We start from the raw sequence: 113,557 nt of genomic DNA, 5'->3' as shown, positions 1-113,557 counted from the left end.
GGTAAATGTCCAGAGGAACCCGGCCGCTGCCGTCGGGTTTGAAGGCCAGGTGATAAGGCGGGACCGTCAGCTCCGTCACCTTTTGCCCCGAGTACTCCAGCTCCTCGATGATTTCTGCATAAATGGCAGGGCTCACGGCACATGCCGATAACGCCAGTCGCTCGCCGTTTTGAATGGCTTTGAGCAGAGCGGCCGTGAGTCGATAGGTTGCATCGTGATCAAATGATTGCATCGTTCATTTCTCTGGCCAGCCTGCGAAACGCGGCGGGTTGTTGGCCATTTCTGGCGTCGTCCGACATCAACTGCAGGCTGTGCTGCTTGAAGGTGTTTTTTACCGAGTCGGTTGCGACTCTCCCCAGCGGGGTGGCTGGGTTGAAGTCGCTCTCCAGGGTGGAAACCATGTAGGCGCCTTTTCTGCTCCATTGGTTGAAGCGCATGACGCATCGGTCGTTGAGGATCACCGCGCCTTCTTGCTTATCGTCCGAAAAATAGAAGGCCAGGTTCGAAGAGAGACTGTCGTCTTGCTTGGCAAGGCGCTTTTGGTATTTGAGCAAGGAGGTGAGGCGCGCGCCGGGGGCCAGGGCAAAGCCACTGCCCATCGTCTGCTGGTTGAAGCGGTAACACTTGAACATCACCTCCAGCGTTCGCCGCTGGTAGCCCGTCGAGTAGCTTTTTTCATAAAAGTGCAAGTCGCAGGGGTCGCCAATCAGTTCATACCCCGCTGCCGCGAGCGCCACTGGCGAGAACCTCTGCAGCCCAAACAGGTGCGGGTTCATGAGCGTCGAGTTTTTCAGGTACAGGTGAAAGAGCTCGAAAAAGGTGACTGGCAACATGTCTATCACGACCGATCCTTGGATTGTTGGCGACGCAGACGCCGCGGCGGCTCAGCCCAGTGGCTGCCCGGGACCGATTTCCTGCAGTTGCCCGAGGCGGCTGCGAGTGCGGGCCAGGTCGATGGCGTGGCCGCCGAGGCACTCGTGCAGCGGGCGCTGGCCGATCAGCAGCAGGCGCTTGTCCTGGTCGTAGAGCACGTCAATCAGGTTGATGAAGCGCTGCTGGGCGGCAATCGAACACTCTCCCAACTCCGGCAGTTCGTCGATGATCCAGGTGTCGAAGCGGCGGCTCAGTTCCAGGTAGTCCATGACGGCCGTGGGCTGTTCGCACAAATCGTTGAATTCGAAGCGAATGCTGCGCTGCTGGACCTGCCGCACGGTCAACAGCCGGGCACCCACTGTCAATTGCTCCGCCGCGGCATGGCGCTCGGGCAACTCCAGGGCCTGGCGCTGGGCCGGGGTGCCGGGCCACACATACTGCCCCAGGGTGAAGACCTGCTGATCGTGGGTGCGGGCCTGGGTCCGGTAGTCGTGGGGGCCTCCCACCTCCATCACCTGCATGCGCCCGTTGATCAGCTCGATCACCGGCTTGAAGCGGGCATGGTACAGCGGGTTGGGCAGCAGGCCCTCGGGAGCGTAGTTGGAGGTCACCAGCAAGGTGACGCCGCGCTTGAACAGGGCCTTGAACAACCGGGTGATCAGCATGGCGTCGCCGATGTCATGGACATGGAACTCATCGAAGCACAGCACCCGGCACTGTTTGAGCAGTTCATCCAGGGTGGCTTCCAGGGCGTCGGCCTGGTGCTGGTGGCGAAACATGCCCTGGTGCAACTGGGCGAAGAAGTCATGAAAGTGCAGGCGCTGTTTTTCAGCGATGGGCAAGGCGCGGAAGAAACCGTCCAGCAACCAGCTCTTGCCCCGGCCGACGGCGCCGTACAGGTACAGGCTCTGGGCCTTGCCAGGTGTTTGCGCCAGGCCGTCGGCCTGCCGGGCCATGCAGTCGATCACCCGCAATTGGCTGTGGCTCAGGGTGTACCCCAGGTCCTGGGCCTTGTGGCGAAAGTAGTCATGGATCACGCCACCGGCGCCGCTCGGGCGGCGCGAGGCACGGGCGAACAGGCGCCGCCAGGGTGATCGAGTCTGTGCAGGTGTTGGCGGTAAAGCGGCCACTGGTGGTTACCCCGATGATTCCAGGCCGCCTACCTTAAAAGCGGCGCGACAATTTAACCAATAGAAAACCCAAGGGCCAGTGATCTCGAAAAGGCATGGCTGCGGCGATGGACGGTCATTCACAACGGGCAGGCCGGTTAATACGGTAACTGGCGGTTTCCCCCGCGGTTGCTAACCTGACTGCAGCGAATGCTCCTCATAAGGATTGAGGCCTTGAATGGATGTAAGGGTTTGGCAGTCATGAGCGCGCTGCTCAGCGCAACGGCAGGGGCCACGGATATGCAGGTGCAAGTCCGGGTCGATGTGCTGCGTGGCTGCCAATTGGTGGGGCAGCAGCGCGAGGCGGGTATCGAGCAGCTCGGCACCCTGGACTTCGGCAGCACCGCGCGCCTGGATGATGCCGCCGGGCCTCTGGGTGCGACGTTGGCCAGCGGTCGTCAGCCACGCCTGGAGTGCAACCCGGATACCCCTTATCAGATGCGCATCGACGGCGGCCTGCACGGCGGTGTCGGTGAGGTGCGTTATCTGGCCAGCAACAGCGCTGTGGGCAAGCCCATCCCTTATCGTCTCTACCAGGATTCGGCCCGGCGCATTCCGTTGCCGGTGAATGTGCCGGTCAGTGGCCGGGTGCCGGATTCCGGCACGGTGGATCTGCCCTTGTACGGACGTATTGAACCGTTGGCCGAGATTCCTCGGGCCGGCGGTTATTCCGATGTATTGAAGGTGACCCTGACCTGGTGAGGACGGGGCATGAACGCTGCCGCGGCGGACCCGGGCAGAGCAGGGAAAACCGTTCACCGTGAACGGCTCACGTAGGAGTCCTGATGGAACTGGGATGGCTGCAATGAGAGGCAGGACATGGACGATCATCGCCCTGGGCTCGCTGTGTCTGCTGGTTGACGACGCGCAGGCGGCGATCAGCGGGCAGATCCAGGCGCGCCTGGTGATCAGCACCAGCTGCCAGGTGACCAATGGCTCCGGGAGCACGCCCGCAGGCCCGGTCAGTGACCGGAGCCTGCTCGACTTCGGTCAGCAGGGGCCAACCTGGGTCACCCCGATCAAGGCCCGCCTCACCGACAGCGCCGAAGGCCAGTTGCAGGTGGCCTGCAATCCGTCGGTTACCGGTTTCACGGTGAGCATCAATGGCGGCCTCAATGGCGACGGTACGACCCGGCGCCTGAGCAACGGCAGCCAGACCATTCCCTATCGATTGTTCGTCGATGCTTCCGGTAGCGACAGCTACAGCATCGGCCAGCAGCGCAATTTCGCAGTGAGCAGCGGCAGCCGGATTCCCATTCCGGTGTTCGGCTCGGTGGTCGCGAATACCCGTGCGGTTCCGGCAGGGGTCTATACCGACACCCTGACCATCACGCTGGATTGGTAAATCACGAGAGGATGCACATCATGTACGCGCTTGTATCCAGGATTGGCTGGGCTTTATTGGGACTGGCCATGGCTTCCACGGTCCATGCGGCTACCACCGTCACCGGCCAGATCACCTCGACGCTGATTCTCATCAGCAGTTGTCAGGTCAACGGGGTCGGTGGCAGCACCGGTCTGAACTTCGGCGCCTTGAACTTCGGTACCACCAACTCCCTGTTCACCACCGCCACTGGCCAGGTACTGAGCGGTGGTGGCGGGGCGCTGTCGATTCTCTGCTCCAGCGGTACCACGCCAACACTGACCATCCAGGGGGGCAGCAACGACGGCAAATCCACCGGTGGCTCCCGTGCCCTTTACGACGGTGTGGCCAATTACGTGCCTTATGACCTGTACACCGACTCGGGGCATTCGCAGCTCGTGGCGATCAACGGGGTGATCAACCTGGCGCCGAGTACCGGGGTCGCACAGACCGTGAACATCTACGGCCAGGCGGTGGGCAAGGCCGGGCTGCCGGCCGGCACCTACAGCGACACGGTGTCGGTGCAACTGACCTTCTGATGTTGATAACCGTGGATGGGGCACTCACACCTGTCGGGACAGCTTGACCTTCACGCTTAACGGGCGGCATGCCAGGGGGGGCGCATCATGCAAGCATTTGTATTCAAACTGGGTCTGACGCTGCTGGGGTTGGCCATGGTCAACCAGGCCAATGCGGTCACCACGGTGACCGGCCAGATCAGCGCTTCGCTGATTCTCACCAGCAGTTGCCAGGTCAACGGCGTCGGCGGCAGCACGGGCTTGAACTTCGGAGCCCTGAATTTTGGTACCACCAACAGCCTGTTCACGGAAATGGATGCCCAGGTACTGCAGGGAGGGGGAGGGACCTTGTCGATTCTCTGTTCCAGCGGTACCTCGCCGATCTTGAAAATCGCCTCTGGCAGCAATGATGGCAAGTCTACCGGTGGCGGTCGTGCCCTGTATGACGGGGTTGCCAACTACGTGCCCTACGATTTCTACACCGATTCGGCTCACACCCAGCTTCTGGCGATCAACGGGGTCATCAACCTGGCACTCAGCACCGGGGTTGCACAAAGCGTGAACCTTTATGGCAAGGCGGTGGGCAAAGCGGGGCTGCCGGCTGGCACCTATACCGATACGGTGTCGGTGCAACTGACGTTTTGATGACATGGCCAGCCAAGGAGGGCGGCTGCTGGCGCTGATTTGCGCGGGTGTCTGGTCGGCGTCGGTGTTGGCGGCCACCAGCCAGAGCTTCCAGGTCAGCGCCACCATCACCGCCGGTTGCCTGGTGGTAGGAGGGGTCAGCAACTACGGCAGCCTGGCGTTCGGCAGCCAGTCGGCGTTGTCCACCAGTACCGTGAAGGTGGCGCTGAGCGGAGGCGTGCAGTTGCAGTGCACGCCGGGGGTGACTCTGAACATGACGGTCGATGGCGGCCAGTACAACAGCAGTGGGCGGCACATGCAGCTCAATAGCGGCAGTGCCCGGGTGGCTTATCAACTTTATAGCGATGCCGCCTACAGCCAGAGCCTGGGCATCAGCCAGAGCGTCGCCGTGGCCTACAGCGATGCCAATAACATCAGCCTGCCGATCTACGGACAGGTGCAGTTGCCGGGCAATCAGCCTGGGGGGACATACAGCGATGTGCTGCAGGTGCAGCTCTCGTGGTGATGGGGCAAGTCAATTACCAGCCGACAGGCAGACAAGGAGTAGTTGTATGCATTTACCTTTGCGGGGCCTGTGGAAGACGGGTCATCGAGTACTGACTGCATTCTTGCTGGGGGTGTCCACAGCCCAGGCCGCCAGTTCGGTGCTGATCTGGCCGATCGACCCGGTACTGGAGGCGGATCAACAGGCCAGTGCCCTGTGGCTGGAAAATCGCGGCAGCGAAACCGCCAACCTGCAGATCCGCGTGTTTGCCTGGAGCCAGAGCGATTTTACCGATCAATACCAGAACCAGCGCGACGTTATCGGCAGCCCGCCGGTGGCGAAGATCGAGCCCGGTCAGAAGCAACTGGTGCGCCTGACCCGGACACGGGATGTACCGCCGGGCCAGGAATTGGCCTACCGGATCATCATCGACGAGATTCCCTCGGCCAAACCCATCACCCCGGAAGACGGAGCCAAGAGTGCCGCGGCCATTCGCTTCCAGATGCGTTATTCGGTGCCGTTGTTCGCCTATGGCGCAGGGCTCTGGAGCAAGCCAGACACCACTCGCCAGCGCGATCCCAAGAGTGCCGGGGTCCCGGACCTGAGCTGGCGCAAGGTGGCGGTGGACGGCAAGCCATTCTTCGAGTTGCGCAACCAGGGGGCGGTGCATGCGCGGCTGACCGATGTCGCACTCAAGCAGGGTGGGCAGACCCGGCCGCTGGCGCCAGGCTTGCTGGGGTATGTGTTGCCCGGAGCGGTGATGCGCTGGCCGGCGCCTGAAGCCCTGGCGGCTGAGTCGACTCTGCAATTGCGGGTCAATGGGGCGCCGCAGGTGCAGAGCCTGGCGCCTGCGCATTGATCTACAGGTGGGTTTTCGCGCGGTGCGGCACAGGCCGCAGGGCGGCTGTCGAGGTGGGATGCGCACGGATGTGAGCGGGGTGGCGTATTCGCCTTGGGATGGAGATGTCCATAGATGGACTGGAACCCGCAATGAGCCAGGATCCGGCTCGTCGTTTTCGGTGCTGGTACTGGGTATTGAGCGGCCTATGCGGCCTGCTGCTGTCCTGTCCCTCCCAGGCCGGCGAGCTGCCGCCGCCGCCCGCGAACCTGGAGTCGATGGCCGATGCACAGTTGTTTCTGGAGCTGGTGATCAATCAGATGGACACAGGGCGGGTGGTGGCGGTGGAGCAACGGGCCGGCCGGCTGTTCATGTCGTCACAAAGCCTGCGGGAAGTCGGTATCAAGTTGCCGGACGGGTTGGGCAACGAGGTTGACCTGGAGAGCCTGCAGGGCCTGCACAGCGATTACGACAGCCAAGGCCAGCGGCTGCTTCTGCAAGTACCGCCGGACTGGTTGCCGGAGCAGTTCATTGGCAGTCGCGAAGCCTATCCACGCACCCTGTCGCTGAGCAGTTTTGGTGCACTGCTCAACTACGACCTGTACCTCAATGACACCGATGACGGTGGCACCTACCTGGCGGCGTGGAACGAGGTGCGACTGTTCGACACCTGGGGCACCTTGTCCAATACGGGGCAGTACCGGCGGACCTTGTCTGGGGTTGAAAGCGCCTCGCTGAACAACGGTTATCGACGCTACGACACCACCTGGCGCTTTTCCGACGACGAGCGTCTGCTGACCTACGAGGCCGGCGATGTGATCAGTGGCGCCTTGCCCTGGAGCAACTCGGTGCGCCTGGGAGGGGTGCAACTGTCCCGGGATTTTAGCGTGCGCCCTGACCTGGTGACTTACCCGTTGCCGCAGTTCGCTGGCGAAGCGGCGGTGCCGTCTTCAGTGGACTTGTTCATCAACGGCTACAAATCCAGCAGCGCCGAGCTGCAGCCTGGCCCCTACACACTGACCAACATTCCCTTTATCAACGGTGCCGGGGAGGCCGTGGTGGTGACCACCGACGCCCTTGGCCGACAGGTCTCGACCACGGTGCCGTTCTACGTCACCAGTACGCTGTTGCAGAAGGGATTGACGGATTTTTCGGTGGCGGCGGGCACCTTGCGCCGGGACTACACGCTGCGGGATTTTGGCTATGGCCCGGGAGTCACTTCCGGCAGCCTGCGCTATGGCCTGAGCGACAGCCTGACCCTGGAAGGTCACGGCGAGGCTTCGGACTCCCTGACCCTGGGCGGGGTCGGCGGCAACCTGCGGCTGGGCCAGTTTGGTGTGCTCAATACGGCCATCAGCCAGAGCCGCTTCGACGGCAATGGTGGCCAGCAGGTGAGCTTCGGCTACCAGTACAGCAGCCAGCGCTACAGCGTTGCCTACCAGCGTGTGCAGCGCCGCGATCAGTATGCCGACCTGACGGTGGTCGACAGTCCTTACACCAGCCTCAGCCAACGCAGCGAGCAAGTGACCCTGAGCCTCAACCTGGAGCGCTATGGCAGCCTGGGGGCCGGTTATTTCGATGTGCGCGCCGCCGACTCGACCCGTACCCGGCTGTTGAACCTGACCTGGAGCAAGCCGCTGTGGCACAGCAGCAGCTTCTACCTGTCGGCCAACCGGGAAATCGGCGATAGCCAGTGGGCCCTGCAAGCGCAGTTGGTTATCCCCTTCGATCTGTACGGCAGCCTGAGCCTGAGCAACGAACGCAGCAAGACCGGGGAAAACCGCCAGCGGGTCAATTTCAGTCGCTCGGTACCCCTTGAAGGTGGGGTCGGCTACAACCTCGGTTATGCCACCGGCAATGGCGCGGACTATCGCCAGGCCGATGCGACCTGGCGTTTGCAGTCGGTGCGCCTGCAAGCAGGGGTCTATGGCACCAGCGATGCTGAGACGCGCTGGGCTGATGCCAGCGGCTCGCTGGTGTGGATGGACCATCAGGTATTCGCCGCCAACCGCATCGACGATGCCTTCGTGGTGGTCAGCACGAATGGCTACAAGGACATTCCGGTGCGCTATGAAAACCAGCTGGTGGGCCAGACCGACCAGAACGGTCACTTGCTGGTGCCCTGGAGCAGCGCCTATTACCGGGGCAAATACGAGATCGATCCACTGAACCTGCCGGCGAACGTGCAGAGCCCGAATGTCGAGCAGCGGGTCGCGGTACGTCGCGGCAGCGGCTACCTGCTGGAGTTTCCCCTGTCGCGGATCATTGCCGCCAGCGTGGTCCTGGTGGACGCCCAGCAACGCGAGCTGCCCCTGGGCAGCACCGTGACCCACCAGCAGAGCGGGACACGTGCGGTGGTCGGTTGGGATGGCCTGGTCTATCTGGAAAACCTGTCGGCGCATAACACCCTGGAGGTCAGCCTGGCGGATGGCAAGGATTGCCAGGCGCAGTTCGACATGGATCTGCAACAGCAGCAGGTGCCACTGATTGGCCCGCTGGTCTGTCAGTAGTCGCGGTATCACGAGGCAAAGGAGTGCAAGACGTGGGCAGGCTCATGGGATGGCGACAAGCAATACTGGGGTTGTTGGCGAGCGTGCTGTCGATACCGGCCCAGGCTGCATGCAGCACGGTCAGCACCGCGCCGGCGGGTTTTGGCACGGTCAGTTCGATCCTGGTGCGCACCACCTCGCAATCGGCGTCCACCACCAACGCCGGGTTGAGTTGCACCGGTTCGCTGCTGAGCGTATTGGCCAGCAACGACCACTTCTATGCCACCATCACCTCCAGCACCAGCGGCATGGTCGGGCCTACGGGGGACGTCATCAGCTACACCCTGTATGCCAACAACAGCACCAGCTACCCCATCACCCGGGGTACGGCATTCGACTTTGCGCGCAATTCGATCATCGATGCCCTGGGCCTGTTGAACAGTCCTACCATCCCCAAGACGGTGCCGATCTACATGAGCACCCTCATCGGCAGCAATGTCGCGGCGGGGGTCTACACCGAGAACCTGAGCATCCTCTGGAGCTGGAACTATTGCGACGGGATCGGCCTCCTGGGCGCGTGCCTGGGGCGGGATATCGGCAGCGGCACCCAGAGCCTCACCGTCAATATGACGGTGTCCAACGATTGTGTGATCACGGCACCGAACATCAGCTTCGGCAGCGCCCCGGTGATCAGCGCCTTCGTCCCGGTCACCGGGCAGACCATCAACCTGGCCTGTACCAAGGGCAGTGCCTACACCGTGGGCTTGAGCGATGGCCAGCATCCGGTGAGCACGGGGGGACGCCGACAGATGATTTCCGGCAGCAATTACCTGGCCTACGACATCTTCAAGAGCGCCGGCACCACTCGCTGGGGCAGTGTCGGCACTGCCAGGCGCTCCAGTACCGATGCCGAAGTGAACCCGGGTAACGGCCTGGGCACTGGCAGCCAGATCTTCAACTACAACGCCAAGATCTACACCGACCAGAGCACGCCGCCTGCGGGTACCTATCTCGACAACGTGGTACTGGATGTCGGGTTCTGATGGCAGCAGTGGTTACAGGGGAATCCCAGCAGGGCCGACCATGGCGTAGTTGTAGCCTTGGCCGGACCAGTACTGCGTCTGCAACTCGCCGTCACGCCTGCTGCCACGGGGCAGCAAGTTGTTCTGCGGCCCCGGCGGGCGGATGTAGAAGCTGACTTTGCGCCCCTCGCGGTCCTCGTACAGGACCATCGCCGCGGGCCCTTGTTCGGTGCTCAGCAGCCGTCCGCTGACGGCTTTGAAGCCAGCGCTCTGCAAGTCCGGTAGTGGGCTGGCCTGGGTGAAGTAACGATCCAGCCAGGCCTGCATGGGCGCGTTGTCCTGCACCTTGAAATCTGCCGGGAGGATGCCTTGCTGGGCGAACAGGCGATAGGCCTGCAGTGCGTCTGTCATCGGCGGCATGCTGTTGCCGACCAGCGTCAGTTCTCGAGCCTGCCAACCGCTCAGGCCGCCCACGCCGAGCGCTGCGATCAATGCCGCGGCACTGGCCAGGCGGCGCAAGGCCCGTTGTTGGTGGCGTACACGGAGCAACCCAGGGTCCAGCGCCGGGTTGGCCGGCTGCAGCAAGGCACCGCCCAGGGCCGCTCGCAGTTGCTGGGCATCCTGCTGCCAGGCCTGGACCTTGGCGGCTACTTCCGGGTGGCTGGCCAGGTAACTGTGTAGCACCCGGCGGTCCGCCTCGCTGAGCTGGTGGTCGACGTAGGCGTGCAGGTCGCCGTCGCTGGGGGGCAGGCTGATCATTTGAGTATCCGTAAAGAGGGGCTGTTGATTTCGCCTTCGCTGAGTTGCCGCAATGCTTGGCGGGCCCGGGATAGACGGGACATCACGGTGCCGGTGGGCACCTGGAGAATCTCTGCGACCTCCTTGTAGCTCAGGCCTTCCACCGAGATCCAGAGCAACAGGGCGCGCTGTTCGGTACTCAGGCGGCCAAAGGCTTCCAGGGTCGATTGGGCAACCACGGTGCGCTCCACTGACGGCTGTGAGTCGTCGCGTCCAGAGAAGAACTCCAGCATGCGCGCATAGCGCCGGGCACGCCGATGGGCGTCGAGAAACTGCCGGTAGAGGATGGAAAACAGCCAGGCGCGCAGATCGCCTTCCGGGCGTTTGTGGCGCCAACTCGACAGGGCGCGTTCCAGGCAGGACTGCACCAGATCGTCGGCGCTGCTGGGCTGGCGCGTTAGGGATAAGGCAAAGCGCCTGAGTCGGGGGATCAGCAGGCGTAGCTGTTCATCGCAATCGTTCATGAGGTCCTGCAGGTGCTGGGCCGGTTATCAGGTTCTGTAGGCAAACTTGCCGAGCGAAGACCGGACAGTTTTCATCCAGAGCCTGGGCTCTGGACTAGGAAGACGCGCGCCATGGCAGGTTATTCCAGCGCCATGAAAATAAATCCAGGGCCGTGGAATAACCTTCGATGGGCTGCGTCTGACAGGTCCTTGCCCTTGTGGCTTCGCGTACTGGAGATTGTCATGGTTGCCCCTTCATCGCCGCCCGAGCGCCCCCCCTTGAGCGCCGCCAGCCTGACCTTGCGCTTGGCGGCGATCGCCCTGGTCGTCGCAGCCGCAGCCGCGGCGCTGGCCTGTGTGCGCGGCAGTTTCGATCCTCAGCGCCTGACCCCGAGCGCCTTGGTGGATGTGCTGGAAACCAACAACGGGGTACACCCAGGGTTTCGCCGCAATCACGCCAAGGGGGTGTGCGTCATCGGCTACTTCCAGAGCAGCGGCGAAGCCCGTGCCTATTCCTCGGCACAGGTGTTCAGTGAGGCGCGTACACCGGTAGTGGGGCGTTTTGCCCTGCCCAGCGGCAATCCCTATGCGCCCGACAGCAGTGTGCCGATCCGCAGCCTGGCGTTGCGCTTTCTCCAGGCCAACGGTCAGCAGTGGCGTACCGGGATGAACAGCATGCCGGTATTTCCGGTGGGCAGCCCCGAGGCCTTCTATCAACTGCAGCAAGCCAGCTCCCCTGATCCGGTCACGGGTAAACCGGACCCGAGCAAGGTACCGGCGTTCTTTGCCGCTCATCCCGAGGCGACGCCATTCCTGCAATGGGTCAAGAGCGCGAAGCCTTCGGCCAGCTACGCCAGCGAAAGTTACAACGGGATCAATGCGTTCTATCTGGTCAATGCCAGCGGTCAGCGTCAGGCGGTGCGTTGGGGCGTAGTTCCCGAAGCACGGGATGCCGAGACTGTTGACGGTGCCGCGCTGGGCGCCGATTACCTGGAGCAGGATCTGCTTCGACGCCTGGCGGCCGGTCCTTTGCGTTGGCGCTTGCAGATCACCCTGGCAGCGCCAGGGGACCCGACCAACGATGCAAGCAAGGCCTGGCCGGCGGATCGCCCAGTGATCAACGCCGGGACCCTGGTCCTGCAAAGCCGCCAGGCACAGAACAGCGGCGAGTGCCGGGACATCAACTACGACCCCTTGATCCTGCCCAGTGGTATCCAGGCTTCTGATGATCCGCTGTTGGCGGCGCGATCTGCTGCCTACGCCAGTTCCTACCTGCGTCGCACCAGCGAAGTCAGCCAATTGCCCAGCGCTCAGGAGCCTCACCCATGAATACCCCGACTGAACATTTCGCCCCCCTAGCGCGGCTGCTGCATTGGCTGATGGCGCTGATGATCATTGCCATGCTGTTTATCGGTGCCGGGATGGTGGCTTCGGTGTCCGAGCGCCATGAGTGGCTGATCCACCTGCACAAACCCCTGGGCATTGCCATTCTGTTGTTGGTGGTGATACGCCTGTTGGTGCGCTTTTCCACCCGGCAACCGTCGTTGCCGGCGAATTTGCCGGGCTGGCAGGTGCTGGCCGCCAAGGCTTCCCATGTCTTGTTGTACGCCTTGATGCTGAGCCTGCCGCTGCTGGGTTGGGCGATGATTTCGGCGGCCGGTGATCCGGTGATGCTCGGCAGTTCGTTGCAACTGCCATCGATCCTGCCAGCCAATGCCCAGGTGTTCGCAGTCTTGCGCAAGGCTCATGGTTACCTGGCGTATCTATTGTTCCTGACGGTATTGCTGCACTTGGCGGCCGCGCTGTTCCATGCCTGGATCCGCCGCGATGGCGTATTGCAGAGCATGTTGCGGGGCCGGGACTGAAGCCCTCTTGTGCGGTTGTGTGGTTACCGCTCCACTCAAGCTGTACAGCCGAGGTCGGCCGGGGTTTTTCCGGGGTTCAAACTCCACCACCAGTAAACCAGCGCCACTGTGTTGATGCCTGCGCCCAGCAGGCATACGCCGGTCCAGCCGGCCCAGGCATAAAGGGCCGTGGCGGCAATCGAGCCGCTGGCGCTGCCCAGGGAATAGAACAGCATGTACCCGGCAGCCAGCCGGCTCTGGGCCTCCGGGCGAGTGCCATAGATCAGGCTCTGGCTGGTGACATGCACCGCCTGCAGGCCCAGGTCGAAGCTGATCACGCCGATCAACAATGCCCACAGAGAGGACTGGGTAAAGGCGATAGGCAGCCAGGAAACCAGCATCAACGCCAGGGCCAGGCCGCTGGTCCACTGTGCCAGGCCGCGATCCGCCAGATGCCCGGCCCGCGCCGCGCCTAGAGCGCCGGCCGCACCGGCGAGGCCGAACAGGCCGATCTCGGTGTGAGACAACGACAGTGGCGGGGCGCTCAGGGGTAAAACCAGAGGTGTCCACAGCACGGTGCCGGCGGCAAAGATCAGCATCGCCAGCACCGCACGGTCTCGCAGAACCTTCTCTTCCTTGAACAGCACCAGCAGCGAACCGAGCAATTGCCCGTAGCGCTGCGTCGCCGCTGGCTGTTCGACTGCGGGTAGCACTTTCCACAAGGCCAGGGCCACCAGCAGGGTCAAGCCGGCGGACAGCAGATAGACCGAACGCCAACCCGCCAGGTCGGCCATGGTTCCAGCCACGGTGCGGGCTAGCAGAATGCCTACCACGATGCCGCTGGTGACCATGCCCACCACCCTTCCGCGCTGGGCTGTCGGGGCCAGGTTCGCGGCGTAGGCCACCAGCACTTGGGTCACCACTGCCAGCAGGCCGGTGCAAGCCATGCCCAGCAGCAGCCAGGCGCTGCTGGGGGCCAGTGCCACGATGAGCAGGGCGAGCACTGAAAGCAGGGTCTGGATGACGATCAACCGCCGGCGGTTGAGCAGGTCCCCCAGGGGCACCAGCAACAGCAGGCCCAGGCCGTAACCCACCTGGGTCAGGGTGATGACGATACCGACGGTGGCGGGTGACAGGTCAAAGGCCTGTGCCATGGCGTCGAGCAGCGGCTGGGCATAGTAGACATTGCCCACCGCCAGACCGCAGGCGATGGCGAACAGCAGCACCACCTTTGTCGAGAGAGTGGCAGAGGCGGGGGGTAAGGGATCACATGACATGCTGGGCTCCGATTCTAGTTTCGTAATGAAACCAGTTGTACGGTAGTGATCGAGGTTTTATATTGCAACCACTTTTCAGCGACCTGATCGGAGAATGCCCTGCATGGTCAAACGCACTCGTATGCAAGATGCCGAATGCCCAGTTGCCCGCTCACTGGACGCGATTGGTGACTGGTGGTCGTTGCTGATCGTGCGTGATGCCTTTGATGGCATTCGCCGTTTTGGCGAATTCCAGCGCAACCTTGGCATGGCCAAGAACATCCTCGCTGCGCGGTTGCGGACCTTGGTGGAGCATGGTGTGTTCGAGGTGCTGCCGGCCTCCGATGGCAGCGCCTATCAGGAGTACGTGCTGACGCCAAAGGGCAAGGGACTGTTTGCGTTGATCATCGGCTTGCGCCAATGGGGCGAGGCATTTTTCTACGAAGAGGGCGAGGCGCATTCGCGGCTGGTCGACCGGGAAACCGGGCAACCGTTGCGGGCGCTGGAACTGCGTGCTGCGGATGGGCGCCTGTTGGGGCCGGATGATTGTCTGCGGGTGCCGGCTGAATGAGGTGACTGCGGGACCGGCTCCCGCAGTCGTTGCTGGCGATCAGCGCAGGCTGTCCACCAGGTCGGCACAGGTGCTCAACACATCCTTGCCCAGTTGCATGGAGCGTTTGCCGGACCAACCGGTAATCGGGTTGGGTGCATCGTCGTGGTCCTTGAAGGGCATTTCCAGGGTCAGCGCCAGGCAATCGTACTTTTCCCCGACGGCGTTGCAGGCCAAGGCCATGTTGGCCTGCCCGGGGTTGTCACGGGCGTAGCCGTGGGTGGTCTGGAAGTCCCGGGTCTGGCGTTTCAGGTGGCTACGCAAATGCTCCTCGAGTTTTGCCAGGCGTGGTGTGTAGCCCGGGTTGCCTTCGCAACCGGCGGTAAACACGTGAGGAATCTCTTCATCGCCATGCACGTCGAGAAACATGTCTACACCGTATTTCTCCATTTGCTGCTGGACGAACAGTACTTCCGGGCTGAGTTCCTGGCTGGCGTTCTGCCAGGCGCGGTTCAGGTCCTGGCCCTTGGCGTTGGTGCGCAGATGACCATGAAAAGCGCCGTCCGGGTTCATGTTCGGCACCAGGTACAGATCGGCCTTGGCCAGGAGCGAATTGAGCTCCGGATCGTCGCGATGCTGCAGGCGCTCGATCACGCCCTCCATGAACCACTCGGCCATATGCTCGCCGGGGTGTTGCTGGGCGATGATCCAGATCTTGTGCTGGCCCTCGCCGCCACTGCCTTTGCGCAGTAATTGGATATCCCTGCCTTCGACGCTTTTGCCGACTGCCAGCAACTCGGTTCCGGCCTTGGTCAGGGCCTGGTCGATCAGCCAGTCGTGGCGACCGCGACTGTAGGGTTCGAAGTAGGCGAACCAGGCATGGGTCTGAGTGGCTTCGAGGTTGAAGCGCAGGGCATCGCCTTCGAAGATCGTCGGCACGCGGAACCAGTTCACATGGTCATAGGAGGCGACGGCCTGGTAACCGGTCCAGGCCTGGTTGTAGGAGGACTGGCTGGCATTGGTCAGGCGGAACCAGTGTTCCTGGCCGACATGCAGGCCGCTGACCTTGAAGTGGAACCACTGGAAGTGCGGACTTTGGGTGTCCGGACGGATGGCCAGCAGTACCTGCAACGGATTGCTGATGTCCAACACATCGATATTGCCACTGTCGAAGTCGGCGGAGATTTGAAACGAGGAGTGATTGCCCACGGTCATAATCGATTCCTGAACAGGATTGTTATGACCGCTACTCTACACACAAGGGGGGGTAAAAGAAGGGGGGGCGTCGTCCTTGACGCGGACGAAGCTTAGTGGTTATGCGATTGATTCTCAAGCGCTACTTTTGATTATTGAAGCTTTTACGACAGACGCTTACTTGCAAAATGACATTCTTTTGCTATTATCGCCGCCATTATTTTTAGCATCACCCACGTCTTCATTAGCCTGAAGCCAAGCCAGAAAAACTGGCAAAAAAAAGACCCGGCAAAAAGCCGGGTCAAAAACCGTGATTAGCCTGATGAGGAGATAATCCAAAGGTCCGACCTAAGGTCCTTTGGGCTATCGACTGATCTCGCGACCAGCTGCATGCAATAATAATCATTATCATTTGCAAGTCAAACGTTTTTCCCCGCCTTCTGGAAAATAATTCTCCATTTCCGATCTTCCACGCTGCTGCTCCCTTGCCGAGCGGGCACCATGTGCCTCAGCTGGATTCCTGACGCTGACTTTCCAGGGACTTGTCCACCAGGGCTTTGGCCAGGTCGATCATGTGCACCACTGAAAACGCCAGGTCGCGATTAGCCCCGCGCAGATTGTTCGCCGCGTCATAGGCAGTAGCTGCAGCGCAGCGCAACAAGTCGGATGCATGGATCATGGCTTCCTCGCTGCTGAGACTGTGTCTGATCTCGAAGAACTTCTCTTCCTTGTCCGATCCGCTAATCGTGGGTTTCAAGTAGTAGTCCATTGCGCGTCGCGCGGCATGGTTGCCTTTGAGCGAGCTGAATGTGGCCTCTGTATCGAGTTCCGGCACGTCCTTGCTGCTTGTGTTCATGAGGTGTTCTGCCCTGTTTAAGAATAGGAAAAGGGGTAGGAACAATGCTAATACGTATTGTAGTTGTTACGAGATTTCAAATAATACAAGTTGTGTGTTGAGGCGTGAAATACACAACGTATTGTTCGGTCCATGGATAAATGGATCGAGTTGGTCAAAGCCAACATGAAAGGCCGCAAGGTCACACAGGAAAAGCTCGCCGAGCGTCTGGGCATGTCTCAGGGTGGTATTGGTCATTGGTTGAGCAAGCGTCGTCAACCCAAGATCGAAGACATGAACCGGGTGCTGGAAGAGATCGGCATGGGCTTTCTTGAAGTTGCCCTGGTGGTTCGCGAGAAACCCATGTTGGGTGACGATGGCGAGCCCTTGGCAGATGAACCTGCACTGTTGCACAAGTACAACCCGTACTTCCGTTACCCGGTGAGCGATTGGCGGTTTGCTGGTGAGGTTCGCGAAGATGGGCAGCCAGTCTATGTCCCTGAGCGCTACGAACTTTCCGACTATCAGGCTCAGGGTGCGGCGTTCTGGCTGGTGGTGATCGGGGACGCGATGATTGCGCCCAGTGGGTTGAGCATCAGCCAGGACATGCTGATTCTGGTGGATCCGGCGATTGCCGCCGAACCCGGAAAGTTGGTGGTTGCACAGTGTCCCGGTAATGCTGAGGCAGTTTTCCGCAAGTTGGTACAAGAGGGCAGTCAGCGTTATCTGGCGCCTCTCAATCCCACTTACCCGAAGATGCTTTACAACGACGAGTGCCGAATTATTGGTGTAGTCGTACAAGCTACTGCGAAGTTTTAACTTCCTTGAAAGCCCCTTCCTACCAGTAGTAAGGGGCTTTCTTATTGATGGGCTTATTCCAACTCCACCAATGCACTGCCTTCACTGACCATCTCGCCTTCCTGGCAATACAGCGCCTTGATGACTCCTGCTTGAGGGGCGCGAATGCTGTGCTCCATCTTCATGGCTTCCAGCACCACCAGTTGCGCACCGGCCTCGACGCTTTGCCCGATGCTGACCAGTACCCGGACGATGCTGCCGTTCATGGGCGCAGTGAGCCCGCCTTGTTGATTGTGACTGGCATCGGCTGCGGCAATCGGGTCGTACGCGGTGATGCTGTGCATGTCTCCCTGCCAGCGCAGGTACAGGGCATTGCCGCGACGGATCGCCTGATGCTCACGGCGCAGTCCCTGCTGCTCTACCCATAGACGTTCACCTTGCAGTTGCCAGGCTGAAGACGCTGTACCTAGGCTGACGACCCGGTCCTGTCCGGCACAGCTCAGATGCAGGCTGGTCTGGGCCGGCAAACCGCTGCGCCAGCCATTGACCGCGGACCAGGGTGACTGCAGATCATCGTTACGTACCCGCTCGGGCTGACTTTGCGCAAAGGCCTGTGCGGCCGCCTGCCAGAAGTCAGAGTCGAGTTCGCTGGCGGCTGGCAGTAATTGCTCCTGGTAACGGGGGATAAAGCCGGTATCCAGTTGCGCGTCGGCGAATGCCGGATGGGCAATGATGCGCCGCAGGAACGCCAGGTTGGTTTTCAGGCCACCAATGGCGAACTCATCGAGCATGCTCAGCAGGCGCAGGCGTGCCTGTTCGCGGTTTTCGCCCCAGGCGATCAGCTTGCCCAGCATTGGGTCGTAGAAGGGCGATACGCTGTCGCCTTCCTCGACCCCGCTGTCCACCCGTCGGCCTGGGCCGGCAGTGGATTCGCGATACAACTCCAGGCGCCCGGTTGCTGGAAGAAAATCATTGCCCGGATCTTCAGCGTACAGGCGCACTTCAATGGCATGCCCCAGCAGCGGCACCTGTGCCTGGCTGATGGGCAGAGGTTCGCCCTGGGCTACACGGATCTGCCAGGCCACCAGGTCCAGGCCGGTAATGGCTTCGGTGACTGGGTGTTCCACTTGTAGCCGGGTGTTCATTTCCATGAAGAAGAATTCGCCGCGGGCGTCGAGGAGAAACTCCACGGTGCCCGCACCCACATAGCCGATGGCCTGGGCCGCACGTACAGCGGCTTCGCCCATGGCCTGGCGCAACTCAGGGCTGAGGCCCGGGGCGGGGGCTTCTTCGACGACCTTCTGGTGGCGGCGCTGGATCGAGCAATCACGCTCGTTGAGGTACAGGCAGTTGCCATGTTGGTCGGCGAATACCTGGATTTCAACATGACGAGGCTTGAGCAGGTATTTTTCCACCAGCATCTGCGAGTCGCCAAAGGACGACAGGGCTTCGCGCTGGGCAGAGGCCAGGGCCTCGGCCAATTGGTTGACGTCCTCGACGACTTTCATGCCCTTGCCGCCGCCACCGGCGGTGGCCTTGAGCAGTACCGGGTAGCCGATGCGTTCGGCAGCGCGGCGGAAAGTATCCAGATCCTGGGCTGCACCGTGGTAACCCGGCACCAGGGGCACGCCCGCGGCTTCCATCAGCGTCTTGGCTGCCGACTTGCTGCCCATGGCGTCGATGGCCGAAGCGGGCGGGCCGAGGAAGATCAAGCCCGCGGCTTCGATGGCCCGGGCGAAACCGGCGTTCTCCGAGAGGAAGCCGTAACCAGGATGGATGGCTTGAGCGCCACTGGCTTTGGCTGCAGCGATCAACTTGTCGATCTGCAGATAACTCTCGCTGGCCTTGCTGCCCCCCAGGTCCACGCGGATATCCGCCTCACGGCTGTGCCGGGCATCGCGGTCGGTGGCGCTGTGCACGGCCACGGTGGTCAGGCCCAGGGCCTTGGCGGTGCGCATCACGCGGCAGGCGATCTCGCCACGGTTGGCCACCAGCAGGGTGTCTAGAACAGGAGTGCTCATCAACGGGGCTCCTTGGTGGTGGTCTCGGTCTGCCAGTTGGGCGGACGTTTTTCCAGGAACGCGCGCAGGCCTTCCTGGCCCTCGGCGCTGACGCGAATGCGCGCAATGGCATTTTCACAGTAGCGGCGCAGGGCGGTGGTGATAGCGCCGTTGCCCACTTCCCGTAGCAGGTCCTTGCTGGCGCGCATGGCCTGAGGGCTGTTGAGCAGCAGGTTGTCGATCCACTGGTTGACCTGTTGCTCCAGCTCCGCAGTCGGATAGCTCTCCGCCAGCAAGCCGATTTCCCGTGCGCGCTGGCCGCCAAAGCGTTCCGCGGTGAGGGCATAACGTCGGGCGGCGCGCTCGCCAATGGCCTGGACCACAAAGGGGCTGATGACCGCCGGTGCCAGGCCGATGCGCACTTCCGACAGGCAGAATTGCGCATCGTCGGTAGCAATCGCCATGTCACAGCAACTGATAAGGCCCAGGGCACCACCGTAGGCAGCACCTTGTACCACTGCCAGGGTCGGGATCTTCAGCTTGGCCAGGTTGTACATCAGCTCTGCCAGTTCCCGGGCGTCGTCGAGGTTGGTCTGGTAGTCGAGTGCGGCCGATTGCTGCATCCAGGCCAGGTCTGCGCCGGCGCTGAAATGCTTGCCGCGTCCGCGCAGCAGCAGGAAACGCAGGCTAGGGTCGCCTTGGACCTGATCCAGGGCCAGGATCAGCTCACGGATCATTTCGGCATTGAAGGCGTTGTTCTTTGCTTCACGGCTGAGCCACAGGGTGGCGAAGCCACGAGGGTCGCGCAGCAGTTCCAGGGTATTGAAGTCGCTCATGTTCTTCTCGCGCAGGATTACATGCGGAACACGCCGAAGCGGCTCTGTTCGATGGGGGCATTGAGGGCCGCGGACAAAGCCAGGGCCAGCACATCACGGGTTTGCGCCGGGTCGATAACGCCGTCGTCCCACAAGCGCGCGCTGGAGTAGTAAGGGTGACCCTGGCGTTCGTACTGATCGAGGATCGGCTGCTTGATCTCGGCTTCCTGGGCGGCATCGAAGCGGTGGCCGCCACGTTCCGCTTGTTCGCGCTTGACCTGCACCAGTACCCCGGCAGCCTGTTCGGCACCCATCACGCCGATCCGCGCGTTGGGCCACATCCACAGGAAACGCGGATCGTAGGCCCGCCCGCACATGCCGTAGTTGCCGGCGCCGAAGCTGCCGCCGATGATCACGGTGAACTTCGGGACCTTGGCGCATGCCACTGCGGTCACCAGTTTGGCGCCGTGCTTGGCGATGCCACCGGCCTCGTATTTCTGGCCGACCATGAAACCGGTGATGTTTTGCAGGAACACTAGTGGAATCCCGCGCTGGCAAGCCAGCTCGATGAAGTGCGCGCCTTTTTGCGCGGCCTCGGCGAAGAGGATGCCGTTGTTGGCCAGGATGGCAACGGGGTAGCCGTGCAGGTGGGCGAAGCCACAGACCAGGGTGGTGCCAAACAGTGCCTTGAATTCATCGAACACTGAGCCATCCACCAGCCGGGCGATGACCTCGCGGACATCGAAGGGCTGCTTGGGATCGGCCGGCACTACACCGTAGAGTTCGTCGCGGGCATACAGCGGGGCGATCGGTGTGCGTTGCTGCACCTGACCCTGCTTGTGCCAGTTGAGGTTGGCCACACAACGGCGAGCCAGGGCCAGGGCATGTTCATCGCTGTCGGCGTAGTGGTCGGCGACTCCGGAGATCTTGCAATGCACGTCGGCGCCGCCCAGGTCCTCGGCACTCACCACTTCACCGGTGGCGGCTTTCACCAGAGGCGGGCCGGCGAGGAAGATCGTGGCCTGTTCACGCACCATGATGGCTTCGTCGGCCATCGCCGGCACGTAGGCGCCGCCGGCTGTGCAGGAGCCCATGACCACGGCGATCTGCGGGATGCCTTGGGCACTCATGTTGGCCTGGTTGAAGAAAATCCGCCCAAAGTGCTCGCGGTCCGGGAACACTTCATCCTGGCGGGGCAGGTTGGCGCCACCGGAATCCACCAGATAGATGCAGGGCAGGCGATTCTGCTGAGCGATGGTTTGCGCCCGCAGGTGCTTCTTCACCGTCAATGGGTAATACGAACCGCCTTTCACCGTGGCATCGTTGGCCACGATCATGCATTCGATGCCCTCCACCCGGCCGATGCCGGCAATCACTCCGGCGGCGGGTACGTCTTCGCCATAGACCTCGTAGGCGGCCAGCGGGCTGATTTCGAGAAACGGCGAACCGGCATCGAGCAAACGGTTGATGCGCTCCCGAGGCAGCAGTTTGCCTCGGGAGGTGTGGCGCTCCTGGGCCTTGGTGCCGCCGCCTTGCTGGACCTGGGCGAGCAGGGTATGCAAGGCGTCGACTTGTTGCAGCATCGCTTCGCTGTTGCTCATGAACTCCGCTGAGCGCGGGTTGAGCTGGGTATGCAGGATAGCCATGGACAGCTCCGTTAGCGGGTTTCGTTGAACAGTTCGCGGCCGATCAGCATGCGGCGGATCTCGCTGGTGCCCGCGCCGATCTCGTAGAGCTTGGCGTCGCGCAGCAGGCGGCCCGCCGGGAACTCATTGATGTAGCCGTTGCCGCCGAGAATCTGGATTGCGTCGAGGGCCATCTGGGTCGCGCGCTCGGCGCTGTAGAGGATTACCCCGGCGGCGTCCTTGCGGGTGGTTTCGCCGCGTTCGCAGGCCTGGGCCACGGCGTACAGGTAGGCGCGGCTGGCGTTGAGCTGGGTGTACATGTCGGCGATCTTGCCCTGGATCAGCTGGAATTCGCCGATGCTTTGGCCGAACTGCTTGCGGTCGTGGATGTAGGGAACCACCAGGTCCATGCAGGCCTGCATGATCCCGGTCGGGCCGCCGGAGAGCACAACGCGCTCGTAGTCCAGGCCGCTCATCAGGACTTTTACGCCGCCGTTGAGCACGCCGAGGATGTTTTCCTCCGGCACTTCCACGTCATCGAAGAACAGCTCGCAGGTGTTGGAGCCGCGCATGCCCAGCTTGTCGAACTTGTTGCTGCGGCTGAAGCCTTTCCAGTCGCGCTCGACGATGAAGGCGGTGATGCCGTGGGGGCCCTTTTCCAGGTCGGTCTTGGCGTAGATCACGTAGGTGTTGGCGTCGGGGCCGTTGGTGATCCAGGTCTTGCTGCCGTTGAGGACGAAATGGTCGCCGCGCTTGTCCGCGCGCAGTTTCATCGACACCACGTCAGAGCCGGCGTTGGGCTCGCTCATGGCCAGGGCGCCGATATGTTCACCGCTGATCAGCTTGGGCAGGTATTTGCTCTTTTGTTCATGGTTGCCGTTGCGGTTGATCTGGTTCACGCACAGGTTGGAGTGGGCACCGTAGGACAGGGCTACCGACGCCGAGCCACGACTGATCTCCTCCATGGCCACGACGTGGGCCAGGTAACCCAGGCCGGCGCCACCGTACTCTTCCGCCACAGTGATACCCAGGAGGCCCATGTCGCCGAACTTGCGCCACATGTCGGCGGGGAACAGGTTGTCGATGTCGATCTGCGCGGCCCTGGGTGCCAGCTCCGCCTTGACGAAGGCCTGGACCTGATGGCGCAGCATGTCGATGGTTTCACCGAGGGCGAAGTTCAGGGTCGGGTAACTCATGGCGGGGCACCTTCAAGCTTGTTTTTATTGAGGGAAATGAGCGTGGAGAGCGGCGCTGCCTGGCTCTCACCTTTACGTTAACGTAAACCTGCGTCCGGTGACTGTCAATCGCCCTTTACGTTAACGTCAACTTGCGCCAGAGTAGCAAGGCTTTCGATTGGAGCCGGGCTTTTTGCACCATTCGCCCGGCTTCTGAACACCCACTAATAAAGACAATAGGGGTCGTCATGGAACACTCGGGTTTCCAGCCGGATCGCAGTTACACCCGTGGTACGCAAGACAAGGCCTTGTTGGCGCTGACCATTGGCCAGGCCTTCGATAACACCGTCGCCGCCTATCCCCAGGGTGAAGCTCTGGTGGTACGTCATCAGCAGCTGCGTTACACCTGGCAGCAACTGCATGAAGCCGTTGACCTGCATGCTAGGGCGCTGCTGGCCCTGGGACTCCAGACCGGTGATCGCCTGGGGATCTGGGCGCCGAATTGCGCTCAGTGGTGCATTGCCCAATTCGCCAGCGCCAAAATCGGCGCGATTCTGGTGAACATCAATCCCGCCTATCGCAGTTCCGAGTTGGAGTATGTGCTCAAGCAGTCTGGCTGCCAGTGGTTGATCTGCGCCGGGGCCTTCAAGAGCTCCGACTACCACGGCATGCTCCAGGGCCTGATCCCGGAACTGGCGGAGCAATCCATCGGGCAATTGCACAGTGAGCGATTGCCGGAATTGCGTGGGGTCATCAGCCTGGATGCGCAGCCGCCTTCGGGTTTCCTGCCTTGGTCACAGTTGGCGGCCCTCGGTGCGGGGACCAGCTCTGAACAGTTGCAAGCGCGTCAGGACAGCCTGGATTTCGACCAGCCGGTGAACATCCAGTACACCTCGGGGACCACGGGCTTCCCCAAGGGCGCGACCCTGAGCCACTACAATATTCTCAACAATGGCTACATGGTGGGTGAGAGCCTTGGCCTGACGGCGGCGGATCGCCTGGTGATCCCGGTGCCGCTGTATCACTGCTTTGGCATGGTCATGGGCAACCTCGGCTGCATCACCCATGGCACCACCATGATCTACCCCAGCGACGCCTTCGACCCGCTGCTGACCTTGAGTACGGTGGCTGAAGAACGGGCAACTGGGTTGTATGGCGTGCCCACCATGTTCATCGCCATGCTCGATCAGCCCCGGCGCAGCGAGTTCGATCTCTCGAGCCTGCGCACCGGAATCATGGCTGGCGCTACCTGCCCGATCGAGGTGATGCGTCGGGTGATCAGTGAAATGCACATGAGTGAGGTGCAGATTGCCTACGGCATGACTGAAACCAGTCCGGTGTCATTGCAGACAGGACCCGCCGACGACCTGGAGTTGCGAGTGACCACGGTAGGGCGTACCCAGCCGCACCTGGAGAGCAAGGTTATCGACGAGGCCGGCAATGTGGTGCCGCGAGGCGCCATTGGCGAGCTGTGTACCCGCGGTTACAGCGTCATGCTCGGCTACTGGAACAACCCCGAAGGCACCGGCGAATCCATCGATCAGGCGGGCTGGATGCACACCGGCGATCTGGCGACCATGAACGAGCAGGGCTATGTGTGCATCGCCGGACGCAACAAGGACATGATTATTCGTGGTGGCGAGAACATTTACCCTCGGGAGCTGGAAGAGTTCTTCTTCACCCATCCCGCGGTGGCGGATGTACAGGTCATCGGCATTCCTTGTTCTCGGTATGGCGAGGAGATTGTCGCCTGGATCAAGTTCCACCCTGGCCATAGCGCCAACGAACTTGAGCTGCAAGCCTGGTGCAAGGAGCGCATCGCGCACTTCAAGATGCCGCGTCACTTCAAGTTCGTCGAAGAGTTCCCGATGACCGTGACTGGCAAGATCCAGAAATTCCGCATGCGTGAAATCAGTATCGAGGAGCTGCGCGAGCGCGTTGCCCAGGCGTGATCGCTGATGGAGCGTGCATCGAAATAGGTGCACGCTTCATGAGCGTATAGGGTGGGGGGCAAGCAGAATCCCAGGAAGCACAAAGGGGAGCCGAGGCTCCCCTTTAATTTGTCGTTGCGTGCTCTTTTTTTATTATTGAGGGGCGGTCTATTGTTGTTTTTGGCAACCGTTGCCCTTTACCGCTGTTTTTGGTGATCCCCATCCGGGATCAAGAGCAAACGTATTTTTTTGAGCGCTGATCTAACGTGTCGCCGGGGCGATCCAACCAGTTCGGTAGCTACCTCAGGGTAGTTTTATTATTCTCTGACCGGTTGCGGATGGCTCTTGCAAGCCCTCCTGCACATCACATCCTCTCCAAAAAAATCTGTTAGCTGCGTCTCTGCCGTGTTGTTTTTGTTATGTCAGAGTCGTTACGTCTTATTTTTATTAGGTTTGCCGCTTTTTATTCTTGTTATGCAATAGAGATAGCAGAAGCCGTGCCAACTTTTTAAAGTGCTTTAAAATCAATGAGTTGATTGTTTTGTAGGACAATCTGCTTCGTAATAAAATCGACAAACTGTTTCCGTGTTACTCGTTCCTGCCTCAGATCAGAGCGGCCGGTAACACCCGGCCGCACATTGGCTCAGTCGGCGTTACGCGCCTTGGCCACGCGAGAGCCGGTAGGCCGTCCCAGCACGCTGCAGATCTGCTTGCCGGCGTCGATCAAGCGCTGCATATCGATGCCGGTATGGATGCCCAGGCCATTGAGCAAGTACAAGACATCTTCGGTGGCGACGTTACCGCTGGCGCCCTTGGCGTAAGGGCAACCGCCGAGGCCGGCAATCGAACTGTCGAACACCGCGATGCCTTCCAGCAGGCTGGCATAGACGTTGGCCAGGGCTTGGCCATAGGTGTCGTGGAAGTGGCCGGCGAGTTTTTCCCGTGGCACCTGGGCCCCCACTACTTCGAACATCTTGCGGGTGGCTCCGGCGGTACCGGTACCGATGGTGTCTCCCAGGGAGACTTCGTAGCAGCCCATTGCATACAACTCGCGGGCCACCAGGGCCACCTGTTCTGGAGCGACCTCACCTTCGTAGGGACAGCCCAGTACACAGGAGACGTAACCGCGCACGCTGACGCCGTGCTGCCTGGCAGCGTCCATGATTGGCACGAAGCGCTCCAGGCTTTCGCTGATGGAGCAGTTGATGTTGCGCTGGGAAAAGGCCTCCGAGGCCGCAGCGAATACCGCCACTTCCTTGACCCCCGCCGCCAGCGCGTCCTCGAAACCTCTCAGGTTTGGTGCCAGCGCGCCGTAGATCACCGAGGGCTTGCGCTGGATACGCGCGAAGACCTCGGCCGAGCCTGCCATCTGCGGGACCCATTTGGGCGAAACGAAACTGCCGACTTCTATATAGCCCAGGCCCGCTGCAGTCAGGGCATCCACCAATTGCACCTTGTCGTCGACGCTGATGGGCTGGGCTTCGTTCTGCAGGCCGTCGCGGGGGCCGACTTCGATCAGGCGTACGTGGCTGGGGAGTGACATTCAGGTTCACCTTCTATGAGTGATGGCGGATGCCGGCGCGAGTCGCGCGGTTACAGGCGTTATTGGGCGGTGGTTGTCTGGTTCTGGATGGTTTGTTGCAGCGCCTGGGTGCAACGCTCTTCGGCGGTGTCCAGTTCCAGTTTCATCTGTTCGATGTCGAGCAGTTGCTGTTCCAGTTGGTCACGGCGCTCGGCGATTTTTGCCAGCATGCTGTGCAACTGCTTCAGGTTGCCGCTGGTGGGGTCATAGAGTTCGATCAGTTCACGGCACTCGGCCAGGGAAAAACCGATGCGCTTGCCCCGCAGGATCAGTTTCAGGCTGACTTTGTCTCGGGGCGAGTAGATGCGTTCCTGACCGCGTCGCTCAGGTGACAGCAGGCCCTGCTCTTCATAGAAGCGTATGGCCCGGGTGGTGATGTCGAGCTCGCGGGCAAGGTCGGAGATGCTGTAGGTCTGGCTGCTCATGGAGGCGCTCAAGGTGGGGCTTGGCGCTAAGCTAAAGGCAGGTTGACGTATACGTCAAGAAGCCTGCGCTGATCGCCTTCGGCTCCTGCCGATCTTCATAGGAGCCGGTTTGCCAGCGAAGGGCGATCAACCTGCCTGCAGGTCGAGCTTTTTCTCATAGGCGCTGACCTGCTGGCACAACTCGATCATCTGTTCGCGCATCCAGCGGTTGGCCGGGTCCTGGTCGGTGCTTTCGTGCCAATAGAGGTGGGTCTCCACCGGCGGTACGTCGTTGACCGGAAGATTGAAGGCATGCAGCTCATGGCGTCGGGCAAAGCGTTCCGGCACGGTCATCACCATGTCGGTTTGCTGCAGCACTTGTGAGGCCATCAGGTAATGCTGGGAACGCAGGGCGATCTTGCGCTGGATGCCCATCTTGCCCAGGGCCAGGTCGACATGGCCCAGGCCGCTGCGGCGGCTGGAGATATGAATGTGGGTCAGGGACAGGTAATCGTCCAGGGTGAACTTTTCCTTGCCCGCCAGGGGATGGCCCTTGCGCATGGCGCAGACATAACGGTCCTCCATGAGCTTGACGTGGCGCACCTGAGGGTCGGTGTTGAGGGGGGCGTCCACGGCGAAGTCCAGGCGTCCGGCGGCCAGTTCCTTGGTGGTTTCCCGGCGCTTGGAAAGGAAGCTCTCGATGATCACCGCCGGCGCCAGGCGCCGCAGGCGTTGGAACAGTGGCGGCAGGATCACCGCCTCGGTCAGATCGGTCATGCTGATGCGGTAGGTCTTGACCGCTTGCAGCGGGTTGAAAATCCGGCTTTCCTGCACCGACACCCTGAGCAGTGATAAGGCGTTGCGCACCGGGCCGATGATGTTCTGCGCCATGGGGGTAGGCACCATGCCCTGGGCGGTCCTGACGAACAGCGGGTCATTGAAGGTCTCACGCAGACGTGCCAGGGCATTGGACACCGCCGGCTGGGTGATGCCGACGATCTGCCCGGCGCGGGTCAGGTTGGCTTCGGTGTAGATCGCGTCGAAAACGATAAAGAGGTTGAGGTCGACCTTGCTCAGATTCATGGCGCTGCGCTCTTATTGTTAGGGCCTGCGAGGTAGGCTCGGAAGCCTGTGAAATCAGCCGATCATATATCGGTGATGAATGTTAATACACGCCGAGAATAGGCTAGGTAAATTTTCGTAGCTGATCTAGCATCGATTTCAGTCCCCCCTACACCTGTTCTTCACAAAGGTAGAGCTGCCCATGGAATTCGCCTATTCCCCCAAGGTTCAGGAACTGCGTGAGCGCGTGACCGCGTTCATGGATGCCTATGTTTATCCGGCTGAAGCGGTCTTCGAGCGTCAGGTTGCTGAAGGTGATCGCTGGCAGCCCACCGCAATCATGGAAGAGCTCAAGCTCAAGGCCAAGGACGAGGGCCTGTGGAATTTGTTTCTGCCTGAGTCGGAGCTGGGTGCCGGCCTGACCAACCTTGAGTACGCGCCGCTGGCGGAAATCATGGGTCGTTCGCTGCTGGGGCCCGAGCCGTTCAACTGCTCGGCACCGGATACTGGAAATATGGAAGTGCTGGTGCGCTATGCCAGCGAAGAACAGAAGCAGTGTTGGCTGGAGCCGTTGCTGCGTGGCGAGATCCGTTCCGCCTTTGCCATGACCGAGCCGGACGTGGCCTCGTCCGACGCCACCAACATGGCTGCCCGTGCGGTGCGCGATGGTAACGAATGGGTGATCAACGGCAAGAAATGGTGGACCTCGGGGGCCTGTGACCCGCGCTGCAAGATCCTGATCTTCATGGGGTTGAGCAGCCCGGATGCACCGCGCCATCAGCAGCACTCGATGATCCTGGTACCGGTGGACACGCCGGGGGTGAAAATTGTGCGTCCGCTGCCGGTGTTTGGCTACGACGATGCGCCTCACGGTCATGCCGAGGTGTTGTTTGAGAACGTGCGTGTACCGTACGAAAACGTGTTGCTGGGGGAGGGCCGTGGTTTCGAAATCGCCCAGGGTCGCCTTGGCCCAGGCCGGATTCATCACTGCATGCGCTCTGTCGGCATGGCCGAGCGGGCGCTGGAACTGATGTGCAAGCGTTCGGTGAACCGCACTGCGTTCGGTAAGCCTCTGGCACGTTTGGGCGGCAACATCGACAAGATCGCCGACTCGCGGATGGAGATCGACATGGCCCGGCTGCTGACTCTCAAGGCGGCCTACATGATGGACACTGTGGGTAACAAGGTGGCCAAGAGCGAGATTGCGCAGATCAAGGTGGTAGCGCCAAACGTTGCCTTGCGGGTGATCGATCGGGCGATCCAGATTCACGGTGGGGCCGGGGTATCCAACGACTTCCCTCTGGCTTATATGTACGCGATGCAGCGGACCCTGCGTCTGGCGGATGGCCCGGATGAGGTGCACCGTGCGGCGATCGGCAAATACGAAATCGGCAAGTATGTGCCCAAGGAGTTGTTGCGCAGCGGGCATTGATGGTCATGCGGTCGGCCTGCCAGGCGCTGCCCATGGTAGGTCGGTTGCATGGTGTTCAGTACACCCAGACCTCTACCCGCCGGTTCTTGATCCGCCCCTCGTCGACGTTGTTGGCCGCTACTGGCAGCTGTGCACCGAACCCACGAATATCGCGAAACACCACGCCGCTTTTCACCAATTCCCGACGCACTGCCATGGCCCGTAGTTTGGACAGCAGGGCTGCGCGTGCAGTGTCATCCTTGGTATCGCCGAACCCGGCGAGAGTGACCTGCCGGTTCATCTTGCCGTGCTGGCGAAGGTAGTCCAGTACTCGGTTCAGGTCCTGGCGCGCCTTGTTGTCGAGGTTGGCGCTGCCTTCCTCAAAGCGAAAGTTCACCGTCAGGCGTTGCGCCTCTCGGCTCAGCGCTTGATAGGCCTCGGGCATCTGCGGGCTGGGAACCACGCTCATGGCCTGCACGCTCTGGGCGATAAAACCATTGGTGGCGACGATGGATTGCCCTTTGGTGCTCTGGGCAAAATTCACCAGTGCCTCGGCCCAGGGATTCTGTCCGTTGGGTGGCAAGTACAGGTACAGGCGCCGTGACAGCGGGTAATCCTCGGTAGCGATCAGGCTGTTGAGCGGCAGCATGGGCTGCGAGTCACCGTCGACGATGGCCACGGCCTTGGCCAGGCGTACGTAGGGCAGGCCGATAAAGCCAATGCCTTGGGGGTCTTGGCTCACCGCGTCGGATAGCTGTTCGCTGGATTCGAAGCGTTTGGCGGTGGTGCTCAAGGCCTTGCCGCGACGGCTGAGCACCAGTTCCTTGAAGGTATCGTAGGTGCCGGATTGATCATCCCGGGCATATAGATGTATCGCTCCGCCAATGCCCCCCAGTTCTTCCCAGGTCTTGACCTCGCCGCTGAACAGTCGGGCCAGTTGTTCGGTGCTCAGTTGGCTCAGTGGATTGTGCGGATGCAGGATGATCGCCAGTCCGTCGATGGCAATCACCTGTTCGGCGCTGGGGCTTTTCAGGTCACCCAGGCTTTCCAGTTCTACCAACTCGCTGTCCTTGATCGGCCGCGAGGACGCGGCAAGGTCGGCCCGGGCATTTTTCAGGGCGGTAAAGCCTGTACTTGAACCATGGGCGGCAACGTCTATCCGGACCGCGCGACCCTGTGTGGTCTCTCCAACGACTTGTTGTTCATTGTCCTTGCTACTGGCTTCGATCCTGACATCGCGCAATCCCTGTTGCTCCATCAGTCCCTTGACCAGCTCCGGGCCGAGTCGGGCGCCAATGGTGTTGGAGCCCTGGATGCGCAACACCGCGGTATTTTCCGCTGCCAGCGGCAAAGCGGCGAAGACCGACCAGGGCAGGGCGTAGCAAACGAAGCCAATCAGAAACAGGCTGATGGTCCGGCACCAGATATCTCGTTCGCTGACGGTGGAAGCGCGGGGCATGGTGGCACTGGCCTTCTGTATAGGGAAGAGGGGAGTGCTGGCGAGATTAAGTCAGGGAGGTGACAGGGATGTGACGGGCGGCACTTTCTGGCAAGAAATGGCGAAAGTCCTACATCATAAATAGCTGTTTTCTCTAGATTTTTTGAGACTTATCCTAAAGACCAGTCTTTGGGCGATGCGTAGAGTGGGCAACTTTGTCTGGCGGGGATTGGGGGCGACTGCCAACGCGTCATCCCCGCGGATGCCTCGGCAGTGTTGAGCTGCTATTTCGTAGTGTTCAAAGGAGTTACAAATGAGTGCCTGGTTCGAGCTGAAGCAGTATGGCAGTGGTGCCTGCAGATTCTTGCTGAAGACAAAGGAGGCGCAGACCATGCTTCAAAGCGACCGCTACCCTTGCCGGGACAGTGCCGAGGCTGCTCTCGGTCTGTTCCGCGCACACTGCGCTTCTCCTGAGCGTTACGTCAAGAAAATTTCCTCGGGCGGCAAACCTTTTTTCAAGCTCAAGTCTGGCAAGGAAGTGATTCTGGTCAGTCACTTGTACGATTCGGAGCCAGCCCTCGAGAGCGCCATTGGTGCTATCGCCGCAGCCGGCAAGACTGATCGGGTGGAGCACGTACAGCTCTAACCGGTAATAAAAAAAGCCCATCGGCAGATGGGCTTTTTTGTGTCTGTCGATCAGCTCAGTTCGAGCCAGATCGGTGCATGGTCCGAAGGCTTTTCCATGCCGCGCAGCTCATAGTCGACCCCGGCATCCTTGACCCGCGGCAGTAGGCCCCGGGACGCCATGATCAGGTCGATGCGCAGGCCGCGCTTGGGTTCGTCCTCGAAGCCGCGGCTGCGGTAGTCGAACCAGCTGAAGCGATCGTTCACCTCAGGGTTGAGGTGACGGAAACTGTCCACCAGGCCCCAGTTCTTCAGGCGCGCCATCCACTCGCGCTCTTCCGGCAGGAAACTGCACTTGCCCGTCTTCAGCCAGCGCTTGGCATTCTCGGCGCCGATGCCGATGTCGCAGTCTTCCGGGGAAATGTTCACATCACCCATGACCACCAGAGGCTGGTCATTGCTGAAGCGGCTTTCCAGCAGTTGCTGCAGGTCGTTGTAGAAACGCTCCTTGGCCGGGAACTTGGTGGGGTGGTCGCGGCTTTCGCCCTGGGGGAAGTAGCCGTTCATGATGGTCACCGGCGTGCCGTTGGCATCGGCGAAAGTACCCCAGATGAAACGGCGCTGGGCGTCTTCGTCATCGCCTTCGAAGCCTTTATGCAAGGCCAGTGGTTCCTGGCGCGAGAGCAGGGCGACACCGTAGTGACCCTTCTGGCCGTGGTAGTGCACGTGGTAGCCCAGGGCCTGGACGTCGGCCAGGGGGAACTGCTCGTCGGAGACCTTGGTTTCCTGCAGGCCGATCACATCTGGCTGGTGTTTGTCGATCAGCGCCGCCAACTGATGGGGGCGGGCGCGCAGCCCGTTGATATTGAACGAGACGATCTTCATGGTCGGCGGTCCTGGCAAAACAGCGATGCTAGCTGACAACGTTCGGGTCGACCAGCGTGGCGGTGCTGCGGATGCGCTGCTAATGTCCTTGAGCGCGGGAACGATCAGCGACGCGCAAGGCTCGTAATAACAAGAGCGCGGCCATTTGAGCCGGGTCCAGGGGAGAGTGACCGCCATGCCTGATACCTCCAATGCCATCGCCGATATCCATATGCTCGACAGCGGCTATTCCCGCGAAGCACGCTCGCTGCTGTACCAGGCTTATCGCCATGAGCCGACCTTCGGCTTCATTTTCGAATCCGAGCGCACCGGTTACGAACAGCGGGTACGAGCTACGGTACGTGAACTGGTGAAGCAGCATTTTCTTCAAGAACTGCCGGCGCTGGGCCTGTTGGTCAATGACCGACTGATCGGCATTGCCCTGATCGCTCCGCCACAACGCCGCCTGGGCATTACCGAAAGCTGGGCCTGGCGGCTGCGCATGGTCTTGAGCACAGGGTTTCGCTGCACGCGGCGCTATCTGGAGTACCACGATGCCGTGCAGGCCTGCGTGCCGGGCGATGCGGTGCATATGCTGCCGTTATTGGGGGTGCACCCGCAGTTTCAGGGCCAGCATTTCGGCGAACAGCTGCTGGAGGCAGTGCACAACTGGTGCGCGGTGGACGAACATTCCCAGGGTGTGGTGCTGGACACGGGCAATCCGCGTTACCTGGAGTTCTATAAGCGTCAGGGTTATGAGGAAATCGGTGAGATCGCAGTAGGACCGGTCCGTGAGCACGTATTCTTCCACTCGAATCCGCGCTGCTTACAAAGAGCAACAAGCTGATATCGAACTTTCCTTGCACTTGAGCGCTCTATCGCCCTCCCACGCTCGTGATAGCATCCGCGCCTATGAAGTTTCCAGGAAGATTTACCAGCGGCTTTTTGCTGTTGTTCACAAGCTGTGCGGCGCTGGCGCAGAGCGAATTGGATGTCAGGGTAAAGCCCGCCAACGACGAGCTGAAGGCCAATGTGGAGGGTTACATTGGTGGTGTCGGTGATCGCGATGAAGAAGCCCTGCTGCGGTTCAGTCGGGGTGCCGAGGAGCAGGCGAAGAAAGCTGTCCAGGCCCTGGGCTACTACCAGCCGCACATCGAGAGCGAAGTGCGTGGCGGCGAAAAACCCCGGTTGCTGCTGCGTATTGATCCCGGCGAGCCGGTGCATCTGCGCAATGTGACGATCCGCGTTGAAGGCCCTGCAGCCTCTCTCAAGTCTTTCCGCACCCCCGACAGCGATCAGCTCAAGCCCGGTGCGGTGCTCAATCATGGCCGTTACGAGGATGCCAAGCGGCTGATCCAGAACCAGGCCTCGCGCTATGGCTTTTTCAGCGGACGCTTCACCCGCCAGCAACTGTCGGTGGATCCCTTGGCTGGGGTGGCGGACATCGACCTGGTCTATGACAGTGGTCCGCGTTATGCCTTGGGCAAGGTCAGTTTTACCGGGGACTCATTGTTTGATGAAGACTTGCTGCGGCGCATGGTGCCGTTCAAGACCGGCGCGCCCTACGACTCCGAACTGATCGCCGAACTCAACCAGGCCTTGCAATCCAGTGGTTATTTCGAGGGTGTACGGGTAGATGCTGCACCCACGGCCGCCGAGCACGAAGTGATCCCGGTGGCGGTCCAACTGGAAACCCGCAAGCCCCGGACCATGGGGCTTGGCTTGGGTTACTCCACTGACGTGGGACCGCGGGTCAAAGCCAACTGGACTCGGCACTGGGTCAATCCCCAGGGGCACAGTTATGGCTGGGAAGCCGAAGTCTCTGCGCCCCGGCAGAACGTCGGCCTGTGGTACGACATCCCCCTGGATCCACCCTTGACCGACAAACTGCGGTTTGCCGGCGGTTACCAGAACGAAGAGATCGCCGGCACCGACACCTTGAGTAAATTGCTCACTGTGGGCCCCGAGTGGCACAGCAAGTTGCCCAGTGGCTGGCAGCGGGTGATCTCGCTGAAGTATCAGCGGGAAGAGTATCGTCTTGGAGACGACTCTGGCCTGAGTAATCTGCTGATGCCAGGACTCAGTTATTCCTACCTGCGCAGCGACAACCGGATTGATCCACACAACGGTTATCGTATTCAGTTCGACACCAAGCTGGCCAAGGAAGATGTCGGTTCCGATACCAACCTGTTGTACGGCACGGTCTTGCTCAAGGGCCTGACCACGGTCTGGGACAATCACCGCTTGCTCGGTCGTGTGCAGTTCGGTGGCAGTGCCACCAACGGCTACAAGTCGATTCCGCCGTCCTTGCGCTTCTTTGCCGGCGGCGACCAGAGCGTCCGTGGTTATGACTATCAGACCTTGTCGCCGGAAAATGCCGACGGTGACCGCATCGGTGGCCGCTACATGGTGGCTGGCAGCGTCGAATACCAGTATTCCGTCGCTGAGAAATGGCGGATCGCGACCTTTGTCGACCAGGGCAACTCCTTCAACAAGCTCGAACTGCCGAACCTCAAGACCGGCGTCGGGCTCGGCGTGCGCTGGGTCTCGCCGGTCGGACCGATCCGGGTCGACCTGGCCCACGCGCTGAATGATGACGGTGGTATTCGTTTGCACTTTTCCATGGGGCCAGAGCTTTGAAGCGTGGTTTGAAGATGACCCTGCTGGCGATCCTTGCGCTGGTGATCCTGATTATTCTGGCCCTGGCCGCGGTGCTGGGAACCCAGGCCGGCAGCCGCTGGGCTTTGGGCCAGGTGCCAGGGCTGAGCCTGGACAACTTCGACGGCCATCTGGGTGGCCAGTGGAGTGCCGATCACCTGCTGTGGCAGCAGGACAGCAGCCGGGTCGAACTCAACGGGGTGAAATTTGCCTGGTCCCCCGCCTGCCTGTTGCGCATGACCCTGTGCATTGAACAACTGGAAACTGACCAGGTCAGCCTGCAGTTTCCCCCCAGTACTGAAGCAAGCTCTGGCCCTATCAGCCTGCCGGACTTGAACCTGCCGTTGGCCATAGAGCTTGGGCAGGTACGCATTGGTCGCCTGCTGTTCAACGACAGCGAAGAACTCAAGGGTTTGCAGCTGGCGGCACATTGGTCCGCCGAGGGTCTGCAGATCGATTCGCTGCACTTGCAGCGCGATGACCTGAGCCTGGACCTGTCCGGCCTGTTGCAGCCTCGCGGCGATTGGCCGTTGACGGCCCAGGGCTCCCTCGGCTTGCCAGCTCCTGGTGGTGGTCCCTGGTCCTTGGCGCTGAAGGTCGAAGGCAACCTGCTCAAGATCCTCAAGCTCCACGCCGACAGCAGCGGCTACCTGCAAGGACAGCTGAGTGGTGAGCTGCAACCTCTGGTGGAAAACCTGCCAGCGCAGGTGCGCATCACCGCCGATGGTTTCAAGGCCAGCGCCGATTTGCCGGATACCTTGCAGCTGGATCAACTGGAGCTGACCGGCAACGGCGACTTGAAAAACGGCTATCAGCTCAACGGCAAGGCCAGTTTGCCAGCGGAGCAGGGGCCGGTTGCTTTGCGGCTGCAAGGCAATGTCGACGCCAAAGGCGCACAGATTGCCGCTCTGGACCTGAGTGCCAACGACAAGCAGAACCTCAAGCTCAGCGGGCAGCTTGACTGGAGCACAGGTTTCTCGGCCGAGGCCAAGCTTGCCTGGCTGGATTTTCCCTGGCATCGCCTCTATCCACTGATCGACGAGCCGGCGGTGGCGCTGCGCAGTTTCAACGCGGAAGTGGCTTACCGGGATGGTCATTACCTGGGTAACTTCAAGGGTGACCTCGACGGCCCGGCGGGAGCGTTCAGCCTGAGCAGCCCTTTCAGCGGCGACCTGACCAAGGTCTTCCTGCCGCAGTTCCAGCTCACCGCCGGACAAGGCAAGGCCCAAGGGCATCTGAACCTGCAGTTCGCTGATGGCGTGGCTTGGGATACGGCACTGGATCTGTCAGCCATCAACCCGGCCTATTGGCTGGCGGAGTTGCCCGGTACCCTGGCCGGCCCCTTGCGCAGCCAGGGTGAAATGAAAAATCAACAACTCAAGCTCAACGCCAACCTCGATCTCAAGGGGCGCTTGCGGGGGCAGCCTGCGGTATTGCAGATCAAGGCCGATGGGGCCGGTGAGCAATGGAATCTGAGCGCGTTGGACATCCGCCTGGGAGATAACCGCATCAATGGCTCCGGCAGCCTGCAGCAGAAAATCGCCGGCCAGTTGGAGATCAAGATGCCGCGCCTGGGCCAGCTCTGGCCGCAGTTGCGTGGACAGCTTGACGGTCGGGTGGATCTGGCGGGGACGCTCAAGGCGCCACAGGGCAAGGTGAATCTCTCGGGGCAGCAATTGGCTTTTGCCGATAACCGCCTGCAAAACCTCAAGCTGGATGCCAGCCTCGATGGTGTGCAAAGGGCTCAGGTCGACCTCAAAGGCAGTGGGATTCAGGCGGGCACTACGCAGCTCGGCACCCTGACCCTGGCCGGCCAGGGCGATATCAAGACGCAGAAGTTGCAACTGGATCTGCAGGGCCCGCTGTTGAAGCTGGCGTTGGGACTCGACGGTACTCTGGACCAGGGTAATTGGCGCGGACGCCTGGCCAGTGGCGAGGTGCAGACCGGCGGCCAGGACTGGAAGTTGCAAAGTCCGGCCAAGCTTGCGCGGTTGGCTAACGGCACGATCAATTTTGCTGCCCATTGCTGGGTCAGTGGTGATGCCAGCCTATGCGGCGAAGATCAGCGGCTGATGCCCGATCCGAAGTTGCGCTATCAGCTCAAGCGTTTCCCCATCGACAGTCTGGCCCAGTGGTTGCCCAAGGATTTTGCCTGGAAAGGCCTGCTCAACGCCGATGTGCAACTGGACCTGCCGGCCAGCGGTCCCAAGGGCCAGATCATGCTGGACGCCAGCGGCGGTACCTTGCGCGTCAAGGAGAAGGATCAGTGGCTGGAGTTTCCCTATCAGGCCCTGAAACTCAACACCAGCCTTACTCCGCGACGCATTGACAGTCAGTTGCAGTTCGACGGTGGCAAGCTGGGGGAGCTGATGGTCCAGGCGCAGATCAACCCGCTGCCGAAAAACAAGCCGCTGTCCGGTGAGTTCCGTCTCAGCGGGCTTGATCTGTCCGTGGCGCGGCCATTCGTGCCGATGGTGGAGAAGCTCAGTGGCAGCTTGAACGGCAGCGGTCGTCTGTCCGGCGGGTTGTTGGCACCTCAGGTCAACGGCAACCTGCAGCTCAGTGGCGGACAGGTTTCAGGCTCCGAATTGCCTACCAGTCTCGAAGACTTGCAACTGACCGCGCAGATCGTCGGTGAAAGCGTGCAGCTCAACGGTGGCTGGAAAGCTGGCAAGGCCGGGCAGGGCAGTCTCAGTGGCAGCATCGCCTGGGGCCATGCGCTGATGGTCGACCTGAGCCTCAAGGGCTCGCAGTTACCCGTCACCGTCGAGCCTTATGCGGCACTGGAAGTTGCTCCGGACCTGAAGATCTCGCTGCAGGGCGACAAGCTGGCGATCGACGGCAAGGTGCTGATTCCCAAGGGCCAGATCACCGTGCGTGAACTGCCGCCGTCAACGGTCAAGGTTTCCGATGACACGGTCATCGTCGGCCAGCAGACCGACGAGGGCAAGAAACCCATGGCGATGGCGATGAACATCGATGTGGAAGTCGGTCAGGACAAGCTCAGCTTCGCCGGCTTCGGCCTCACCGCCAACTTGCAGGGGCATGTGCACATTGGCGACAACATGGACACCCGCGGCGAGCTGTGGCTCAACGACGGGCGTTATCGAGCCTATGGCCAGCGCCTGACCGTGCGTCGTGCGCGCCTGCTGTTTGCCGGCCCCATCGACCAGCCGTACCTGGATATCGAAGCGGTGCGCCAGACTGACGACGTGATTGCCGGCATCCGCCTGAGCGGCAGTGCCGAGCAACCGGCGACACAGATCTTCTCTGAGCCGGCCATGAGCCAGGAGCAGGCGCTGTCCTACCTGGTGCTGGGACGGCCACTGAGCTCCACAGGTGAAGATAACAACGTGCTGGCCCAGGCCGCACTTGGTCTGGGATTGATGGGCAGCTCGGAGATCACCGGCGACATCGCGAAGAGCCTGGGGATCCAGGATTTCCAGCTGGATACGCAAGGCAGTGGCAACAACACCAGTGTGGTGGCCAGCGGCAATATTTCCGAGAAGCTCAGCCTGCGTTATGGGGTTGGGGTCTTCGAGCCGGCCAGTACCATCGCCTTGCGCTACAAGCTGAGCAAGAAGGTCTATCTGGAGGCCGCCAGTGGCGTTGCCAGCTCTCTGGACATCTTCTACAAACGCGATTTTTGAGCCTCTGGTGCAGGTAGCGATACACGCGCTACTGCCTGCGGGGTCGGGGCGTGCCGCCCAGCAGGGCCTTTCGAGGCCCTGAGGGCCGCGCCTGCTACCCAGCCAATCAGCGCCGGTGACAGCCGGCAGGGTTTGTCACGGACCCATTCATCAGGTTTGCCTTTCTCGAACATGATCTCCACCGGCTTGCAGGCCGGTGGCGCTGGGCCTTTTGTCGTGAAAATAAATAGCATGCTAATTATTGCGTTGACATTGGCTGCTTAGGCAGTAATATTTCGACACATTCTCCCTGCCTAGGCAGCTAATTGGTGGTCAGATGAAGCACTTCGAACCAGTCGACTTTCACAATTGCCACCTTGGTCTGCTGTTGGGGCGCGCCGCCTTGCTCAAGGACCGGATCCTCGATACCCACATGGAACCCCACGGCATTACCGCCGCGCAGTTCAAGGTGCTGATCATCATGGCCCAGTTCGGCGTCGATACTCCGGCCGAGCTGTGCCGCCACCTGTCCCTGGACAGTGGTTCCATGACCCGGATGCTTGACCGCCTGGAGCAGAAGGACTTTCTCGCCCGTCGGCGCTCCGAAGGTGACCGCCGCCAGGTGCAGCTTGTCTTGACGGAGGAAGGGCAGAAGCTCGCCGACCGGTTGCCGCAGATCGGTGCCGACGCGATGAACGAGCTGGCCGGCGCTATTACCCACCAGGAACTGCGGACCCTGGAACAGATTCTCAAGAAAATTTTGCTGGCAGCCGGTGACCCGATCACCGTATTGCGGGTAGGTGATAAATGAGCAGTAGAACCTTGCGTACGCGGGCCAGCCTGGTGCTGCTGGCCATGAGCCTGGCCGGGTGTGCCAGTTACAGCGGCCTGAACACCGAAGGCGTCAGCCTGGAAGCGAAAAGCCTCAAGGCCGGGCAGTCTCTCAGCGGTGTGGCCCTGTCGCCGGCGGCCTGGCCGCAAAGTGACTGGTGGAAAAGCCTTGGCGACAGCCAGCTCGATGGCCTGATCCAGGAAGCCCTGCGGGACAGCCCGGACATGCAGATCGCCAGTGCCCGGGCTCATCAGGCTAGCGCAGCGGCCTATGCCGCAGATGCCGAGCGGATGCCGACCCTGGATGCCAGTGCCGGCATCAGCCGTTCGCGCCTGGCCCGCGATCAAGACCCCTCGGGCATCGGCGGTACCTACGCCACCGTGCGCAATATCGGCGCCAGCTTCAATTACAACTTCGACCTCTGGGGTGGCCAGCGTGCTGCCTGGGAAGCGGCGTTGGGCCAGGCCCGGGCTGCGGAAGTCGATCGTCAGGCCGCCAGCCTGACCCTGGCCGCCGACGTGGCCCGGGCCTACAGCGATCTGGGACGTGCGCACATCGTCCATGACCTGGCGGCCGAAGACCTCAAGCGTACCCGGCAGATGCTCGACCTGAGCCAGCGGCGCTTGAGCTCGGGGATCGACAGCCAGTACCAGTACCAACAGACCGAAAGTCTTGATGCCAGCGCCCAGGGCAGTTTGATCGATGCTGAAAAGCAGCTGCAGAGTGCCAAGATCGCCCTCGCAGTGTTGCTGGGCAAAGGACCGGACCGGACCAACGACATTCCCCGGCCCAAGGTGCTGCAAGCCAGCGCAGTGGCGTTGCCATCAACCCTGCCTGCCGAGCTGCTGGGACGTCGCCCGGACCTGATCGCTGCACGTTGGCGGGTCGAGGCCGCGAGCAAGAGCATCGACGCCAGCAAGACCCGCTTCTATCCCAATCTCAACCTGAGTGCCAGTGCGGGTGCCGAGTCGTTGCTGGGGGACGCGATGTTCGGCTCCGCCAGCCGTTTCTTCAGCATTGCGCCGACGATTTCCCTGCCAATTTTCGATGGGGGTCGTCTACGCGCCAGCCTGGATGCGCGGGACGCCGACTATGACCTTGCCGTAGCGCAGTACAACAAGACGCTGGTCACGGCTCTGGGAGATGTCAGCGACAGCATCTCCCAACTGCGTGATATCGGCCGGCAGATTGCTGCCCAGCAGCACGCCACTGATATCGCCCAGGACTCCTACAACACTGTGGTCCAGCGCTTCGGTTCCGGTATCGGCAACTACCTGGACGTGCTGAGCATCGAGCAGCAACTGCTGCAGGCCCAGCGCCAGCTAGCCACGTTGAATGCTCAGCAGATTGACCTGTCGATCCAACTGATGCAGGCGTTGGGGGGCGGTTTCAATACCCAGAACCTGGCCTCGGCCAACTCGACCCCAGCCCCGCAGACTAAATAATTCGAGGTATTTGTCATGGCCACCGCCGACACTCAAGTAACTGAAAACACCCCGGACGCTGGTAATTCCCGCAAGCGCAAAGTCATGCTGCTGGGGCTGGCAGCCATCGTCATACTCGGCGGCCTGGGCGTGTTCGCCTGGCATGAACTCTACGGACGCTGGAATGAAAGTACCGACGACGCCTATGTGAACGGCAACGTGGTGGAAATTACTCCGCTGGTCAGCGGTACCGTGGTCAGCATTGGTGCCGATGACGGTGACCTGGTGCATGAAGGCCAGGTGCTGATCAACTTCGACCCCAATGATGCCCAGGTTGGCCTGCAAAGCGCCGAGGCCAATCTGGCCCGCACCGTGCGCCAGGTGCGCGGCCTGTACAGCAATGTCGATGGCATGCGTGCCCAAGTGGCGGCGCAGAAGGCCGCGGTGCAGAAAGCCCAGGATAACTTCAGCCGGCGCAAGAACCTGGCCGCCAGCGGGGCGATTTCCCAGGAAGAACTGTCTCACGCACGTGATGACCTGACTACGGCGCAGAACGCCCTGGCCAATGCCCAGCAGCAACTCAACACCACCAATGCCTTGGTGGATGACACGGTGGTCTCCAACCATCCAGATGTGCAGGCCGCCGCCGCGCAACTGCGCCAGGCCTATCTGACCAATGCCCGCAGCACCCTGATTGCACCGGTTACCGGTTATGTAGCCAAGCGCACCGTGCAACTGGGCCAGCGGGTCCAGCCGGGCACCGCGTTGATGGCGGTGATTCCCCTGGACCAGCTGTGGATCGATGCCAATTTCAAGGAAACCCAGCTGCGTGACATGCGCATTGGCCAGCCGGTGGACATCGAAGCGGACATCTACGGCAGTGAGGTGAAATACAGCGGCACTATCGACAGCCTCGGCGCCGGTACTGGCAGTGCCTTTGCCCTGCTGCCGGCGCAGAACGCCACCGGCAACTGGATCAAGATCGTGCAGCGGGTGCCGGTGCGTATTCACGTGAATGCCGAAGAGCTGGCCAAGCACCCGCTGCGGGTCGGCCTGTCGACCCTGGTGAAGGTCAACCTGCGGGATCAGAGTGGCCCGGTATTGGCCCAGCAGCCACCGCAAAAAGCCTCTTTCAGCACCAACGTATATGACCGTCAGCTGGGTGAGGCCGATACCCTGATCGCCCGCCTGATCCACGACAACAGCGCGACCATTGGCAAGACTGCCCAGCGCTGATTCGCTAATCCGTCAGCCCCGGCATCGTCTAGAGGCCGGGGTGCCAGCCTAGCTCCAAAGGATTCGCGATGAGCAATAACGCGTCTTTCACGCCTCCCAGCCTGCTACTGAGTACCATCGGCCTGTCCCTGGCGACCTTCATGCAGGTGCTCGACACCACCATCGCCAACGTGGCGTTGCCGACCATCTCCGGTAATCTCGGGGTGAGTTCGGAGCAGGGCACTTGGGTCATTACCTCGTTCGCCGTGAGCAACGCGATTGCCTTGCCGCTGACCGGTTGGCTGAGCCGGCGTTTCGGTGAGGTGAAGCTGTTTATCTGGGCCACCATCCTGTTTGTGCTGGCCTCGTTTCTCTGTGGTATTGCCACTTCGATGCCGGAGTTGGTGGGTTTTCGTGTGCTGCAAGGGGTGGTGGCGGGGCCGCTGTACCCAATGACCCAGACGTTGCTGATCGCTGTCTATCCGCCAGCGAAAAGGGGCATGGCCCTGGCATTGCTGGCGATGGTCACAGTGGTGGCGCCGATTGCCGGGCCGATACTCGGCGGCTGGATCACCGATAGCTATAGCTGGCCGTGGATCTTCTTCATCAACGTGCCAATTGGCCTGTTTGCCGCGTGGGTAGTCAGGCAGCAATTGAAGGCGCGACCGGTGTTCACCAGTCGTCAGCCTATGGACTACGTCGGATTACTGAGCCTGATCGTCGGCGTGGGCGCCTTGCAGATCGTCCTCGACAAGGGCAACGATCTGGACTGGTTCGAATCCAACTTCATCATCATCGGCAGCCTGATTTCGGTGATCGCCCTGGCGGTGTTCGTGATCTGGGAAATGACTGATCGTCATCCGGTGGTCAACCTGCGTCTGTTCGCCCACCGCAATTTCCGCATCGGCACCATTGTGCTGGTGGGCGGTTACGCCGGCTTCTTCGGGATCAATCTGATCCTGCCGCAGTGGTTGCAGACGCAGATGGGCTACACCGCGACCTGGGCCGGCCTGGCGGTGGCGCCGATCGGTATCCTGCCGGTGCTGATGTCACCCTTTGTCGGCAAGTACGCCCACAAGTTCGACCTGCGCCTGCTGGCTGGCCTGGCGTTCCTGGCCATCGGGTTGAGCTGCTTCATGCGTGCCGGCTTTACCAGTGAAGTGGATTTCCAGCACATCGCCCTGGTGCAGTTGTTCATGGGGATTGGCGTGGCGCTGTTCTTCATGCCGACCCTGAGCATCCTGATGTCGGACCTGCCGCCACAGCAGATTGCCGATGGTGCGGGGCTGGCGACCTTCCTGCGGACTTTGGGCGGGAGTTTTGCCGCGTCGCTGACGACCTGGATCTGGATTCGCCGGGCGGATCAGCATCATGCCTACATGAGTGAAAGCATGAGCACCTTCGACCCGGTCACCCGGGAGGCACTGAACAATCTTGGTGGTGCCAGCACCAAGGCTTACGCACAACTGGACCAAGTCCTCACCAGCCAGGCGTACATGCTCTCGACGGTGGACTACTTCACCTTGTTGGGCTGGGTGTTCATGGGGCTGATTCTGCTGGTCTGGCTGGCCAAGCCGCCGTTCGCCGCCAAGGCTGGTCCGGCGTCGGCGGGGCATTGATAGTCTTCGTCGCAGGCGCTGGCGTGCGACCGGGCAATGCAAGGCTTTCTGGCCCCTTCGCCGGCAAGCCGGCTCCTACGATAGGGAATCTGTTGTAGGAGCTGGCTTGCCAGCGAAGGCGTCCGACAGAGCAGTGCAAGGCTTTCTGGCCTCTTCGCCGGCAAGCCGGCTCCTACGGTAGGGAATCTGTTGTAGGCGCTGGCTTGCCAGCGAAGGCGTCCGACAGGGCAGTGCAAGGCTTGCGGCCTCTTCGCCGGCAAGCCGGCTCCTACGGTAGGGAATCTGTTGTAGGAGCTGGCTTGCCAGCGAAGGCGTCCGACAGGGCAGTGCAAGGCTTGCTGGCCCCTTCGCCGGCAAGCCGGCTCCTACGGTAGGGGATCTGTTGTAGGCGCTGGCTTGCCAGCGAAGGCGTCCGACAGGGCAGTGCAAGGCTTTCTGGCCTCTTCGCCGGCAAGCCGGCTCCTACGGTAGGGAATCTGTTGTAGGAGCTGGCTTGCCAGCGAAGGCGTCCGACAGCGCAGTGCAAGGCTTACTGGCCCCTTCGCCGGCAAGCCGGCTCCTACGGTAGGGAATCTGTTGTAGGAGCTGGCTTGCCAGCGAAGGCGTCCGACAGGGCAGTGCAAGGCTTGCTGGCCTCTTCGCCGGCAAGCCGGCTCCTACGGTAGCGAAGACGTCCGTTCAGGGCGAACCGGGCAACGCCAGTTGCGTCGGTACAAAATCGAACGCTGCCAGCTGAAAACCCTGTTCATCCACCTGCAACGCCCAACCTTGACGGTCCCAGTCCCCCAGCACGATGCGCTTGGCGGCTTGCTCACCAATCTGCAGCTTGTGAATCGCCGGGCGGTGGGTGTGGCCGTGCACCAAGGTGCGTACGCCATGCTCTTGCATCACCCGCGGCACTTCGTCCGGGGTCACGTCGACAATGTCGTTGGCTTTCATGCGGGTCTGGGCGCGGCTCTCGTTACGCAGCTTGCGCGCCAGTTTGCGCCGGGTACGCAGCGGCAGATGCCGCAGAATCCACAGGCTCAGCGGGTTGCGCAGGTAACGACGCATGCGCATGTAGGCCTCGTCACGGGTGCACAGGCTGTCGCCGTGCATCAGCAATACCGGCTCACCGTAGAAGTCGACGACGCTGGGGTCTTTGAGCAGGGTGGCGCCCGCCGCCTTGCAAAAGGCCTGGCCGAGCATGAAGTCGCGATTGCCATGCATCAGGAATACCTGTGTACCGCTGTCGCTGAGCTCGCGCAGTGCCTGGCAAATGGAAAGCTGGTAGGGGGTCATGGCATCGTCGCCGATCCATACCTCGAAGAAGTCCCCGAGGATGTACAGCGCCTCGGCGGCGCGGGCGCGCCCACCGAGTAAATCCAGAAACGCCCGGGTAATATCCGGGCGCGCATCGATCAGATGCAGATCTGAAATCAGCAATATCACTCAACGATCTCGGCTTTCTCGATGATCACGTCGTCTGCTGGTACGTCCTGGTGGCCGGACTTCATGGTGGTGGCCACGCCCTTGATCTTGTCGACCACTTCAGTGCCGGCGATCACTTTGCCGAATACCGCATAGCCCCAGCCCTGTACGGTCTTGCCGCTGTGGTTGAGGAAGCTATTGTCGGCAACGTTGATGAAGAACTGCGCGGAAGCCGAATGCGGCTCCATGGTGCGAGCCATGGCAACGGTGTACTTGTCGTTGGAGAGGCCGTTGTCAGCTTCATTCTGGATGCTTGGGCGCTTGTCTTTCTTTTCCTTCATGCCAGGTTCGAAGCCGCCGCCCTGAACCATGAAGTTACCGATGACGCGGTGAAATACGGTGTTCTCATAGTGACCGGCTTTCACGTACTCGATGAAGTTGGCCACGGTCAACGGGGCTTTCTCGGCGTTCAGTTCCAGCACGATTTCGCCGTGGTTGGTGGTCAGTTTGACTTGGGTCATGGTCGGTACTCTTTATAAGGAAAAGCGTTTTCAAGAAAATCCTGGGTGTCGGGACACGCGAGTGCTCCGAGCCGGTATGGCCATCCTGCAGCCAAGGAGCGCAGTTTAGCGTGACAGCCACGAATTTCGAGGCTGTTTTTTCACTTGCCGGCTATTAATCGCCGCAGTTTTAAAGTTCCGCTCTGTCAGGCGCTTGACAGCATCGGCTATGATATCCGTTTTGATTTGTCAGGCCGCATCCGGCCGCGCACTTGTACGTTCAAGGATCCTATGAGCAAGCCCACTGTCGACCCTACCTCGAATTCCAAGACTGGACCGGCCGTTCCGGTCAACTTCCTGCGCCCGATCATCCAGGCGGACCTGGACTCGGGTAAGCACACGCAGATCGTGACCCGCTTCCCGCCGGAGCCCAACGGCTACCTGCACATCGGTCACGCCAAGTCGATCTGTGTGAACTTCGGTCTGGCCCAGGAATTCGGCGGCGTCACTCACCTGCGTTTCGACGACACCAACCCGGCCAAGGAAGACCAGGAATACATCGACGCCATCGAAAGCGACGTCAAGTGGCTGGGCTTCGAATGGTCCGGCGAAGTGCGCTATGCCTCGCAGTATTTCGACCAGTTGCACGACTGGGCGGTGGAGCTGATCAAGGCGGGCAAGGCCTATGTCTGCGACCTGACCCCTGAGCAAGCCAAGGAATACCGCGGCAGCTTGACCGAGCCGGGCAAGAACAGCCCGTTCCGCGAGCGCTCGGTAGAAGAGAACCTGGACTGGTTCGCACGCATGCGTGCCGGTGAGTTCGCTGATGGCGCACGGGTACTGCGGGCCAAGATCGACATGGCTTCGCCGAACATGAACCTGCGCGACCCGATCATGTATCGCATCCGTCACGCTCACCACCACCAGACCGGTGACAAGTGGTGCATCTACCCGAACTATGACTTCACCCACGGCCAGTCGGATGCCATCGAAGGCATCACCCACTCGATCTGCACCCTGGAGTTCGAAAGCCATCGCCCGCTGTACGAATGGTTCCTCGACAGCCTGCCGGTACCGGCGCACCCGCGCCAGTATGAGTTCAGCCGCCTGAACCTGAACTACACCATCACCAGCAAGCGCAAGCTCAAGCAATTGGTGGACGAGCAGCACGTCAACGGTTGGGACGACCCACGCATGTCGACCCTGTCGGGTTTCCGTCGTCGTGGCTACACGCCCCAATCCATCCGCAACTTCTGCGAGATGATCGGCACCAACCGTTCCGACGGCGTGGTGGACTTCGGCATGCTGGAATTCAGCATCCGTGACGATCTGGACCACAGTGCGCCGCGCGCCATGTGCGTGCTGCGTCCGCTGAAAGTCGTGATCACCAACTACCCGGAAGGCCAGGTCGAGAACCTCGAACTGCCGCGTCATCCGAAAGAAGACATGGGCGTGCGTGCACTGCCATTCGCCCGTGAGATCTATATCGACCGTGACGACTTCATGGAAGAGCCGCCAAAGGGCTACAAGCGCCTGGAGCCGGCCGGTGAAGTGCGCCTGCGTGGCAGCTACGTGATCCGTGCCGACGAGGCGATCAAGGATGCCGACGGCAATATCGTCGAGCTGCGTTGCTCGTATGATCCGGACACCCTGGGCAAGAACCCTGAAGGCCGCAAGGTCAAGGGCGTGGTTCACTGGGTGCCGGCTGCCGCCAGCGTCGAGTGTGAAGTGCGCCTGTACGATCGTCTGTTCCGTTCGGCGAACCCTGAAAAGGCCGAAGACAGCGCCAGCTTCCTCGACAACATCAACCCTGACTCCCTGCAAGTGCTCACTGGTTGTCGTGCTGAACCCTCCCTGGGCAACGCACAGCCGGAAGACCGTTTCCAGTTCGAGCGCGAAGGCTACTTCTGCGCGGATATCAAGGACTCGAAACCAGGTGCTCCGGTATTCAACCGTACTGTGACCCTGCGCGACTCCTGGGGTCAGTGATTCAGTCAAGGAACTAACGTGCTTACGATCTACAACACGCTCACCAAGAGCAAAGAAGTCTTCAAGCCGCTGGATGGCAACAATGTGCGCATGTATGTCTGCGGGATGACCGTGTACGACTACTGTCACATCGGCCATGGCCGCAGCATGGTGGCGTTTGACCTGGTAACCCGCTGGCTGCGGTTCAGCGGTTACAACCTGACCTATGTGCGCAACATCACCGACATCGAAGACAAGATCATCAATCGGGCCCGCGAGAACGGCGAGCCGTTCGATGTGCTGACCGAGCGCATGATCACCGCGATGCACGAGGACGAGGCGCGCCTCAACATCCTCAAACCGGACATGGAGCCGCGGGCCACGGATCATATCCCGGGCATGTTGACGATGATCCAGACCCTGATCGACAAGGGTTACGCATATGCTCCAGGGAATGGCGACGTGTACTACCGCGTCGCCAAGTTCATGGGCTACGGCAAGCTGTCGCGCAAGAAGATCGAAGATCTGCGCATTGGTGCACGGATCGAAGTCGACGAGTCGAAACAGGACCCGCTGGACTTTGTACTGTGGAAAGCCACCAAGCCGGGCGAGCCGAGCTGGGAGTCGCCGTGGGGCGCCGGACGTCCGGGTTGGCACATCGAATGCTCGGTGATGTCCACCTGCTGCCTGGGCGAGACCTTCGACATTCATGGCGGCGGCAGCGACCTGGAATTCCCGCACCATGAAAACGAAATTGCCCAGAGCGAAGCGGCCACCGGCAAGACCTACGCCAACGCGTGGATGCACTGCGGGATGATTCGCATCAATGGCGAGAAGATGTCCAAGTCCTTGAACAACTTCTTCACCATTCGCGATGTGCTCGCCAAGTACCATCCGGAAGTGGTGCGTTACCTGCTGGTAGCCAGCCACTACCGCAGCGCCATCAACTACTCGGAAGACAACCTCAAGGACGCCAAGGGCGCCCTCGAGCGTTTCTACCACGCGCTCAAGGGCCTGCCGAAAGTGGCGCCGGCCGGTGGTGAAGCCTTTGTCGAACGTTTCACCCAGGTGATGAACGACGACTTCGGCACCCCGGAAGCCTGCGCCGTGCTGTTCGAAATGGTGCGCGAGATCAACCGCCTGCGCGAGAGTGATGTCGATGCGGCGGCCGGTCTGGCGGCTCGCCTGAAAGAGCTGGCCAGCGTCCTGGGCGTGCTGCAACTGGAGGCCGATGATTTCCTGCAGGCCGGTGCCGAAGGCCGGGTCGATGCTGCAGAAGTCGAGGCGCTGATTCAGGCTCGCCTGGCGGCCCGTGCCAACAAGGACTGGGCCGAGTCCGACCGGATCCGTGACCAGATCACCGCAATGGGTGTGATCCTGGAAGACGGCAAGGGCGGCACTACCTGGCGTCTGGCTGACTAAGCCGACGTTTGCTGCAACAAGAAACCCGCCTGGTGCGGGTTTTTTGTTGCCCGTAGAACAGTGCCTGCTTGCTCAGGCCAGCGAAGCGAGGCGCTCCACCGTGTCGGGGTAGCGCTCCACCAGGCGTATCAGGGTCGTGGCCTGGGCATTGGGTGTGGCGCGGCCCTGTTCCCAGTTTTCCAGGGTGCGGGTGTTGGTACGCAGGTACATGGCGAATACCGAGCGCGAGAGGTTGAGTTGCTGGCGGATGTGCATCACCTCGGCGGCGGTAATGGGCGGCAGTTTGTCGAGCTTCACTTTATGGCTGCGCAGGGTGATCTTGCCCTGACGTTCCTGGGTGAGGGCGTCGATGCCTTCTACCAGTTCGGAAAAGATGTCACGTTTGGTCATGTCTTCTGGCCTCGATTTCACGTTCCAGCAGTTGTTTGAGCTGTTGTCGCTGCTGCGGTAGCAGGTCGTCCATCTGGTCCTTGTCGAACAAGGTAAAGAGCCAGAACTGCGCTCCTCCGGACCACCAGTAATAAATCACCCTAAGCCCGCCACGCTTGCCCTTGTTGCGTCGCTCATCGACGAAACGCATCTTGCGCAAGCCAGCGGTGCCTTGAATGAGATCACCCGCGTGCGGGTGTTGCAGCAACTCGATCTGCAGTTCGCAGAACAACTCGTCATCAAGGAAGTCCTTTCGGTATCGCTGAAATGCCGGCAGTTCAATAAACAAAGCATTCATATACTACGCTTCCTGCGTACACATTGGAGGGTGCTGCAGCTTTGGTCAACCCCCGCTGAGCGCCGCGTTTGATCTGGCAACAGTTTATGCCGCCAGCCTCTGGCTGAATCTCGGACCAGGCCGCTGCGACAGGAAAGGCAATTCCGAGTTTTGCCGGGAAGAGGGCAGGGCAGGGCCCAGAAACGCAAAACGGCACCCGAAGGTGCCGTTCTGTTTGGTGCGCTGAAGCCTAGGCGATCAACCCGCCAGACCGGAGTGCTGGACCAGGGTCAACAGCGGCTGCGGATAGACGCCGAGGAAGAACGCCAGGACCGCGATGGCCAGCAGCATGACGCCACCGGCTTTCTGTTCCCAGTGCAGTTGTGCATCGACGCGACGCAGGTTCGGCTCGATCAGGAACAGCGTCACCATTACCCGCAGGTAGTAGAAGACGCCGATCGCGCTACCCATGACCAGAGAGCCTACCAACCACCATTGGTGTGCTTCGACACCAGTGGCAATGATGTAGAACTTGCCGATAAAGCCTGCAGTCAGCGGAATGCCGGCCAGGGACAGCATCATCACGGTGAGCACGGCGGTCAGGTACGGACGGCGCCAGAACAGGCCGCGGTATTCGTACAGGGCGTCGGCGTCACGGCCTTTGTACGGTGAAGACATCAGGGTAATTACGCCGAAAGCACCGAGGCTGGTGATCACGTAAGTGACCAGGTATACGCCGATGGCTTCCATCGCCAGGCCCTTGCTTGCCACCAGGGCGATCAGCAGGTAGCCGAAGTGGGCGATGGACGAGTAACCCAGCAGACGCTTGAGGTTGCTCTGGGTCAGCGCCAGCAAGTTGCCTACCAGGATCGACGCAATGGCAATCACCGTCAGCACGTCGCTCAGGATACCGCTGCTGGCCACTGGCGAGAGCTGGAACAGACGCACCAGCACCGCGAACACCGCGACCTTGCTGGCGGTTGCCAGGAAGGCTGCCACTGGGGCTGGAGCGCCTTCGTAGACGTCCGGGGTCCAGAGGTGGAAAGGCACCAGCGACAGCTTGAACGCCAGGCCGATCAGCATCATGCCCAGACCCAGTTGCGCCAGCGGGCTTGGCAGCCCGGTGGCAGCGAGGGCGTGGCCGATGCCGCTGAAGCTCAGGCTGCCGGCTTCGGCGTAGAGCAGTGCCATGCCGAACAACAGGAAGCCTGAGCCGGCGGCCGACAGCACCATGTACTTGATGCCGGCTTCCAGCGAGCGCTTGTTGAAGAAGGCATAGGCTACTAGGCCGTAGACCGGTACCGAGAGCAGTTCCAGGCCGATGAACAGGCCAGCCAGGTTCTGCGCACTGACCAGCACCAGACCACCAGCGGCGGCCAGCAGGATCAGCAGATACAGCTCTTCACGGTTGCCTGGGTAACCGCTGCTGCCATCGCCCAGGTAGGCGTGGGCGAGGGTAACGCAGGCCAGAGTGGCCACCAGGATCAGGGCCATGTACAGGCAGGCGAACTGGTCGATCTGCAGCAGGGGCGTTACTGCCAGTGGTGCGACTTTCAGCACCGGGAAGATCGACAGCAATGCCAGGTTCAGGCCCGCCACTGAAAGCAGGAAGGTCTGGGCGTGGTTGCGACGCCAGGCGATCGCCAACATCACCACCACAAGGGTGGCGCTGGTGATCAACAGCGGCGCCAGGGCGATAAAGTGTTGAATGGTAAAGTCCATAGCGCTCTTACCGGGCCGAAGCGAGTTGAGTGAAGGCGGTGCTGAGCCATTGCTGCACGCCATGCATGGTGGCGGCAGAGGTATCGAGGAACGGTTGCGGGTACACGCCGAGATAGATCAGCAGTACCGCCAGTCCCAGCACCATGATCAGTTCGCGAGCATCCATGCCATGTAGCACGGCGTCCGATTTGGACGGGCCGAAGTAGGCACGGTGGATCATGATCAGCGAGTAGACCGAACCGAACACCAGACCAGAGGTGGCGATCGCGGTGATCCACGGTGCGCTGGCGAAGGTTCCGATCAGGATCAGGAATTCGCCGACGAAGTTGCCGGTGCCCGGCAAGCCCAGGGACGCCGCCGCAAAGAACAGGCTGATGGCTGGCAGGTAGGCAATCTTCGACCACAGGCCGCCCATTTCACGCATGTCGCGAGTATGGGTGCGCTCGTACAACTGGCCGCTGAGAATAAACAGTGCGGCTGCCGAAACACCGTGAGCCAGCATCTGGATCACCGCGCCCTGCAGGGCCAACTGGCTGCCGGAGTAGATGCCGATCAGCACGAAGCCCATGTGGGAAACGCTGGAGAAGGCGATCAGGCGCTTGATGTCGGTCTGAGCGAAGGCCAGGAAGGCCCCGTAGAAGATCCCGACCAGACCCAGGGTCATGGCGATCGGTGCAAACTCAGCCGAAGCATTGGGGAACAGCGGCAGGGCAAAGCGCAGCAGGCCGTAGGCCGCGGTCTTCAGCAGGATACCGGCCAGGTCCACGGAACCGGCGGTCGGTGCCTGGGCGTGAGCGTCAGGCAACCAGGAGTGGAACGGTACCACCGGCAGCTTCACCGCGAAGGCGATGAAGAAGCCGAGCATCAGGATGTACTCGGTGGTGGTCGACATCTTGGTTTTCAGCAACTGGGCGTAATCGAAAGTGATCACCCCGGTGTTGTTGAAGTTGACCAGCACCAGGCCAAGGATCGCCACCAGCATGATCAGGCCGGAAGCCTGGGTGAAGATGAAGAACTTGGTCGCCGCGTAGATCCGGGTTTTCTTGCCGTCCGCCGAGCTGTGACCCCAGAGCGCGATGAGGAAGTACATCGGCACCAGCATCATTTCCCAGAAGAAGAAGAACATGAACAGGTCGAGGGCCAGGAACACGCCGACAACACCGCCCAGGATCCACATCAGGTTCAGGTGGAAGAAGCCCACGTGACGCTGGATCTCTTTCCAGGAGCAGAGTACCGAGAGGATACCCAGCAGGCCGGTCAGCAGGATCATCAACAACGACAGGCCGTCCAGGGCCAGGTGTACGTTGATGCCAAAGCGTTCGATCCAGACATGCTTGAACTCGAGGGCCCAAGTCGGATCGGCGCCAGGTGCCGGAGCGAATGAATAATTACCGTGGGACCACAGCCAGAGGCCGAGGGCGAGTTCCAGGGTCATGGTCAACAGCGCAATCCAGCGCGGGAGGGTGGCGCCGAAGCGCTCAGCCATCCAGCACAGCAGGCCGCCGATGAAGGGGATCAGGATTAGCCAAGGCAGAATCATGACGGGCTCAATTCCTTTCGCAAGTTCGCAAGGTTCATATCAGACCGCTACCAGCACGATGGCGCCGATGACCAGCACGGCACCAGCGGCCATCGAAGCGGCGTACCAACGCAGTTGACCGGTTTCGGTACGGCTCAGGGAGTTGTGGCCCCCTTTGGCTATACGCGGGATCAAACCGATGGTTTGATCGAACGGGTCCTTGCGCAGTACATGGCTGATGGCCAGGTATGGCTTGACGAACAGTTTGTCGTAGATCCAGTCGAAGCCCCAGGCGGCGAACCACCAGGCCGAGAGCAGACGCCCAATGCCGCTGTTGGCGATGGCAGTGACGACGCGACGCTTGCCGAGGAACAACAGGGCTGCCAGCAGGATACCGGCCAGGGCGATGGCGCCCGAGGCGATTTCCAGGCTGTGCTTGGCTTCGCCGCCGGCATGCCCAATGCTTTGCGGCAGTACGCCGTGCAGCGGTGGGGTGATCATGGCGCCGATGGCGGTGGACAGGATGATCAGTACCGACAGGGGCAGCCAGTGGGAGATCCCGTGACCGGCGTGGGCTTCAGTCTTGGCTTCACCGTGGAAGGTGATGAAGATCAGGCGGAAGGTGTACAGCGAGGTCATGAACGCACCCACCAAGCCGGCGTACAGCAGGCCATGGTTGCCGCTGGCGAAGGCTTCCCAGAGGATCTCGTCCTTGGAGTAGAAGCCCGCAGTCACCAGTGGCAGGGCCGCAAGGGCCGCGCCGCCGACGATGAAGCTGGCATAGGCCAGTGGCAGCTTTTTCCACAGACCGCCCATCTTGAAGATGTTCTGCTCGTGGTGGCAGGCAACGATCACCGCACCGGAAGCAAGGAACAACAGGGCCTTGAAGAAGGCGTGGGTCATCAGGTGGAAGATCGCGCCATCCCAGGCACCAACGCCCAGGGCCAGGAACATGTAGCCGATCTGGCTCATGGTCGAGTAGGCAAGGATGCGCTTGATGTCGGTCTGTACCAGCGCGGCGAAGCCGGCCAGTACCAGGGTCACACCGCCGACCACGCCCACCAGGTGCAGGATGTCCGGCGCCAGGGTGAACAGGCCGTGGGTCCGGGCGATCAGGTAGACGCCAGCAGTCACCATGGTTGCAGCGTGGATCAGTGCCGATACCGGGGTCGGGCCGGCCATCGCATCCGCCAGCCAGGTTTGCAGTGGCAGTTGTGCCGATTTACCGACAGCACCGCCCAGCAGCATCAGGGTCGCCAGGGTGATCCAGAAGTCGCCGGCCTGGAATTTCTGCGGTGCCAGCACCAGCAGTTCCTGGATGTTCAGCGTGCCCACCTGTTGGAACAGGATGAACAGGCCGATGGCCATGAACACGTCGCCGATACGGGTAACGATAAAGGCCTTGAGTGCAGCGTTACCGTTGTTGCGGTTGCTGTAGTAGAAACCGATCAACAGGTAGGAGCACAGACCCACGCCTTCCCAGCCGAAGTACAGGAACAACAGGTTATCGCCCAGGACCAGGAACAGCATGCTGGCGATAAACAGGTTGGTGTAGGCGAAGAACCGCGAGTAACCGGCTTCACCGCGCATGTACCAGGAGGCAAACAGGTGGATCAGGAAGCCGACACCGACCACGACGCCGAGCATGGTGATCGACAGACCGTCGATATACAGGGCGAAGTTCGGGGTGAAACCCTCTACTGCCATCCACTGCCACAACACCAGGGTGTAGTGGCCACCTTCAGGAGGCGCGACGTTGAATTGCCAGATCACATAGGCGGCCACGATGGCCGAGAGGCCGATGGAGCCGACGCCGATCAGGGCCGCAAGGTTTTCCGAGATGCGTCCACGGGAGAACGACAGCAGCAGAAAGCCGATCAGGGGGAATAGGAAAGTCAGAAAGATAAGGTTCATCCGCGCATCTCGCTGGCAGCGTCGATATCAAGCGTATGGAAGCGGCGATACAGTTGCAGCAGGATCGCCAGGCCAATACTGGCTTCGGCGGCTGCGAGGCTGATCACCAGGATGAACATGACTTGTCCATCCGGCTGCGCCCAGCGGGCGCCGGCAACGATGAAGGCCAATGCAGAGGCATTCATCATTACTTCCAGGCTCATCAATACGAAGAGAATGTTGCGGCGGACCATCAGGCCGACCAGACCGAGGCAGAACAGGATGCCGGCAACTGCCAGGCCATGTTCCATTGGGATAGTACCCAGAGAGATATCAGGCATGGGGTTACTCCTTCGCCTCGTTGCGGCCCAGGTGGAACGCCGTGACGGCTGCAGCGAGCAGCAGCATCGAGGCGAGTTCGACCACCAGCAGATAAGGGCCGAACAGGCTGATGCCCACGGCCTTGGCGCTGACGGTGGTGTGGCCGATGCCGGCACCGCTCTGGTGGCTGAACAGTACGTACAGCAGTTCAGCCAGCAGCAGGGCACCGAGAATCACCGGACCGATCCAGATGCCCGGCGTGAGCCAGATGCGCTCTTGCTGGGCGGCGGCCGGGCCGAGGTTGAGCATCATCACCACGAACACGAACAGCACCATGATGGCGCCGGCGTAGGCGATCACTTCCAGGGCACCGGCGAACGGCGCGCCGAGGCTGAAGAAGGTCATCGCCACGGCGATCAGCGAAATGATCAGGTAGAGCAGGGCGTGCACAGGGTTGGTGTTAGTCACCACTCGAAGCGTGGAAACCACTGCAACACCTGACGCGAAATAGAAAGCGAATTCCATCTTTCTTCCTTAAGGCAGCAAGCTCTTCACGTTGATCGGTTCGGCTTCATTCTGCGCGGAGCCCTTCGGCTTCCCGGCAATGGCCATACCTGCAACACGATAGAAGTTGTAATCAGGGTTCTTTCCGGGACCGGAGATCAGCAGATCTTCTTTCTCGTAAACCAGATCCTGACGTTTGAACTCGGCCATCTCGAAATCCGGTGTCAGCTGGATCGCGGTGGTCGGGCAGGCTTCCTCGCAGAGGCCGCAGAAAATGCAGCGCGAGAAGTTGATGCGGAAGAAGTCCGGGTACCAGCGACCGTCTTCGGTTTCAGCTTTCTGCAGCGAGATGCAACCCACCGGGCAGGCCACGGCGCACAGGTTGCAGGCTACACAGCGCTCTTCGCCATCGGGGTCGCGGGTCAGCACGATGCGGCCACGGTAGCGCGGCGGCAGGTAGACCGGCTCTTCGGGGTATTGCAGGGTGTCGCGCTTGCGAAAGCCATGGCCGAAGACCATCACCAGGCTGCGCAACTGGGTACCAGTACCCTTAACGATGTCGCCAATATATTTGAACATGGGTCAAATCCTCACTGAACCGCGCCCGCTGGCGTGTTCAACAACACGACCGCAGCGGTCACCAGCAAATTGATCAGGGTCAGCGGCAGGCAGAATTTCCAGCTGAAATCCATCACCTGGTCATAACGCGGACGCGGGATGGAGGCGCGCAGCAGAATGAACAGCATGATGAAGAACGCGGTCTTCAGGGCAAACCAGATGAACGACAGTTGCGGCAGGATGCCGAACGGACCGTGCCAGCCACCGAAGAACAGGGTGACCAACAGTGCCGAGATCAAGATGATGCCGATGTACTCGCCAACGAAGAACATGCCCCATTTCATGCCGGCGTATTCAATATGGTAGCCGTCGGCCAGTTCCTGTTCCGCTTCCGGCTGGTCGAAGGGGTGACGGTGAGTCACGGCCACGCCAGCGATGAAGAAGGTACAGAAGCCGAAGAACTGCGGAATGATGAACCACAGGTTCTGCGCCTGGTACTCGACGATGTCGCGCATGTTGAACGAACCGACCTGGACCACGATGCCCATCAGCGCCAGGCCCATGAACACTTCATAGGACACGGTCTGGGCCGAAGCCCGCAGGGCACCCAGCAAGGCGAACTTGTTGTTGCTCGACCAGCCGGCGAACAGCACCGCGTAGACCGACAGGCCGGCCATGGCGAAGAAGAACAGCAGGCCGATGTTCAGGTCCGCCACGCCCCAGGTCGGGGTGATCGGGATGATCGAGAAGGCGATCAGCAAGGCGCTCATGGCCACTACCGGCGCCAGGGTGAAGATCACCTTGTCGGCGAACGGTGGGGTCCAGTCTTCCTTGAAGAACATCTTCAGCATGTCGGCGGCGATCTGGAACATGCCGAATGGGCCAACGCGGTTCGGACCGTAACGGTCCTGCCACCAGCCCAGCAGGCGACGCTCGACAAAGCTCAACAGTGCACCTGAGACCACCACGGCCAGCAGAATGACGATGGCCTTGATCACGGTCAGGATCACGTCGATCACTTCAGGGGTAAACCAACTCATTGCGCCGCCTCCTGCAGACCGTCAACGGATTTGCCAAAGATAGCCGGAGGGATCCCCGGCAGACCGGCTGGCAGGCCTACCAGGCCGGCACCCAGCTCTTCGTTGATACGCAGCGGCAGACGCAGGGTCTGGCCGGCCACGTTCACCGCGAGCAAGGCGCCATCGTTGACACCCAGGCGATCGGCCTCGGACTTGGCCAGGGCCACATAGGCTGCAGGGATGCGTTCCTGCACCGGAGCGGCTTTCGAAGAGTTCTCCTCACTGCCGAACAGATGGTAGAACGGCACGGCTTGCCAGGTGCCCTGCGCCGGGGAGAAGGCCCGCGGTACGCTGGCGAACCAGCTGAGGCGGTCGCCCTGGCTTTCGATCAGGCGAGTACCCGGGTCACCGGCACGCAGGTGGCCACCGACTTCGTCCTGGAACTTGTTCCAGGCCTGTGGCGAGTTCCAGCCTGGCGACCAGGCGAATGGTACTTGCGAGCGCGGTTCGGCAGAGCCCGAGTAACCTTCCATGGAGTAGGCGAAGGCGGTATCCGGGTCTTGCGGGGTACGCGGTTCGTGCACGCTCTGGTTGGCGCGCATGGCGGTACGGCCGCTGTAGCGCAGCGGTTCGCGAGCCAGTTTCATGCCCTTGATACGGAACGCCGCGGAAGGTGCGGCTTCGACGATGCTGGCCAGTTGCGCAGTGCTCGCGGCGCAGGCAGCGGTCACGTGGTCCAGCTGGGTCCAGTCCACCGGCTTGTCCAGCAAGGTAGAGCGCAGGGCATGCAGCCAACGCCAGCCTTCGTGGACCATGATGCTGGCGTCCAGGTAGGTCGGGTCGAAGACCTGGAAGAAGCGCTGGGCGCGACCTTCCTGACTGACCAGGGTGCCGTCGCCTTCGGCGAAGCTCGCCGCCGACAGCACCAGGTGCGCACGCTCAAGGGTGGCGGTCTGTTGGTGATCGGCAACGATTACCACCTTCGCCGCGCTCAGCGCTGCATCCACCGTGGCCGCATCGGTGCGGGTGTACAGGTCGTTTTCCAGCACTACGATGGCGTCGGCACGGCCAGAGATCACCGCTTGCAGGGCTGCGTCCAGGGATTCGCCGCCGAGCATGGCCAGGCCGAGGCTGTTGGCCTCTGGCACCACCAGGCTGATGGAGCCGGCTTTCTCGCGCAGCTTCAGGGCCTTGGCGATGTTGGCCGCGGCTTCGATCAATGCCTTGGAACCCAGGGAAGTACCGGCAATGATCAGCGGACGCTTGGCTGCCAGCAGGGCATCGGCGATGCGCTTGGCCAGTTCCAGGGCGTCGCTGTCCAGGCCTTCCACGGCAGGGGCGCTGGCGTCGATGGCGTGGGCCACGGCGAAACCGATGCGCGCCAGGTCGTCGGGAGCGGCGTGTACACACTCCTCGGCGATGTCGTCGAGCTTGGTTTCAGCCAGGCTGGCAATGAACAGTGGGTTCAGTGCGTGCTGGCCGATGTTTTTAACGGCGGCGTCGAGCCACGGCTGAACGCGCATGGCGTCGGCCATTTCCTCGGCCTTGCCCTTGACCGACTGGCGCAGGGCCAGGGCCATGCGGGCGGCGGTCTGGGTCAGGTCTTCGCCAAGGACGAAGACCGCGTCGTGGTCTTCGATGTCGCGCATGTTCGGAACCGGCAGCGGGCTGTCGTTCAGAACCTGCAGCACCAGGCGGATGCGCTCCAGCTCGGAGGCCTCGATACCCGAGTAGAAGTGCTCGGCGCCCACCAGTTCACGCAGTGCGTAGTTGCTTTCCAGGCTGGCGCGAGGCGAGCCGATACCGACGATATTGCGACCGCGCAACAGATCGGCGGCCTGGTCCAGTGCCTGGTCCAGGGTCAGCTTGGTGCCGTCGGCCAGGCGGGGCTGGCGTGGACGGTCCTTGCGGTTGACGTAGCCATAACCGAAACGGCCACGGTCGCAGAGGAAGTACTGGTTCACCGAGCCGTTGTAGCGGTTCTCGATGCGGCGCAGCTCGCCGTAGCGCTCGCCCGGGGAGATGTTGCAACCGCTGGAGCAGCCATGGCAGATGCTCGGTGAGAACTGCATGTCCCACTTGCGGTTGTAGCGCTCGGAGTGAGTCTTGTCGGTGAACACACCGGTCGGGCAGACCTCGGTGAGGTTGCCGGAGAACTCGCTTTCCAGCACGCCGTCTTCAACGCGCCCGAAGTACACGTTGTCGTGGGCGCCGTACACACCGAGGTCAGTGCCGCCGGCGTAGTCCTTGTAGAAGCGCACGCAGCGATAGCAGGCGATGCAGCGGTTCATCTCGTGGGAAATGAACGGGCCGAGGTCCTGGTTCTGGTGGGTACGCTTGGTGAAGCGATAACGGCGCTCGTTGTGGCCGGTCATCACTGTCATGTCTTGCAGGTGGCAGTGACCGCCTTCCTCGCAGACCGGGCAGTCGTGCGGGTGGTTGGTCATCAGCCATTCTACGACGCTGGCGCGGAAGGCCTTGGACTCTTCATCGTCGATGGAGATCCAGGTGTTGTCGGTGGCTGGGGTCATGCAGGACATGACGATACGACCACGGGTGTCGTTCTCGTCGGTGTATTGCTTGACCGCGCACTGGCGACAGGCGCCGACGCTACCTAAAGCTGGGTGCCAGCAGAAATAAGGGATGTCGAGGCCTAGTGACAGACATGCCTGTAACAGGTTGTCTGCCCCATCGACTTCGAGCGCTTTGCCGTCTACGTGGATAGTGGCCATGGTTCAAAGTTCTTCGTTGGCCCGGTGTCAGCGGGCGTGGCTAATGGAATCTTGTTATCCGTACGAGTCAACACAGCCGTTCACGGCGTCATCGCACGTCAAGCGCAGGGCACGGGCCCGGCGCCTTTATAGGTGTTACGCGCCGACTACGATCGGACGTGCCAGAGGCGGGACAGCAGCGCTGGTGGGCGCAATGCCGGCTTCGAACTCTGGACGGAAATACTTGATGGCGCTGCCCAATGGTTCCACGGCACCCGGTGCGTGAGCACAGAAGGTCTTGCCCGGGCCGAGGAAACCCACCAGACCCAGCAGGGTCTCGATGTCGCCGGGTTGACCTTCGCCGTTCTCGATGGCCATCAGCAGCTTGACGCTCCAGGGCAGGCCGTCGCGGCAAGGGGTGCAGAAGCCGCAGGATTCGCGGGCGAAGAACTGTTCCATGTTGCGCAGCAGGGACACCATGTTGACGCTGTCGTCCACGGCCATGGCCAGGCCGGTACCCATGCGGGTGCCCACCTTGGCGATGCCACCGGCGTACATTTGTGCGTCCAGGTGTTCCGGCAACAGGAAGCCGGTACCAGCGCCGCCAGGTTGCCAGCACTTGAGCTTGAAGCCGTCGCGCATGCCGCCGGCGTAGTCTTCGAACAGCTCGCGCGCGGTGACGCCAAATGGCAGCTCCCACAGGCCAGGGTTCTTCACTTTGCCGGAGAAGCCCATCAGCTTGGTGCCGTGGTCCTCACTGCCTTCACGGGCCAGGGATTTGTACCACTCCACGCCGTCGCCGATGATCGCCGGCACGTTGCACAGGGTCTCGACGTTGTTCACGCAAGTCGGCTTGCCCCACACGCCCACGGCGGCAGGGAAGGGCGGCTTGGAGCGCGGGTTGGCGCGGCGGCCTTCCAGGGAGTTGATCAGCGCGGTTTCTTCACCGCAGATGTAACGCCCGGCGCCGGTATGGACGAACAGCTCGAAATCGAAACCGCTGCCGAGGATGTTCTTGCCCAGCAGGCCGGCGGCCTTGGCTTCTTCCACGGCGCGACGCAGGTTCGCGGCGGCGGTGGTGTACTCGCCACGCAGGAAGATGTAGCCGCGGTAGGTCTTCAATGCGCGAGCACTGATCAGCATGCCTTCGATCAGCAGATGGGGCAGTTGCTCCATCAGCATGCGGTCTTTCCAGGTGTTGGGCTCCATTTCATCCGCGTTGCACAGCAGGTAGCGGATGTTCATGGATTCGTCTTTGGGCATCAGGCCCCACTTCACCCCAGTGGGGAAGCCCGCACCGCCGCGACCCTTGAGGCCCGCGTCCTTGACGGTCTGCACAATGTCGTCCTGGGACAGGTCGGCAAAGGCCTTGCGGGCCGCTGCGTAGCCGTTCTTCGTCTGGTACTCGTCGAGCCACACGGGCTCGCCGTCGTCACGCAGGCGCCAGGTCAGGGGGTGGGTTTCTGCGCTGCGCTGGATGCGGTTTGCAGGGCCGAAAGAGGTCAGGGTCATACGTAGCCCTCCAACAGTTTGGCCACGCCAGCAGGCTGTACGTCGCCGAAAGTGTCGTCATCGATCATCAGTGCCGGGGCCTTGTCGCAGTTGCCCAGGCAGCACACCGGCAGCAGGGTGAAGCGGCCGTCGCTGGTGGTCTGGCCGAGGCCGATGCCCAGCTCGCTCTGGATCTGGCTGACTACCGATTCATGGCCGCCGATGTAGCAGACCATGCTGTCGCAGACGCGAATGATGTGGCGGCCTACCGGCTGACGGAAGATCTGGCTGTAGAACGTCGCCACGCCCTCCACGTCGCTGGCCGGAATGCCGAGGATCTCGCCGATGGCGTAGACCGCGCCGTCTGGCACCCAGCCCCGTTCCTTCTGGACGATCTTCAGGGCTTCGATCGACGCCGCGCGCGGGTCTTCGTAGTGATGCATCTCGTGCTCGATGGCCGAGCGCTCGGTTTCGCTCAGGGCGAAACGGTCTGTCTGGATAAGCGTGCTGTTCATGCTTAGCGGTCCACGTCGGCCATAACGAAGTCGATACTACCCAGGTACGCGATCAAGTCCGCGACCATGCTGCCTTTGATCACCGAAGGGATCTGCTGCAGGTGCGGAAAGCTTGGGGTACGGATCCGGGTGCGATAGCTCATGGTGCCGCCATCGCTCGTCAGGTAATAACTGTTGATGCCCTTGGTCGCTTCGATCATCTGGAAGGATTCGTTGGCCGGCATTACCGGGCCCCACGAAACTTGCAGGAAGTGCGTGATCAAGGTCTCGATGTGCTGCAGGGTGCGCTCTTTCGGTGGCGGCGTGGTCAGCGGGTGATCCGCCTTGTACGGGCCTTCCGGCATGTTGCGCATGCATTGGTCGATGATCTTGATGCTCTGGCGCATTTCTTCGACGCGAACCATGCAACGGTCGTAGGCATCGCCATTGGCCGCCAGCGGCACTTCGAACTCGAAATTTTCGTAGCCGGAGTAAGGGCGGGCCTTGCGCAGGTCGAAATCGCAACCGGTGGAGCGCAGGCCGGCACCGGTGACGCCCCATTCCAAGGCTTCCTTGGTGTTGTAGGCGGCAACGCCGATGGTCCGGCCCTTGAGGATACTGTTCTGCAGGGCAGCCTTGGTGTATTCGTCGAGGCGCTTGGGCAGCCATTCGACGAAGTCCTTGACCAGCTTGTCCCAGCCGCGCGGCAGGTCGTGGGCGACGCCACCGATGCGGTACCAGGCCGGGTGCAGACGGAAACCGGTGATGGCTTCGATCACCGTGTAGGCCTTCTGGCGGTCGGTGAAGGTGAAGAACACCGGAGTCATGGCGCCGACGTCCTGGATGTAGGTACCCAGGAACAGCAGGTGGCTGGTGATACGGAAGAACTCGGCCATCATGATGCGGATGACGTCGACCTTCTCCGGCACCTTGATGCCGGCCAGCTTCTCTACCGACAGAACATACGGCAGGTTGTTCATCACCCCACCGAGGTAGTCGATACGGTCGGTGTAGGGGATGAAGCTGTGCCACGACTGGCGCTCAGCCATCTTCTCGGCGCCACGGTGGTGGTAGCCGATGTCCGGTACGCAGTCGACGATCTCTTCGCCGTCCAACTGCAGGATGATACGGAAGGCACCGTGGGCCGAAGGGTGGTTCGGGCCCAGGTTGAGGAACATGTAGTCCTCGTTGGCGCCGGAGCGTTTCATGCCCCAGTCTTCCGGGCGGAAGCGCGCAGCTTCTTCTTCCAGCTGTTGCTTGGCCAGGTTCAGGGTGAACGGATCGAACTCGGTAGCCCGGGCAGGGAAGTCCTTGCGCAGCGGGTGACCTTCCCAGGTCGGCGGCATCATGATGCGCGACAGGTGCGGGTGGCCGGCAAAGTCGATGCCGAACATGTCCCAGACTTCACGCTCGTACCAGTTGGCGTTGGGCCAGATACCGGTCACGGTCGGCAGGCTGAGGTCGCTCTCGGACAAGGCAACCTTGATCATCACGTCGCTGTTACGTTCGATCGACAGCAGGTGATAGAAGACGCTGAAGTCGGCACCTGGCAGGCCTTGGCGCTTGGTGCGCAGGCGCTCGTCCACGCCGTGCAGGTCATAGAGCATGACGTACGGCTTGGGCAGGTTGCGCAGGAAGGTCAGGACTTCGACGAGTTTGGCGCGGGTAACCCAAAGCACCGGCATGCCGGTGCGGGTGGCCTGGGCGGTGAACGCCTCAGGGCCAAAACGGTTATTCAGTTCGACGACCACATCCTGGTCGTCAGCCTTATAAGGCGGGATGTACAGAGCACTGCCTGTAGTCATGATTTTTTATCGCTTTCGGTCAACGTAAAGAGTGAAGCCAGTGTCGTTTCGAGAACGGATCTGGATCAGACTTCGTCAGGGCTGCGCAGGTTGGTGACCTGAATACGCTGTTCGCGGCGCTGCTCCTTTTGCGAAGGCATCTCGGCGCGATACACGCCTTGATCACCGACGACCCAGGAAAGTGGGCGACGCTCCTTGCCAATCGACTCTTGCAAGAGCATCAGACCTTGCAGGAAAGCTTCAGGGCGGGGCGGGCAGCCAGGCACGTAGACGTCCACGGGCAGGAACTTGTCCACCCCCTGAACCACGGAGTAGATGTCGTACATGCCACCGGAGTTGGCGCACGAACCCATGGAGATAACCCATTTTGGCTCGAGCATTTGCTCATAGAGACGCTGAATGATCGGCGCCATCTTGATGAAGCAGGTACCGGCAATAACCATGAAGTCCGCCTGACGCGGCGAAGCCCGGATCACCTCGGCGCCAAAGCGCGCGATGTCGTGGGGCGCCGTGAAGGCGGTGGTCATTTCCACGTAGCAGCAGGACAGGCCGAAGTTGTATGGCCATAGGGAGTTCTTACGCCCCCAGTTGACCGCGCCGCTCAGCACGTCTTCCAGCTTGCCCATGAAGATGTTTTTGTGGACCTGATCTTCTAACGGATCGGAAACGGTTTCCCGTTCGCCGATCGGGTACTGATCGTTAGGAGCATCGGGGTCGATCCTGGTGAGATTGTATTGCATCGCCAAAGCCTCATTGTTTTAGCTTCGCCTGCCGCTTACGACGACCTTCCGGAGCCCAATCAAGAGCCCCCACCCGCCAAAGGTAGACAAGACCTGCCAACAGAATTGCTATGAAAACGAGAGCTTCGACGAATCCGGTCCAGCCGCTTTCGCGGACGGACACAGACCAGGCAAAGAGAAAGAGGGCTTCGATGTCGAAGATCACGAAGAGCATCGCGACCAGATAGAATTTGGCTGAGAGCCGCAAGCGGGCGCCACCTGTCGGTAGCATGCCGGACTCGAACGGTTCATTTTTGCTGCGGCCCCAGGCTTTTGATCCGAGGAGGCTGGAGACACCGAGCATGAAGGCGCAAAGGCCGACAACACCCAGAAGGAAAATGGCAAAGCCCCAGTTGTGGGCCATGAGTCCTGTCGCTTCGGGCATGCTGGTAATCCTTAACAGAGAGCAAGAGTCTCTGAGCTTGATAAAGAAATAAAGCAGTGACGATATGTCGCAGCGCAATCAATCGCGCTGATTTTATGGCTAAACACCGGGCAAGTAAAATTTCTAAAGCGAAATTGTTTATCGTAATAAGGACATAGCTCACCTATGTAGCCCCGTAAGCCGCGGCCTGCGGGCATTAGCGGAGGTTTTGTTAATTATGTTTTGTTGCCTCTGTAACGAAAGTTACATTAGCTAAATGATAATCAATATTGTTTGGGTGGCTTTTTAAACTGCTTTCCTCTGGCAAGTGGGAAAGTTGCTTCTTACATGGCTGTTACTGCAAGTAGCAGGGGCGCACCTTTTAACCTGTTTTGCTCCTCGCGACCCCGCTCTGGATCAATGTTTTTTACGCTTTTTTTGCTATGAGCCGGTTGATGGCGAATTTTTGCCGCGTGGGGCGGTGTTGTGGGAAAGAGGGAGGATGTCGGCAAGTCAGCGCCTGCAGGCGAAGACGAAAAAGCCCAGGCAAAAAAACGCCCCGAACCAGTCGGGGCGTCAGTTGTACGGCAATGCAGTTAGCTTTCTACCGGGTCTGCATTGGCCGCTCGATCAAGCCGTGAGGCTGAATCAGTGGAACTGTTCTTCTTCGGTGGAACCTGTCAGTGCGGTCACCGAGGACGAGCCGCCCTGGATCACGGTAGTCATGTCGTCGAAGTATCCGGTGCCCACTTCCTGCTGGTGCGCCACGAAGGTGTAGCCCTTGGCGGCGTCAGCGAATTCCTGCTCTTGCAGCTTCACGTAGGCGGTCATGTCGTTGCGGGCGTAATCGTGCGCCAGGTTGAACATGCTGTGCCACATGTTGTGGATGCCAGCCAGGGTGATGAACTGGTGCTTGTAGCCCATGGCGGACAGCTCGCGCTGGAACTTGGCGATGGTCGCGTCGTCCAGGTTCTTCTTCCAGTTGAAGGAAGGCGAGCAGTTGTACGACAGGATCTGGTCCGGGTATTCCTTCTTGATCGCTTCAGCGAAGCGACGAGCCTCGTCCAGGTCCGGCTTGGCGGTTTCGCACCAGATCAGGTCGGCATAGGGGGCGTAAGCCAGGCCGCGGGCGATAGCTTGGTCCAGGCCTGCGCGTACCTTGTAGAAGCCTTCCGGGGTGCGGGTGCCCGTCACGAACGGCTGATCGTAAGGGTCGCAGTCCGAAGTCAGCAGGTCGGCGGCGTTGGCGTCGGTACGGGCCAGGATGATGGTCGGTACGCCGGCAACGTCGGCTGCCAGGCGGGCAGCGGTCAGTTTCTGCACGGCTTCCTGAGTCGGCACCAGTACCTTGCCGCCCATGTGGCCGCATTTCTTCACCGAAGCCAGCTGGTCTTCGAAGTGCACGCCGGCAGCGCCTGCCTCGATCATGCTCTTCATCAGCTCGTAGGCGTTCAGTACGCCGCCGAAACCGGCTTCAGCATCGGCAACGATTGGCGCGAAGTAGTCGATGTAGCCCTCGTCGCCCGGGTTCTTGCCGGCTTTCCACTGGATCTGGTCGGCGCGACGGAACGAGTTGTTGATGCGCTTGACCACGGTTGGCACCGAGTCCACCGGGTACAGCGATTGGTCGGGGTACATGGATTCGGCGGAGTTGTTGTCCGCAGCCACTTGCCAGCCGGACAGGTAGATCGCCTGGATACCGGCTTTAACCTGTTGCACAGCCTGGCCGCCGGTCAGGGCGCCCATGCAGTTGACGAAATCTTTCTCAGGACGGAAGGACGGCTTGGCGCCTTGGGTGACCAGGTTCCAGAGCTTCTCGGCGCCCATGCGTGCCAGGGTGTGCTCGGGTTGAACCGAGCCACGCAGACGGACCACGTCGGCAGCGGAGTAGGCGCGAGTCACGCCTTTCCAGCGCGGGTTTTCAGCCCAGTCTTTTTCAAGGGCTGCAATTTGCTGTTCGCGTGTCAGTGCCATGGAGATAAACCTCGTCGCGTCTTGGGTGAAAGTCGTTCTTGAGTGGAAAATTCTCGCTCCACCAGTTACGCAGCTTTGAAAGGTGCGTAGTTGGCTGTTCGCTGACCAGGAAGCTTAGGTGGTCAAGTCGGGTCTGGCGGGGATGGCGACGGGTGAACGATGGGCTCGAGGTGGAAAGTGAGCAGGTGAAGGCTGGCTGCGGTGCGCATTCCGGCGTCGTGGGCCTTCATACGTTCCATCAGTGTGTTGCCGATCGACCTAATTACGCTTCCGTCCCTCGGGACAACTTCGTTCCAGTCGCAATCTCGTCAAACACACCTTGTGGGCGGTACAGACACGAATCGGCTCAGGTGGGTAGGTTAGAGCGACGATCCGAAGGCCCTTGCCAGGGCCCCTGATTAGCGGGAGCGAGGCCATCATGCCCGCGGTTTTTTGGCTCGTCAAATGTTTTGTAGTGCTTTTTTTGTGGCACTACATCTTTGGTCTAATACGACTAATCAGTCAGTTTTTGGTGCTTTAGTCCAGGGCGTCGACCTTGACTCGCAAGGTCATGTCATCCCGGCCTTGAGTCGAGTAGCTGCGGCCCAGGCCCTGTTTGTCGGCCTGAGTCTGACGATTGACCCCGGCCAGGGTGATCCATTCGCCAAGGCGGCCGCTGACGGTTGTGTCGGTGCTTTGCACGTTCACTACATCCGGGCGTTCCTGGCTCATGCGATCACGGTTGGTGCTGATGCTCAGGTGTACGGTTTCACCCGTCACGCTGGCGGTGACATAGAAGCCCTGGGTGACATTGCGATACTGGGTCTGGTTCTGCAGGCGTCCATAAGGATCGGTCTGGGTGGTAGTCAGGGGCACGCTCTGGCCAACCTGGATCAATGCCGGCACGCCCTCGCTGGCCTGAACCTGCTGGATACCGCCGTCACGGCTCTCGGTGCTGCGATTGATGATCCGCGTTTGCGGCGCGCCGTTGACCGAGTAGCCCTGGTTGTCCTGGAAGTTGTTTTCGTTGGTGTCGACGGTGATCAGCAAGCGTTTGGTGGCGGTGTCCAGTTGGGCGATGAAGGCGCGCAACTCGGCGATCTTTCCCGGTTCGGCGTTGACGATCAGCTGGTTGCCATAAGCGCTGACCTTGCCGTCCTTGCCAAGAAAGTTCTGTGCTACCGGCAGCAGGTCGGCGCTGGTGCGGTTATTGAGGGGCACGATCTCGGTGGCGGCCATGACCGAGCAACTGAGGGTCATTAACAGCGTCGTGAGCAGGGTGCGTAGGGACATATCCGTTATCTCCGCGAATAGCTGGCGTAAAGCCTTGAGTTTGACACTTTGTCGGCTTTGGGTGGGGCAAGTTGAATCCTAGACGGCAAAACGCCCCGGCATCCTGGTCTTGCGCCTGGTAGGCGCAAGGGGATGACTGGGCGTTTTGTCTGGCCGTCGCCGAAAAGGGCGTAGCGGTCAGGCGCCGCGAACCATGTCGACGTGAGGAATCCCTGCTTCGAGGAATTCCTCGCTGACAATCGAGAAGCCCAGGCGCTCGTAGAACGGCGTGGCTTGCACCTGTGCACTGAGCATCTGCTGCTTCAGGCCGCGTTTCTCGGCCTCGTCAATCACTGCGCGCATCAGTGCGTCGCCGACTTTCAGGCCGCGCCAGTCCTTGAGCACCGAGACTCGGCCGATATGGCCATCAGGCAGCAGGCGTGCGGTCCCGATGGGAAAGTCGCCCTCGAAGGCCAGGAAGTGCACCGCGCTATCATCGTCGGCATCCCATTCCAGCTCAGGCGGAACAGATTGCTCGGCAATGAACACCGCTTCACGAATGCGCCGAATCTCGGCGTTATCCTTTTGCCAGTCTGCGACACGTACGTGAATCTTATTCATCGGCAAACCCCAGGCTCCCTTGCTTGACCAGTTCACACAACAGGCCGCGCCCTTCGTCATCCGCCAGCCAAGGGCCGAGGTTGTCGATATGCAGGGCGTCAGCGGCGCAGATCATTTTCAGCAGTTCGCGCAGTTTACCGGGAAGCAGGCGGCTTTGGCCGCTGGCAAACAGCAACAGGTCATCATCGACCTCGGACCAGGCCAGGCGCGCGCTCGGATTGCGGATCAATATTGCGCCTTGTTCCAGGCTATCCAGCAGGTCGCCGTCTTCCAGTTCCGGGCCCACGACCAGTTCCGGGTAGCGGGGCTCGGTCATGAACTGGCCGAACCAGGTCAGCAGCAGGCGCTCATCGCTCATGTGCTCGGCCAGCAAGGCCTTGAGGCGATCGAGGGCGTCGTGCTGGATCTGGTGCGGATCGCTGACCGGCTGGGCATCGGCGTCGGTGTAGCGCTCTTCGTCGGACAGGAACTGGCTGAGGAAGTCGGTGAAGTGGGTCAGAACCTCAGAAGCGCTCGGGGCACGGAAGCCCACCGAGTAGGTCATGCAGTCGTTCACCGCAATGCCGCAGTGGGCCAGGCGCGGCGGCAGGTAGAGCATGTCGCCGGGTTCCAGGACCCAGCTTTCGGTTTCTTCGAATTCGGCGAGGATGCGCAGGTCCGCATGCTGCAGCAGCGGGCTCTCGGAGTCGCACATCTGGCCGATCTTCCAGTTGCGCTTGCCATGGCCTTGCAGCAGGAATACGTCGTAGTTGTCGAAGTGCGGGCCGACGCCGCCACCAGGAGCGGCGAAGCTGATCATCACATCGTCGACGCGCCAGCTCGGCAGGAAGCGGAAGTGCTCCAGCAGCTCGGCGACTTCCGGGACGAACTGGTCAACCGCCTGCACCAGCAGGGTCCAGTCGCGCTCCGGCAGTTTGCTGAACTCGTCCTCGGCGAATGGGCCGCGGCGCAGTTCCCACGGACGTTCGCCGTTCTCGATCACCAGGCGTGATTCGACTTCTTCTTCCAGGGCCAGGCCGGCCAGTTCGTCGGCGTCGATGGGGCTTTCGAAATCAGGCAGGGCCTGACGCACCAGCAGGGGTTTCTTCTGCCAGTAGTCACGCAGGAATTCCCGTGCGGTGAGGCCGCCCAGAAGTTGCAGAGGAGTATCAGGATTCATGTGTAACCTATTGAAAAAATGTACTTTTCGAGCAGGAATAAAAACGCCCGGCGCGGCCGGGCGTCAGAACGTCGTGCAGTCGGTCAGATGCGCTTGGCCTGGGCCACGGCATTGCCGATGTAGCTGGCCGGGGTGAGCTTTTTCAGCTCGGCCTTGGCCTCGGCGGGCATATCCAGCCCGTCGATGAAAGTCTGCAGTGCTTCAGGGCTGATGCCCTTGCCACGAGTCAGTTCTTTGAGCTTTTCGTAGGGGTTTTCGATGTTGTAGCGGCGCATCACGGTCTGGATCGGCTCGGCCAGGACTTCCCAGCAGGCGTCCAGGTCGGCGGCGATTTTCTGCTCGTTCAACTCCAGCTTGCTGATGCCCTTGAGGCTGGCTTCGTAGGCGATGACGCTGTGAGCGAAACCCACGCCCAGGTTGCGCAGCACGGTGGAGTCGGTCAGGTCGCGCTGCCAGCGGGAGATCGGCAGTTTGCTTGCCAGGTGCTGGAACAGTGCGTTGGCGATCCCCAGGTTGCCTTCGGAGTTTTCGAAGTCGATCGGGTTGACCTTGTGCGGCATGGTCGAGGAACCGATTTCGCCGGCAATGGTGCGTTGCTTGAAGTAGCCCAGGGAGATGTAGCCCCAGATATCGCGATCGAAGTCGATCAGGATGGTGTTGAAGCGGGCGATCGCATCGAACAGCTCGGCAATGTAGTCGTGCGGCTCGATCTGCGTGGTGTAGGGGTTGAAGGCCAGGCCCAGTTCATCTTCGATGAAGGCGCGGGCATTTTCTTCCCAGTCGATGTCCGGGTAGGCCGACAGGTGGGCGTTGTAGTTGCCTACGGCGCCGTTGATCTTGCCCAGCAGCGGTACGGCGGCGACCTGAGCGATCTGACGCTCCAGGCGGTACACCACGTTGGCCAGTTCTTTGCCCAGGGTGGTCGGCGAAGCCGGCTGACCGTGGGTACGCGAGAGCATCGGCACTTCGGCGAAGCGGATCGCCAGCTCGCGGATGGCATTGGCGGTCTGGCGCATCAACGGCAGCATCACCTCATCACGGCCTTCGCGCAGCATCAGCGCGTGGGACAGGTTGTTGATGTCCTCGCTGGTGCAGGCAAAGTGGATGAACTCACTGACATTGGCCAGCTCAGGCAGCTTGGCGGCTTGTTCCTTGAGCAGGTACTCGATGGCCTTGACGTCGTGGTTGGTGGTGCGCTCGATCTCTTTGACGCGCTCGGCGTGCTCCAGGGCGAAGTTTTCCGCCAGGGTATTGAGTACCGCATTGGCTTCGGCGGAGAACGCCGGCACTTCGCTGATGGCGCTGTGGGCGGCCAGGCGCTGGAGCCAGCGCACTTCAACCAGAACACGAGCACGGATCAGGCCGTACTCGCTGAAAATAGGGCGCAGGGCCTGGGTTTTGCCGGCGTAGCGGCCGTCAACAGGGGAAACCGCAGTGAGCGAAGAGAGCTGCATGGGGTGTTCTCGGACAGTCGGGCAACGAAATGGGGCGCGTATCATACATGAAAATTTCCGCCGGTCCGTTGCCAACTGACCAGCGTCTTACGCGTAGCGCTTGAAAAAAAGCAGGTGAAGCCAGCGCAGCTCAGCTGCTGCGCATTAACGGATAGAGTTCTTTGAGCAATTTGCGCCGGCTGATCACCAGTTGCCAGCGATGACCGCCCAGTTGGCGCCACAGTCGGGCCGAACGGATACCAGCCAGCAGCAGGGCGCGGATCTTCGAGGCGTTGCTCGGCTGTTGCAGGTTGCGCATGTCGCCGTGCACCTGGATGCGTTGGCGCAGGGTACTCAGCGTGTCCTGATAAAGCGCGCCACAGGCGGCAATGACGTTTTCGTGGGCTGGGCCGAAGTGTTCTACCTGGGACTGAATCTGCGGCAGGCGTTTGCCGATGGTCTCCAGCAAGTCGTCACGCTTGGCCAGCTGGCGCTCAAGGCCGAGCATCGACAGGGCGTAGCGCAGCGGTTCCCGTTGCAGGGTAGTGGGGTCGCGTTCCAGTGCGCCGATCAGTGCCCGGTAGCCTTCGCGCAGGTTGATGTCGTCACCGCCGTAGACTTCCAGGGTGTCTTTCGGGTCGCGGATCAGCAGGCTGCCGAGCATGCAGCTCAAGGCTGCCTCGCTGACCTGGCCGGTCTTGGCGATGCGGTCCACCAGGACTGCCGCCAGAAACACGCCGCCCAACGCCGTCAGTTGTTCCTGAATCGGGCTCATGGACGGACGTCCTTGCTGCTCCAAGGCTCGGCCACTTCGATCACGCCGCCGCCGAGGCAGATTTCGCCGTCGTAGAGCACCACGGACTGGCCGGGAGTCACTGCGCGTTGCGGGTCGTCGAAGATGGCGCGGTAGCCACTGGCAGTCTTTTCCAGGGTGCAGGGCTGGTCGCTCTGGCGGTAGCGCACCTTGGCGGTCAGGCGTCTTGGCTGGTCGAGATCGATGGGGTTGACCCAGTAGATGTCGGAGGCGAGCAGGGCGCGGGAGAACAGCCACGGATGGTCGTTACCCTGGCCAACGATCAGCTCGTTGTGCTCCAGGTCCTTGATCAGCACGTACCACGGCTCGTCGCCAGCGTCTTTCAGGCCGCCAATGCCCAGGCCCTGGCGCTGGCCGATGGTGTGGTACATCAGGCCGTGGTGGCGACCGATGACCTCACCTTCGGTGGTCTTGATCTCACCGGGCTGGGCCGGCAGGTATTGCTTGAGAAAGTCGCTGAAGCGCCGCTCACCAATAAAGCAGATCCCGGTGGAGTCTTTTTTCTTTGCCGTGGCCAGGTCGTGCTTTTCGGCAATGGCGCGCACTTCGGGCTTTTCCAGCTCGCCTACCGGGAACAGAGTCTTGGCGATCTGCTCGCCGCCGACGGCATGCAGGAAGTAGCTCTGGTCCTTGTTCGGATCGAGGCCCTTGAGCAGTTCGGTGCGGCCGTCGATGTCGCGGCGGCGCACGTAGTGGCCGGTGGCAATCAGGTCGGCACCAAGCATCATGGCGTAGTCGAGGAACGCTTTGAACTTGATTTCACGGTTGCACAGGATGTCCGGGTTCGGCGTGCGCCCGGCCTTGTATTCGGCCAGGAAGTGCTCGAACACGTTGTCCCAGTACTCGGCGGCGAAGTTGGCGGTGTGCAGCTTGATACCGATCTTGTCGCACACGGCCTGGGCGTCTGCGAGGTCATCCATGGCGGTGCAGTATTCGGTTCCGTCGTCTTCCTCCCAGTTCTTCATGAACAGGCCTTCCACCTGGTAACCCTGCTCCATCAGCAGGAGGGCGGATACGGAAGAGTCCACGCCGCCGGACATGCCGACGATGACGCGCTTCTTTTGGGTGTCAGAAGGGGCTGGATCACGCATAGGAATTCAATGGGTGTCTTGAAAAAGGACGAGATTCTAACAGGCTGAGGCCTGCAAGGCTAAAACTGCGGTTAAAGCAGCGGACGGATCAGCGCCAAGCTGTGCAGTTGGCCGTCCAGGTAATCGTCCAGGCACTGCAGAATCAACTCGCTGCGCCAGTTGGCCCGCTGCTCCAGCAGCTCGCTGCGGCTGAGCCAGCGCGGACCGATGATGCCGTCGTCCAACGGGTAGTCCGGATGATGGCGCAATGGCTTGGCGGCAAAGCACACGCGCTGGTAGGTGACGCCATTGCTCGGGGCGGTGTAGAGGTAGATGCCGACCACGCCGGTCAACTCCACGTCCCAGCCGGTTTCTTCCAGGGTTTCACGCACGGCCGCCTGAAGCAGGCTTTCATTGGCATCCAGGTGCCCGGCGGGCTGGTTGAGCACGGCTTGTTCGCCCTGATACTCCTCGACGAACAGGAAGCGACCCTGGTCCTCGACGATGGTGGCGACAGTGATATGGGGTTGCCATTCCATAAAGGCACTCCTTTATAAAGGGTGAGCATTGTAGGAGCCGGCTTGCCGGCGAAGCGAGCGCCGCATGTTCGGCGTGGGGGGGGGCATTCGCCGGCAAGCCGGCTCCTACAGGCTCTATAAGCACAAACCCCGGCGCGAGGCCGGGGTTTGTGTGTTCGGTAGTGCTTACACCAGTGCCGCGATCGCCGCGTTGAGGGTGGCACTTGGGCGCATGGCCTTGCTCACCAGCTCAGGATTGGCACTGTAGTAGCCGCCGATGTCCACGGGCTTGCCCTGTACGGCGTTGAGCTCGGCGACGATGGTCGCTTCGTTCTCGCTCAGGGTCTTGGCCAGGGTGCTGAACTGCGCTTGCAGGGCAGCGTCCTCGGTCTGGGTGGCCAGGGCTTGTGCCCAGTACAGTGCCAGGTAGAAGTGGCTGCCGCGGTTGTCGATGTTGCCGACCTTGCGCGATGGCGACTTGTTGTTATCGAGGAACTGACCGGTCGCCTGGTCCAGGGTCTTGGCCAGTACCAGGGCTTTGGGGTTGTTGTAGGTGTTGCCCAGGTGCTCCAGGGAAGCGGCCAGGGCCAGGAACTCGCCCAGGGAGTCCCAGCGCAGGAAGTTTTCTTCCAGCAGCTGTTGCACGTGCTTCGGAGCCGAACCGCCGGCGCCGGTTTCGAACAGGCCGCCACCGTTCATCAGCGGCACGATCGACAGCATCTTGGCGCTGGTGCCCAGTTCCATGATCGGGAACAGGTCGGTCAGGTAGTCGCGCAGTACGTTGCCGGTCACCGAGATGGTGTCCTTGCCTTCGCGGGTGCGGGCCAGGGTGAACTTCATGGCGTCAACCGGGGACATGATGCGGATGTCCAGGTCGCTGGTGTCGTGATCCTTCAGGTAGGCCTGAACTTTCTCGATCATCACGCCGTCGTGGGCGCGCATTGGGTCCAGCCAGAAGATCGCTGGGGTGCTGCTGGCGCGAGCACGGTTGACTGCCAGCTTGACCCAGTCCTGGATCGGCGCGTCTTTGGTCTGGCACATGCGGAAGATGTCGCCGGCTTCGACTTTCTGCTCCAGCAGCAGGCCGCCTTTGCCATCGGTGACGCGAACTACGCCGTCTGCCTTGATTTCGAACGTCTTGTCGTGGGAGCCATATTCTTCGGCTTTTTTCGCCATCAGGCCAACGTTCGGCACGCTGCCCATGGTGGTCGGATCGAAAGCGCCGTTGGCTTTGCAGTCTTCGATCACCGCCTGGTAGATGGTGGCGTAGCAGCGATCCGGGATCACGGCCTTGGTGTCGTGCAACTGGCCATCGGTGCCCCACATCTTGCCGGAATCACGGATCATGGCCGGCATCGAGGCGTCGACGATGACGTCGCTCGGCACGTGCAGGTTGGTGATGCCTTTGTCGGAGTTGACCATGGCCAGGGCCGGGCGGGCAGCGTAAACGGCCTGGATGTCGGCTTCGATCTGTGCTTGTTGCTCGGCTGGCAGGGCCTTGATACGGGCGTACAGGTCGCCGATACCGTTGTTCAGGTTGAAGCCGATTTGCTTCAGCACGGTGGCGTGCTTGGCCAGGGCATCCTGATAGAACTCGGCAACGATCTGGCCGAACATGATCGGGTCGGAGACCTTCATCATGGTGGCTTTGAGGTGCACCGACAGCAGTACGCCTTGTTGCTTGGCGCTTTCGATTTCAGCGGCGATGAAGGCGCGCAGGGCCTTTTTGCTCATGACTGCGCAATCGAGGATCTCGCCGACTTGCACGGCGGTTTTTTCCTTCAGGACGGTGGCAGTGCCGTCTTGAGCGATCAGTTCGATTTTGACGCTGTCGGCGGCGTCGATCAGCGCGGCTTTTTCACTGCCGTAGAAGTCGCCGTTGTTCATGTGGGCAATGTGGGACTTGGAGTCTTTGGCCCAGGCGCCCATTTTGTGCGGGTGCTTGCGTGCGTAGTTCTTTACCGACAGCGGTGCGCGGCGGTCGGAGTTGCCTTCACGCAGGACCGGGTTCACGGCGCTGCCCTTGATCTTGTCGTAGCGCGCCTTGGCGTCTTTATCGGCGTCGCTGGTCACGGCTTCCGGATAGTCCGGCAAAGCGTAGCCCTGAGCTTGCAGCTCTTTGATCGCGGCTTGCAGTTGCGGTACCGAAGCGCTGATGTTCGGCAGCTTGATGATGTTGGCTGCCGGGGTGACCGCCAGTGCGCCCAGTTCGGCGAGGTGGTCCGGCACCGCTTTGGCGCCCAACTGCTCGGGGAAGCTGGCGAGGATGCGGCCGGCCAGGGAGATGTCGCGGGTTTCCACGGCGATATCAGCCGAAGCGGTGAAGGCTTCTACGATAGGCAGCAGGGAATAGGTGGCGAGGGCCGGAGCTTCGTCGGTGAAGGTGTAGATGATCTTCGAGCGGGTGGGCATATTCGGATTAACTCTCTTCTTTGCTAAAGCGTGCGCAGAAACTCGAGGTGCGCCGGGTAAGCGCTTTCGTTCAAAGGTCGTCCATGAGCCGAATGTCGAGATTTCTTCGCGGTGATGTTGGGTGCATCAGTCGAGCGTCAAGCGGGTGGGCTGCGGTAACAACCCGGCTTTTGGCGGAAGGTCTCGGCTACATTTGCCTGTAGCAGAGGGGGCCTGCCGTCGTGACTCTGTGGTCAGCGGCTGCATTATACATAGGTAGCTAGCAAAGCGCCGATGCTTCATAAGCACCGACTCTCGTCCATTGGTCTAAAGGTCGCAGGCAGGGTGCAGGCGTAGAGTCGTTCGAGGTGCTCGAGTTTGGCACTTTTCCCTTTGCTTTCAGGCTTGTAGGCCGCGAACTGCGCAGCTTCGCGACCGATGAGTGGAACATGAGGTTCCCGTCCAGATTCAACTGGGGTACGCTCGAACGCAGCCAGATGTTCAATCCACACAACGGAGTTCAGCATGGGATACAAGAAGATTCAGGTTCCAGCAGTCGGCGACAAAATCACCGTCAACGCAGACCATTCTCTCAATGTTCCTAACAACCCGATTATTCCTTTCATCGAAGGCGACGGTATTGGCGTTGATATCAGCCCGGTCATGATCAAGGTTGTCGATGCTGCGGTTAAGAAGGCTTACGGCGGCGAACGCAAAATTTCCTGGATGGAAGTGTATGCCGGGGAAAAAGCGACTCAAGTGTACGACCAGGACACCTGGCTTCCTCAGGAAACCCTGGACGCGGTAAAGGATTACGTGGTTTCCATCAAGGGCCCATTGACCACTCCGGTCGGTGGTGGCATTCGTTCCCTGAACGTGGCCCTGCGTCAACAACTCGACCTGTATGTGTGCCTGCGTCCGGTGCGCTGGTTTGACGGCGTGCCTAGCCCGGTGAAGAAGCCAGGCGATGTGGACATGACCATCTTCCGTGAGAACTCCGAAGACATTTACGCTGGCATCGAGTGGAAAGCCGGTTCGGCTGAAGCCACCAAGGTCATCAAGTTCCTTAAAGAAGAAATGGGCGTCACCAAGATCCGTTTCGACGAAAACTGCGGCATCGGCGTCAAGCCGGTTTCCCTGCAGGGCACCAAGCGTCTGGCGCGCAAGGCGCTGCAATATGTAGTGGATAACGATCGCGACTCGCTGACCATTGTGCACAAAGGCAACATCATGAAGTTCACCGAAGGTGCCTTCAAAGAGTGGGCCTATGAAGTGGCGGCCGAAGAGTTCGGCGCGACCCTGTTGGACGGCGGTCCGTGGATGCAGTTCAAGAACCCGAAAACTGGCAAGAACGTCATCGTCAAGGATGCCATCGCTGATGCCATGCTCCAGCAGATCCTGCTGCGGCCGGCGGAATACGATGTGATCGCTACCCTCAATCTCAACGGTGACTACCTGTCTGACGCCCTGGCGGCGGAAGTGGGCGGTATCGGTATCGCGCCAGGTGCCAACCTGTCCGACACCATCGCAATGTTCGAGGCCACTCACGGTACCGCGCCCAAGTATGCGGGCAAGGACCAGGTAAACCCGGGCTCGCTGATTCTTTCGGCTGAGATGATGCTGCGTCACATGGGCTGGACCGAAGCTGCGGACCTGATCATCAAGGGCACCAATGGCGCCATCTCGGCCAAGACCGTGACCTATGACTTCGAGCGTCTGATGGATGGCGCGACCCTGCTGTCTTCGTCGGCATTCGGCGATGCACTGATCTCGCACATGTAAGCTGATTCACGAGCAAAGCAAACCGGCCGACTCAATCCCTTGAGTCGGCCGGTTTTTTTATGACTGGATGTTGGGTAAATCAGCTCAGTGCGCTTTCATGCTGGGTCTCTGGGGTGAGGATTTCACCGGGGACTTTCAGGGCGCTGATCTTGATCGCGTGCAGCCCCTTGGGGCCTTGGATGATCTCGAAGCTCACAGCCTGTCCGGCTTTCAAGGTCTTGTAGCCATCCATGTCGATGGCTGAGTAATGGGCAAACAAATCATCACTCTTGCCCTCCTCATTAATAAAGCCATATCCCTTGGCATTGTTGAACCACTTGACCTTACCGCTAGCCATACTCATATCCCTCTGCAACAGACTCCATCACTGGAGTATCATCCAGTTCATCCGCCATCAAACTTAGTAAAAAGGTTGACGCCGCGGACGTTTATTACCCAATGTGGGCCCTATTGGTTGTAACACCGTTTTGCCGATAGTCAAGGTGACCCGGCGGTCGGAGTTGAATTCCATCCAGGGCGCCCCCACCACTGTATTTGCACAACTGACGAACCTTTCTTTCCATGCATGCAATCAGCCAGATTCGACTAACATTCAATCAGGATCGCCCGGACTTGCACGACGACGATTCCGCTGGCTTGGCTGTACAGGAGGCCAAGCCCGCGTTACAGGCACCGCCAATGTACAAGGTGGTTTTGTTCAACGATGACTACACCCCGATGGATTTCGTCGTCGAAGTGCTCGAGATGTTTTTTAACCTGAATCGCGAGCTGGCGACCAAGGTCATGCTGGCCGTCCATACCGAAGGGCGGGCAGTGTGTGGATTGTTTACCCGCGACATCGCCGAGACCAAGGCCATGCAGGTCAACCAGTACGCCCGGGAAAGCCAGCATCCGCTACTCTGTGAAATCGAGAAGGACGGTTAACGCCGACCACTTGGGTATGAGGTGAAGCTATGTTAAACCGCGAGCTCGAAGTCACCCTCAATCTCGCCTTCAAGGAGGCCCGTTCGAAGCGTCATGAATTCATGACCGTCGAGCACCTTCTGTTGGCTCTTTTGGATAATGAGGCCGCCGCCACTGTTTTACGTGCCTGCGGAGCAAACCTCGACAAACTCAAGCATGACCTGCAGGAGTTCATCGACTCCACCACGCCATTGATTCCCGTGCATGACGAGGATCGCGAGACTCAGCCAACCCTGGGTTTCCAGCGTGTACTGCAGCGTGCTGTCTTTCACGTACAGAGCTCGGGCAAGCGTGAAGTCACCGGCGCCAATGTGCTGGTGGCAATTTTCAGTGAGCAAGAGAGTCAGGCGGTGTTCCTGCTGAAACAGCAGAGCGTTGCCCGTATCGACGTGGTCAATTATATCGCTCATGGCATCTCCAAGGTGCCTGGGCATGGTGATCATTCTGAAGGTGAGCAGGATATGCAGGACGAAGAAGGCGGTGAGCCGTCTTCTTCCAGTAATCCTCTGGATGCCTATGCCAGCAACCTCAATGAGCTGGCCCGTCAAGGGCGCATTGATCCGCTGGTAGGTCGCGAGCAGGAGGTCGAGCGCGTTGCCCAGATCCTCGCTCGTCGGCGCAAGAACAACCCGCTGTTGGTGGGGGAGGCCGGTGTCGGCAAGACTGCGATTGCCGAAGGTTTGGCCAAGCGCATTGTCGACAATCAAGTACCGGACCTGCTGATCAATAGCGTTGTCTATTCCCTCGATCTTGGGGCCTTGCTGGCGGGTACCAAATACCGCGGCGACTTCGAGAAGCGCTTCAAGGCGTTGTTGGGCGAGTTGAAGAAGCGCCCTCAGGCGATTCTGTTCATAGATGAAATCCACACCATCATTGGTGCCGGTGCGGCATCTGGTGGGGTGATGGATGCCTCTAATCTGCTCAAGCCGCTGCTGTCTTCGGGTGATATCCGTTGCATCGGCTCGACCACGTTCCAGGAGTTCCGCGGTATCTTTGAGAAGGATCGGGCCCTGGCTCGGCGCTTCCAGAAGGTCGACGTGTCCGAGCCTTCGGTCGAGGACACCATCGGTATCCTGCGTGGTCTCAAGGGGCGCTTCGAGCAGCATCACGGTATCGAATACAGTGATGAAGCCCTGCGCGCCGCTGCGGAGCTGGCTTCGCGCTATATCAATGACCGGCATATGCCAGACAAGGCCATCGACGTCATCGATGAGGCGGGTGCCTATCAGCGTCTGCAGCCGGTGGAGAAGCGCGTGAAGCGCATCGAGGTGGCTCAGGTCGAGGACATCGTGGCAAAAATTGCCCGTATTCCGCCGAAGCATGTCACCAGTTCCGACAAAGAGCTGCTGCGTAATCTTGAGCGCGATCTCAAGCTGACCGTGTTCGGTCAGGATGCGGCGATCGATTCGCTGTCCACGGCGATCAAGTTGTCCCGTGCAGGCCTGAAGTCACCGGACAAACCAGTCGGTTCCTTCCTGTTCGCCGGTCCTACTGGTGTCGGCAAGACCGAGGCGGCGCGGCAGTTGGCCAAGGCCATGGGGATCGAGCTGGTACGCTTCGACATGTCCGAGTACATGGAGCGGCACACCGTCTCGCGCCTGATCGGTGCGCCTCCCGGCTATGTCGGTTTCGACCAGGGCGGCTTGCTGACCGAGGCCATCACCAAGCAGCCGCATTGCGTATTGCTGCTCGATGAAATCGAGAAGGCGCATCCGGAAGTCTTCAACCTGCTGCTGCAGGTAATGGATCACGGCACCCTGACCGACAACAACGGGCGCAAGGCGGATTTCCGCAACGTGATCGTCATCATGACCACCAACGCCGGTGCTGAAACCGCGGCGCGAGCCTCCATTGGTTTCACTCATCAAGATCACTCTTCCGATGCCATGGAAGTGATCAAGAAGAGCTTCACGCCGGAGTTCCGCAACCGTCTGGACACCATTATCCAGTTTGGTCGCCTGAGTCACGAAGTGATCAAGAGCGTGGTGGACAAGTTTCTTACCGAGCTTCAGGCGCAGCTGGAAGACAAGCGCGTGCAGCTGGAAGTGACCGATGCCGCTCGCAGCTGGCTGGCCGCTGGTGGTTACGATGTGGCCATGGGCGCACGTCCGATGGCGCGCTTGATCCAGGACAAGATCAAGCGTCCACTGGCTGAGGAGATCCTGTTTGGCGAGTTGTCCGATCATGGCGGTGTGGTACACATCGACATCAAGGATGGCGAGTTGACCTTCGACTTCGAAACCACGGCGGAAATGGCTTGAAGGTCGCGTAATGCTGTACAGCCAAAGGCACCGAAAGGTGCCTTTGTGCTATCTGGGGTTGGTGATTTGAGTGTGCGGCTTGCTGGCGAAGAGGCATTCAAGCTCGGCGCCTTTTTTGAGCGGCGCTTTTGCTGGCAAGCCAATTTCGGAGGTTTTTTTCGAGACGAACAAAAACGCCCGGCATAACCGGGCGTCTTGTATTGACTTGATTAGCGAGCGCGGTAAGTGATGCGCCCTTTGCTCAAGTCATAGGGCGTCAGCTCGACGCGCACTTTGTCACCGGTAAGAATACGAATGTAGTTCTTGCGCATCTTGCCGGAAATATGCGCGGTTACGACGTGCCCATTTTCCAACTCCACACGAAACATGGTGTTGGGCAGGGTGTCGACGACAGTGCCTTCCATTTCGAAGCTGTCTTCTTTCGACATGCAGTAAAGCCCTCGGTGTCCAATGAATGGCCCGGTGCAACTGCGCCAGGCAAAAGCGGCGTGCATTGTGCCCGAAAAATGGGGTTCAAGCCAAGACCTTCTAGTTGAGGATCACCCATCTCTGGTTAACCAGCAGCTCTATAGGGCGATATTGGGTCTTGTAGTTCATCTTTTTGCAGTTCTTGATCCAGTAGCCGAGGTACACCGCATCCAGTCCCAGGCGCAGGGTTTCGCCAATTTGCCAGAGAATCGCGTAGCGCCCCAAGCTGCGGCGCTCTTCGTCGGGTTCATAGAAGGTGTAGACCGCCGAAAGGCCATTGGGCAGCAGGTCGGTGACCGCTACCGCGAGCAAGCGGCCGTCCAGGCGGAACTCGTAGAAGCGCGAGAACGGCAGGTCGCGTACCAGAAAGGTCGAGAATTGGTCGCGGCTGGGCGGGAACATGTCGCCGTCGGCGTGGCGTTGCTCGATGTAGCGTTGGTACAGGTCGAAGTATTCTTCGCTGAAGCCGGGTTTGGCCGCATGTACGCTCAAGTCGCTGTTGCGTTTTACAATGCGTTTTTGCTGGCGATTGGCCAAGAACTGGGCCACAGGAATGCGTGCCGGTACGCAAGCGTTGCAGTTCTGGCAATGCGGCCGGTACAGGTGATCACCGCTGCGACGAAACCCCATCTCCGACAGATCTGCGTAGACATGCACGTCCATGGGCTGGCTAGGATCGAGAAACAGGGTGGTTGCCTGTTCATCGGGCAGGTAGCTGCAAGAGTGGGGTTGAGTCGCATAAAACTTCAGGCGCGCTAACTCGGTCATGAGTCAACCCTCGGAGTAAGCTTTGCAATTAAGTGTAAGCCACAGCCGTCAAGCCCGCCTAGGAAACCCATATGGCACGGCTCTGTTGATCCAGATGACGCTTAAGGTAGTCGGCGAATTCCACGCGGGAAATGGACCGGGCTCCCAGGCTGTGTAGGTGTTCGGTAGGCATCTGGCAGTCGATCAAGACAAATCCCCATTCCTTCAGCCGCTCCACCAGGGTGGCAAAACCGAACTTCGAGGCATTGTCGGCGCGGCTGAACATCGATTCGCCGAAGAACAGCTGCCCCATGGCCAAGCCATACAGGCCGCCCACCAGCACGCCCTGATCCCAGACTTCCACGGAGTGAGCATGGCCGCGCTGATGCAGTTGCAGATAGGCCTGTTGCATGGCCTCGCTGATCCAGGTGCCATCGGCATAGGCTCGGGGTGCTGCGCAGGCGCTGATGACCGCAGCGAAATCCTGATCGAAGGTCACTTGGTAGCGCTGTTGGCGCAACAGTTTGCCCAGGCTGCGAGAGACATGCAGTTCGTCAGGAAGTAGCACGGTGCGTGGGTCAGGGGACCACCAGAGGATCGGCTGGCCCTCGGAGAACCAGGGGAAGCAGCCGTGACGATAAGCCTGGATCAAGCGATCGGCAGACAAATCACCGCCCGCAGCCAGCAGGCCGTTGGGCTCGCGCATGGCTTTTTCCAGTGGCGGGAAGTCGAGTGTGTTGCGTTGTAACCAGGTCAGCATGGCATCCAGACTTGTGGCGGGGGAGGGCGGTGGCGAGCCATTGACGGCCCGCCACAAGCGTAGGGCGAGGGCTTAGTTGTCGTCGAGGTATTTTTCTGCGTCCAGGGCGGCCATGCAGCCGGCACCTGCAGAAGTAATGGCCTGGCGGTAGACATGATCGGCCACATCGCCAGCAGCGAACACGCCTTCGATGCCGGTGGCCGTGGCATTGCCCTCGCTGCCACCCTTGACCAGCAGGTAGCCGTCGCGCATTGGCAGTTGTCCCTGGAACAAGTCGGTATTGGGCTTGTGGCCAATGGCGATAAACACCCCGGCCAGCGCCAGGTCGGTGGTTTCACCGCTGGTAGTGTCCTTGAGTCGGGCTCCGGTCACGCCACTGGCATCCCCCAGCACTTCCTCCAGATGCTGGTTCCAGTGCAGGCGAATGTTGCCATTGGCGGCTTTGTCGAACAGCTTGTCCTGAAGGATCTTCTCCGCCCGTAGTTTGTCGCGGCGGTGCACCAGATGGACCTCCTTGGCGATGTTGGCCAGGTACAGCGCTTCTTCAACGGCGGTGTTGCCGCCGCCGATCACGGCCACCACCTGGTTGCGATAAAAGAAACCGTCACAGGTGGCGCAGGCCGAGACGCCTTTGCCGGCAAAGGCTTCTTCGGAGGGCAGGCCCAGATACTGCGCTGAGGCGCCTGTGGCAATGATCAGCGCATCACAGCTATAGGTGCCGCTGTCGCCGATGAGGATAAACGGCCGCTGCTGCAACTGTGCGGTGTGAATGTGGTCATAAACGATCTGGGTATCGAAGCGCTCGGCGTGTTTCTGCATGCGTTCCATCAGTACCGGGCCGGTCAGTCCTTCGACATCCCCTGGCCAGTTATCAACTTCGATGGTGGTGGTCAGTTGGCCGCCTGCTTGCAAGCCGGTGATAAGTGTCGGTTTGAGGTTGGCGCGGGCGGCATAAACAGCGGCGCTGTAACCGGCCGGGCCGGAGCCCAGAATGATCAGGCGTGAATGCTTCGCATCGTTCATGAAAACTCCTCATAAGCCTTTGTCACAAAAGAGAATGCATGCTCCAATTAAGCAGTGCGTAACAGCTAAATAGCTATGCTAGGCAGACTGTTCTGACGTGGCATGCCGTGAACAAACCCGTACAATGCGACGATGTAACCGGTTTATTCAGAATTGCACTGTTTCAGAAGCAAGGGGCAGAGTGTTAAAAGTAGCCCCAGTTACGCCGGTCAACTTTATTTACCTGCTCGGATTGAGCAGTATCTTGTAGTCAATCACCCGTTGGACGCGCCCATGGCGCAGGAAAAGACGCGTTTTGAAGAAATCCACCGCAGCACCTAAACCTGTTGTTCCGCTCTGGCGTCAACAATTGCACTACCGGCTCAGGGAAGGTGCGTTGATCGCCATTGGAGCCCTGTGCCTGTTCTTGATGATGGCTCTTCTGACCTACGGTAAAGATGATCCGGGTTGGAGTCATAACAGCAAGATAGAGGATGTACAGAACTTCGGTGGTCCCGCCGGTTCTTACAGCGCCGATATCCTATTTATGGTGTTGGGTTACTTCGCCTATATCTTCCCTCTGTTATTGGCGGTCAAGACCTACCAGATCTTCCGTCAGCGGCATGAACCCTGGCAGTGGAGTGGCTGGCTGTTTTCCTGGCGGCTGATCGGCCTGGTGTTCCTGGTGTTGTCCGGTGCCGCGCTGGCGCACATCCATTTCCATGCGGCCACCGGCTTGCCGGCCGGTGCGGGCGGGGCACTGGGCGAAAGCCTGGGCGACCTGGCCAGGAACGCGCTGAACATCCAGGGCAGCACCCTGATGTTCATTGCCCTATTCCTGTTTGGCCTGACGGTGTTCACCGACTTGTCCTGGTTCAAGGTGATGGACGTCACCGGCAAGATCACCCTCGATCTGTTCGAGCTGTTCCAGGGCGCCGCCAATCGTTGGTGGGATGCTCGCGTGGAGCGCAAGCAACTGATGGTGCAACTGCGCGAGGTGGATGCCCGGGTCGATGAGGTCGCGCCGTCGAGCGTTGCCGACAAGCGTGAGCAGGCCAAGGTCAAGGAGCGCCTGATCGAGCGCGAGCAGGCTCTGAGCAAGCATATGTCGGAGCGCGAGAAGCAGGTGCCGCCGGTGATCACCCCGATTGCCACCAAGCCGCCGGAGCCAAGCAAGCGCGTGCAGAAAGAGAAGCAAGCGCCGTTGTTCATCGACAGCGCCGTGGAAGGCACCTTGCCACCGATCTCGATTCTCGACCCGGCGGAAAAGAAACAGCTGAATTATTCCCCCGAGTCCCTGGCGGCTGTTGGCCACCTGTTGGAAATCAAGCTCAAGGAATTCGGGGTCGAGGTGTCGGTGGACTCCATCCACCCGGGCCCGGTGATCACCCGTTACGAAATCCAGCCTGCGGCAGGGGTGAAGGTCAGTCGTATCTCCAACCTGGCCAAGGACCTGGCCCGCTCCCTGGCCGTGACCAGCGTGCGGGTGGTGGAAGTGATTCCTGGCAAGACCACCGTAGGTATCGAGATTCCCAACGAAGACCGGCAGATCGTGCGCTTCTCCGAGGTCCTTTCGACTCCGGAATACGATAACTTCAAGTCCCCGGTGACTCTGGCCCTGGGGCATGACATTGGTGGCCGGCCGGTGATTACCGACCTGGCGAAGATGCCGCACCTGCTGGTGGCCGGTACCACCGGTTCCGGTAAGTCGGTGGGGGTCAACGCGATGATCCTGTCGATCCTGTTCAAGTCCGGCCCGGAAGACGCCAAGCTGATCATGATCGACCCGAAGATGCTCGAACTGTCGATCTACGAAGGCATTCCGCACCTGCTGTGCCCGGTAGTGACCGACATGAAGGACGCCGCCAACGCCCTGCGCTGGAGCGTGGCGGAGATGGAGCGGCGCTACAAGCTGATGGCCAAGATGGGCGTGCGTAACCTGTCGGGCTTCAACGCCAAGGTCAAGGAAGCCCAGGACGCCGGCACACCGCTGACCGACCCGCTGTACAACCGCGAAAGCATCCACGACGAAGCGCCGCTGTTGAGCAAGCTGCCGACCATCGTGGTGGTGGTGGACGAATTCGCCGACATGATGATGATCGTCGGCAAGAAGGTCGAAGAGCTGATCGCGCGTATCGCGCAGAAAGCCCGTGCTGCCGGCATCCACTTGATCCTCGCGACCCAGCGGCCGTCGGTGGACGTGATCACCGGCCTGATCAAGGCCAACATTCCGACCCGCATGGCGTTCCAGGTGTCGAGCAAGATCGACTCACGGACCATCATCGACCAGGGCGGCGCCGAGCAACTGCTGGGCCACGGTGACATGCTCTACATGCCGCCAGGCACCAGCCTGCCGATCCGCGTACACGGTGCCTTCGTCTCCGACGATGAAGTGCACCGGGTAGTGGAAGCCTGGAAACTGCGCGGCGCGCCTGAATACAACGACGACATCCTCAACGGTGTCGAAGAGGCGGGCAGCGGTTTTGATGGCGGCAGTGGCGGTGGTGATGGCGATGATGCCGAAACCGACGCGCTCTACGATGAAGCCGTGCAGTTCGTTCTGGAGAGCCGTCGGGCGTCGATCTCTGCCGTGCAGCGCAAGTTGAAAATCGGCTACAACCGCGCCGCGCGGATGATCGAGGCCATGGAAATGGCCGGCGTGGTCACCTCGATGAACACCAACGGCTCCCGCGAAGTGCTGGCGCCGGGCCCCATGCGCGACTGATCCCTGTTTCGATACCCGCGACGTGATCACACGTCGCTCGCACACCCATTCACTTTATGAGGAATTCCATGCGCCTGATTCGCATGTTGCTACTGCCGGTATTGGCTATGACCACTTTGTCGGCCCATGCCGACCCGAAAGACGTAGCGCGCCTGACCCAGTTGCTGGAAAAATCCCAGACCCTGACCGCACGTTTCTCCCAGCTGACCCTCGACGGCGGCGGCACCCAGTTGCAGGAAACCGCCGGCGAGATGTCGCTGCAGCGTCCTGGCCTGTTCTACTGGCACACCGATGCACCACAAGAGCAACTGATGGTCTCCGATGGCCAGAAAGTCTCGCTGTGGGACCCGGACCTGGAGCAAGTGACCATCAAGAAGCTCGACCAGCGCCTGACCCAGACCCCTGCGCTGCTGTTGTCCGGTGACGTGTCGAAGATCAGCGAAAGCTTCGATATCACTTCCAAGGAGGCCGGTGGCGTGATGGACTTCACCCTCAAGCCGAAAACCAAGGACACCCTGTTCGACAGCCTGCGCCTGTCGTTCCGCAACGGCATGATCAACGACATGCAACTGATCGACAGTGTCGGCCAGCGCACCAATATCCTGTTCACTGGGGTCAAGGCCAACGAGCCGATCCCGGCGTCCAAGTTCAAGTTCGACATCCCCAAGGGTGCCGATGTGATCCAAGAGTAAAAATCTGTAGCCGCGAGGTTTCGAAGGTAGTCCATGGACCTGTTTCGTAGTGCCCCGATCGCCCAGCCCTTGGCTGCGCGTTTGCGTGCCGCCAATCTGGATGAGTACGTCGGCCAGCAGCACCTGCTGGCCCGGGGCAAGCCGCTGCGCGAAGCCCTGGAGCAGGGCGCTTTGCATTCGATGATCTTCTGGGGCCCGCCCGGGGTCGGCAAGACCACCCTGGCGCGGCTGTTGGCGGAAGTCTCGGACGCGCACTTCGAAACCGTTTCGGCGGTATTGGCCGGGGTCAAGGAGATCCGTCAGGCGGTGGAAATCGCCAAGCAGCAGGCCGGGCAATACGGTCGGCGGACCATTCTCTTCGTCGACGAAGTGCACCGCTTCAACAAGTCGCAACAGGACGCCTTCCTGCCTTACGTGGAAGACGGCACGCTGATCTTCATCGGTGCCACCACGGAAAACCCCTCGTTTGAATTGAACAACGCCTTGCTCTCCCGGGCTCGGGTCTACGTGCTCAAGAGCCTGGATGAAACGGCCCTGGGAACCCTGGTGCAGCGCGCCTTGAGTGAGGAGCGTGGCCTGGGCAAGCGTCAACTGAGCCTTAGCGACGAAGGCTTCCAGATGCTGCTGTCGGCGGCCGATGGCGATGGCCGGCGCATGCTCAACCTGCTGGAAAACGCCTCGGACCTGGCGGAAGACGGCGGCGAGATCGGCGTCGACCTGCTGCAAAGCCTGTTGGGGGATACCCGTCGGCGCTTCGACAAGGGCGGCGAAGCCTTCTACGACCAGATCTCCGCGCTGCACAAGTCGGTGCGCGGCTCCAACCCCGATGGCGCGCTGTACTGGTTCGCGCGCATGCTCGACGGCGGCTGTGATCCGCTGTACCTGGCCCGGCGCGTGGTGCGCATGGCCAGCGAAGACATTGGCAACGCCGACCCTCGTGCCCTGAGCCTGTGCCTGGCGGCCTGGGACGTGCAGGAACGCCTGGGCAGCCCCGAAGGCGAGCTGGCGGTGGCCCAGGCGATCACCTACCTGGCCTGCGCGCCGAAAAGCAACGCCGTGTACATGGGCTTCAAGGCCGCTATGCGCGCCGCTGCCGAGCACGGCTCCCTGGAAGTGCCGATCCATCTGCGCAACGCCCCGACCAAGCTGATGAAGCAGTTAGGTTACGGCGACGAATATCGCTATGCCCACGATGAGCCGGATGCCTACGCCGCCGGCGAAGACTACTTTCCCGAAGAGCTCGAACCCCTGGCCCTCTACCAGCCGGTGCCCCGAGGCCTGGAGTTGAAGATCGGCGAGAAGCTCAAGCACCTCGCGGCCCTTGACCGGGCCAGCCCCATCCGGCGGAGAAAACCTTGATCCCGTTGATCCTTGCAGTCTCCGCCGGCGGCATCGCCGGCACCCTGTTGCGCTTTGCCACCGGCAACTGGATCAACGCCAATTGGCCGCGGCACTTCTATACCGCGACGCTGGCCGTTAATATCGTGGGCTGCCTGCTGATCGGCGTGTTGTACGGACTGTTCCTGATTCGTCCGGAAGTGCCGATCGAAGTGCGTGCCGGATTGATAGTGGGCTTCCTCGGTGGCCTGACGACTTTTTCATCCTTTTCACTGGATACCGTGCGTCTGCTGGAAAGCGGACAAGTGGCGCTGGCCCTGGGCTATGCGGCACTGAGTGTATTCGGCGGGCTGCTTGCTACCTGGGCCGGCCTGTCCTTGACCAAACTTTGATAAACGAGAGAACGACATGCTCGATTCCAAACTGTTACGTAGCAACCTCCAGGACGTAGCGGATCGTCTGGCATCCCGCGGCTTTGCCCTGGATGTGGCACGCATCGAAGCGCTGGAAGAACAGCGCAAGACCGTGCAGACCCGCACCGAACAACTGCAGGCTGAACGTAACGCGCGCTCCAAATCCATTGGCCAGGCCAAGCAACGTGGCGAAGACATTGCCCCGTTGATGGCTGATGTCGAGCGCATGGGGAACGAGCTGACCTCCGGCAAGGCCGAACTGGAAACCATTCAGAGCGAGCTGGATTCGATCCTGTTGAGCATTCCCAACCTGCCTCATGAGTCGGTGCCGGTGGGCGAAGACGAAGATGGCAACGTCGAAGTGCGCCGCTGGGGCACGCCGACCACCTTTGATTTTCCGATCAAGGATCACGTGGCCCTGGGCGAAACCCATGGCTGGCTGGACTTTGAAACCGCCGCCAAGCTGTCCGGTGCGCGCTTCGCTCTGCTGCGTGGCCCGATTGCCCGTCTGCACCGCGCCCTGGCGCAGTTCATGATCAACCTGCACACCGGCGAGCATGGCTACGAAGAAGCCTACACCCCGTACCTGGTGCAGGCGCCGGCGCTGATGGGCACCAGCCAACTGCCGAAATTCGAGGAAGACCTGTTCAAGATCACCCGCGAAGGCGAGGCCGATCTGTACCTGATCCCGACTGCCGAAGTGTCGCTGACCAACATCGTTGCCGGTGAGATCCTCGATCCGAAGCAACTGCCGCTGAAGCTGGTTGCCCACACCCCGTGCTTCCGCAGTGAGGCCGGTGCCTCGGGCCGCGACACCCGCGGGATGATCCGCCAGCACCAGTTCGACAAGGTCGAGATGGTCCAGGTGGTCGAACCTTCGACGTCCATGGACGCCCTGGAAGGCCTGACCGGCAACGCCGAGAGAGTCCTGCAACTGCTGCAACTGCCGTACCGCGTGCTGGCCCTGTGCACCGGCGACATGGGTTTCAGTGCGGTGAAGACCTACGACCTGGAAGTCTGGGTGCCGAGCCAGGACAAGTATCGCGAGATATCTTCGTGCTCCAACTGCGGTGATTTCCAGGCCCGGCGTATGCAGGCGCGTTTCCGTAACCCGGAGACCGGCAAGCCTGAGCTGGTGCACACCCTCAACGGTTCTGGCCTGGCCGTAGGCCGGACCCTGGTGGCGGTGCTGGAAAACTACCAGCAGGCCGACGGTTCGATCCGTGTGCCGGACGTGCTGAAACCGTACATGGCTGGCCTTGAGGTCATCGGCTAAATGGAATATCTGCCGCTGTTTCACAAGCTTCGCGGCAGTCGTGTGTTGGTGGTCGGTGGAGGGGAAATTGCCTTGCGCAAATCCCGTCTGCTGGCCGATGCCGGTGCGCAGCTGCGGGTAGTCGCACCTGAAATAGAAGCGCAATTGCAGGAGCTGATCGTCGCCAGCGGCGGTGAGTCGCTGCTGCGCGGGTATGCCGAAGGCGATCTCGACGGCTGCACCCTGATCATCGCTGCTACCGACGATGAAGCCCTCAACGCCCAGGTTTCGGCCGATGCCCACCGGCGTTGCGTGCCGGTCAATGTGGTGGACGCGCCGGCCCTGTGCAGCGTGATCTTCCCGGCGATTGTCGACCGTTCACCCCTGGTGATTGCGGTTTCCAGTGGCGGTGATGCACCGGTGCTGGCGCGTTTGATCCGGGCCAAGCTGGAAACCTGGATTCCTTCCACCTATGGGCAGTTGGCTGGTTTGGCTGCGCGCTTTCGCGCTCAGGTGAAACAGCTGTTTCCGAACGTGCAGCAGCGTCGGGCTTTCTGGGAAGACGTATTCCAGGGACCGATCGCTGATCGCCAGTTGGCCGGGCAGGGCGCAGAAGCCGAGCGCCTGCTGCAAGCCAAGATCGACGGGCAGGCCGTCCAGGCGACGGGCGAGGTGTATCTGGTGGGTGCTGGGCCGGGTGATCCGGACCTGCTGACCTTCCGTGCCCTGCGCCTGATGCAGCAGGCCGATGTGGTGCTCTACGACCGTCTGGTAGCACCGGCCATTCTTGAGCTGTGCCGCCGCGATGCCGAGCGCATTTATGTCGGCAAGCGCCGCGCCGATCACGCCGTGCCCCAGGACCAGATCAACCAGCAACTGGTGGACTTGGCCAAGCAAGGCAAGCGGGTAGTGCGGCTCAAGGGCGGTGATCCGTTCATCTTCGGTCGCGGCGGTGAAGAGATCGAGGAGCTGGCGGCCCACGGCATTGCCTTCCAGGTAGTGCCGGGGATTACCGCGGCCAGTGGGTGCTCGGCTTATGCCGGGATTCCGCTGACCCATCGCGACTATGCGCAATCCGTGCGTTTTGTCACCGGCCATCTCAAGGACGGCAGCACCAACCTGCCTTGGAACGACCTAGTGGGCCCGGCCCAGACCTTGGTGTTCTACATGGGCCTGGTGGGCTTGCCGGTCATCTGCGAGCAGTTGATCAAGCACGGTCGCGGCGCCGACACTCCGGCGGCGTTGATCCAGCAGGGCACTACCAGCAACCAGCGAGTGTTTACCGGCACCCTGGCGAACTTGCCGCAACTGGTGGCGGAGCATGAAGTGCATGCGCCGACTCTGGTGATCGTCGGTGAAGTGGTGCAACTGCGCGAGAAGCTGGCCTGGTTCGACGGCGCCCAGTCCGAGGTCTGAAAGCTTCGCCGGCAAGCCGGCTCCTACATGATCTGCGTAGGAGCCGGCTTGCCGGCGAAAGCGTCCTCAATCCCTGCACCAAACCCCTAGTCCACTCAACCGTTGCCGATCATGGCTGCGGCCGAAATCCTGCTGCGGCCCCTTGGGCACAATCCCCGTCGGATTGATGGTGGTGTGGCTGGCGTAGTAGTGCCCCTTGATGTGGGTGAAATCCACGGTCTCGGCAATCCCCGGCCACTGGTACAGCTCCCGCAGCCAGTTCGACAGGTTCGGGTAGTCGGCGATCCGCCGCAGGTTGCATTTGAAGTGGCTGTAGTACACCGCATCGAAGCGAATCAGTGTGGTGAACAGGCGTACATCGGCTTCGGTCAGGTACTCGCCAGCCAGGTAGCGCTGCTGGCTCAGGTGTTGCTCCAGGTAGTCCAGCTCGGCGAAGACATCATCGAACGCTGACTCGTAGGCTTGCTGCGAAGTGGCGAACCCGGCGCGGTACACGCCGTTGTTCACTGCTGGGTAGATGCGTTGGTTGTGGGCCTCGATCTCGCTGCGCAGTGGCTGCGGATAGAAATCCAGGGTATTGCCGGTCAAGCCGTCGAAGGCGCTGTTGAACATGCGGATGATCTCCGCCGACTCATTGCTGACGATGCGTTTCTGCTGTTTGTCCCAGAGTACCGGCACGGTGACGCGGCCAGTGTAGTCGGCGGTGTCTGCGGTATAGCGCTGGTGCATGAAGTCCAACTGATCCAGCAGGTCGCCGCTGGAGCCGTGTTCCTTGTCGAAGGTCCAGCCGTTCTCGCGCATCAGCCAACTGACCACCGAGACCTCTATCAGGTTTTCCAGGCCCTTGAGCTTGCGCATGATCAAGGTGCGATGGGCCCAGGGGCAGGCCAGGGACACGTACAGGTGGTAGCGCCCGGCTTCAGCGACAAAGCCGCCTTCGCCCGTAGGGCCGGGACGGCCATCGGCCGTCACCCAATGGCGTCGTTGCGCCTGTTCGCGCTGGAAGGCGCCGTCCTTGCTGCTTTCGTACCACTGGTCATGCCAGCGTCCTTCGATCAACAGGCCCATACAATGCTCCTCGGCTAATGTGCGTTGGAGTGCAGTCTATTGCCTTGACTTCGAACAAAAAGCGCAAAAACTGCGCGGTCAAGATCTATTAAATCGATCGATCCCGGGCATCCCAATAGTGCTGCGCCTGCTTGAAGGCCTGTTCCCGAGGCATGCCCAGCCCGCGCAAGGCCAAAGCCATGGTCGCCAGCAGGGCCAGTTGCGGGTAGCTGTCTTCGACCTCGCCGCGCCACAGCGCCTTGAGGTGTTCGGGGTCGAGGCTTGCCGGTTTGACGTGACGTTGTGCCGACAGCATCGGCCATTCCTCATCCCAACTGACGCCACCGGTGCTGCCATACAGGTGGCTGTCGGCGTCGGGGTTGATCTCGATCTCGCCGCCATCGCCCTTGATCACAATCACGTTGTCTCCCAGCAGGCCGCTGGCATCGCGGTGCACCGCCTGGTAGCCGGGGTGGAAGATGCTCTGCAAACCGCAACGGGCGCCGAGGGGATTAAGGATGCGTGCCAGGGAATGGATTGGCGAGCGCAGCCCGAGGATATTGCGCAGGTCGATCATCCGTTGCATTTGTGGGGCCCAGTCGCCCAGGGGCATAAAGGCCAGGTTGCCCTGATCCAACGCCTCACCCACTGCTTGCCAGGTGCGGCACAGGGGAATGCCCAGCGGCTGCAGCAACTGCTCGGTGTACATGCGCCCGGCGGTGTGTGCACCACCGCCGTGGAGCAGGATGCGCACGCCGTTCTGTGCCAGGCACTTGGCCGCCAGCAGGTACCAGGGCAGGTGGCGCTTCTTGCCGGCGTAGGTCGGCCAGTCCAGGTCGAGGGGGATCGCCGGGGCATTCAAGCGCGCGCGCAGGGCCTCGGTGAAACCGGCGAGTTCTTCCGGGCTCTCTTCCTTGTGTCGCAGAAGCATAAGGAAGGCGCCGAGCTGGGTGTCTTCGACCTGCTCATCAAGGAGCATGCCCATGGCCTCCCGGGCTTCCTCGCGGGTCAGGTTGCGCGCGCCGCGCTTGCCTTTGCCAAGGATCCGCACGAACTGGGCGAAGGGATGCTCGGCCGGGGTTTCGGTGAGCAGCGGGGAAAATTCAGTCATAGACAATTGGTCGGCCTCGGCAGGCCCGCCAGCTTGGCGGCAAGTTTGGCGGGGGTGCCTTTGAACAGGCGGTTCAGGTGCAGGCTGTTGCCCTTGTCCGGGCCCAGCTTCAGTGCGCTGTACTTGATCAGCGGGCGGGTCGCAGGGGACAGTTGGAACTCCTGGTAGAAACCGCGCAGCAGTTCGAGGATCTCCCAGTGTTCTGCACTGAGTTCCAGCTCTTCCGCCGCAGCCAGGGCTTCGGCGACTTCGGCGGACCAGTCCTGCAGATTGACCAGGTAACCGTCCTTGTCCAGCTCGATGGCACGGGTGCCGACAGTCAGGGTGTTCATAGCCAGGTATTGACCTTGTCATGCTGGATCGACAGGTCGACAAAGCCCGGATAGTCCACGGCCCTGGCCCAGCCTGGCAATACCAGGCCGCGGGCCTGGAGGTCTTCCTCCAGTACGTAGAGGTTCAAGCCGCTGCGAGCGCTCAACTCGCTGTAGGCGGCGCTGCCAGGTTGCAGGGCGTAGGCCGCGTCGCCGCACAGCAGCAGGGCATCGGCAGTGCCGAGCAGGCGCAGGCAACTGCCCAGGCGCGTGTCGGTGAAGGGGGAATGGGACAACACATGCAAGGTCGACATCAGAGGGTGATCACCTGGTCGTAACGGTCAATGATCCCGGCCAGCTCCGGAGTGCTCAGCAGCTGCACCTCGTCGAGGTTCAGGGCGGCCGGGTCGAGGCCGCGCAGGTCCAGGCTGGCCTGGCAGGCGAACAGTTCCTCGACGCCGAACAGCGACAGCGCCTGCAGGTTGGCGCCGAGGTCCTTGAGCTGCAGGGCTGCGGGCTTCTGCCCGGGGGCCAGTTGCAGCACGCCGTCATCGAGGAACAGCACGCCGATGGGCAGGTCGAAAGCGCCGCCGGCAAGCACGATGTCCAGTGCCTCGCGGGCACCGGGGCCGGACCAGGGCGCCTGGCGGCTGATCAACAACAGTGACTTGGCCATCTCACGACCCTCCAAAACAGATCAAGCGGTCGGCGGCCTGTACCGCGTCGTGCAACTGGCCGAGCCCGGACAATTCCCAGGGGGCCTCGACATTCACCGCCCCACGCTGATAACGCTTGGCTTCATCGCCGTTCAACACGCCGCGACGCAGGGCTGCAGCGATGCACACCACGCCGTCGAGCTGGTGCTGGCTGACGAACTCGCGCCATTGCCGGGGCAGGTCCTGTTCGTCCTGGGGCGTGACGACGCTGTTCGAGGCGTTGTGCACGCCGTCCTGGTAAAAGAACAGCCGGACAATTTCATGCCCGCCGGCCAGCGCCGCCTGGGCGAACAGCAGGGCGCGGCGCGAGGAGGGCGCATGGGCGGCAGAGAACAGGGCGATGGCGAACTTCATGACGGACTCTTCGGGTAAACCTGGGCGCCATGATAAAGCTTTAGCGCCGCCGCGGCTAAACCCCTTTGCGTACAGGCTGTTGCCGGGCTGCCGGGACATATCGGGTAACGCTTGTCCAGACCGTTCTCCAACATCGGGGGATAGACTCACGCCCTCAATCTATCTCGGACAAGGAGCAAGGGATGTTGGATCTGAAATCAGCGGTAGTCGTGGTCACCGGTGCCGGTCGCGGCCTGGGAGCGGCGCTGGCCATCAGCCTGGCGGACTTGGGCTGCAAGCTGATCCTCTGTGGACGCAATGCCGCGGCCCTGGCGGATGTCGGCGCGCAAATCCTGGCACGCACCGGCAACTCGGCCGAGCAAGTGGTGGTGGACCTGGCCAACATGGACAGCGTCAAGGCCGCGCTGGCCGAGATCCACGTACGCCAGCCCCAGGTCGATGTCCTGATCAACAACGGCGCCATGTGGCTGGAGGCCAGCGAACAGCCCCACAGCTCCAGTGAGGTGCTGGGGGTAATCGATGCCGCGCTGAGCGGCACCTACCTGCTGACCCAGGGCCTGCTGCCCGCGCTCAAGGCGTCGAAGCGCCCGGACATCGTCACCATCGGCTCCATCAGCGGTTTGCCCAATGCACCGCTGCACAGCGTGTCGTTGCCGTTCTACGCGGCCAAGCACGGGCAACTGGCCCTGGCTGACGGTCTGCGCCAGGTGCTCAAGGGCACGCCGGTGCGCTCCCTGTGCGTGCACCCGCCGTACCTGGAAGACATCTCGCCGCTGGATGAACAATGGCAACAGGTGCCCGAGCGCCAGAAAGGTCAGAAGGGTACTAACCGCGATGTAGTGGAAGCGGTGGTCTTCGCCCTGACCCGGCCACGGCATATCAGCCTGTCGTCGATCGTCATCGACACCGACGACGGCGGCTTGTTCAGTTGATGGCGCTGGGCTCAACGACCGCTGTACTGGCGCTGCCAGCGCCTTGGAATACGCAGTGACACCAGCCCCAGCAAGGCCGAAATCACCGCGCTGACATACAGCGCCTGCAAGCCCAGGCGCTGTTCCAGCAAGGCTCCCAGTACCGCGCCGGCGAACATGCCGGCCCAGGGCACCAGTTGCACCCGCCAGCCGTTACGCCGCTCGCCGAGCAACCAGCGTCCGAAGCCGCGGCCGAAGCGCGACAGCGCGCCGGTAACGTAGGTCAGGCCAATCGGCAGTCCGTTCACTTCCTCCACCGCAGCATTGAGCATGCCCATGGCGATGATTGCCGCCAGTATTGCCGGCAACTGGCTGTCGGTGGACCCACTGGCCGCGATGCACAGCAACGCGGCGATACACAGCAGCAGGGGCAGGGCGCGGTGCCCACCCAGGCGGCTGACCATCACCCCCAGCGCGTTACCGGCGACAAAGGTCGCCACCAGCAGGCTCAGGCGCAGGATCAAGCCCAGGTCGCCGTCGCTGATGGCCACCGCCAGGCGCGTGGTGTTGCCGCTCATGAAGGAGACGAAATCCCCCGTGGCCATGAAGCCGATGGCGTCGGTCATGCCGGCCAGTACCGAGAGGCAGGCCACGAGGGCGAGGCCGATCCGGCCGCGCCATTTTTGCGCGTGTTGCAGGGCCGGATCATTAGCCGGGCGGGCGGTGGAAGGCAGCATCGTCGAATTCTCCTGGTCAGGGACTGCGGGGGACGTGTGCAGGTCAATGCACGAGATCAGGCTTCAGGGTCGAGGCCGTGCAGCGTGCAGTACTCCAGCCATGGCAGGCCGGCCATTTCCGCCACCTCCTTATGTACCGCCTGGCGTCGGACCTGATACTCCTCGGCGCTGGTCGCGGTCATTTGCAGGCTCAGCTCCCAGGCGAACAGACCCTGGCGTTCGGCCTCTGCTTCGAATGCCTCGTGCAGGCGCTCTTCACGATACTGCTCCGGGGTTTCGCCACGGGCCCGGGCTTCGAGGGGATTGAGGTGGTCGAGTTGCTGGGCCAGTTCGGGCCGTTGTTCGAGGAATTTACGCAGGGCCAGTTCATGGGGTTGATCGTTGCTTGCCATTGAGACTCCTGGAAAGTGCGCCCGTGTTCAGGCGCGATGCTGGATGCGGTACAGGTGATGCCAAACGCTCAAGGCTGGACGGGCAGAGGTGTCGATAAACCACGCAACTGCGCCAGGTCCTTGCGCGGGATGACATAGGTGCGCGCCAGCATATCGCCTACGCGTTGGCAGCGGCGCGAATTGGCGCAGACCAGCAAGGTGATAAGGCTGATGGCCGCCTCGATCTGGCGGGTCGCCGAACGGATCAGCACCTGCAACAGTGACGGCGCCTGGCCGACGCCATTGATCACCTGCAGGCCGCACAGGGTTTTGCCCAGCGTGCGGCCGCGCAACAGGTATTCGCTGAGGAGGAAGTACAGGTTCCAGATCGCCATCATGGCCAGGTCCGTATGGTAGAAGCCGCCTACAGCCAGGCTCAAGACCAGCCACAGCAGCACCGTCAGCGCGCTGTCCAGCAGGTAGGCCAGAATGCGCCGGGTGATCAGGCCGGTTCTCGATACTTCCATGTACTGCTCCACAAATTACGTCATGTATTGAGCCGCGTATTGTACGGTCTAAAGGCCCGGTGGCAGCGGCAAGTTTCAATTTACCAGCGACCAGCCACGACTTGGCCGCGTTTCGATGGCGGCCGGAGGTTGTGCTTTCAGATGCTGGCAGAATCTTCGCGGCCGATCTCGCTGCGCAGCTGGGCGATCAGGTGCAAGCAGTGGGTGAGGCCCGGTGACGGCTCGCCGACCCGGCGGCTGAGGATGATCGGTGACGTGGCCTTGGGCTCCAGCAGGGGGCTGAAGCCAATGTCGTCGCGGTGCAACACCTGCACCGAGGCAGGCACCAGGGTGATGCCCAGGCCTGCGCCCACCAGGCCGATGGCGGTCTGCAGTTCATTGGTCCACTGCGCCACCTTCAATTGCAGGCCATGGCCGGCGAACAGCGCGATCACATGGTCGGCATAGCTCGGGCGCGGGTTGGCGGGATAGAGCACGAACGGCTCGGCGGCCAGTTGTTCAAGGCTCACCGGTTGCCCCAGCAACGGATGCCCGGCGGGCAGGGCGGCCACCAGCCGGTCCTCGGTCAGCACCTTTTGCACGATGGCCGGGTCGTCGATATGGATGCGTCCGAAGCCGATGTCGATGCGTCCCGCCTTCAGTGCTTCCACCTGCTGCAAGGTGGTCATCTCCGACAGCCCCAGTTCCAGCTCCAGGGTCTCGCTGCTGCGCAGGCGGCGGATCAGTTGCGGCAGCACCCCGTATAGGGTCGACGGAGCAAAGCCGATGCCCAGCCAGGTCTTGTGCCCGAGGCCAATGCGCCGGGTGTTGTCGCAGACCTTGCCCAACTGCTCCAGCACCCGGTTGGAGTGCTCATAGAAAAACCGTCCGGCGGCGGTCAGGCGCAGCGGCCGGGCACGTTCCAGCAGCAACACCCCCAACTCGTCTTCCAGTTGCTGGATCTGCCGGCTCAGGGGGGGCTGGGCGATGTGCAGGCGCTCGGCGGCACGGGTGAAATTCAGGGTTTCTCCCAGCACCTGGAAGTAACGCAGGTGACGCAGCTCCATGGGACCTCCGTGGACGATAGTTGAATACCTATTAGGTATCGAGTCAGACCAATTCTATATTGGCCCCCCGGAAAAAGCCGGGACAGAATCGATCGCAGAACTTCAAGAACCTGACGGGTATGGAAATGCACGCTTCTGCCATTGAATCGATCGAGACGATCATCGTCGATCTGCCGACCATCCGCCCCCACAAACTGGCCATGCACACCATGCAGAACCAGACCCTGGTGCTGATTCGCCTGCGCTGCGCCGACGGCATCGAAGGCCTGGGGGAGTCCACCACCATCGGTGGCCTGGCCTATGGCAATGAAAGCCCGGACAGCATCAAGACCAATATCGATCGCTTCTTCGCGCCGCTGCTGGTCGGCCAGGATGCCAGCAACATCAACGCCGCCATGCTGCGTCTGGAGCAGAGCATCCGCGGCAATACCTTCGCCAAGTCCGGGATCGAAAGCGCCTTGCTCGACGCCCAGGGCAAGCGCCTCGGGCTGCCGGTCAGCGAACTGCTGGGCGGCCGCGTGCGCGATGCCTTGCCGGTGGCCTGGACCCTGGCCAGCGGCGACACCGCCAAGGACATCGCCGAGGCAGAACAGATGCTCGACCTGCGCCGCCACCGCATCTTCAAGCTGAAGATCGGCGCCGGTGAAGTGGACCGCGACCTGGCCCACGTGATTGCGATCAAGAAGGCCCTGGGTGACCGCGCCAGCGTGCGGGTCGACGTCAACCAGGCCTGGGACGAATCGGTGGCGCTGCGTGCTTGCCGGATTCTCGGCGGTAATGGCATCGACCTGATCGAGCAACCGATCTCGCGCAACAACCGCGCCGGCATGGTGCGCCTCAACGCCATCAGCCCGGCACCTATCATGGCTGACGAATCCATTGAGTGCGTGGAAGACGCCTTCAACCTGGCCCGGGAAGGTGCGGCTTCGGTGTTCGCCCTGAAGATCGCCAAGAACGGCGGCCCTCGCGCCACCCTGCGCACCGCGGCGATTGCCGAAGCGGCGGGCATCGGCCTGTACGGTGGCACCATGCTCGAAGGCGGCATCGGCACCCTGGCTTCGGCCCACGCTTTCCTGACCCTGAACAAACTCAGCTGGGACACCGAACTGTTCGGCCCATTGCTGCTGACCGAGGACATCCTCGCCGAGCCGCCGGTATACCGGGATTTCCACCTGCATGTCTCAAGGGCGCCGGGCCTCGGCCTGAGCCTGGACGAAGAGCGCCTGGCGTTCTTCCGTCGCGACAAAACCACCCCCGTGCTGCATCACACCTGAGGAGGGCACCATGCTATTCCACGTCAAGATGACCGTGAACCTGCCGGTCGACATGAACCCCGAGCGCGCTGCGCAACTCAAGGCCGACGAGAAAGCCCTGGCCCAGCGCCTGCAGGCCGAGGGCAAGTGGCGTCACCTGTGGCGCATTGCCGGGCTGTACGCCAACTACAGCGTGTTCGACGTCGACAGCGTGCAGGAACTGCACGACACCCTGATGCAATTACCGCTGTATCCGTACATGGCTATCGAAGTTGACGCCATGTGCAGGCATCCTTCCTCGATTCATGAGGATGACCGCTGAGTCCGTTGCCAGAGCGTTAGCCACTCTAATAAATACAAGATGAGGATCGATCATGAACGTGCGTATTTCCCACACTGCCAGCGCCCAGCAGTTTCTCGAAGAAGCCAGCGGCCAGTTCACTGAAGGCGGCAACCCACGGGCCAAGGCCATCATCTACCGGATCCTGCGGGACTCGGTGAACATCATCGAAGACCTGGAAGTGACCCCGGAGGAGTTCTGGAAGGCGGTCAACTACCTCAACGTCCTCGGTGCCCGCCAGGAAGCCGGATTGCTGGCTGCCGGCCTGGGCCTGGAGCACTACCTGGACCTGCTGATGGACGCCGCCGATGAGCAGGTGGGCAAGACCGGCGGCACCCCGCGCACCATCGAAGGCCCGCTGTACGTGGCCGGCGCGCCGCTGTCCCAAAGCGAAGCGCGCCTCGACGATGGCATCGACCCGGGCGTGGTGTTGTTCATGCAGGGCCAGGTCACCAACACCGCAGGCCAGCCCCTGGCCGGGGCCATCGTCGACGTCTGGCACGCCAACACCGGCGGCACCTATTCCTACTTCGACGGCACCCAGTCGGAGTTCAACCTGCGCCGGCGCATTGTCACCGACGCCGATGGCCGCTACCGTTTCCGTAGCATCGTGCCGTCCGGCTACGGCTGCCCACCGGACGGTCCTACTCAACAACTGCTGAATCAACTGGGTCGTCACGGCCAGCGTCCGGCGCACATCCACTTCTTCATTTCGGCGGACGACCATCGCCACCTGACCACCCAGATCAACCTGGATGGCGATGAGTACCTGCACGACGACTTTGCCTACGCCACCCGCGATGAACTGATCGCCAAGATCACCTTCAGCGAAGACCAGGCCCGGGCCAAGGCTCTGGGCGTCAGCGGACGCTTCGCCGAGATCGAGTTCGATTTCACCCTGCAATCTTCGGCGCAACCCGATGAGCAGCAACGCCACGAGCGGGTGCGCGCCCTGGAGGCCTGACCACATCGTGCTGCACCGAGCCACGGGCTCCCTTCGGGGCTCGTGGCTTTTGCCGTTGTGTGCGAGTTGTTTGTGCCTTGCGTGATCTGCCTGCATTAGCGGCACTGGTGCCGTGAAATGCGCCCCTATAAGAACAATCAGAGTGACCCGGTTATGCAAATGCATCTGTTGACTGAGCGCAGTAGCGTGTTTGTCCAAGCCGATCCTTATGCCGTGTCCGGCTACGTCAACCAGCACGTGGGCAGCCACTGCATCCGCCTGCCGCGGGCCGGCCATCCCCAGGCCAGCCTCAACCACCGCTCCCTGGCCAGCCTCGACCTGTGCAGCATCAGCTACGGCGGTAGCGTGCGCGTCACCTCGCCGGCGCTGGAAAGCATCTACCACCTGCAAGTGCTGCTGCGCGGGCACTGCCTGTGGCGCGGCCCGGGCGAGGAGCACTACTTCGCGCCCGGCGAACTGCTGCTGATCAACCCCGACGATCCGGTGGACCTGACCTATTCCGATGACTGCGAAAAATTCATCATCAAGATCCCCACCCGCCTGCTGGAAGCAGCATGCGAGGAACAGCGCTGGCAGTACCCGGGGCAGGGCGTGCGCTTTCTCCAGCAGCGTTACCAGTTGCAGAACCTGGAAGGCTTTATCCAGTTGCTGAGCCTGCTGTGCGGCGAAGCCGAAGCCCGGGAAAGCATGCCCAAGGTCCAGGAGCACTACGCGCAGATCCTGGTCAGCAAGTTGCTGGGGCTGATGCAGACCAACGTCCAGCGCGGTGCCTTGGGTGCTTCGGCGGCGACCTTCGAACGCATTGCCGACTACATCGAGCGCAATCTCAAGCAGGACATCGGCTGCGCAGAGCTGGCGCAACAGGCGCGCATGAGCCTGCGCTCGCTGTACGGCCTGTTCGAGCGCAACGCCGGCACCACGCCGAAAAACTACATCCGCCAGAAGAAACTGCAACGGGTCCACGCTTGCCTCAACGACCCCGAGAGCCCGGTGCGCAACGTCACCGAACTGGCCCTGGATTTCGGCTTCCTGCACCTGGGTCGCTTCGCCCAGAGCTACCGCCAGCAATTCGGCGAACTGCCCTCCGACACCCTCAAGCGTCGCCACTGATCCCAGGCATCGGCCTCTTGTAGGAGCTGGCTTGCCAGCGAATGCGTGCGTGAGGGCGATGCAAGGCCTGAGGGCCTCTTCGCCGGCAAGCCGGCTCCTACACACGACCATTTCAGATCCGGCCCGTAGGAGCTGGCTTGCCAGCGAAGGCGCGCGTGAGGGCGATGCAAGGCTTGAGGGCCTCTTCGCCGGCAAGCCGGCTCCTACACACGACCATTTCAGATCCGGCCCGTAGGAGCTGGCTTGCCAGCGAAGGCGCGCGTGAGAGCGATGCAAGGCTTGAGGGCCTCTTCGCCGGCAAGCCGGCTCCTACACACGACCATTTCAGATCCGGCCCGTAGGAGCTGGCTTGCCAGCGAAGGCGTGCGTGAGGGCGATGCAAGGCCTGAGGGCCTCTTCGCCGGCAAGCCGGCTCCTACACACGACTATTTCAGATCCGACCCGTAGGAACTGGTTTGCCAGCGAAGGCGCGCGTGGGGGCGATGCAAGGCCTGAGGGCCTCTTCGCCGGCAAGCCGGCTCCTACACACAACCATTTCAGATCCGGCCCGTAGGAGCTGGCTTGCCAGCGAAGGCGTGCGTGAGGGCGATGCAAGGCTTGAGGGCCTCTTCGCCGGCAAGCCGGCTCCTACACAGTTCGCCGTCGGGGCCTTTGCAGAAAACGGATACAGGTCTGCACGCAACGGCTATTGCCCGCTCAACCCCCGCCCTAGCATGGAGCTGCCTGAACAAAAACAATGGAGGCGGTGGCCATGACCCTGCGACCCGAATACCTGCACTCCCTGCTTGAAGAAGACCGCGACCAGGGCGTCTACCGCTGCAAGCGCGAGATGTTCACCGACCCCCGGCTGTTCGATCTGGAGATGCAGCACATCTTCGAGGGCAACTGGCTGTACCTGGCCCACGAAAGCCAGATCCCCAACCCCAACGACTACTACAGCACCACCATGGGCCGCCAGTCGGTGTTCATTGCCCGCAACAAGAACGGCGAGCTCAACGCCTTTATCAACGCCTGCAGCCATCGCGGGGCCATGCTCTGCCGGCACAAGACCGGCAACAAGCCGTCCTTCACCTGCCCGTTTCACGGCTGGACCTTCAACAACTCCGGCAAGCTGCTCAAGGTCAAGGACCCGGCCGCCGCCGGCTACCCGGCCAGCTTCAACTGCGAAGGCTCCCACGACCTGACCCGCGTGGCGCGTTTCGAGTCCTACCGCGGCTTCCTGTTCGCCAGCCTCAACCCCGACGTGCTGCCCCTGGCCGAGCACCTGGGGGAGTCGGCGAAGATCATCGACATGATCGTCGATCAGTCCGCCGACGGCCTGGAAGTGCTGCGCGGTTCCTCCAGCTACATCTACGAAGGCAACTGGAAACTCACCGCCGAAAATGGCGCCGATGGCTACCACGTCAGCTCGGTGCACTGGAACTACGCCGCGACCCAGAACCAGCGCAAGCAGCGCGAGGCCGGGGAAGACATCCGCACCATGAGCGCCGGCAGCTGGGCCAAGCAGGGCGGTGGTTTCTACTCCTTCGACAAGGGCCACATGCTGCTCTGGACCCGCTGGTCCAACCCCGAGGACCGGCCGCTGTACGAGCGCCGCGACGAATTGGCCCAGGACTTCGGCCAGGCCCGTGCCGACTGGATGATCGAGAACTCGCGCAACCTGTGCCTGTACCCCAACGTCTACCTGATGGACCAGTTCAGCTCGCAGATCCGCATCGCCCGGCCGATTTCCGTGGATCGCACCGAAATCACCATCTACTGCATCGCCCCCAAGGGCGAGAGTGACGCAGCCCGCGCCCAGCGCATCCGCCAGTACGAAGACTTCTTCAACGTCAGCGGCATGGCCACCCCGGATGACCTGGAGGAGTTCCGCTCCTGCCAGATGGGCTACCAGGGCAGCACCACGGCGTGGAACGACATGTCTCGCGGTGCCGAGCACTGGGTCGAGGGCGCTGATGAGGCGGCCAGGGAGATCGACTTGCATCCGCTCCTCAGCGGCGTGCGCACCGAGGACGAAGGGCTGTTCGTGATGCAGCACAAGTACTGGCAGCAGACCATGCTCGCGGCGCTGGAGCTTGAAGCCTCACGCCGGATTGACGTGGAGGCTGTGCAATGAATATTTCCTACGACGCCGTACGGGATTTCCTCTATCGCGAAGCACGCTACCTGGACGACAAGGACTGGGACAGCTGGCTGGAGCTCTACGCCCCGGACGCCACCTTCTGGATGCCTTCCTGGGACGACAGCGACCAGTTGACCGAAGACCCGCAGCGGGAAATCTCGCTGATCTGGTACGGCAACCGCAGCGGCCTGGAAGACCGGGTGTTCCGGATCAAGACCGAGCGCTCCAGCGCCAGCATTCCCGACACCCGCACCTCGCACAACCTGAGCAATATCGAGTTGCTGGAACACGGCGACGGCTGCTGCAAGCTGCGCTTCAACTGGCACACCCTGAGCTTTCGCTACAAGACCGTGGACAGCTACTTCGGCAGCAGTTTCTACACCCTGGACATGCGGGGGGAAAACCCGCTGATCCAGGCCAAGAAAGTCATCCTGAAGAACGACTACGTTCGCCAGGTCGTCGATATCTACCACCTCTGAGGCGACTGCCATGAGCCATCAAATCGCACTCAATTTCGAAGACGGCGTGACCCGTTTCGTCAGCGCCAATGCCGGTGAAACCGTGGCCGACGCCGCCTACCGCCAGGGCATCAACATCCCCCTGGACTGCCGCGACGGCGCCTGCGGCACCTGCAAGTGCTTCGCCGAAGCCGGGCGTTACGAGCTGGGGGAGGACTACATCGAAGACGCCCTGAGCGCCGACGAAGCCGAGCAGGGTTTTGTCCTCACCTGCCAGATGCGCGCCTTGAGCGACTGCGTGGTGCGGGTGCCGGCTTCTTCTGCGGTATGCCGCGCCGGGCAGGCCAGCTTCGACGCGCAGATCAGCCGCCTGCAGCAACTCTCCGACAGCACCATTGCCTTGTCGATCAAGGGCGAGGCCCTGAGCCGGCTGGCGTTCCTGCCGGGGCAGTACGTCAACCTCGGGGTGCCCGGTAGCGGGCAGACCCGGGCCTATTCCTTCAGCTCCCTGCAGCGCGATGGCGAGGTCAGCTTCCTGATCCGCAACGTGCCTGGCGGGCTGATGAGCAGCTTCCTCACCGGGCGGGCCTTGGCCGGCGACAGCATGACCCTGGCCGGCCCCTTGGGCAGCTTCTACCTGCGGGACATCCGCCGGCCCTTGCTGTTACTGGCTGGCGGTACCGGGCTGGCGCCGTTCACCGCCATGCTGGAGAAAATTGCCGAGCAGGGCAGTGAACACCCGCTGCATTTGATCTACGGCGTGACCAACGATTTCGACCTGGTGGAGCTGGATCGCCTGGAAGACTTTGCTGCGCGCATCCCCCACTTCAGTTTCAGCGCCTGCGTGGCCAGCCCCGAGAGCCAGTACCCGCGCAAGGGCTACGTGACCCAGCACATCGAGCCGGCGCACTTGAACCAGGGTGATGTCGATGTCTACCTGTGCGGCCCGCCGCCGATGGTCGAAGCGGTGAGCCAGTTCATCCGCGAACAAGGCATCGCCCCGGCGAATTTCTACTACGAAAAGTTTGCCGCCAGCGCCGCCTGAAGAGCGCCTCGCGCTGTAGGAGCTGGCTTGCCAGCGAAGGCGTCTCCAAGAGCGCTGCAAGGCTCAAGGGCCCCTTCGCCGGCAAGCCGGCTCCTACAGAACCCCGTACGGCAAGGCATAGCGTTGTAGGAGCTGGCTTGCCAGCGAAGGCGTCTCCAAGAGCGCTGCAAGGCTCAAGGGCCACTTCACCGGCAAGCCGGCTCCTACGTTGAGCAGCGTCCTTGCCATCCTTTTGCACTCACGAGGTCTGCATGAACCGTTTCCACAATCAAGTCGCCCTGGTTACCGGCGCCGCCCAAGGCATCGGCCGTCGCGTTGCCGAACGCCTGGCCGAAGAGGGCGCCCGGGTGGTGCTGGTGGACCGCTCGGAACTGGTCTTCGAACTGGCCGCCGAACTCAGCCCGCAGTACCCGGTGCTGGCCCTCACTGCCGACCTGGAGCAGTACCCCGAATGCAGCCGGATCATGGCGGCGGCCATCGCCCACTTCGGCCGCCTCGACATCCTCATCAACAACGTCGGCGGCACCATCTGGGCCAAGCCTTTCGAGCACTACGAGGCCGAGCAGATCGAGGCCGAAGTGCGCCGCTCGCTGTTCCCGACCCTGTGGTGCTGTCACGCTGCCTTGCCCTACATGCTGGAGCAGGGCAGCGGCGCTATCGTCAATGTCTCGTCCATCGCCACTCGCAGCCTCAACCGCGTGCCCTATGGCGCGGCCAAGGGTGGGGTCAATGCACTTACCGCCTGCCTGGCGTTCGAAACCGCCGGGCGTGGAGTGCGGGTCAACGCCACCGCTCCCGGCGGCACCGAAGCGCCGCCGCGGCGCATCCCGCGCAACAGCGCGGAGCAGAGTGCGGAGGAAAAAGTCTGGTACCAGCAGATCGTCGACCAGACCCTCGACAGCAGCCTGATGAAACGCTATGGCAGCGTCGATGAACAGGCCGCAGCGATTCTGTTCCTGGCTTCCGATGAGGCTTCCTACATCACTGGGATGGTGATGCCGGTGGGCGGAGGAGATCAGGGCTGAGGGTTGGTTGAGTAACCGCCATGGGCACAGGCTCAGTCAGGCCAACAGCAGAGCGAGCCGGCAGATCGAATCCGTGCGCGGCCCGGCTGCGTCGCGCTGACTGGCAGGGCAATCCCTGGGTCATGCCCCTGGAGTAGGTTCTACCGGCACACCGTGCATATGCGATTTCTAAAACAACAACAATAAGAGTCAGATGCCATGCGCAATATAGATTGCAACACCTTGATCGATGAGGCCCGCTTCAACCCTTTCCACTGGCGCGTGCTGTTCTGGTGTGCGCTGATCATCATCTTCGACGGCTACGACCTGGTGATCTACGGCGTGGTGCTGCCGGTGCTGATGCGCGAGTGGGGACTGACCCCGCTGCAGGCCGGGGCCCTGGGCAGCTACGCACTATTCGGCATGATGCTCGGCGCGCTGTTTTTTGGTTCGCTGTCGGACCGTATCGGACGCAAGAAAGTCATCGCCGTCTGCGTGATCCTGTTCAGCGGCTTCACCGTGCTCAACGGCTTTGCCCGCAACCCCACGGAGTTCGGTCTGTGCCGCTTTATCGCCGGCCTGGGCATCGGCGGAGTGATGCCCAATGTGGTAGCGCTGATGAGCGAGTACGCGCCGAAGAAGATCCGCAGCACCCTGGTGGCGATCATGTTCAGCGGCTACTCGGTGGGCGGCATGCTCTCGGCCGGGCTGGGCATTGTGCTGCTGCCGAACTTCGGCTGGCAGTCGGTGTTTTATGTGGCGGCGATTCCCTTGCTGCTGTTGCCGCTGATCCTCAAGTACCTGCCGGAATCGGTGGGTTTCATGCTGCGCCAGGGGCGTGAGCAGGAAGCCCGCGAAGTGTTGCAGCGCATCGAGCCGGGTTTTGTCCCGCAGGCGGGTGATCGCTTTGTCCAGGCCTTGCCCCAGGCCGCCGGTGCGCCGGTGCTGCAATTGTTTCGCCAAGGCCGGGCGCTGAGCACGCTGATGCTCTGGGTCGCGTTTTTTTGCTGCCTGCTGATGGTCTATGCCTTGAACTCCTGGCTGCCCAAGCTGATGACCAGCGCCGGTTATGGCCTGGGTTCGAGCCTGACGTTCCTGCTGGTACTGAACTTCGGGGCGATTTTCGGCGCCGTGGGCGGCGGCTGGATCGGCGACCGCCTGGCGCTGCACAAGGTCCTGGTGGGGTTCTTCCTGATCGCGGCACTGTCCATCAGCCTGCTGGGCTTCAAGAGCCCGATCCTGGTGCTGTACCTGTTGATTGCGGTCGCGGGCGCCAGCACTATCGGCACGCAGATCCTCGCCTATGCCTGTGTCGCCCAGTTCTATCCGATGGCCATGCGCTCCACCGGCTTGGGCTGGGCTTCGGGCGTGGGCCGCAGCGGCGCGATTGTCGGGCCGCTCCTCGGCGGGGCACTGGTGGGTATCGAGTTGCCGTTGCACTACAACTTCATGGCCTTCGCCGTTCCCGGCGCCGTGGCGGCCCTGGCCATGTGCTTCGTTTACTCACGCGATTCCAAGGTGCTGCCACTGGCTGCCAGCGCCTAGCGATTGAATGGACGCAGCGCCGGCGCTCATGCCGGTGCTCACTTATCAGCTTTCGGAGCGAGCATGCACAGCCTGTTCAAGGACTTTTCCCTGTCCGCCGTGGTGGCCGGTTTTATAGCCACCTTGATCTCCTACGCCGGCCCCCTGGTGATCGTGTTCCAGGCCGCCAAGGCGGCGGGCCTGCCCCAGGAGGTGCTGTCGTCCTGGGTCTGGGCCATCTCCATCGGCAGCGGGGTACTGGGCATCGTCCTCAGCCTGCGCTTCAAGGTGCCGGTGGTGATTGCCTGGTCGGCGCCGGGTTCGGCGCTGCTGGTGGGGCTGCTGCCGGGCATCGGCCTGAACGAGGCGGTGGGCGCCTACCTGGTGGCCAGCGCGATCATTGTGCTGGTGGGCCTGTGCGGCATCTTTGACAAACTCATCGGCAGACTGCCAGCGGCGATTTCCGCGGCAATGCTGGCGGGTATCCTGTTCAGCTTCGGCACCCAATTGTTCCGCTCGATCCAGGACAAGCCGCTGCTGGTGGGAGCAATGTTCGCCACCTACCTGCTGTTCAAGCGCCTGTGGCCACGCTACGCGGTCCTGGCGGTGCTGCTGGTGGGCTGCGTGCTGTCCCTGGGCAGCGGCGAGATCGACCGCTCGGCCCTGGTCATCGGCCTGGCCGCGCCCCACTGGATCACTCCGGCCTTCAGTTGGCACGCAGTGTTCAACGTCGCCTTGCCGCTGGTAGTGGTGGCCTTGACCGGGCAATTCGTGCCGGGCATCGCCGTACTGCGCAATGACGGCTACTCGACGCCAGCCAGCCCGATCCTCGCCAGCAGCGGCCTGGCCAGCCTGTTGCTGGCCCCGTTCGGCTGCCACGGCCTGAACCTCGCGGCGATCACCGCAGCCATCTGCACCGGCCGCGAGTCCCATCAAGACCCGGACAAACGTTATGTCGCCGGAGTCATGGGCGGGGTGTTCTACCTGCTGCTGGGGATCTTCGGCGCGACCCTGGTCTCGCTGTTCAGCGCCTTTCCCCGAGAGCTGATCGCGGCCCTGGCGGGGCTGGCGCTGTTTGCCGCGATTGGTGGTTCACTGACCCATGCCATGGCCGTGCCGGCTGATCGCGAAGCCGCGCTGATCACCTTCCTGGTTAGCGCCTCGGGTATGTCTTTGTTTGGCTTGTCGGCGGCGTTCTGGGGGCTGATCTTTGGTCTTGCGGCCCACGCGGTGCTCAGTTGGCGCCGAGCGCCAGTCAGGGTTGGCGAAGTCGCTCAGGGCCGGAACTGATCCACCAATCGCAGCTACTGGCTGGCGAGTTGATTAAGCGGGTTGCTGACCTGGGCCGACTCGTCGGCCTGGGCGCTCAAGGTTTCGGCGACCCGGCGGCTCGCCGTGACATCGCGGTTGACCTCTTCGGCCACCACGCTTTTCAGGTGTGCAGGGGAATGGCATAGGGGGCAGGGTGATCGGCGGAGCATCGGCCAATGGCCGCGATGATTTGGCCATCAGCTAAGCGACGATCTCTGCTGTGCTCATATCCACGTGCAGCATGTCTGGATCGCCAAACCACTCCTCGGGCCAGAAGATCAGGTCCGAGGCATTGGCATCCGCGAAGTTGGTCTCCAGCAGCCCCAGGGCGTAGCCCACATCCGATTCTGTGCCCTCGCACTTGCAGATGAATTCTGTCAGCGCACAGGCTGCTTCGAAGCTTAGATCGTCGACGTACTTTTCCTGGTGAAACGCCGTGCGGATAAAGTTCTGCGCATCGGTGTGGCTGTGCATAACGCGAAATTCGTGGAACTCAAAAGCGGCGGTTAGCGTGGCTGCTCCACTGCTGGATCAGCGCGCTGATCTCGGGACTTTCTCGTTCCTGGTTGTCCCAGGTCTTGTCCAGAATGTCGCTCAGTAGCGCCTTCATCAACGCGCACTTTTTTGGCGTTGGGCGTAGGGGTTTCATCCGGTCCGGGATGGGCATGTCCTTCTCCCTGATAGTCATTTCTTGTCGATACCGGCTTGCCGACGGAAGCGTCCGTGAGGGGGCTGCCTTTTTACACTTGACGATTATTATCGTTCCTTCCCCTCACCTGGGGCGTCACTGTCGATCCAGCGTTCAATCTGCACGGCGTCTGCAACGATCAGCCCCCTTTCAGTGTGCATCGCGTGAGTGATGCCGGTTTTTTTCAGCGTTGGCCTGGCAGCCGCTAAGGCAACTTCAAACTGGCCAATGCCGCCTTGCCTTGTGGCGACAGCACCGGCGCCAGCTGTTCCCAGGTGAAACTCAGCTCATTGTCGCAACTGTCACCGTAGGCGGGGGTCGAGAGTTGCAGGCCCTGGGTGTTGAAGCTCAGGTCGTAGTTCGAATAGCTGCTGACGGCCGGGCAGTCGGCGTCCTTGGTGGTCTGCTTTTCGAGCCACATGGCGAAGCCGGGGGCCAGTTTCACCTGGCCGGAGTAGGCGTCGTACCACTGCTGGCGGCCGCCCAGCCAGGTCCAGGGATCGACGCTTTCGCCGGTCTTAAGGTTCCAGCTGTGCAGGCCCCAGCTGATGCCATTGCGTCCGGTGCCGGCGGCCCAGCGATAGAACCTGACGGTGATCCACTGTGACGACCAATAGTGGGGCTCGACGGTGATTTCGCTGGTGTAGCCGGAGCCGTTGCGGCCCAGGTATTCGCGGCGCTCGCTGAAAAACTCCTCCTGGCCCTCGGGGCTGATCGCCAAGCGCTCCAGCTGCCGGTTGATGTTCTTCAGCGCCGGGCTGTCACCCTCCAGTCGGAGGCTGACCTGGGCGCCTTGGGTCCTGAGCTGGTAGCGGTGTTCGCCGAAGCTTTTGTTCACCACCTTGAGCGCCAGCGGCGCAGCCTCCATGGGCCCGTTATAGGCATCGCCGCCACAGCCCTCGGTGCTGATGCGGGTCAGTAGCAAGGGTAACGGCGCGCCGCCTGGGACCTTGCTCCAGGCGCCGCTCAGGCGATCGCCCTGGGGTGCGTCGAGCTGCCAGAACCCGGTCTTGCGGTCCTCGGCCCAGGGCTCGCCGGCCTGTGCCTGAGTCAGCTGGATCGGCGTGACAAAACGCTGGTAGTAGTAGCTGCCGTTGCTGTTGGGGGCAGCGTTGAAACAGGCGGTAATCGCCGATTTTCCCAGGGTGCCTTGCCACACCCCGGCGAGGTCGGTGGACGCGGCGCTGGCGTAAGCTGAAATGCCGGCCAGGGCCAGAATGGACAAGGGCTTGAGCATGGGGATCGGACTTCCAGTTGTCTGACGGGCGCGCATCATAGCTGAAACCTCGCGACGGCTGATGCCCCGGCCCTGAACAGCCCGCAGCGCGCGCCTAGCCTTCTTGGGGAAGGGCGTAGGGCAGAGTGATCAGCGGGGCATCGGCCAATGGCCGCGAGGATTTCGCCATCAGGTAAGCGACTATCTCTGGCGAGCTGATTTCCACGTGCAGCATGTCCGGATCGCCAAACCATTCGTTGGGCCAGAAGATCAGATCCGAGGCATTGGCCTCGGGGAAGTTGGTTTCCAGCAGACTCAAGGCGTAGTCCACGTCCGACTCCGTGCCCTCGCACTTGCAGATGAAATCCGTCAGGGCGCAGGCCTCTTCGAAGCTCAAATCCTCCACGTACTTTTGTTGATGAAAAGCCGTACGCAGAAAGTTCGCCGCGCTGGTATGGCTGTGCATCACGAGAAACTCGTGGAACTCGAAAGGCCGTCCGGCGTGGCTGTTCCATTGCTGGATCAGCGCACTGATCTCGGGGTTTTCCCGGCCCTGGTTGTCCCAGATCTGGTCTAGGATTTGCTTGAGCAAGGCCTTCATTAACGCGCGTATCTTTGGCGTCGGTGGCGTTGGTTTCAGCCGTTCCGGCATGGCCATGTGTGTCTCCCTGATGGTCATTTCATGCTGCTGGCGAATCGGGCCGCAAGATCGCCTTCGCCGGCAAGCCGGCTCCTACGGGGATGTAGCGATTGTGATGGCGGGCCCGTGTAGGAGCTGGCTTGCCAGCGAAGAGGCCCGCCAGCCCCCCCTCATTCCCAAACGGCGCACAGAATAGTCCCTGCGCGCCGCCGACTAAAGCGCCGACCCCAGCCGCAACAGCGCGCACAACCCACCCTCAGGCCGATTGCGCAGTTCCAGGCGGCCACCGATCTTGCCAACAATCATCTGCACAATCGCCAGCCCCAGCCCGGCGCCATTGGCGTTGCCCTGGCTGTAGAAACGCTCCAGCAAGCGCTCGCGCTGCTGCTCGTCGATACCGGGCCCGGCATCTTCCACGCACAGCTGCGTCGCGCCATCCCCCAGGACCAACCCTTCTTCGCCTACCTGCAAACCTCCGGCAACCACCGCCCGTTCACCATCCCCAAGGACAACGACGGCTTCCAAACTCAGAACCTGCCCCTGGAACAAGTCCAGGCCGCAGGCTCCCGCAGCCTGGAGCAATACAACGCCGTACGCCTGCTGGACTTCAACATCGGCCGGCTAATGGAGATCGCCAAGGCGGGCGGCTACTACGACAACACGATTTTCGTGTTATTCGGCGACCACAACACCCGCATCAGCCAGATCCCCCATATGGCCCCAGCGTTTGAACAGCTAGGGCTAGAAAGCAACAACGTACCACTGCTGATTCATGCACCGGGGATGTTGCAGCCCAGAGTGATCGACGAAGCCGTCGGCCTCGCCGACCTACTGCCCACCGTGGCCGGCATGGCCGGGATGCCCTTCACCAATGGCGCCATGGGGCGGGACATTCAACAGCCCGCACCGGAGGGGGAGCGGGTGGTGCCGCTGGTATTGAGGGAAGGGACCTTCCCGGTGAATCGCCCCGGGTTTCGTAGACACCTCTTTGCCTTAAACTGAGGCCAATTAGGAGGTGCCATGAGCAACCCGCGTTACCCCGAAGAATTCAAAATCCAAGCAGTCAATCAAGTGACCGAAAAGAG

105 protein-coding genes and 2 pseudogenes (1 of these 107 cut by a window edge) are annotated in these 113,557 nt (G+C 61.4%); 45 read left to right on the top strand and 62 right to left on the bottom strand.

The window, feature by feature from the left end:
- The 3 genes in view from GV818_RS14785 to zapE are tightly spaced (at most 51 nt apart) and all read right to left on the bottom strand, a layout consistent with a single transcriptional unit that may run on beyond the window.
- A protein-coding gene (locus tag GV818_RS14785; RefSeq protein ID WP_161757395.1) for a hypothetical protein crosses the window boundary here: on the bottom strand, positions 1-232 show its 5' portion. 143 nt of this gene lie to the left of the window's left edge; 232 of the gene's 375 nt are visible here — the first part of the coding sequence; it begins with the start codon at positions 230-232; its stop codon lies off the left edge, out of view.
- Positions 219-833 (bottom strand): hypothetical protein, encoded by a 615-nt coding sequence (locus GV818_RS14780; RefSeq protein WP_161776886.1) that lies wholly within the window; start codon positions 831-833, stop codon positions 219-221. The genes GV818_RS14785 and GV818_RS14780 overlap by 14 nt, the downstream gene beginning before the upstream one ends.
- Positions 834-884: 51 nt before the next feature.
- Positions 885-2,003 carry a cell division protein ZapE gene (gene zapE, locus GV818_RS14775; RefSeq protein ID WP_161776885.1) on the bottom strand — a complete coding sequence of 373 codons (1,119 nt, stop codon included), beginning with the start codon at positions 2,001-2,003 and terminating at the stop codon, positions 885-887.
- A 240-nt stretch (positions 2,004-2,243) separates the two neighbouring features.
- Here zapE and GV818_RS14770 point away from each other — a divergent pair, with 240 nt between their 5' ends.
- The 8 genes from GV818_RS14770 to GV818_RS14735 all read left to right on the top strand — a co-directional run bounded on the left by GV818_RS14770 (position 2,244) and on the right by GV818_RS14735 (position 9,422).
- Positions 2,244-2,744, top strand: coding sequence for a Csu type fimbrial protein (locus GV818_RS14770; protein WP_178124917.1), 501 nt, complete (start codon positions 2,244-2,246; stop codon positions 2,742-2,744).
- Between the two features lie 103 nt (positions 2,745-2,847).
- Positions 2,848-3,387: a Csu type fimbrial protein gene (locus GV818_RS14765; RefSeq protein WP_161757536.1), complete on the top strand. Its 540-nt coding sequence runs from the start codon at positions 2,848-2,850 to the stop codon at positions 3,385-3,387.
- Positions 3,388-3,407: 20 nt separating this feature from the next.
- A complete protein-coding gene (locus tag GV818_RS14760; protein ID WP_161757399.1) occupies positions 3,408-3,944 on the top strand; it encodes a Csu type fimbrial protein in 537 nt (178 codons plus the stop codon).
- An 87-nt stretch (positions 3,945-4,031) separates the two neighbouring features.
- Positions 4,032-4,568: a Csu type fimbrial protein gene (locus GV818_RS14755; protein ID WP_161757400.1), complete on the top strand. Its 537-nt coding sequence runs from the start codon at positions 4,032-4,034 to the stop codon at positions 4,566-4,568.
- A 4-nt stretch (positions 4,569-4,572) separates the two neighbouring features.
- Positions 4,573-5,073 carry a Csu type fimbrial protein gene (locus GV818_RS14750; protein ID WP_161757401.1) on the top strand — a complete coding sequence of 167 codons (501 nt, stop codon included), beginning with the start codon at positions 4,573-4,575 and terminating at the stop codon, positions 5,071-5,073.
- Positions 5,074-5,119: 46 nt separating this feature from the next.
- Positions 5,120-5,911, top strand: coding sequence for a fimbrial biogenesis chaperone (locus tag GV818_RS14745; protein WP_161776884.1), 792 nt, complete (start codon positions 5,120-5,122; stop codon positions 5,909-5,911).
- Between the two features lie 131 nt (positions 5,912-6,042).
- A complete protein-coding gene (locus GV818_RS14740; RefSeq protein ID WP_161776883.1) occupies positions 6,043-8,400 on the top strand; it encodes a fimbria/pilus outer membrane usher protein in 2,358 nt (785 codons plus the stop codon).
- Positions 8,401-8,444: 44 nt separating this feature from the next.
- Positions 8,445-9,422 (top strand): Csu type fimbrial protein, encoded by a 978-nt coding sequence (locus GV818_RS14735; protein WP_161776882.1) that lies wholly within the window; start codon positions 8,445-8,447, stop codon positions 9,420-9,422.
- A 12-nt stretch (positions 9,423-9,434) separates the two neighbouring features.
- On the opposite strand, the gene GV818_RS14730 is transcribed toward GV818_RS14735, so the two are convergent.
- Both GV818_RS14730 and GV818_RS14725 read right to left on the bottom strand, forming a co-directional pair.
- Complete coding sequence (locus GV818_RS14730) at positions 9,435-10,160, bottom strand: anti-sigma factor family protein (protein WP_161776881.1); 726 nt, start codon at positions 10,158-10,160, stop codon at positions 9,435-9,437.
- A complete protein-coding gene (locus tag GV818_RS14725) occupies positions 10,157-10,663 on the bottom strand; it encodes an RNA polymerase sigma factor (protein ID WP_161757406.1) in 507 nt (168 codons plus the stop codon). The genes GV818_RS14730 and GV818_RS14725 overlap by 4 nt, the downstream gene beginning before the upstream one ends.
- 222 nt (positions 10,664-10,885) lie before the next feature.
- On the opposite strand from GV818_RS14725, the gene GV818_RS14720 reads away from it, so the two are divergent.
- Both GV818_RS14720 and GV818_RS14715 read left to right on the top strand, forming a co-directional pair.
- Positions 10,886-11,971, top strand: coding sequence for a catalase family peroxidase (locus GV818_RS14720; RefSeq protein WP_161776880.1), 1,086 nt, complete (start codon positions 10,886-10,888; stop codon positions 11,969-11,971).
- Entirely contained in the window at positions 11,968-12,507 is a 540-nt protein-coding gene (locus GV818_RS14715; RefSeq protein WP_161776879.1) for a cytochrome b, read from the top strand. Before GV818_RS14720 ends, GV818_RS14715 begins: the two co-directional genes overlap by 4 nt.
- A 35-nt stretch (positions 12,508-12,542) precedes the next feature.
- Here GV818_RS14715 and GV818_RS14710 read toward each other — a convergent pair whose 3' ends face one another.
- Complete coding sequence (locus tag GV818_RS14710; RefSeq protein ID WP_161776878.1) at positions 12,543-13,763, bottom strand: MFS transporter; 1,221 nt, start codon at positions 13,761-13,763, stop codon at positions 12,543-12,545.
- Between the two features lie 103 nt (positions 13,764-13,866).
- Between GV818_RS14710 and GV818_RS14705 the strand changes: the two genes are divergently transcribed.
- Entirely contained in the window at positions 13,867-14,313 is a 447-nt protein-coding gene (locus GV818_RS14705) for a winged helix-turn-helix transcriptional regulator (RefSeq protein ID WP_161757410.1), read from the top strand.
- 39 nt (positions 14,314-14,352) lie between these two features.
- Here GV818_RS14705 and GV818_RS14700 read toward each other — a convergent pair whose 3' ends face one another.
- Together GV818_RS14700 and GV818_RS14695 are read right to left on the bottom strand one after the other, a co-directional pair.
- A complete protein-coding gene (locus GV818_RS14700) occupies positions 14,353-15,507 on the bottom strand; it encodes a M14 family metallopeptidase (RefSeq protein WP_161757411.1) in 1,155 nt (384 codons plus the stop codon).
- Between the two features lie 487 nt (positions 15,508-15,994).
- Positions 15,995-16,342, bottom strand: a complete 348-nt coding sequence (locus GV818_RS14695; RefSeq protein WP_161757412.1) for a DUF6124 family protein — start codon at positions 16,340-16,342, stop codon at positions 15,995-15,997.
- A 132-nt stretch (positions 16,343-16,474) separates the two neighbouring features.
- On the opposite strand from GV818_RS14695, the gene GV818_RS14690 reads away from it, so the two are divergent.
- Positions 16,475-17,140 (top strand): LexA family protein, encoded by a 666-nt coding sequence (locus GV818_RS14690; protein WP_161776877.1) that lies wholly within the window; start codon positions 16,475-16,477, stop codon positions 17,138-17,140.
- Positions 17,141-17,193: 53 nt separating this feature from the next.
- Here the strand turns inward: GV818_RS14690 and GV818_RS14685 are convergent, their stop codons facing one another.
- From GV818_RS14685 to GV818_RS14670, 4 genes are read right to left on the bottom strand one after another with little or no spacing between them, the layout of a single operon-like run.
- On the bottom strand, positions 17,194-19,140 hold the full coding sequence (locus GV818_RS14685; RefSeq protein WP_161776876.1) for an acetyl/propionyl/methylcrotonyl-CoA carboxylase subunit alpha: 1,947 nt from the start codon (positions 19,138-19,140) through the stop codon (positions 17,194-17,196).
- Positions 19,140-19,955, bottom strand: coding sequence for a gamma-carboxygeranoyl-CoA hydratase (locus tag GV818_RS14680; RefSeq protein WP_161757415.1), 816 nt, complete (start codon positions 19,953-19,955; stop codon positions 19,140-19,142). The genes GV818_RS14685 and GV818_RS14680 overlap by 1 nt, the downstream gene beginning before the upstream one ends.
- 17 nt (positions 19,956-19,972) lie before the next feature.
- Positions 19,973-21,580: a carboxyl transferase domain-containing protein gene (locus GV818_RS14675; RefSeq protein WP_161776875.1), complete on the bottom strand. Its 1,608-nt coding sequence runs from the start codon at positions 21,578-21,580 to the stop codon at positions 19,973-19,975.
- Positions 21,581-21,591: 11 nt separating this feature from the next.
- Positions 21,592-22,755, bottom strand: coding sequence for an isovaleryl-CoA dehydrogenase (locus GV818_RS14670; RefSeq protein ID WP_161757417.1), 1,164 nt, complete (start codon positions 22,753-22,755; stop codon positions 21,592-21,594).
- A gap of 227 nt (positions 22,756-22,982) precedes the next feature.
- Between GV818_RS14670 and GV818_RS14665 the strand changes: the two genes are divergently transcribed.
- Positions 22,983-24,686: an AMP-binding protein gene (locus GV818_RS14665; RefSeq protein ID WP_161776874.1), complete on the top strand. Its 1,704-nt coding sequence runs from the start codon at positions 22,983-22,985 to the stop codon at positions 24,684-24,686.
- Between the two features lie 622 nt (positions 24,687-25,308).
- Here GV818_RS14665 and GV818_RS14660 read toward each other — a convergent pair.
- The 3 genes from GV818_RS14660 to GV818_RS14650 form a co-directional block, all read right to left on the bottom strand.
- Entirely contained in the window at positions 25,309-26,208 is a 900-nt protein-coding gene (locus tag GV818_RS14660) for a hydroxymethylglutaryl-CoA lyase (RefSeq protein ID WP_161757419.1), read from the bottom strand.
- Positions 26,209-26,267: 59 nt separating this feature from the next.
- Positions 26,268-26,672, bottom strand: coding sequence for a MerR family transcriptional regulator (locus tag GV818_RS14655; RefSeq protein ID WP_161757420.1), 405 nt, complete (start codon positions 26,670-26,672; stop codon positions 26,268-26,270).
- Between the two features lie 126 nt (positions 26,673-26,798).
- Positions 26,799-27,734, bottom strand: a complete 936-nt coding sequence (locus GV818_RS14650) for a LysR family transcriptional regulator (RefSeq protein ID WP_161757421.1) — start codon at positions 27,732-27,734, stop codon at positions 26,799-26,801.
- Between the two features lie 181 nt (positions 27,735-27,915).
- Between GV818_RS14650 and GV818_RS14645 the strand changes: the two genes are divergently transcribed.
- Positions 27,916-29,145 (top strand): acyl-CoA dehydrogenase, encoded by a 1,230-nt coding sequence (locus GV818_RS14645; protein ID WP_161757422.1) that lies wholly within the window; start codon positions 27,916-27,918, stop codon positions 29,143-29,145.
- 55 nt (positions 29,146-29,200) lie between these two features.
- Here the strand turns inward: GV818_RS14645 and GV818_RS14640 are convergent, their stop codons facing one another.
- Positions 29,201-30,583, bottom strand: coding sequence for a substrate-binding domain-containing protein (locus GV818_RS14640; protein ID WP_161757423.1), 1,383 nt, complete (start codon positions 30,581-30,583; stop codon positions 29,201-29,203).
- Between the two features lie 292 nt (positions 30,584-30,875).
- Between GV818_RS14640 and GV818_RS14635 the strand changes: the two genes are divergently transcribed.
- Entirely contained in the window at positions 30,876-31,208 is a 333-nt protein-coding gene (locus GV818_RS14635) for a DUF1508 domain-containing protein (RefSeq protein ID WP_161757424.1), read from the top strand.
- Positions 31,209-31,258: 50 nt separating this feature from the next.
- On the opposite strand, the gene xthA is transcribed toward GV818_RS14635, so the two are convergent.
- A complete protein-coding gene (xthA, locus tag GV818_RS14630; RefSeq protein ID WP_161757425.1) occupies positions 31,259-32,071 on the bottom strand; it encodes an exodeoxyribonuclease III in 813 nt (270 codons plus the stop codon).
- Between the two features lie 175 nt (positions 32,072-32,246).
- On the opposite strand from xthA, the gene GV818_RS14625 reads away from it, so the two are divergent.
- The 7 genes from GV818_RS14625 to GV818_RS14595 all read left to right on the top strand — a co-directional run bounded on the left by GV818_RS14625 (position 32,247) and on the right by GV818_RS14595 (position 43,427).
- Complete coding sequence (locus tag GV818_RS14625; RefSeq protein WP_161757426.1) at positions 32,247-32,897, top strand: GNAT family N-acetyltransferase; 651 nt, start codon at positions 32,247-32,249, stop codon at positions 32,895-32,897.
- A 65-nt stretch (positions 32,898-32,962) separates the two neighbouring features.
- Positions 32,963-34,690: an autotransporter assembly complex protein TamA gene (locus GV818_RS14620; RefSeq protein WP_161757427.1), complete on the top strand. Its 1,728-nt coding sequence runs from the start codon at positions 32,963-32,965 to the stop codon at positions 34,688-34,690.
- Positions 34,687-38,358: a translocation/assembly module TamB domain-containing protein gene (locus GV818_RS14615; RefSeq protein ID WP_161757428.1), complete on the top strand. Its 3,672-nt coding sequence runs from the start codon at positions 34,687-34,689 to the stop codon at positions 38,356-38,358. Before GV818_RS14620 ends, GV818_RS14615 begins: the two co-directional genes overlap by 4 nt.
- A 316-nt stretch (positions 38,359-38,674) precedes the next feature.
- A complete protein-coding gene (locus tag GV818_RS14610) occupies positions 38,675-39,148 on the top strand; it encodes a MarR family winged helix-turn-helix transcriptional regulator (protein WP_161757429.1) in 474 nt (157 codons plus the stop codon).
- Positions 39,145-40,614 (top strand): efflux transporter outer membrane subunit, encoded by a 1,470-nt coding sequence (locus GV818_RS14605; RefSeq protein ID WP_161776873.1) that lies wholly within the window; start codon positions 39,145-39,147, stop codon positions 40,612-40,614. Before GV818_RS14610 ends, GV818_RS14605 begins: the two co-directional genes overlap by 4 nt.
- A 15-nt stretch (positions 40,615-40,629) precedes the next feature.
- A complete protein-coding gene (locus GV818_RS14600) occupies positions 40,630-41,829 on the top strand; it encodes an efflux RND transporter periplasmic adaptor subunit (RefSeq protein WP_161776872.1) in 1,200 nt (399 codons plus the stop codon).
- Positions 41,830-41,897: 68 nt separating this feature from the next.
- Complete coding sequence (locus GV818_RS14595) at positions 41,898-43,427, top strand: DHA2 family efflux MFS transporter permease subunit (RefSeq protein WP_161757432.1); 1,530 nt, start codon at positions 41,898-41,900, stop codon at positions 43,425-43,427.
- Positions 43,428-44,105: 678 nt separating this feature from the next.
- Here GV818_RS14595 and lpxH read toward each other — a convergent pair.
- Together lpxH and GV818_RS14585 are read right to left on the bottom strand one after the other, a co-directional pair.
- Complete coding sequence (gene lpxH, locus GV818_RS14590) at positions 44,106-44,858, bottom strand: UDP-2,3-diacylglucosamine diphosphatase (protein WP_161757433.1); 753 nt, start codon at positions 44,856-44,858, stop codon at positions 44,106-44,108.
- A complete protein-coding gene (locus GV818_RS14585; protein ID WP_161757434.1) occupies positions 44,855-45,358 on the bottom strand; it encodes a peptidylprolyl isomerase in 504 nt (167 codons plus the stop codon). Before GV818_RS14585 ends, lpxH begins: the two co-directional genes overlap by 4 nt.
- A 270-nt stretch (positions 45,359-45,628) precedes the next feature.
- Here GV818_RS14585 and GV818_RS14580 point away from each other — a divergent pair, with 270 nt between their 5' ends.
- Together GV818_RS14580 and cysS are read left to right on the top strand one after the other, a co-directional pair.
- Complete coding sequence (locus GV818_RS14580; protein ID WP_161757435.1) at positions 45,629-47,326, top strand: glutamine--tRNA ligase/YqeY domain fusion protein; 1,698 nt, start codon at positions 45,629-45,631, stop codon at positions 47,324-47,326.
- A gap of 18 nt (positions 47,327-47,344) precedes the next feature.
- Positions 47,345-48,727 carry a cysteine--tRNA ligase gene (gene cysS / locus GV818_RS14575; protein WP_161757436.1) on the top strand — a complete coding sequence of 461 codons (1,383 nt, stop codon included), beginning with the start codon at positions 47,345-47,347 and terminating at the stop codon, positions 48,725-48,727.
- A gap of 72 nt (positions 48,728-48,799) precedes the next feature.
- Here cysS and GV818_RS14570 read toward each other — a convergent pair whose 3' ends face one another.
- The 24 genes from GV818_RS14570 to GV818_RS14455 all read right to left on the bottom strand — a co-directional run bounded on the left by GV818_RS14570 (position 48,800) and on the right by GV818_RS14455 (position 75,865).
- The gene (locus GV818_RS14570) at positions 48,800-49,117 is read right to left on the bottom strand and encodes a helix-turn-helix domain-containing protein (RefSeq protein WP_161757437.1); all 318 of its coding nucleotides are present in this window, start codon (positions 49,115-49,117) and stop codon (positions 48,800-48,802) included.
- On the bottom strand, positions 49,104-49,454 hold the full coding sequence (locus GV818_RS14565) for a toxin (RefSeq protein ID WP_161757438.1): 351 nt from the start codon (positions 49,452-49,454) through the stop codon (positions 49,104-49,106). The genes GV818_RS14570 and GV818_RS14565 overlap by 14 nt, the downstream gene beginning before the upstream one ends.
- Before the next feature lie 237 nt (positions 49,455-49,691).
- Positions 49,692-51,155 (bottom strand): NADH-quinone oxidoreductase subunit NuoN, encoded by a 1,464-nt coding sequence (nuoN, locus tag GV818_RS14560; RefSeq protein ID WP_161757439.1) that lies wholly within the window; start codon positions 51,153-51,155, stop codon positions 49,692-49,694.
- A gap of 7 nt (positions 51,156-51,162) precedes the next feature.
- The gene (gene nuoM / locus GV818_RS14555) at positions 51,163-52,695 is read right to left on the bottom strand and encodes an NADH-quinone oxidoreductase subunit M (RefSeq protein ID WP_161776871.1); all 1,533 of its coding nucleotides are present in this window, start codon (positions 52,693-52,695) and stop codon (positions 51,163-51,165) included.
- A 39-nt stretch (positions 52,696-52,734) separates the two neighbouring features.
- Positions 52,735-54,588 carry an NADH-quinone oxidoreductase subunit L gene (gene nuoL, locus GV818_RS14550; RefSeq protein WP_161757441.1) on the bottom strand — a complete coding sequence of 618 codons (1,854 nt, stop codon included), beginning with the start codon at positions 54,586-54,588 and terminating at the stop codon, positions 52,735-52,737.
- Positions 54,585-54,893 carry an NADH-quinone oxidoreductase subunit NuoK gene (gene nuoK, locus GV818_RS14545; RefSeq protein WP_161757537.1) on the bottom strand — a complete coding sequence of 103 codons (309 nt, stop codon included), beginning with the start codon at positions 54,891-54,893 and terminating at the stop codon, positions 54,585-54,587. The genes nuoL and nuoK overlap by 4 nt, the downstream gene beginning before the upstream one ends.
- A 19-nt stretch (positions 54,894-54,912) precedes the next feature.
- Positions 54,913-55,413 carry an NADH-quinone oxidoreductase subunit J gene (nuoJ, locus tag GV818_RS14540; RefSeq protein WP_161757442.1) on the bottom strand — a complete coding sequence of 167 codons (501 nt, stop codon included), beginning with the start codon at positions 55,411-55,413 and terminating at the stop codon, positions 54,913-54,915.
- A gap of 9 nt (positions 55,414-55,422) precedes the next feature.
- Complete coding sequence (nuoI, locus tag GV818_RS14535; protein ID WP_003223795.1) at positions 55,423-55,971, bottom strand: NADH-quinone oxidoreductase subunit NuoI; 549 nt, start codon at positions 55,969-55,971, stop codon at positions 55,423-55,425.
- Between the two features lie 11 nt (positions 55,972-55,982).
- Positions 55,983-56,990, bottom strand: coding sequence for an NADH-quinone oxidoreductase subunit NuoH (gene nuoH, locus GV818_RS14530; RefSeq protein WP_161776870.1), 1,008 nt, complete (start codon positions 56,988-56,990; stop codon positions 55,983-55,985).
- The gene (gene nuoG, locus GV818_RS14525) at positions 56,987-59,701 is read right to left on the bottom strand and encodes an NADH-quinone oxidoreductase subunit NuoG (protein WP_161757444.1); all 2,715 of its coding nucleotides are present in this window, start codon (positions 59,699-59,701) and stop codon (positions 56,987-56,989) included. Before nuoG ends, nuoH begins: the two co-directional genes overlap by 4 nt.
- Positions 59,702-59,836: 135 nt before the next feature.
- A complete protein-coding gene (gene nuoF / locus GV818_RS14520; protein WP_161757445.1) occupies positions 59,837-61,192 on the bottom strand; it encodes an NADH-quinone oxidoreductase subunit NuoF in 1,356 nt (451 codons plus the stop codon).
- Positions 61,189-61,686 (bottom strand): NADH-quinone oxidoreductase subunit NuoE, encoded by a 498-nt coding sequence (gene nuoE, locus GV818_RS14515; protein ID WP_161757446.1) that lies wholly within the window; start codon positions 61,684-61,686, stop codon positions 61,189-61,191. The genes nuoF and nuoE overlap by 4 nt, the downstream gene beginning before the upstream one ends.
- 2 nt (positions 61,687-61,688) lie before the next feature.
- Positions 61,689-63,470, bottom strand: a complete 1,782-nt coding sequence (nuoC, locus tag GV818_RS14510) for an NADH-quinone oxidoreductase subunit C/D (protein ID WP_161757447.1) — start codon at positions 63,468-63,470, stop codon at positions 61,689-61,691.
- Between the two features lie 65 nt (positions 63,471-63,535).
- Positions 63,536-64,210 (bottom strand): NuoB/complex I 20 kDa subunit family protein, encoded by a 675-nt coding sequence (locus GV818_RS14505; protein ID WP_123335519.1) that lies wholly within the window; start codon positions 64,208-64,210, stop codon positions 63,536-63,538.
- A 10-nt stretch (positions 64,211-64,220) separates the two neighbouring features.
- Entirely contained in the window at positions 64,221-64,634 is a 414-nt protein-coding gene (locus tag GV818_RS14500) for an NADH-quinone oxidoreductase subunit A (RefSeq protein ID WP_011062185.1), read from the bottom strand.
- A gap of 627 nt (positions 64,635-65,261) precedes the next feature.
- Positions 65,262-66,587, bottom strand: a complete 1,326-nt coding sequence (gene aceA, locus GV818_RS14495) for an isocitrate lyase (RefSeq protein ID WP_161757448.1) — start codon at positions 66,585-66,587, stop codon at positions 65,262-65,264.
- 516 nt (positions 66,588-67,103) lie between these two features.
- A complete protein-coding gene (locus GV818_RS14490; RefSeq protein ID WP_161776869.1) occupies positions 67,104-67,859 on the bottom strand; it encodes a secretin N-terminal domain-containing protein in 756 nt (251 codons plus the stop codon).
- A gap of 177 nt (positions 67,860-68,036) precedes the next feature.
- Entirely contained in the window at positions 68,037-68,459 is a 423-nt protein-coding gene (locus GV818_RS14485) for a GNAT family N-acetyltransferase (protein ID WP_161757450.1), read from the bottom strand.
- On the bottom strand, positions 68,452-69,618 hold the full coding sequence (locus GV818_RS14480; RefSeq protein WP_161776868.1) for a cupin domain-containing protein: 1,167 nt from the start codon (positions 69,616-69,618) through the stop codon (positions 68,452-68,454). The genes GV818_RS14485 and GV818_RS14480 overlap by 8 nt, the downstream gene beginning before the upstream one ends.
- Positions 69,619-69,701: 83 nt before the next feature.
- Entirely contained in the window at positions 69,702-71,072 is a 1,371-nt protein-coding gene (purB, locus tag GV818_RS14475; RefSeq protein ID WP_161757452.1) for an adenylosuccinate lyase, read from the bottom strand.
- Between the two features lie 130 nt (positions 71,073-71,202).
- Complete coding sequence (gene hflD, locus GV818_RS14470) at positions 71,203-71,826, bottom strand: high frequency lysogenization protein HflD (protein WP_161757453.1); 624 nt, start codon at positions 71,824-71,826, stop codon at positions 71,203-71,205.
- On the bottom strand, positions 71,823-72,956 hold the full coding sequence (gene mnmA / locus GV818_RS14465; protein ID WP_161776867.1) for a tRNA 2-thiouridine(34) synthase MnmA: 1,134 nt from the start codon (positions 72,954-72,956) through the stop codon (positions 71,823-71,825). The genes hflD and mnmA overlap by 4 nt, the downstream gene beginning before the upstream one ends.
- Before the next feature lie 71 nt (positions 72,957-73,027).
- Positions 73,028-73,474, bottom strand: coding sequence for an NUDIX hydrolase (locus GV818_RS14460; RefSeq protein ID WP_161776866.1), 447 nt, complete (start codon positions 73,472-73,474; stop codon positions 73,028-73,030).
- 165 nt (positions 73,475-73,639) lie between these two features.
- Entirely contained in the window at positions 73,640-75,865 is a 2,226-nt protein-coding gene (locus GV818_RS14455; RefSeq protein ID WP_161757456.1) for an NADP-dependent isocitrate dehydrogenase, read from the bottom strand.
- Positions 75,866-76,369: 504 nt separating this feature from the next.
- Here GV818_RS14455 and icd point away from each other — a divergent pair.
- Entirely contained in the window at positions 76,370-77,626 is a 1,257-nt protein-coding gene (gene icd / locus GV818_RS14450) for an NADP-dependent isocitrate dehydrogenase (RefSeq protein ID WP_161757457.1), read from the top strand.
- A gap of 79 nt (positions 77,627-77,705) precedes the next feature.
- Here icd and cspD read toward each other — a convergent pair whose 3' ends face one another.
- Positions 77,706-77,963, bottom strand: coding sequence for a cold shock domain-containing protein CspD (gene cspD, locus GV818_RS14445; RefSeq protein ID WP_161757458.1), 258 nt, complete (start codon positions 77,961-77,963; stop codon positions 77,706-77,708).
- A 224-nt stretch (positions 77,964-78,187) separates the two neighbouring features.
- Here cspD and clpS point away from each other — a divergent pair, with 224 nt between their 5' ends.
- The gene (gene clpS / locus GV818_RS14440; protein WP_011062173.1) at positions 78,188-78,550 is read left to right on the top strand and encodes an ATP-dependent Clp protease adapter ClpS; all 363 of its coding nucleotides are present in this window, start codon (positions 78,188-78,190) and stop codon (positions 78,548-78,550) included.
- A 29-nt stretch (positions 78,551-78,579) separates the two neighbouring features.
- Positions 78,580-80,850 carry an ATP-dependent Clp protease ATP-binding subunit ClpA gene (gene clpA, locus GV818_RS14435; protein ID WP_161757459.1) on the top strand — a complete coding sequence of 757 codons (2,271 nt, stop codon included), beginning with the start codon at positions 78,580-78,582 and terminating at the stop codon, positions 80,848-80,850.
- Between the two features lie 209 nt (positions 80,851-81,059).
- Here the strand turns inward: clpA and infA are convergent, their stop codons facing one another.
- The 4 genes from infA to trxB form a co-directional block, all read right to left on the bottom strand.
- Entirely contained in the window at positions 81,060-81,278 is a 219-nt protein-coding gene (infA, locus tag GV818_RS14430; protein WP_002553999.1) for a translation initiation factor IF-1, read from the bottom strand.
- A gap of 100 nt (positions 81,279-81,378) precedes the next feature.
- Positions 81,379-82,086, bottom strand: a complete 708-nt coding sequence (locus tag GV818_RS14425) for an arginyltransferase (RefSeq protein ID WP_161757460.1) — start codon at positions 82,084-82,086, stop codon at positions 81,379-81,381.
- 58 nt (positions 82,087-82,144) lie between these two features.
- Positions 82,145-82,825: a leucyl/phenylalanyl-tRNA--protein transferase gene (gene aat, locus GV818_RS14420; protein ID WP_161757461.1), complete on the bottom strand. Its 681-nt coding sequence runs from the start codon at positions 82,823-82,825 to the stop codon at positions 82,145-82,147.
- 72 nt (positions 82,826-82,897) lie between these two features.
- On the bottom strand, positions 82,898-83,848 hold the full coding sequence (trxB, locus tag GV818_RS14415) for a thioredoxin-disulfide reductase (protein WP_161776865.1): 951 nt from the start codon (positions 83,846-83,848) through the stop codon (positions 82,898-82,900).
- Between the two features lie 295 nt (positions 83,849-84,143).
- Here trxB and GV818_RS14410 point away from each other — a divergent pair, with 295 nt between their 5' ends.
- The 6 genes from GV818_RS14410 to cysG all read left to right on the top strand — a co-directional run bounded on the left by GV818_RS14410 (position 84,144) and on the right by cysG (position 91,666).
- Positions 84,144-86,552 (top strand): DNA translocase FtsK, encoded by a 2,409-nt coding sequence (locus tag GV818_RS14410; protein WP_161757463.1) that lies wholly within the window; start codon positions 84,144-84,146, stop codon positions 86,550-86,552.
- A 68-nt stretch (positions 86,553-86,620) separates the two neighbouring features.
- Positions 86,621-87,244 carry an outer membrane lipoprotein chaperone LolA gene (lolA, locus tag GV818_RS14405; RefSeq protein WP_161776864.1) on the top strand — a complete coding sequence of 208 codons (624 nt, stop codon included), beginning with the start codon at positions 86,621-86,623 and terminating at the stop codon, positions 87,242-87,244.
- 33 nt (positions 87,245-87,277) lie between these two features.
- The gene (locus GV818_RS14400; RefSeq protein ID WP_161757465.1) at positions 87,278-88,603 is read left to right on the top strand and encodes a replication-associated recombination protein A; all 1,326 of its coding nucleotides are present in this window, start codon (positions 87,278-87,280) and stop codon (positions 88,601-88,603) included.
- The gene (gene crcB, locus GV818_RS14395) at positions 88,600-88,974 is read left to right on the top strand and encodes a fluoride efflux transporter CrcB (RefSeq protein WP_161757466.1); all 375 of its coding nucleotides are present in this window, start codon (positions 88,600-88,602) and stop codon (positions 88,972-88,974) included. The genes GV818_RS14400 and crcB overlap by 4 nt, the downstream gene beginning before the upstream one ends.
- Positions 88,975-88,990: 16 nt before the next feature.
- On the top strand, positions 88,991-90,271 hold the full coding sequence (serS, locus tag GV818_RS14390; protein WP_161757467.1) for a serine--tRNA ligase: 1,281 nt from the start codon (positions 88,991-88,993) through the stop codon (positions 90,269-90,271).
- Complete coding sequence (gene cysG, locus GV818_RS14385; RefSeq protein ID WP_161757468.1) at positions 90,272-91,666, top strand: siroheme synthase CysG; 1,395 nt, start codon at positions 90,272-90,274, stop codon at positions 91,664-91,666.
- Positions 91,667-91,732: 66 nt separating this feature from the next.
- Here the strand turns inward: cysG and GV818_RS14380 are convergent, their stop codons facing one another.
- The 6 genes from GV818_RS14380 to tusD all read right to left on the bottom strand — a co-directional run bounded on the left by GV818_RS14380 (position 91,733) and on the right by tusD (position 95,205).
- Positions 91,733-92,734: a glutathione S-transferase family protein gene (locus GV818_RS14380; protein WP_161776863.1), complete on the bottom strand. Its 1,002-nt coding sequence runs from the start codon at positions 92,732-92,734 to the stop codon at positions 91,733-91,735.
- An 88-nt stretch (positions 92,735-92,822) separates the two neighbouring features.
- Positions 92,823-93,824: a glycosyl transferase family protein gene (locus GV818_RS14375; RefSeq protein WP_161776862.1), complete on the bottom strand. Its 1,002-nt coding sequence runs from the start codon at positions 93,822-93,824 to the stop codon at positions 92,823-92,825.
- A complete protein-coding gene (locus GV818_RS14370; RefSeq protein ID WP_161757471.1) occupies positions 93,821-94,156 on the bottom strand; it encodes a TusE/DsrC/DsvC family sulfur relay protein in 336 nt (111 codons plus the stop codon). The genes GV818_RS14375 and GV818_RS14370 overlap by 4 nt, the downstream gene beginning before the upstream one ends.
- A complete protein-coding gene (tusB, locus tag GV818_RS14365) occupies positions 94,153-94,449 on the bottom strand; it encodes a sulfurtransferase complex subunit TusB (protein WP_161776861.1) in 297 nt (98 codons plus the stop codon). Before tusB ends, GV818_RS14370 begins: the two co-directional genes overlap by 4 nt.
- Positions 94,449-94,811 (bottom strand): sulfurtransferase complex subunit TusC, encoded by a 363-nt coding sequence (gene tusC, locus GV818_RS14360; protein WP_161757473.1) that lies wholly within the window; start codon positions 94,809-94,811, stop codon positions 94,449-94,451. The genes tusB and tusC overlap by 1 nt, the downstream gene beginning before the upstream one ends.
- A gap of 1 nt (position 94,812) precedes the next feature.
- Positions 94,813-95,205 (bottom strand): sulfurtransferase complex subunit TusD, encoded by a 393-nt coding sequence (gene tusD, locus GV818_RS14355; RefSeq protein ID WP_161757474.1) that lies wholly within the window; start codon positions 95,203-95,205, stop codon positions 94,813-94,815.
- Positions 95,206-95,387: 182 nt separating this feature from the next.
- Here tusD and GV818_RS14350 point away from each other — a divergent pair, with 182 nt between their 5' ends.
- On the top strand, positions 95,388-96,137 hold the full coding sequence (locus GV818_RS14350) for an SDR family oxidoreductase (protein WP_161776860.1): 750 nt from the start codon (positions 95,388-95,390) through the stop codon (positions 96,135-96,137).
- Between the two features lie 11 nt (positions 96,138-96,148).
- On the opposite strand, the gene GV818_RS14345 is transcribed toward GV818_RS14350, so the two are convergent.
- The 4 genes from GV818_RS14345 to GV818_RS14330 all read right to left on the bottom strand — a co-directional run bounded on the left by GV818_RS14345 (position 96,149) and on the right by GV818_RS14330 (position 98,797).
- Entirely contained in the window at positions 96,149-96,853 is a 705-nt protein-coding gene (locus GV818_RS14345; protein WP_161757476.1) for a YoaK family protein, read from the bottom strand.
- A gap of 56 nt (positions 96,854-96,909) precedes the next feature.
- On the bottom strand, positions 96,910-97,245 hold the full coding sequence (locus GV818_RS14340; RefSeq protein ID WP_161757477.1) for a DUF6388 family protein: 336 nt from the start codon (positions 97,243-97,245) through the stop codon (positions 96,910-96,912).
- 68 nt (positions 97,246-97,313) lie between these two features.
- Positions 97,314-97,751 carry an RDD family protein gene (locus GV818_RS14335; protein ID WP_161757478.1) on the bottom strand — a complete coding sequence of 146 codons (438 nt, stop codon included), beginning with the start codon at positions 97,749-97,751 and terminating at the stop codon, positions 97,314-97,316.
- A gap of 137 nt (positions 97,752-97,888) precedes the next feature.
- Positions 97,889-98,797: a LysR family transcriptional regulator gene (locus GV818_RS14330; RefSeq protein WP_161757479.1), complete on the bottom strand. Its 909-nt coding sequence runs from the start codon at positions 98,795-98,797 to the stop codon at positions 97,889-97,891.
- A gap of 125 nt (positions 98,798-98,922) precedes the next feature.
- Here GV818_RS14330 and GV818_RS14325 point away from each other — a divergent pair, with 125 nt between their 5' ends.
- From GV818_RS14325 to GV818_RS14280, 10 genes are all read left to right on the top strand, one after another.
- Positions 98,923-100,071: a muconate cycloisomerase family protein gene (locus GV818_RS14325; RefSeq protein WP_178124922.1), complete on the top strand. Its 1,149-nt coding sequence runs from the start codon at positions 98,923-98,925 to the stop codon at positions 100,069-100,071.
- A gap of 10 nt (positions 100,072-100,081) precedes the next feature.
- Entirely contained in the window at positions 100,082-100,372 is a 291-nt protein-coding gene (gene catC, locus GV818_RS14320; protein ID WP_011062149.1) for a muconolactone Delta-isomerase, read from the top strand.
- A gap of 52 nt (positions 100,373-100,424) precedes the next feature.
- Positions 100,425-101,354: a catechol 1,2-dioxygenase gene (catA, locus tag GV818_RS14315; RefSeq protein WP_161757481.1), complete on the top strand. Its 930-nt coding sequence runs from the start codon at positions 100,425-100,427 to the stop codon at positions 101,352-101,354.
- A 153-nt stretch (positions 101,355-101,507) separates the two neighbouring features.
- Positions 101,508-102,464: an AraC family transcriptional regulator gene (locus GV818_RS14310; RefSeq protein ID WP_161776859.1), complete on the top strand. Its 957-nt coding sequence runs from the start codon at positions 101,508-101,510 to the stop codon at positions 102,462-102,464.
- Between the two features lie 751 nt (positions 102,465-103,215).
- The gene (gene benA / locus GV818_RS14305) at positions 103,216-104,580 is read left to right on the top strand and encodes a benzoate 1,2-dioxygenase large subunit (RefSeq protein ID WP_161776858.1); all 1,365 of its coding nucleotides are present in this window, start codon (positions 103,216-103,218) and stop codon (positions 104,578-104,580) included.
- Positions 104,577-105,065 carry a benzoate 1,2-dioxygenase small subunit gene (gene benB, locus GV818_RS14300; protein WP_161757484.1) on the top strand — a complete coding sequence of 163 codons (489 nt, stop codon included), beginning with the start codon at positions 104,577-104,579 and terminating at the stop codon, positions 105,063-105,065. Before benA ends, benB begins: the two co-directional genes overlap by 4 nt.
- Positions 105,066-105,075: 10 nt before the next feature.
- A complete protein-coding gene (benC, locus tag GV818_RS14295) occupies positions 105,076-106,089 on the top strand; it encodes a benzoate 1,2-dioxygenase electron transfer component BenC (RefSeq protein WP_161776857.1) in 1,014 nt (337 codons plus the stop codon).
- Positions 106,090-106,340: 251 nt separating this feature from the next.
- The gene (locus tag GV818_RS14290) at positions 106,341-107,114 is read left to right on the top strand and encodes a 1,6-dihydroxycyclohexa-2,4-diene-1-carboxylate dehydrogenase (protein ID WP_161776856.1); all 774 of its coding nucleotides are present in this window, start codon (positions 106,341-106,343) and stop codon (positions 107,112-107,114) included.
- Between the two features lie 198 nt (positions 107,115-107,312).
- Entirely contained in the window at positions 107,313-108,638 is a 1,326-nt protein-coding gene (locus tag GV818_RS14285; protein ID WP_161776855.1) for an MFS transporter, read from the top strand.
- Between the two features lie 63 nt (positions 108,639-108,701).
- Positions 108,702-109,907, top strand: coding sequence for a benzoate/H(+) symporter BenE family transporter (locus GV818_RS14280; protein ID WP_161757488.1), 1,206 nt, complete (start codon positions 108,702-108,704; stop codon positions 109,905-109,907).
- A gap of 222 nt (positions 109,908-110,129) precedes the next feature.
- On the opposite strand, the gene GV818_RS34475 is transcribed toward GV818_RS14280, so the two are convergent.
- From GV818_RS34475 to GV818_RS14260, 4 genes and pseudogenes are all read right to left on the bottom strand, one after another.
- Complete coding sequence (locus tag GV818_RS34475; RefSeq protein ID WP_256667532.1) at positions 110,130-110,402, bottom strand: hypothetical protein; 273 nt, start codon at positions 110,400-110,402, stop codon at positions 110,130-110,132.
- 419 nt (positions 110,403-110,821) lie between these two features.
- Entirely contained in the window at positions 110,822-111,853 is a 1,032-nt protein-coding gene (locus GV818_RS14270) for a hypothetical protein (RefSeq protein WP_161776854.1), read from the bottom strand.
- A 94-nt stretch (positions 111,854-111,947) separates the two neighbouring features.
- Positions 111,948-112,490 (bottom strand): hypothetical protein, encoded by a 543-nt coding sequence (locus tag GV818_RS14265; RefSeq protein ID WP_161776853.1) that lies wholly within the window; start codon positions 112,488-112,490, stop codon positions 111,948-111,950.
- Positions 112,491-112,685: 195 nt separating this feature from the next.
- A pseudogene (locus GV818_RS14260) lies at positions 112,686-112,910 on the bottom strand (ATP-binding protein); the annotation flags it as partial.
- Here GV818_RS14260 and GV818_RS14255 point away from each other — a divergent pair.
- Positions 112,893-113,432 (top strand): annotated as a pseudogene (locus GV818_RS14255) (LTA synthase family protein); the annotation flags it as partial. The pseudogenes GV818_RS14260 and GV818_RS14255 sit on opposite strands and share 18 nt — an antisense overlap.
- Positions 113,433-113,557 lie beyond the last annotated feature (125 nt).

The organism is Pseudomonas sp. Fl4BN1, assembly GCF_009908285.1.
Lineage (GTDB): Bacteria > Pseudomonadota > Gammaproteobacteria > Pseudomonadales > Pseudomonadaceae > Aquipseudomonas.
The sequence above is the reverse complement of the archived record's forward strand: the minus strand, read 5'-3'. Positions and strand labels throughout refer to the sequence as shown.

Bases quoted from the DNA above. Each gene is read 5' to 3' on its own strand.
- GV818_RS34475 (WP_256667532.1), bottom strand. From the start codon at position 110,402: ATGCACAGCCACACCGATGCGCAGAACTTTATCCGCACGGCGTTTCAC.
- nuoM (WP_161776871.1), bottom strand. From the start codon at position 52,695: ATGATTCTGCCTTGGCTAATCCTGATCCCCTTCATCGGCGGCCTGCTG.
- xthA (WP_161757425.1), bottom strand. From the start codon at position 32,071: ATGAAGATCGTCTCGTTCAATATCAACGGGCTGCGCGCCCGCCCCCAT.
- nuoL (WP_161757441.1), bottom strand. From the start codon at position 54,588: ATGAACCTTATCTTTCTGACTTTCCTATTCCCCCTGATCGGCTTTCTG.
- clpA (WP_161757459.1), top strand. From the start codon at position 78,580: ATGTTAAACCGCGAGCTCGAAGTCACCCTCAATCTCGCCTTCAAGGAG.
- GV818_RS14780 (WP_161776886.1), bottom strand. From the start codon at position 833: ATGTTGCCAGTCACCTTTTTCGAGCTCTTTCACCTGTACCTGAAAAAC.
- GV818_RS14640 (WP_161757423.1), bottom strand. From the start codon at position 30,583: ATGCCCCGCGCTTCCACCGTCAGCGAACGAGATATCTGGTGCCGGACC.
- nuoI (WP_003223795.1), bottom strand. From the start codon at position 55,971: ATGTTCAAATATATTGGCGACATCGTTAAGGGTACTGGTACCCAGTTG.
- GV818_RS14695 (WP_161757412.1), bottom strand. From the start codon at position 16,342: ATGAACACAAGCAGCAAGGACGTGCCGGAACTCGATACAGAGGCCACA.
- nuoG (WP_161757444.1), bottom strand. From the start codon at position 59,701: ATGGCCACTATCCACGTAGACGGCAAAGCGCTCGAAGTCGATGGGGCA.
- GV818_RS14685 (WP_161776876.1), bottom strand. From the start codon at position 19,140: ATGAGCACTCCTGTTCTAGACACCCTGCTGGTGGCCAACCGTGGCGAG.
- GV818_RS14325 (WP_178124922.1), top strand. From the start codon at position 98,923: ATGCACGCTTCTGCCATTGAATCGATCGAGACGATCATCGTCGATCTG.
- GV818_RS14455 (WP_161757456.1), bottom strand. From the start codon at position 75,865: ATGCCCACCCGCTCGAAGATCATCTACACCTTCACCGACGAAGCTCCG.
- GV818_RS14285 (WP_161776855.1), top strand. From the start codon at position 107,313: ATGCGCAATATAGATTGCAACACCTTGATCGATGAGGCCCGCTTCAAC.
- GV818_RS14710 (WP_161776878.1), bottom strand. From the start codon at position 13,763: ATGTCATGTGATCCCTTACCCCCCGCCTCTGCCACTCTCTCGACAAAG.
- GV818_RS14725 (WP_161757406.1), bottom strand. From the start codon at position 10,663: ATGAACGATTGCGATGAACAGCTACGCCTGCTGATCCCCCGACTCAGG.
- trxB (WP_161776865.1), bottom strand. From the start codon at position 83,848: ATGAACGATGCGAAGCATTCACGCCTGATCATTCTGGGCTCCGGCCCG.
- GV818_RS14750 (WP_161757401.1), top strand. From the start codon at position 4,573: ATGGCCAGCCAAGGAGGGCGGCTGCTGGCGCTGATTTGCGCGGGTGTC.
- GV818_RS14680 (WP_161757415.1), bottom strand. From the start codon at position 19,955: ATGAGCGACTTCAATACCCTGGAACTGCTGCGCGACCCTCGTGGCTTC.
- GV818_RS14460 (WP_161776866.1), bottom strand. From the start codon at position 73,474: ATGGAATGGCAACCCCATATCACTGTCGCCACCATCGTCGAGGACCAG.
- GV818_RS14655 (WP_161757420.1), bottom strand. From the start codon at position 26,672: ATGAGCAGCCAGACCTACAGCATCTCCGACCTTGCCCGCGAGCTCGAC.
- GV818_RS14375 (WP_161776862.1), bottom strand. From the start codon at position 93,824: ATGACTGAATTTTCCCCGCTGCTCACCGAAACCCCGGCCGAGCATCCC.
- GV818_RS14660 (WP_161757419.1), bottom strand. From the start codon at position 26,208: ATGTCACTCCCCAGCCACGTACGCCTGATCGAAGTCGGCCCCCGCGAC.
- GV818_RS14650 (WP_161757421.1), bottom strand. From the start codon at position 27,734: ATGAATCTGAGCAAGGTCGACCTCAACCTCTTTATCGTTTTCGACGCG.
- GV818_RS14490 (WP_161776869.1), bottom strand. From the start codon at position 67,859: ATGTCCCTACGCACCCTGCTCACGACGCTGTTAATGACCCTCAGTTGC.
- GV818_RS14730 (WP_161776881.1), bottom strand. From the start codon at position 10,160: ATGATCAGCCTGCCCCCCAGCGACGGCGACCTGCACGCCTACGTCGAC.
- GV818_RS14280 (WP_161757488.1), top strand. From the start codon at position 108,702: ATGCACAGCCTGTTCAAGGACTTTTCCCTGTCCGCCGTGGTGGCCGGT.
- lolA (WP_161776864.1), top strand. From the start codon at position 86,621: ATGCGCCTGATTCGCATGTTGCTACTGCCGGTATTGGCTATGACCACT.
- aat (WP_161757461.1), bottom strand. From the start codon at position 82,825: ATGCTGACCTGGTTACAACGCAACACACTCGACTTCCCGCCACTGGAA.
- aceA (WP_161757448.1), bottom strand. From the start codon at position 66,587: ATGGCACTGACACGCGAACAGCAAATTGCAGCCCTTGAAAAAGACTGG.
- GV818_RS14290 (WP_161776856.1), top strand. From the start codon at position 106,341: ATGAACCGTTTCCACAATCAAGTCGCCCTGGTTACCGGCGCCGCCCAA.
- GV818_RS14270 (WP_161776854.1), bottom strand. From the start codon at position 111,853: ATGCTCAAGCCCTTGTCCATTCTGGCCCTGGCCGGCATTTCAGCTTAC.
- purB (WP_161757452.1), bottom strand. From the start codon at position 71,072: ATGCAGCTCTCTTCGCTCACTGCGGTTTCCCCTGTTGACGGCCGCTAC.
- GV818_RS14625 (WP_161757426.1), top strand. From the start codon at position 32,247: ATGCCTGATACCTCCAATGCCATCGCCGATATCCATATGCTCGACAGC.
- GV818_RS14330 (WP_161757479.1), bottom strand. From the start codon at position 98,797: ATGGAGCTGCGTCACCTGCGTTACTTCCAGGTGCTGGGAGAAACCCTG.
- hflD (WP_161757453.1), bottom strand. From the start codon at position 71,826: ATGAGCCCGATTCAGGAACAACTGACGGCGTTGGGCGGCGTGTTTCTG.
- GV818_RS14705 (WP_161757410.1), top strand. From the start codon at position 13,867: ATGGTCAAACGCACTCGTATGCAAGATGCCGAATGCCCAGTTGCCCGC.
- tusD (WP_161757474.1), bottom strand. From the start codon at position 95,205: ATGAAGTTCGCCATCGCCCTGTTCTCTGCCGCCCATGCGCCCTCCTCG.
- GV818_RS14735 (WP_161776882.1), top strand. From the start codon at position 8,445: ATGGGATGGCGACAAGCAATACTGGGGTTGTTGGCGAGCGTGCTGTCG.
- GV818_RS14690 (WP_161776877.1), top strand. From the start codon at position 16,475: ATGGATAAATGGATCGAGTTGGTCAAAGCCAACATGAAAGGCCGCAAG.
- GV818_RS14700 (WP_161757411.1), bottom strand. From the start codon at position 15,507: ATGACCGTGGGCAATCACTCCTCGTTTCAAATCTCCGCCGACTTCGAC.
- GV818_RS14345 (WP_161757476.1), bottom strand. From the start codon at position 96,853: ATGCTGCCTTCCACCGCCCGCCCGGCTAATGATCCGGCCCTGCAACAC.
- GV818_RS14565 (WP_161757438.1), bottom strand. From the start codon at position 49,454: ATGAATGCTTTGTTTATTGAACTGCCGGCATTTCAGCGATACCGAAAG.
- benC (WP_161776857.1), top strand. From the start codon at position 105,076: ATGAGCCATCAAATCGCACTCAATTTCGAAGACGGCGTGACCCGTTTC.
- GV818_RS14485 (WP_161757450.1), bottom strand. From the start codon at position 68,459: ATGAATAAGATTCACGTACGTGTCGCAGACTGGCAAAAGGATAACGCC.
- nuoJ (WP_161757442.1), bottom strand. From the start codon at position 55,413: ATGGAATTCGCTTTCTATTTCGCGTCAGGTGTTGCAGTGGTTTCCACG.
- GV818_RS14770 (WP_178124917.1), top strand. From the start codon at position 2,244: ATGAGCGCGCTGCTCAGCGCAACGGCAGGGGCCACGGATATGCAGGTG.
- GV818_RS14600 (WP_161776872.1), top strand. From the start codon at position 40,630: ATGGCCACCGCCGACACTCAAGTAACTGAAAACACCCCGGACGCTGGT.
- mnmA (WP_161776867.1), bottom strand. From the start codon at position 72,956: ATGCGTGATCCAGCCCCTTCTGACACCCAAAAGAAGCGCGTCATCGTC.
- GV818_RS14340 (WP_161757477.1), bottom strand. From the start codon at position 97,245: ATGGCAAGCAACGATCAACCCCATGAACTGGCCCTGCGTAAATTCCTC.
- GV818_RS14755 (WP_161757400.1), top strand. From the start codon at position 4,032: ATGCAAGCATTTGTATTCAAACTGGGTCTGACGCTGCTGGGGTTGGCC.
- GV818_RS14380 (WP_161776863.1), bottom strand. From the start codon at position 92,734: ATGGGCCTGTTGATCGAAGGACGCTGGCATGACCAGTGGTACGAAAGC.
- GV818_RS14645 (WP_161757422.1), top strand. From the start codon at position 27,916: ATGGAATTCGCCTATTCCCCCAAGGTTCAGGAACTGCGTGAGCGCGTG.
- infA (WP_002553999.1), bottom strand. From the start codon at position 81,278: ATGTCGAAAGAAGACAGCTTCGAAATGGAAGGCACTGTCGTCGACACC.
- catC (WP_011062149.1), top strand. From the start codon at position 100,082: ATGCTATTCCACGTCAAGATGACCGTGAACCTGCCGGTCGACATGAAC.
- GV818_RS14350 (WP_161776860.1), top strand. From the start codon at position 95,388: ATGTTGGATCTGAAATCAGCGGTAGTCGTGGTCACCGGTGCCGGTCGC.
- GV818_RS14310 (WP_161776859.1), top strand. From the start codon at position 101,508: ATGCAAATGCATCTGTTGACTGAGCGCAGTAGCGTGTTTGTCCAAGCC.
- GV818_RS14265 (WP_161776853.1), bottom strand. From the start codon at position 112,490: ATGGCCATGCCGGAACGGCTGAAACCAACGCCACCGACGCCAAAGATA.
- GV818_RS14335 (WP_161757478.1), bottom strand. From the start codon at position 97,751: ATGGAAGTATCGAGAACCGGCCTGATCACCCGGCGCATTCTGGCCTAC.
- nuoN (WP_161757439.1), bottom strand. From the start codon at position 51,155: ATGGACTTTACCATTCAACACTTTATCGCCCTGGCGCCGCTGTTGATC.
- benB (WP_161757484.1), top strand. From the start codon at position 104,577: ATGAATATTTCCTACGACGCCGTACGGGATTTCCTCTATCGCGAAGCA.
- GV818_RS14675 (WP_161776875.1), bottom strand. From the start codon at position 21,580: ATGGCTATCCTGCATACCCAGCTCAACCCGCGCTCAGCGGAGTTCATG.
- GV818_RS14500 (WP_011062185.1), bottom strand. From the start codon at position 64,634: ATGCCCGAAGCGACAGGACTCATGGCCCACAACTGGGGCTTTGCCATT.
- benA (WP_161776858.1), top strand. From the start codon at position 103,216: ATGACCCTGCGACCCGAATACCTGCACTCCCTGCTTGAAGAAGACCGC.
- GV818_RS14745 (WP_161776884.1), top strand. From the start codon at position 5,120: ATGCATTTACCTTTGCGGGGCCTGTGGAAGACGGGTCATCGAGTACTG.
- GV818_RS14670 (WP_161757417.1), bottom strand. From the start codon at position 22,755: ATGAGTTACCCGACCCTGAACTTCGCCCTCGGTGAAACCATCGACATG.
- cspD (WP_161757458.1), bottom strand. From the start codon at position 77,963: ATGGCTAGCGGTAAGGTCAAGTGGTTCAACAATGCCAAGGGATATGGC.
- GV818_RS14595 (WP_161757432.1), top strand. From the start codon at position 41,898: ATGAGCAATAACGCGTCTTTCACGCCTCCCAGCCTGCTACTGAGTACC.
- GV818_RS14400 (WP_161757465.1), top strand. From the start codon at position 87,278: ATGGACCTGTTTCGTAGTGCCCCGATCGCCCAGCCCTTGGCTGCGCGT.
- icd (WP_161757457.1), top strand. From the start codon at position 76,370: ATGGGATACAAGAAGATTCAGGTTCCAGCAGTCGGCGACAAAATCACC.
- GV818_RS14580 (WP_161757435.1), top strand. From the start codon at position 45,629: ATGAGCAAGCCCACTGTCGACCCTACCTCGAATTCCAAGACTGGACCG.
- GV818_RS14570 (WP_161757437.1), bottom strand. From the start codon at position 49,117: ATGACCAAACGTGACATCTTTTCCGAACTGGTAGAAGGCATCGACGCC.
- GV818_RS14480 (WP_161776868.1), bottom strand. From the start codon at position 69,618: ATGAATCCTGATACTCCTCTGCAACTTCTGGGCGGCCTCACCGCACGG.
- nuoH (WP_161776870.1), bottom strand. From the start codon at position 56,990: ATGAGTTGGTTTACCCCTGAAGTGATCGACGTGATCCTGACCGTGATC.
- GV818_RS14370 (WP_161757471.1), bottom strand. From the start codon at position 94,156: ATGAACACCCTGACTGTCGGCACCCGTGCCATCGAGCTGGACAAGGAC.
- GV818_RS14765 (WP_161757536.1), top strand. From the start codon at position 2,848: ATGAGAGGCAGGACATGGACGATCATCGCCCTGGGCTCGCTGTGTCTG.
- GV818_RS14760 (WP_161757399.1), top strand. From the start codon at position 3,408: ATGTACGCGCTTGTATCCAGGATTGGCTGGGCTTTATTGGGACTGGCC.
- serS (WP_161757467.1), top strand. From the start codon at position 88,991: ATGCTCGATTCCAAACTGTTACGTAGCAACCTCCAGGACGTAGCGGAT.
- GV818_RS14610 (WP_161757429.1), top strand. From the start codon at position 38,675: ATGAAGCACTTCGAACCAGTCGACTTTCACAATTGCCACCTTGGTCTG.
- clpS (WP_011062173.1), top strand. From the start codon at position 78,188: ATGCATGCAATCAGCCAGATTCGACTAACATTCAATCAGGATCGCCCG.
- GV818_RS14620 (WP_161757427.1), top strand. From the start codon at position 32,963: ATGAAGTTTCCAGGAAGATTTACCAGCGGCTTTTTGCTGTTGTTCACA.
- GV818_RS14425 (WP_161757460.1), bottom strand. From the start codon at position 82,086: ATGACCGAGTTAGCGCGCCTGAAGTTTTATGCGACTCAACCCCACTCT.
- GV818_RS14635 (WP_161757424.1), top strand. From the start codon at position 30,876: ATGAGTGCCTGGTTCGAGCTGAAGCAGTATGGCAGTGGTGCCTGCAGA.
- nuoE (WP_161757446.1), bottom strand. From the start codon at position 61,686: ATGAACAGCACGCTTATCCAGACAGACCGTTTCGCCCTGAGCGAAACC.
- catA (WP_161757481.1), top strand. From the start codon at position 100,425: ATGAACGTGCGTATTTCCCACACTGCCAGCGCCCAGCAGTTTCTCGAA.
- GV818_RS14665 (WP_161776874.1), top strand. From the start codon at position 22,983: ATGGAACACTCGGGTTTCCAGCCGGATCGCAGTTACACCCGTGGTACG.
- GV818_RS14740 (WP_161776883.1), top strand. From the start codon at position 6,043: ATGAGCCAGGATCCGGCTCGTCGTTTTCGGTGCTGGTACTGGGTATTG.
- nuoC (WP_161757447.1), bottom strand. From the start codon at position 63,470: ATGACTACAGGCAGTGCTCTGTACATCCCGCCTTATAAGGCTGACGAC.
- tusB (WP_161776861.1), bottom strand. From the start codon at position 94,449: ATGTCGACCTTGCATGTGTTGTCCCATTCCCCCTTCACCGACACGCGC.
- GV818_RS14505 (WP_123335519.1), bottom strand. From the start codon at position 64,210: ATGCAATACAATCTCACCAGGATCGACCCCGATGCTCCTAACGATCAG.
- GV818_RS14585 (WP_161757434.1), bottom strand. From the start codon at position 45,358: ATGACCCAAGTCAAACTGACCACCAACCACGGCGAAATCGTGCTGGAA.
- GV818_RS14605 (WP_161776873.1), top strand. From the start codon at position 39,145: ATGAGCAGTAGAACCTTGCGTACGCGGGCCAGCCTGGTGCTGCTGGCC.
- GV818_RS14715 (WP_161776879.1), top strand. From the start codon at position 11,968: ATGAATACCCCGACTGAACATTTCGCCCCCCTAGCGCGGCTGCTGCAT.
- nuoF (WP_161757445.1), bottom strand. From the start codon at position 61,192: ATGACCCTGACCTCTTTCGGCCCTGCAAACCGCATCCAGCGCAGCGCA.
- GV818_RS14720 (WP_161776880.1), top strand. From the start codon at position 10,886: ATGGTTGCCCCTTCATCGCCGCCCGAGCGCCCCCCCTTGAGCGCCGCC.
- tusC (WP_161757473.1), bottom strand. From the start codon at position 94,811: ATGGCCAAGTCACTGTTGTTGATCAGCCGCCAGGCGCCCTGGTCCGGC.
- cysG (WP_161757468.1), top strand. From the start codon at position 90,272: ATGGAATATCTGCCGCTGTTTCACAAGCTTCGCGGCAGTCGTGTGTTG.